Genomic DNA, 115,343 nt, shown 5'->3' with positions numbered 1-115,343 from the left:
ATGTTTTATCGAAGTTAAATCTTGGCGATCGCACTCAAGCTGCGCTTTATGCAAATCAAACGGGGTTGGTGAGGTAGGCTGTTCGGTGAGATTGCATGGAATCAAAATAAGAGATATCGACAAAAGCTTCATAAAGTCGATATTTCTTTTCTTAATTAATTTGGGGTTTTCCTAACTGTTTAAGGAAAGGCAACATTCGTAATATCTAGCAGTTACCTTAGTTAAACAAAATGAAACCTTTATAAGGATTTAACTTCTCTCTGCCTTGTATCTAGTAAATCTCTCAACATCCCAAAATCTTTTGGAGTATATTTCATTTATTAACACTACACATTAATGGTAAATTGAATAATCTATTGCAGTCTCGCCGTATCCACATTGCCCGAGCCTAATCCGGATTCAAAACCAGATGTAGGTTCAGGATTATATCTAATCCCTGGAGCTCCGACTGCTTTCCAAAAATGTATATTCTGACGGGATAAAACCTGTCACCATACATCCGCTTCAAAACATGACCGAGATAACGCTGGGTTGGATTATAAAATGTGATTGAGAAAAAGCGATATCATTTGTATTAGTCAAACGGGATCTGATTATGTTATGTGATTGGAAAATGAAACTGAGATAATGAAAGATTAAGTTAATAGTTTGCTCGACAAGCTTAAAAATAAGAAGCGAAAAAAAAGCAATCATTCTTTTTCGAATAAGAATGATCGCTTTTTCTTCAAACTTTCCTTTACTTACAAAAGCATCTATCCGAAGCGCCTAATCCAAATACTCATCAATCTCATCCCCATATTTCTGCTTCATCTTTTCCCAAAACTCTATTTCCTTCGTTTCCATACTATCGTCCCCATCGACCCATTTGCCAATTTCACAAATGATCCTTACAAGCAAATTCAGCATGCGCACCTCCGTTAAGTGGTAATAGCTCTTCGATCTGTATACGGAACAATTTTCGTATCGTTACTTAAATATAACGGATGTTTCGGCGAACCGTTCTTCGTTTTCCCAAAACAATAAAGCTGCTTCCCAATATGATCCGCATGTTCCAACACCCATTTGTACTCTTTGAACTTTGCATTGCTTCCCCAAGCAACGATAACCTTATTTGTCTCATTCATTGCCTGTTTGACAATCTCTCCATTTTCAGACAAGGATGGGTTTGATGCCTTACGTAATTCCACCGGCGATACAGCTCGATATGAGTAAAGATTGACGATATCATAACCACCAAATCCTCCTGCCTTGGCAAATAAAATACAACGATTCAATGTCCTATCACACACTCGCAAATCTGCAATGCTCGGATTAAACATAATGAACAAGCATTTTTCCTTACCACTATTCCATATACAAGATAATTTCAGCCGATGCGCTTTCGTCTCGTCAAACAACACTTCAACCTCTTCATTTCTCTTCCATTCTCTCACCTTCGCACATCCCCCTATATTTCGTTTTGTAGCCTCAAATCCCCAGTCAGTTGATGCATATGCTTCCCGATAATGTTCATTCGCGCAAATCCTTCGAACGTGAAGAAATAGACATGCGCTTCAAAATCCCAATCCGTCTTTTGAACTTCAACAATTTCCACTCCTTCACATGGAACTGAAACCGACAGCCCCCTCTCATGCGAAATAAAGATCCATTTATCCTCCTGCCCTTTTTTCCGTTTGACGGAGACGCTAAGATGAGGTCCTCTCATAACAATTCGGTCTTCCCATGTGCCATAGTTTGTAATAAGCGAAATGCGCTCCGGCACGATCCTTTTACAGATGGATAGCAGTCTCTTCAGCTCCGAACGCTGACCAAACTCCATATGCATTCACCCCTTGCCTTCCTTTCTTTCATTCTACGCAATAAAAAAACCGGACCTTTGAGAATTTACTTAAAGGTGTCCGGAATATTGTTTGTATAATTTAATAGCTTCCTCTTTCATACGTTCGACCAATTCAGGAGGATGTAGCACTTCTGCATCACTTCCCCACGTCAATAGCCATCGTACAAGACCAACGGAATACACCGCTTTCGTGAATAACTTGAATCGGCCATTCGATTGCACCCTAATATCAGCCTTCGTACCAAATTTATCGATAACGACATTAATCAAATGCTTATCGAACTCTACTTCCATTGTTATGTCTTTACCTGCATACATATGAAACAGATTCTTCAAATACTCATTCACATCAAACGATGGCTCTCTAACAAAATGGGCTTCTTGAACAAATAAGTTTCGCATGCGATCGATGCGAAAATGCTTTTTCCCATCGCCATCCTTTGGCACTGCGATCAAATAATAAAAATCATTGCTCCAAACAAGGGCGTACGGCTTCATCCGATAAAAATCGCCATTCTGATTTAACACGAACTCTTTTTCTGTATTGTATTTCCCATATTGAAACTGGATGACGTTAGAATGATGGATCGCTTCGTGAAGTAGATGCACCGTTTCCCCTATTTGCTTCAACGCAATGCCAATCTCCTCCGCCACAAATATTTGCTTATCCATTTCATCAGCAACGTGCAGTCCGGAAAATTTCTTTAACGTATCTACTATCTGAACACTCTCTTGTGGAGGAATGAACCTTGCCGCCATCACTGCATCCACCAATAATCTTAACTCCTGCAGTTGCAAGCCAATGCCTCCGTACCAATATAGATTTTCTAACCCTTGCTGCTCTTTGTAGTGAATTCGAAACCAAGACGATGTTACCAACTCATTCAAATCCGCTCTGACGGTAGCTGGTTTCACGTCAACCTCAATTGGAAATAAATCGACGATATCATTCAACGTCAAAGGATGTCCCTCATCTGAATGCTGTTGCATAATTTGGACGAGATGTAGTAATCTTTTCCTTGAACTAAAATTGCTCACGCCTCCACTTTCTCTTTCAGCGCTTCACACATATCATCTAGCCACTTGATGCACCGTTCTTTCAACATCGGATTTGGATGACGATAAAATGGAAAATTCTCAGCTGGCAGCCCCTCGATTTCAATGAGATTTGAAAGGTAGTCATGCGCTTTTATTGCATCTTCTCTAATGAATCTTTCTTTCCCCCACGCCGCAATTACTCTCGGCCGATCCGACACTAAACGATGTATGGAACCTTGGCGATTTTCGGAAAAAATGCTATGCTCCCCATAACCTACTCTGTTTAATGTTTCTTTCAGGCTCCTAAATTCATCTATTTTCCCCGCCCGCAAATCAGACAAATTGATAATATAAACCATATCCCATTGCATCCGTTCCATCAGCCTCATCAATTGATACTGCGTCGGATCCTCTTGCGCCCGCACAAATGGAATCTCAAAAAGATTATCCCTATAGAGAGGATAAACAAACGAATTATCAGCAGGCTTACAAGACCCCGGATTCACCATTACAATCAGAGCATCCGCTGCTTCGGACATAACCCCTTTGCGCATAATCCTTGCCAACCCTCGGCATTCATAATCAGTATCCTCAACATTCAATCGATAAAAAACCCCTTCTGTATAAAATCTCTTCCTTAACTCCCCCGCCAGAATAAACACCAATCCCCTCTTCCCTTCATAAATAATTTTTCGTAACGGCTAATATATGCCTATCTATCTAATACTGCATGAGGAGTGGATATCCTCTAATCTTCCAGCATTTGAACAAACCCCCTCTTTGGGGGGGATTTTCAAGCCCACTACTCAATTAAAATACTTGTTTTTCATTAATTAACCAAATAAAAGTCAACCAGCATCACCCGGTTGACTTTCCCTTCCCTATACAGCCATCTCACTTATCAAACTTACGATAATTCCTGTCCTTCCCTTTCTTGCGAATGAAATAGCTCGCCTTCGTTTCACTCACTGCTCCGTACGGAGTCTGACCCTCAATCTTATACTTCAGCATGAAAGCTCGAAAATACCTCTTCTCAAATGAATATTGACTCAAATCTAGAACGACTTCGTTGCCATGATTGAACACGATTTTCGTCTGCCTTTTATCAATGGCTTCGTACTCCTTGACATGGTTCGCAGCACACCAAACGCAGTCCTTCTTGTCTGGCGACATGCTCGGAAACAAGTACACGCTCTTCGACAAATTCAACACAATAGGAGGCATAGAGATTTCCCCTAAAAGCGTGCGTGATCCGTCTTTCGCTCCCCTGAGGCTGGAACCGTAGCGGCGAAGGCTATAATCGATCAAGTCCGTTGGTTCGATATTCACTTTAAACATATCAGTCGCTTCCATCACAATCGAAAGCAAGCGACCGTTCTCGTCAAACTCCGGTAAAATGATGCTTGTTTTATCGTTCACTATATACTTTTCTTTCATTTCCATATGAAATCCCCCTTTTTTAATTTTTATTACATATTTCTTAAAAAAGGAGTATACTGACCTATAGGTCGGTACACTCCGGCTCGCAAGTCCTCGAGTGGGTCTCCGCAGACTCAGACACTCGGGGACTTTCCGTTTTTAGTGATCACCTCCCAAAAGCCGCAGCCATTCGTGCACTGACCAGCCTGTAGGATTCGCAATCATTGTGTTGATGTCAGTAAGCGCTTTCAATCATTTCTTGCCATCTATCAAAAACAGCTTATTAGTCTTCAAGACTCCCCTTACACATGGCGTCGATTGTTTATACATTCATCTATTTGCTTACACTATCCAATACGATTACGCGAATCAAAAACCCGTACCTTCTATTTTCGGCCGGTCGAAGTGCAATAATTTATTGAGTTTGACTGCATGCAAATATAGTTTTTTAACACTAGAACAATAAATAGCAATACTCACCTCCTATTTATCATCGCATTCAGTATAGTATGAAAGAAATAAATAATCAACCAATTATGGGATTTTTATAATTATTTTGTAGCATTTTGTCTAAAAATTAGATTAACATCACCTAAAAAGGCCTTCCGCATTTGCAGAAGGCCCTTGTCTTTATCAGTCCCTATACCTCTTCCTCCATCAACTCCTTCAGCTTCTTCAACAGCCTCTGCCTCCTCTTCTTCACCCCGGCAACCGAAATACCGAAACGATCGGCACATTCTGCCAAGCTGCACCCTTCGACAAAAATCCATTGGATAAGCGCTTTTTCGGAAGGGCTTAGTCGTTCAATCGCGTCATGGAGACGGTCAAATCCATCATCTTCGCCCGCGCCCCCAATAACGTAAACGAGCACATCATCTTCAGTCGGCATGACGTTATCTTCAAAACGGCTTTCCCTTTTTAACTCGTCCAACATCGCACCGCGGATGCTGCGATAGGCAAATGGCGTGAAATCGCCTTTTTCATCATCAAATCTCGTCCACGCCTGCCATAACGCCACCCTCCCTGCCTGCCTGTACTGTTCATGATCACGGTAAATATTCAACTTCCTAAGTGAATGTGAAATCATCGGTTCATATTGCACCAACACATCTTCGAATTCCAACACGACGAAACCTTTCCGATCGTGCACGACACATCGTATTCCCGGGTGATTTCATCGTAATCGTCAATTGAATTGTTCACAGTTCGAGAAAATTCATTTTGAGCGCCAAAACTTCAATTATTGAAGTACAAACGTAAAGTTTCACATCGAGTTTCATTGTTTTACGCTTTCAAACTTCAATTATTGGTTGATTTATGTTCACTGTTCATAAAAAATAAATTTTGGTCTCGAGTATCCTTTTCGACCACTCCCCTCTATATAAAAAGAAAAGGGGAAATTCAAAATGACACATTACCTAAAGGACTACTCAAAATTCAACACAATCGCAGAAATGGATGCAGCTGCAGAACAGCATCTTTCACTTCACTGGGACAACTTAACGAAATCGGATCGCCAAGTACTCGACGTCATCCGCCGCTATTCGGTGAAATACGGTGCAGCTCATTTAAAGCATGGGACAATCGAAGACGCTACAGGAAAATCAAACATCACTATCCGTCGTGCCATTCGCAAACTCGTCAAACTAGAAATCATTGAAAAAGTTCACTACATCCGCCCAGTCATGAGCGGACTCGGCGCTAACATCTATATCATTTTACCGTTCGATGACCAGGGGAAAATGAACGACCGTGACCATAACGACAAACCGCATGACGACGAGGAAAACATGCAAGTTTCAAAGGATGAAGCTCTACTTTCTAAATCTCTATTAAGTTCAAAAGATATTAACTACACGTCTCCTGCGGAATCGCAAAAGTTATCCACAAGTCTATTCAGCCGGATGAATGAATTGCTTGCGAGAACAATTGGTGACACAAAATTAGCCCGTGAATTCTTTGGAATTCACCGGGCCATTTCTGGACGCATGTTGAAATATGAAATCTATAAAGACGACAAGCACATCTTCGAAGACCTTGCCTATCGTGCACTTATGATCACTGTCATGGCGACGAAAAAGAAAGCAATCCGAAACATGCCGGGATACTTCAAAGGTGTGTTGGACAAGTTGGTCGACGAAATGTATTTCAAGGATATGTTCATGCTGTTTGATGCGCCGGTTGAGGGGTTTTATTGTCCAGAGTGAATTGCACGTGCACATACCTCAACTATTGATTTAATTTTTCTTTCCTCAAAAGTATCCTTTAGCAATACTTCGCTCTATATAAAGAGTGCAGGGACTGTTCTTACAAGAAAGGGGAATGACAATGATTAAGGATTGGGTAGAACTATTTTCAGCGTTGGAACAAGAGAAGATTTGGGCAGAGGCAACACTTGAGGAGAAAGAAATCTTGGTGACATTGCTTCTGATGGCAAATAAAGAAGAAAACCAGTGGGAGTACTACGGCAGATTGATTACGATAAGGCCTGGACAACTGGCCATTTCTTATAACTCACTTGTCCAACTGTTTGGGAATGGGATGTGCGTTCCGAGACTTCGGTTGTTATTGAAATCTTTTACCATGTTCGGTTTTTTGACAGTGGAATCCATCAATGATATGCAAGTCATCTCGATTACAAATTGGGAGAATTATATAGGAATTGATGAGGATTGGACAATCAGACATCTTACAGCGCCATTTCGCCATCAGGTAGACAATTTGATCTTTTCACCTATTCTCAAAAGGAGCAACACGCACATGTAAAATCTTCAACCTTATGTTTGAATACTAAAAATTAGTGAGCCAAGCTAGAAAAGCCCTGATCATCATTCGTCGCTGCTTTTCTTAGTTTAAAATTGAATGATTGGAATATTTATGAAATCTTTTTCTATGTGAATGATAGCTAACCAACTAATTATCAGTAATTACTGGTGATAGATAAGCATAATCGAGTCTCAATCCATTTTTCATATTACTGTACCGAGTAAAGTCATCTACATTAGTATTATATATTCTCTACGAATCAACCCACTCCCTATTGTTTAGTTCTTTCATGTATTCCGAAAGGTGAAAAGGCCCAACCGGCGCACCCGGTGACCCAATTGTTGCAACGGTCAAAAGGCAAGAAACTTGAGGAAGTTGTTCTTCAGGCGTTGGAGGATTTCGTTAGGAAGATGGATGAATGTGGATGGGAGTATGGGTTGTTGAAAGCATGAATTGAAAAAAAAGATCGATTGCCCCGTAAGATCATATTACGGGGCTCTTTGTGTAAATTCATACTTTCTTAAGATAGGGCATACTCATACCTCAGCCCATGAATTTTCAACTTCGATAAAAGCCCTTTAACAAGGATTCTATTAATCCGTCCTTCAAATCTTGGTAAGATACTCACATATATTGTAGATAAAAAGTTGTAAATACATTGGCAACTTAACTATACCCAAGATTTTCTCTCATCAATTTACCGATGCTTGAAATTGCGATATCTTCACTACTCAATAATGCATTTGCTATTCTTTCCTGCTCATATATGGACTTATCCTGGTTTAGTTTAAATGCGCCTTCTATTTTCGTGACATGTATGCTAAATCCAACTAGTTCTTTTGCTAATTTGCTTTTATGCTCCATCGGAATTTGGTTATATGCCTTTTCAAAACCTGGTTCGTAATTCACGATCGTCTTTCTTAATAAATCAAATGTTGCACTTGCATTCGTCTCGATAGATGGCGTTCCATATACATGAACAGATGCGTAATTCCAAGTCGGCACACTCAGGTTGCTATCATAATATTTTGGTGAAATATAGCTGTGAGGTCCCTGGAATATAATAAGTACTTCCTCAGTTTCGCTAAAGCTTTTCCATTGTTCATTGGCTCTCGCCATATGGCTTTTTATCTCTACTGTGTCACCTTTTTGTTCAATTAGAAATGGTAAGTGAGTCGCAATAGGCTTTTGATTAACACTACTGATTATCGTTGCAAAATCAAATTCCTTCATAAACGCCACTAATCTATTTAAATCCGTTTCTTTGTAGTATTCAGGAATATAGATAGGAATCACTTCTTTCACTTATATATTTAGCGCACCATTCGTCATGAATAAAATACCTTTCGCAGTTCACTTACCGATTCGTCCAGCGCATTTGTACTCTGATCGACTTCACCAGAATAGTTAAAAAAGCTATGCACCATTCCTAGGTAACGCTTTTTTCTTACCTTAACACCAAAGGAAGCCAAACGATCGGCATATTCTTCTCCTTCGTCTCGAAGGGGATCAAATTCCGCTGTTACAACGAATGCGGGAGGCAGACCCTCTAAGTTTTCCGCAAGAAGCGGTGAAGCTAATATGTTCGTCATTTGGCTCTTCTCTAAGAAATATTGATCGCCAAACCACTTCATTTCACTGGCCGTTAAATTATATTTTTCTCCACACTCAATCATTGAATTCGTTTCCATTCCAAATTGAACACAAGGATAAATAAGCAATTGGAATTGTATAGCTGGAGCTTTATTCGACTTTGACATAATCGATACCACTGTCGCTAAATTCCCTCCTACACTCTCTCCTCCTACAGCAATCCTCGTCCGTTCACCCATGAAAGTATGAGCATTATTTTCGACCCATTGGGTTGCAAAATATGCATCTTCAACAGCAGCAGGGAATTTATGCTCAGGCGCTAATCTGTAATCGACAGATACAACGATACATTCAGCACCATTTGCTAAGTACTTGCAAATATTATGTGTCGTATTTAAATCTCCTAAAACAAAACCACCGCCATGAAAGAAGACCAGTACAGGAAACGGTCCATTGCCTTCAGGTGTATATATTCGAATTGGAATTTTTCCATCGGGACTATCTATGACTACGTCTTTAACTGACGACACTTCTTTCACAATTTCTTTAAAGTTAGCTCTAGATTCCGAAAACATTCTTCTCGCCTCAGCAACAGTCTTTGCTTCCGTTGAATCATTCTCTGAATTAGCTTGCTTTCTCAAAACCTCTTCGACTTGTGGATCCAGCATGTTTCTACTCCCTTCTCGTAAATGTTTGGATCAATCTCTGCTAAATTAAGTTGAAAGGCCTTAAGCATTTGTAAAATGCATCAAGGCCTTCAGCAACTCTATAGCAGTGTGTTCCGCTTTGCTTTAATCGTTCCGAATGTCAGAACTAAACTTTCAAATGAAGCAACAACGTATTGTATCTTATTTAGCAACTTTATTTTTTTGCAAATGATCCGCCAGTATCAGGCCGCATTCCAATTGGATGGCCACAAGCTTTTGAATTGGCACGACTTGGTAATTAATCTCTTCTTCCAATCGATCGCTCAGTTTTTTCAATTCAGCCAATGCGTCTTGAAAAGCTTTTTCCAAAACTGCTTTTTTCTCGGCATTTTCTTCCGAATTCTCTTTTAACTTCTCCAATTCCGATTCGCTCAATCTAACTAGCAAACCGTAGGATAGCATTTTATAGAACTTAGAAACGAGCAAGTTGTCAAATTCCTCAGCGACGGTTGCCATTTTTGCAAACTTTGAATCAGTTAGCACCATTTCTCTTGTGGCAGCATTCCCTTCTTTCGTATCCGTGAATGCTTCCAGCGCTAATCTGAACGGATTGTCCTTAGAAGTATATGGGTTCGTTTCTTCCATTACTTTCAGAATAAACTTGTCCGACTCCTCCGAAAACTCTAAGCTGCTTAGAATAGCTTCCTTCCTCGTTTTATCGGATTCTGATAAATCCTTTATTCTTTCATCATAGAAGTAAGGCAACTCCGTCAGTAAAGTAAAGCTGTCATACTCATCTTTCGCGTAATCTGCACTGCATGTCCCCACATTGATATGCTTCTCGGGGTTTTTCACACCATATTTTTCTAGATAATCATAGTTTTGTCGAATGCCCAAACTTTGATAGATCGCCGGTGAATACGCCTCGCAATAAGGGGCTTCGGGCTCACCTAGACTCAATGGAACACCATGTTTGACCGCTGACTGACGCAATTCATCATAGACCTCGCTCGTTTCATGGGTGATATACCAGTACGCACCGCCGAATCCGGCATTGTGCAATGAATAAATAAATTCAGGTTTGATTTTATCGATCAGTTCCATCATGGCCGTTGTTTCCGGAATAGAATCATTGAAATTCAGTTTTTTGTATTCAATTGGAAACGTCCAATCCACTTGTTGATGTCCGGCAGGTCTGAAAAAGTTTCTTGCATAATTGTATAAAGTATAGGGTCCTTTAAACCAGCCTTCATTTAACTTGGTTCCGTCCGCATCCCATGCTTTGATGATATACCATGTATAATCAAGCTCATTTCTTAGCTCTTCGTTGGAAGCCAGCTCACGAGAAAAGTATTCCAACATCATTGCCCCAATCGGCTCATTTGGATGTGGAAGCCCAAACATAAGAGCGTTTTTCGAACCTTCCCCGATTTTCAAGCAGTGTAACGGATGATTCTCCCTTGTTCGTCCAATTTCAAAGATATCTACGACGTCAGGATATTCTTTAGCTAATTTATGGCTGCTAGCGTCCATTTCATCCACAGTCAAAAACTCCGTGTAATTTGGTATGTTTTGGACTACCTCATCGAAAATTTTATTCATAATTACCTCCACTAACTGTTATTTTTTTAAAAAATCATTACTTGAATTCCGTAAAAGTATATTCTCCCCATCCCCATTTGCCAGTACCGTCAATTGGCAAATTGATGACAGAGCTATTATTTGCATCATAACCCGCATAGGTTACGATCGGGATGAATGGTAAATCTTCAGCCAATATAGCTTGAGCTTCTTTGTAGTATTGAGATCTCAATTCCTGGTCGCCAGTAGAAGCCGCCTGTTTTGTTAATTCATCAAATTTGGTGTTGCTGTATTCCCCATAGTTGCTTCCTACACCCGTGCCATATCTTTTCGCCATCGCCGCAGGGTCTGGTCCCATAAAGCCACCTTGAAGTTCCATAACAAAGTCTCTATCAATCGTCACCTTTTGGTTCCAAGCATTAAATTCGCTTACTTTGATTTCGATGCCGATTCCCGCTTTCGCTAATGTCGCTTTCATCAGGTTGGCCATATCGGGATAACCGCTTCCTTCAAATACTTCCAAAGGAATACCTGAAACATAGAATCCGTTTGCATCCTTTTCATACCCAGCATCAATTAGAATTTGCTCTGCCTTTTCAAGATTGAATTCAGGTGAAGCCTGTTCTGTATTTGCAGCCCAGTCAATCAAGGAAGGGTACATGCTATATTCCGGTTTCTGAACGCCGGCATATACCTTATTCGATATTTCTTCTTTATCGATTGCTGTTGCAATCGCTTTCCTGACGTTGACGTCTGCAACTTCTTCTTTCGTCAGATTGAAGATGATTCGTGCAGGTGACGGATACTCATTCAGTTCCAATCGAACCTTATCGTTGCTCTTCAACTGCTCCACACTTGCTGTAGGTACATTATCAAACACATCAATTTCACCATTCACCAATGCTTGAATAGCTGTTTGTTCATCCGGAATAATTGAAAATACTAGTCTGTCAATCTTCGGTTTTCCGTCATGATATTCTTCGTTCGGTAACAAGGTTATATTCACACCTTGCTTAAATTCCCCAAACTTGAACGGCCCCGATCCAATCGGTTCTTTAGAGGCGGCATTCTCATCCCACGAAACATCCGTATTAAAAACATGCTCAGGCAAGATGAATGTTGCATACCATCCAAGATCCGCTATGAATGAGACATCCGGGGATTTCATATTGAACACGACAGTATGCTCATCCGGTGTTTCAATCGAATCCACGATTTCCAATCTGGAATTGAAGTAATAGGTTTTGTTTTCCTTGATCGTATCGAATGTATATTTCACGTCTTCACTTGTGACAGGCTCTCCGTCATGCCATTTGGCGTTGTCTTTTAGATTGAACGTAATGGACAACCCATCTTCACTGACAGTCCAATCTTTCGCTAAATCAGGAATGATCTGTTTGGAAGCGTCCAATTTCACGAGCCGGTTAAACAAGTTCTGCACAATCGGATACGCATTATCATCCGCTGTCGTATCAGGATTGAATGACATCGGATCCCCTGTTGTTCTTACAATAAGAACGTTTTCGCCATTCCCTGCGGAGTCTGAAGCGTTTGAATCTGAACAGCCAGCAACAAGAATAGCAACCAATAGACTGAATACTATTGATGCAAAAATTCTCTTTTTCATACTGCTACACCTTCCCCTTTTCGAATTTTCCATTAATTTTAAATAGAAATATGTCAAATCTCCGAACAGCTGACCAAATGACCTTTCTCCAGCTCAACCGTTTCTGGATAATGTTTGAAACAATTTTCAGTTGCTTTAAAGCAGCGCGGAGCAAAATAGCAACCCGGCCCCGGATTCACAGGAGTTGGCGGTTCCCCCTCCACCTTAATTGTTTCTCTTATTTCATCGGGATCTATTGAAGATGTATTTGAAATCAATGCTTGTGTGTAGGGATGTTGAGGGTGATTAATAATCGTTTCACTATCCCCGTATTCAATAATTTTACCTAAATACATGACAGCGATTTTATCTGATATATATCTTGTCAGAGCAATATCATGGCTAATGAAAACGACAGTAGCATCATTTTCCTTGCTTAACGTTAAGAGCATATTGATAATTTCCGCCCTTACAGAAACATCTAGCATGGACACAGGTTCATCCGCAATAATAAATTGGGGATTAAAAAGCATGGAGCGTAGAATTGAGATCCTCTGCAATTGCCCTCCAGATAGTTCATGGGGATATCTATTCATAATTTCCTCAGCGGGTTTCAGTCCGCCAGACTCTAAGAGCGCAATGCACTTTTCGATTCTTTCCTCCTCGTTTTTTCCAATCCGATGCAGTTTTAGAGGCCTCATTAATATTTTCCCAATCGTATCCCGCGGAGTGAACGTATCGAAAGGATTTTGAAAGACGATTTGAACAGTTCTTCTAAACTTTCGTTGGTCTTCTTTGATAAGATTTTGTGTTGACACACCTTCGATGAACACATCGCCTTGGGTAGGATTTTCTAATCTTGCCAACGCCCTTCCCAAAGTCGACTTGCCGCAGCCGCTTTCACCGATTACGCCTAAAATCTCCCCTTTCTCCAATTCAAGCGACACATTATCCACCGCTTTAACCCATTTCTTTTCCCGCTTGAGCACTTGGGTCAATGTTTTGCCTTTTTGCGGATACCACATGGAAATACTGTCAATTTTCACGTAGGGTGTTTTCTCTACCATTTATCCGTTCACCTCCATCAGTTTTTCCTTTTCATTTATCACTTCACCCCCGTCGTAATTTGAATATAAATGACACCAAACTCTGTTTTCATCCGTCATTCGCACTTCATCAGGCTTACTTTTTACGCACTGCTCCATTGCGTGTTTGCATCTTGGAGCAAAAATGCAGCCTTCATATTTTTCGGATAGGTCGGGCAAGCTGCCTTTGATGCCGGTTAAAAGCTCTTTTTTCCCGGTCAAGGATGGATACGATGCTAGCAATCCTTCAGTATATGGGTGTTTGGGATTCTTTAAAATATCCTTTACATAGCCTACTTCCATCAGTTCCCCGGCATATAGAACAGCTATCTTATTGCAAGTCGCTGCGACTACAGAAATATCATGGGTAATCATAATTCTTGTTACATCCAATGTTTGTTCCATTTTCACAATCTCTTCAAGGATCTGGCCTTGTGTAACGACATCCAATGCCGTTGTCGCTTCATCCATGATCAAAAGTTTCGGGTCATGAATCAGACTGATGGCAATGGAAACTCTTTGCAGCATTCCGCCTGATAACTCATGCGGATACATCTTATAAACTCTCTCTGATAAATTCACCAATTTCAGCAAAGCTTTTATCCGGTCAAATATTTCTTCTTTGCTTGCCTTCGGTTTATGCACCCTGTAAATATCTTCAATTTGTTCTCCGATTCTGTGAACCGGGCTAAGCGCATTCATTGATTTTTGAAAGACGACAGAGAGTTCCTTCCATCTAATTGCTTTTAATTCTTTTTCACTTGCTTGCACCAAATCGCTATCCCCGAAATAGGAGTTACCGGTAATTTCACTATTCTTTTCGGGCAATAACCTTAATAACGCCATTGCCAAAGTTGATTTACCTGAACCCGATTCGCCGACGACCCCTAATGAATCCCCTTTGTTGATCGTTAAATTTACATCTTTCACTGCATAGACCTTTTTGTTTTTGTTCTTATATGTGACGTTAAAATCTTTTAACTCAAGAACTGTATCCATATTAAGCATCCTTTCTGTTTTTATGCTTAGGATCCAATACGTGGTTCAACCCATCTCCCAATAAATAAAAGACAGTGACTGTTAACACAATCGCAATTCCGGCAAAGGTCGAAATCCACCATGCCGACGTCAAATACTGTTTCCCCATAAAAATCATTTGTCCCCAGCTAATGACATTCGGATCACCTAGCCCTAAAAAACTTAAGCCTGCTTCCGTCAAGATAGCATTCGACATTCCAATCGTCGTATTTGCCAAAACAGGGAATATACCGATTGGAATAATGTATTTGAATAAAATCTGTAGATTCGTTTCACCCATGGCGATTGCACTTTTCACATATGTCCTTTCCCTTATGGAAAGCGCTTGGGCCCTGATCAATTTCGCATTGCTCGGCCAAGTGGTAAGTCCGATAACAATCATGACATTAGTGATGCTGCTGTCGAAAAGAGCGATGATCAACAGGATCAGGAAGAATGTCGGGACCATCATAAATGCATTGATGCACTCAGTAATTACCAAATCGATCTTTCCACCAAAATATCCTGCAATCCCACCAATCACAATTCCAATCACTGCTGAAATCAATGCAGAACCGACAGCAATTAAAAGGGACGTTCGCACACCATATAAAATCATGCTAAAGATATCTTGTCCAAGGTGGTTGGTTCCCAAAATATGTTGGTTTTCACCAAGTTTATTTAGAATATCCGGGCCGAAATAATAAGGGTCGAATGGGGCAAGCATTGAAGCAAAAACAGCGACAAATAGCAACAGAGTCAGCCCGATCATTCCAAGCTTCAATTCTGTGTCACTTTTTATTTTCAGCAAGGTATTATTCAATTTCTTGTTATCTTTTCTTCCTACATATAAACCCTTCTTTGACATGACCATGATTACATCCCCCCTTTTAAAATCTGATTCGTGGATCCAATGTCGCGTAAATAATATCGACAACCACCATTACTAGAGCAACAGATACTGACATGATCAAATAGATTCCCATCAATGTTGGATAGTCCCTTTGGTTAATTGCTGTCAGCATAAGATCTCCCGTTCCTGGCCACGCAAATACGATTTCAATCAATGCAACGCCAGTGATCAAATAGCCCATCGAGATACCAAAGATTGTAATGGTCGGCAATATTGCATTTCTAAGTACATACTTATTAAAAATCTTTCTCTCACTCATACCTGTTGCTTTTAGTGTGACGATAAAATCTTCATTCAGTGTTTGCATAATTGAAGACTTTGCAATCCTAAAATAGATCGGGATTTCGACTAGCACCAGAGTACTTACCGGCAGAATCATATGTTTCAGCACATCCAAATAATAGTCCGTCCCACTTAACGTCGTCCTCGTACTGATCATTCCATAGGAGGGCAACAAACCTAATACAGAAGAAAAAACAATAATTAAGATGAGCCCCAACCAAAATGCCGGCATGGAATTGAAAATATATGAAACTCCCGAAAAGAATACATCAATTCTTGAGCCTTCGTGTTTTGCTGCATACATGCCCATGAATGTTCCAATAACAACAGCTAACAACGCTGCAGTAAGCACTAATAATAAAGTGGGCCCAAGCCTTTCAGAAATCATAGTCAAAACGTCTTTATTATAAATAATTGAAAGTCCAAAATCCCCGGTTAATGCGTTTTTCAAATAGATGAAGAACTGAAATATCAATGGCTGGTCAAACCCATACTTTTCTTCTAGTGCGGCTCTTAAGATCGGGTCGTCATTGTCTTTCCCCATGATTGTTGAGATGGGACTGCCCGGTGCTAGCCGTATGATAATGAAATTTATCGTGAATACGACAAGGATTGTTAACAAGCCCATCAGTACTCTTTTCGCAACATATTTTTTCATCGTACCACCGCCTTTTGGTATATTTCCCTTCCATTATGAACCTGTTCATATTATGATTAGAATCATATCAATCATAATTTTCTATGTCAATACTATTTTTAGAATCTTTGATATTATATTTCATATCAGTATTTTCGGAGGGATTGCTATGCCAAAGTCAACTTATTTCAATCTATCAGATGAAAAAAAGGAGAGGATCATTCAAGCGACATACGACATATTCATCAATACCAATTATGAAGATGTACATATTAGGGAGATAGCCAAAAAATCCAATATCTCTGTCGGCAGTTTTTATCAATACTTCTATGACAAAGAGGATTTATACTTGCATTTCTTAACAGAAGTAGAGATGAAGTACATGGAAAAGGCAAAAGAAATTAACAAAGACATTCTTTTTAGCGAGAGAACAATACCGATCGAAGAGCTTTGCACCGAGGAAGAAGTGAGATTCAACCAAACATGGTATGACGTCCCGATGTTTGTCATGCAGAAATTCTATTTTGGTGAGTACAGTAAAAAACTCCACGCCTTTTTAATAGAAGAATTAATGCACTATAAAAGTTCTCATAAGTTAAAGAAAGATTTGAATTTGGATTTCGTTTATTATTTGTATACAACGTCAATGTTCACCATCCACAACTATTTCAGAGAGAATAACATTACGGATACAGAAGAAAGGCAAAAAATAAAAGATCATTATTTTAAAGATATATTTTTGAATGGAATTCTAAAATAGAATTACGATGTACAGACGTAGTGATGGATATTTTCAGAGGATTTGGCCAGAGGCAACAGTGGAGAAGAAAGAAATCTTAGTGAAAATGCTGCTGATGGCAAGTACCGAAGAAAAACAGTGGAAGTACTATGGGGAATTGTATACGATTCGGCCTGGACAACTGGTAATTTCTTATCACTCACTTGTCCAACTGTTAGGGACAGATATGCCCGTTGCAAAACTTCGGTTAATCATAAAAAAGATTACCTTGTTCGGATTTTTGACAGAGGAATTCATCAATGAGATGAGAATCATCACGATTACAAATTGGGAGAGTTATGTAGGAATTGATGAGGATTGGACAATCAGACATCTTACAACACCATTTCTTCGTCAGGTAGCCAATTTGATCTTTTCACCTATTCTCAAAAGGAGAATGCAGATGTAAAACCTTCAACCTAATGTGTGAATAATAAAAAGATAATAAGCCAATCACTCATGAACTGCACCCCAATTGCGAGACACACGTTAACAATTGGAGGTGTAGTTCACAATCGTTCCATTGAACGTGTAATCACTTCCACGCGGTTTTAAAACTTATTGTTTTCATTCAGTGGTAAGAAAGATAGCAGAGGTGTTATATTCCAACAGCTGTAATCAAAGCTTCTTATCGTCTTTTTTCAGCCTGAAATTCATGTAACATCCCGAACACCTGCTTAACTTTCCACGCAGGTCCTCCCTTCCTTCTCATTGGAGGGATGTAATAATAGTGGAATTCTGTTACCTGGCTAAATCGGGCATGTTCCACATACTCTTTTGCAGCATATGTAATATCGCCTTTTCTCTTCACACCGCTCTTCATATCTTCATCTATGACAGTAATGGTGTCTAATTCATTTTGCAGTAATTCTTCGATTAAATCATCCGTTTCTGGATAGTCCCCCCAAATAATATGTGTTTTATACATAGACATAGGCAACACTCCTTATGATTTTCTCTTGGTTATTATATCACAGAAGAACAATTATTTGTCGGACAATTCAACTATTTAATAAGGATAAGTATGTATCTCTAGTTCATCCAAGTAAGTAAAAGCATTAGAAACAAACTCAGAAAGCCCCTCGCTTAAACGAGGGGCCTCACTGTCATTTCAAATGCTTATCAAAAAACTCGATCATCGCATGATAAAATCCAATGCGGTTTTCTGCGTTCTGGAATCCATATCCTTCATTTTCTTTTAACATGTATTCGACATCGATACCTCTCTTTTGCAAGGCTTCTACAATTTGATTGGATTCAGCCTTTGTTGACACAAGGATCGTTTGCACCTTGCGCAACAAATAAAGGCGTTTTAATCTTGTCGGCGTGGGCTGACTTTTTGTTTCAAGGAAATTACTACTGGCATAACAGCGTCCATCGAAAATTATACGATTGCAATGGTAACTATGAGCATAGGGTTTACTTGGATTGTTGACGGGTATAGCTCATATGGATCAGTTCCGGTAAATTTGTACGGTCATTATGTATCAACCCTAACTGTAAAACTTATCCAATATAACTCTACAGCTGCCCAAGATTATAACGGCAACTATGCTCGGTTTGACCAACAATTCTTTATATGGTAAACAAAATGGGTATCCATATAAAAACAAGAGTCAGTAAGACTAAACAAATTTGAATGAAAATAAATATTTTATACGCAGATATGCATGATTGGTCAAACTACCTCTTCATTTGAAAGTGTTTTGTTAAGTTCCATAACGCTTGGTGGCGTCAGATAATAGATTGTGCGGATAATGAATACTGGCAGTTCGAGCTGCCATATTCTCAACAAAACAGCCAACTGGATTTTGACAGTTGGCTGTTTCTATTTATCTCTACTCAATTTTGTTGCCAGTATTACTTTTTATGACCCACTTCCAAATAAATCGAGCCGGTTGCTTTAACATATCGTGCTTTCACTGTTCTTCCGTTAGCGGTAAATTTATCAGGGATATCATTTCGATTGAAATAATTCCACACGCGGTCTGCATCTTTTCCGAAATACAGTTTAAATAACTCTTTTGAGACAATCGGAATGCGATACGATTGTTCCACATCGGATGACTGCCAGCCGTAAAACTGAATGCCTACCTCCTGCGACTTGCTGCTATTTTGAATGACTTCAATTGCTCGGACCATCCCGTACACGTCAAAAACAGCGCCACCATCAGTAAAGCCTAATTCATTTTCAAGCGTTCTTCGATTGACTTGCGGGTCTTTACTCCATTTAGATTTCAACGTAGGTGCAACCCATCCGTCGGCAAACATTTTTCCTTTTGCCGGCGTTTTCCCAAGTTTGATATGATCTTTCGGAACATACCCGACATGCTTGCCCATTTTGATCTTATACCAATTTCCTTGAGCTCCGTAAATATGAATCTGTTGATTTTTAACGACGTTGTTCATACTATAAATTTTTCCAGGCGCCGAGACCATACCGACCCTTTGAGTGGCATAGCCGACTTGATTGATCGGTTCCTGTAAAGAAGCGGGAAGCGCTCCTATGTAAATGGTTGTCTTCGTTTGATCTTTAACTGTTTTCACTTCATAATTCAAACCACTCGTAGAAGAGATGAATTCTAAGGGAACGAAAACGTGTCCATTTTTTTGAATTGATTTCGCATTCACAATGACAGGATTCGCATGAACCATTATTTCTTTCAATGGAACCGTCCAAGTATTAGACTGCCGATTCTCATGGGGATCAAAGATGGAGGCAATCGATTTTCCAACCGTGACCGTAGCTCTTTTCATACCACTTAACGGCACCATGACTTGATTTTTAATCGCATATGGTTCACTACCCATCAGTTTGGCAATTTCCAAAATCGGGACATATGTAGTACCATCACTTACAAACGGACTTAATTTACCTGAGAGTAACTTATTGTTCACTTTTACTTCAAGTGTTCTTTTCCGAATCAAGTCCTTCACAGACTTAGGTAGTTCCCCGACATAAATCGTCGTTAAGTTCTCCTCTTTAATTACTTCCACTGGATATGTCAAACCTTCTCCAGCTTCAATGAACTCTAGAGGGACATACACTTCCTCATCTTTATAAACCGCCTTCACCTCAGCGTTCTTACGTTGTCCATTCACGTCTATCGTTTTCAAAGGAACGATGCTGCCATTGACAATACCTATGGTAGAACCGTCTGTTACGCTTGAGGAGAAACCGCGCCTGAAGAGCGAAATATGTTTACGTGATGGTAGAACTGTAACCTCTTCTCCCATCTTGTTTGCAATTTCCCCGAAAGGAACATACAAAGTGCCTGCGCTGTAAAATGGCATAGACTCCGCCTGCATATTATTGACCCAAAGATCGAATGTTGGGGAAACCGTTTCGGCTGATGCAGAGACAGTAGGCATTAAGAATGATAACAACAACATGAAAGTGATTAGTAGTTTTTTCACAATACTCCTCCTAATAGATAGTCAAAAACTATTATATTATATACCGGAGAGAGGCGCCTATACAATTCATTTTTCATATGCAGGACACTATATAAACTATCTCATTGTAGTCGACATTTGCTCATTCGATATATCAAAAGGCCGACCAATAGATATTGGTCGGCCCGTATATTGTACATACTACTTCCATAGTACAGTTGGATTTTTCGTAACACAATCAATGTGCACGTTCGTCTTAATAGTACCTCCGAACGTGTGGTTGGAGCCGAATGCTATGTGAATTGTATTGTACGCTTTTTCATCTTCAAGAATATTACCAGTTAAGCGGGCCGCATGGTTTGTTCCAATTCCGAGTTCACAAAGGTACCGTCCATCTCCATCGCCTAGCAGTGTGAGCAGCGTTTCTCCATCTGTTCCCGTCGCATTTACGAGACGTCCTTTTTCCACGGTCAGAACAACTGGATTTTCAAGTAAGCCTATCCCAGCAATCGAACCGTTGATCTCAATCGTACCTTCTGCTTCGCCTTCAGGTGGGGCTATGTAAGCTTCCCCGGATGGGAGATTTCCAGATGCACCAGGTTCCTTGAATACGCCAGTGCTTGGTACGCCATTTCTGCCTTGTACAGGAATGACGAGCTCATAATTCTTTCCAGTACGAATCGTAACCGTTTCAGCCTCTGTCAGTTTTAGCGTCATTTCTTTTGTTTCTGCTTCTACTTTGCTATAATCTGCTGACATCGCGCCATGTAAAAACATATCCTCGGTAATACCTGGCATCGTGATAACGCTTATTCCTTTTGCGTTTGCATTTTTACGTGCCACCGTATGTGTTAATGAGTGCTTTGTTAGACAGAAAACAAGTTCATACTTCAGCATTTCATTTGCTGTTTCTTCCGGCGGCTCTTCTCCCGATTTTTTCCGATCCTCCATACAGTGAGTGTTAATTAGCCAGCCATCATCCTTTAATACTTCTGCAAATTTCCTCCCTACTTTTTCTGTACTCATATCCATCAACACTAGAATCGTCACGTTCTTTTCCAGTGCAAAGTTGTTAGCCATTAATGCAGCAACTGTTTGTTGGAAATCTTTCATTGTTCAACACCCTTTCGTTTTGATAAAAAACACATTGTATAAAACTAACAATAACGCAATTAGGGTTCCAATGCCAAATGTTATAAAACCATCAAAACAAGCAAAACAGCAGGACTTTTCGCTATTCGCGCGTCTGCTGCTGTCTTTGCTGTTTTGCTAATAATTATAGTTCTGTTACTTTATAGACATGCCCTATTCAGCGATATACTCGGCAATGATTCGCGCTACAAGTGTACGAGGAAGAAGGACTGGCAGCCCGCTTCCTTTTATGGCCTCTGATTTATGTTGTTCATTGTACCCCATACAATCCAACACGATCAGATCAGCACCTTGCTCTCGTAGTGCAAGGGCTGCGCCAGCAATGTCACTTTCCTCATATGGTGAAGCAACCTCTGCAAATATCTTCAACTCTTCCTGTCGCCACTTCGAAAGCAATGTCTCACGCTGCTCTTCAAGTGGAATGATGAGCCCAAGAGACCCTGAAGGGAGAAGTGCGCTGACGATGTGATTTAATACTTTGTCAGGATACACAATTGGCTTTCTCGCTTTCAAAGTCGGAAAGTCCCCTGTGCAGAGCATAAGCACAATATCAACTGTCTCCTCAAGCGCACTCAACTCCGCCTGTAATAATGGCAACAATTTGCTCTTGCCCATTTTTACGGATTTTCCGTCACGCATTCTTGAAATATACGTTGTATCAAATTCATCCGGTTCGACAGAACGTACTGTTTCGTCAGTCAAGCTGTCTAGACCACCGCTCTCAACAATCGACACACTATTTCCTAGAATCGCTTCTATAGAAGGTGTAACGTCCGTACGTGGAGATTGTCCAATTGTTAAAACACCAACACTTCTACCTGGCATTACTCATCAATCCCTAAAGTTTGTAAATGCTTCATTGAGCCATAAAGTTTTTCCAAACGGTCGAATTCCTCCGCATCATAGAATTCGATTTGACCTCTTGTAAACTCTTTTGCAATTTCAATAGAGAATCGGACAGCTTGGGCAATATCCACTTCATGACTTGCCCCGGTGCCACTTCCCGGTACAGCTGTTTTTGCCGTAATTGCCACTCCGACAACGGGAGCATCCGTCGCCACGGCTGGTTGGAGAATGCTATTAATATGATATACGTCATTGCCATACGGTGTAATGTCTTGGGTCGTTACCGTAAATGTCACCGGTAGTTCACCCGTCGTCATCTCCATAATGCGTAGCAATTCATCAGCGAATTTCAAGACATATCCTGACTTCACTGTTGGAGAAAGGGCAATTCCTCGATGATTAAACACACGATTCCCTTTCGTCGTATCAATCGAAACGACTGCATCCATTTCAGGAACGACTTCATATTGATTCATCGTTAAGATATCAACTGGCGATCCCATGAAATCAACCGGCTCATGTGGCTGCGTAGGGGCAGTCGGACAAATATGAGTCGTGACAATCACGTCTCCAGGCAATCGATCCCCTTTGACAGACATGTTTGCAAGTTTCAATGCGATGGCTACCGCTGCCGCAGCTCCGTCACCGTCCGACACAAAGCCAATACGCTGCGGGCGGGCACCTAATCCACCCAACCGGCCGACAATACCTAATGTGCGCGCGTCTCCTCCACTTGACTTGCCTTCCGTCCCTTTAATGACAATTTTTACAAAGTCGGTAGAGCCCTCTTGTCCCGCAACGGTTTCATATGTTGCTGTACAATGTTCAAAACCATCGAATAGACGGACTACGGATTCTCCGCTAGCTTTCACGTCATCTAGTAATTCAATAACTTCCATTGTATATTTTAACGACATTTGTTCATCATCCTTTTCAAATAATACTTTTATTCACAATTGGTTCAATTGCTTGCAGTAGTTTCTTATTGGACATCGTAGAACTTAGCTTCAAGTATTCTTTCGGAACGGAGATGACTGCAATTGCAAGACCTTCTTTTAGCTCCGCACTCACTAAAGGCATGCCGGTTTCCGCATCGAAAGTCATGATGAGATCTGGAAACGTCCCTTTCCGTTCTCCGTTCATTTCGGCTGTCATATATTCGTTCCAAAATGTCAGCTCCAAACTGTCGACTTGAACGAATCCTACGTCAAACCCTTTGATAGCCTTCAATTCAAAACTGCTGATGGTGCCAGAATGAATGACGCGGCCATGCAAGTGGGATGCAACAGCTTCAATTCGTTCCGGTCCTTCTGGAACTGAGAAGAATACATCCCCTAATTCTATTGCTTGTGTAATTCCTCCGACAGCAGCATGCTCTTTCACATACTCGACGGACACGGGATTACGGCAAACGGCAACCATACCACCCGCCTCGACGGACACGGAACGAACTGTATTGGAAGAAATATCGAGCGTACTGGTCACTACCCCTTCCACTTCCATTGACCCTTTTCCACCAGCGAAGGCCTGAATCGATTTATAACCTTCAACTTCCGATAAATTCAAGGATCCCATGGAACCGGTCGGATGCGCTCTTCCATTACACGGTGCATCGAGGAACGGAAGTCCCGTTGCAGCGGCTTGGAGCCAACCATTAACAGTCGTTGCAGCCCCATTTTCATTTGTCATCAACGCCTGAATCGGCCGATCAAATTCCTTCTGCATCCGCTGCACTGTTGAAATGAGTTGAAGACGGTCTGTATACGCTGCCTTTGCGGATGGGGCTCCGACAAGTGAGACACATGCAACGTAATCCGTATCTTGCAGTTCGTCTACTGTGATGAGCTCAGGTGCCCCGATTGCAAAAGCCTGCTCGGTCTTCGCAAGGCCATCATGAATCCAGCCACCCCCTCCTCCGCCTAATATACAGCCACCATAAACGGCTTTCGTTGCATCTTCTTTTGTCAGTCTTCGTTTTGTCATACTAAAACCTCCATTATTTCGCTTTCCAAAGAGAAGTGAAGAAACTATAAATTGCATCTCCTGCGATAAATCCAGCAGCCATCGTGTACATCGCATTTTCCGCTTCCTGTCCTTTTACTTTCAAAACGATGAAACGGATGAGTATCCCCACAATAACGGCCCATCCGGCAATCGGATTTACAATTAATAGCCCAGTCGCAAACAAAATCCCCATCTGACGCTTAGGTCCACCTATTAATTGAATGATTGCTCCAGGAATGGCCCATAACAACAGGAGCATGCCGATGTTTCCACTTAACCCACTGTCGATAGTCGCAGCATACACATGATCGACAGGAGGAACGAGATTTTGTGAGAAAAAGGAATTATGGAACAAAGAAACCATTGCAATAGCGACTCCAAAACCGATTAATGAACTTTTCAATTGCTGTCTTCGGCCAAATAGTTCCATCGCAGTCTTTTGGTCTTTCCGTAAAATAGCACCGGATTTGAAGTCATACCCCAAATCTGCAAACGCCGGTCCAGTTGCTGCCGTAAAACCTGTTAATAACGCTAGAGCAACAGGCGGGAAGCCAAGCATCATTCCGAGTAGCAACGCAATGAGCGTAACAGCAAATGCTGGAAACCAGCCGGAATGCATGGCCGCAATCCCGACAATAATCTCACTTGCAAGTGCAGCAAAGGCAGCAAAGACAACAAACATGACAATCTGGAACACAGACATGTCGCCAATGATTCCACTAATGACAGCTAAAATGGCGGCCGCTACCAGATAAAGAACAAATCCGATCCCAAACCCTTTCTTGATATCAGCGTCAGTACGTGAATTAATATGCTCTCCTTCTTGAACGTCACCGGGGTTCTTTTCTTTCTTTGACTTAACAAGCACTAAAATGAATTGCAATAGGGCAACGGTTCCTGCCCCAATCATCATGCCGTGGGGAATATAATACGCATTCAAGTCAACACCGAATAATGAATCTGAGTAGCCCCGAAGCAACAAACCAATCCCGAACATGAGCAAAGCCCATATGTTTCCGATAAAGGCAACTCCGAATGCCGACATGGCGATACCAAAATGCGAACCGACAAGCCCGCCTACAATCCCGATACCTAAGAATTTAGCTTTGGATCCACCTTCATCCCCAGCCTTTAGTGCCTCAGCTGTCGCAACACCAGGCGGCCATGTTTCATCTGCGGAAAACAACTTAGAGTCAAATACTTTATAAAGGATGAAAACATCTACTAATAAGGCGAGTCCCGAACCAATTAACATCGGAACAATAAGTTCCGGCATCCCCATAACAAAAGGAATTCCGATAGGGATCAACAAACTGTTCGCCGCTCCAAACGTTGCAGCTGAAATAGATGTTTGAATTAAGTTTTGGTTTTCGATCGAGCGGTATTTGTAAAACATCTTCATCGGAATCCGAGCAATCAACATTGCTATCAACGCCCCGATAATGGATGTGTTTGGCGTGATTCCTAACGAGGTAATCAATTGCATACCGATAATTGCGCCAAAGACGGAAATGATGATTGAAAAAATAATGAATGGAAAATCAAATGTTTTAGTGTTCATCTTATCTCCTCCCCTCTCTTTATGAGCTCGTATACTGTAGCTTGTGCTTCTACTAAATCAATAACAGGAATATCGACATGTGTGACCAAGTAATCTTTCAACCTGATTGTGGAAAATCCTGTACAAGCGAATAAAACAACGTCTGCCCCCTCAGCAATGGCTTCCTGAGCAATCGCAAGCAACTTCTCTTTCGCATCAGGCGATAGCAAATCAGTTGTTTTTCGTAACGTTGGATCATAGCGATACGAATGGAATTGATCCTTTAATCCCTTTTCAATCGTTAGTGGGATGTGATCCGTAATTCCAATAACAGCAATGCGCTGGCCAACGAGACAAGCCGCCCTGGCACCACAGGCACCCGCACCCAGTATCGGAAAATCGGTCAAACGCCTTAATTCGTCAAGTCCTGGGTCGGCAGCGCAACTAATTGTGATCGCATCAATCTCATCCCGTTGCATAAACTCATTAGCAAGAGCGATGATTTTAGGAATGGCAATCATTTCCGACTCATTATCATAAATACCGTTTGGTTGGTCTTTAATACATTTTGTAATTGTCTTAACTTGATGGGTTTCCCACATTCGTTTTCCGTGTTCGAGCAACACATTATCGTCATCTGTTGTAAGGACTCGAATTATTCCCAACATTTCAACCACCCCTTTCAACTGATTATAAATATTTAAACTATTCTTCGTAATGCAAGAAATGTGAAAAGCTCAGTCCACTTTTTTGCACATCTTTTCTTTTATCAGAATTGGTGAATGGCGGGTTGCCAAATTTATATAAAAAAGCCGATGAGAAGATAGTCACCTTCTCATCGACCTTTTAATATTCATAAATGTATTGACTTGTACAAGCATTCATCCTGATAATTGTTTGATTTTCAAACAGAAATGAAGAATAAATCGAATTTCTGCATCATCCATATTCATATTCAGTAATTCCTGTATCTTCTGCAACCGATACGTAAGTGTTCGCCGATGTATGAACAGTTTTTCAGAAGTCTTGGTCATATTCCCGTTCTCACTCAAATACATTTGTAGCGTCTCCAATAGTTCTTTATTATTGCTTTGCAATAGAGGACTTAACAATGTATAAGCATAGCTTTGCACATGCTCATCGGCCGTTAACCCAATTAGAATTTCATAGATCCCTAATTTATCGTACGTATAAAACGTCTCATCCTTCCGCAATTTCCGACCGATTTCCATCGTTTTATCAACCAAACGGATGGCATCGTCCAACAGTCTGCTATGTCCCAGCAGTGGCCCCGCTGCAACATACAGGTCGTCATATAGCTCGTTCATCCGTTTTTCTAGCTGGCCCAGTATCATCGAATACTCGTCAGATCTACACTGCACAACTGCATAGAAGTGGTAATATTTTTCAAAGACAATGATTGTACGATCCGATAATGGTTCTAGCAAGCCATGCAGTTCTTTTAAAACGAGGCAAGAAGGATCGATTAAATAGGGAGAGGAAGAGAACAGTTTCTCTGTCCAATTTGCTTGAAAACGCATGACAAAATACTCTGCTTCTTCCTGCCCACGAGACGAAAACTCCTCCAAATGTTCCAAATGCTCAATCCGCTTTTTCTGCAAATACAACTGTTCATTCATGAACAGTTCAATCAGCTTCGCAATCAACTTCTTCAATTGACTAGACGACATGTGAATCGAATGCAGTCTTTCAACATATGGAATGTGGATCGTAGCAAAAACTTGCTGGTTGGATGCGAGCGGCAAAATAAGACAATCACGGAAGCCATCTATTTTAAGAATGGTCCGGTCCCGAGTCACTAAACTCGTCTTCCAATCTTCCAGCACTTCAAGGTAAGAAGGGTACACCGGCTTTGCGAAAAGAGCATCGGACTTTCTCCAGCCGTTCGGAAGAAAGTCTTTTGAAGAATACATAAGCGCTCCTTCCATATCTTCTATATAAACGGGGCTGCCGACGATATCATTTATTTCATCCAATGCTTCCGAAAGGGATGCATGGCTTTTGGACTCAAATTCAGCAAAAGGATTGTTCACACTTTCCACTAATTGTTTTTCTTCATATAGCTTCTCATATAACGGGGTGAGTACATTAATATACGAAACACTCTTCGGAATAACGATAATCGGAAAATCATTCTCATTCGCAATCGCTATCATATCAACCGGAATCGAATCGACAAAACGGCCCAGCTTGATCACAATCCCGGCAGCTTCCTTATCAATTAACGTCTGAACAATCTCCACTTGCTTCCGTTCATCATGCCGAATGGAATAAAAAGCAGTCATAACGAGGATACCTGGCGTCACCCAACTAATCACTTCGGGAACCTCCATGACTTCTATGGAGGTGATCGGACGACCAACCCCGCCATGCCCGGCTACAATCGTACTATTCACCAGCTCGCCAATCTCTAAGGCTTCTCTAACATCCACATCTCCCCCTCCTCTCCATCGTTGCTCGAAAAAAATATTGTTACCATCATAGCACTTTTTAGCATGCTGCTGTAAAGGGGAATGGTTACCATTTTATTCAAACTAAAAATGCCGATACACATCCAGAAACTTATCGAAACTCCAATCAGTGGAAAAATGACTACATTCACCCCAATATTAGTGGACTTGTAGACTTGTAGAATTCCTGAATACGGAGCGGCAACAATGTAACATAATCTCCCGTCAAACGACAAATATGGTTGGAAAATTTTACACTTATTCTGTATGATTGAATTACCTGTCTTTTTACGATAGGAATATTATATTTTCGGGGGTTATAATGTTGAGAAAAGTAGCAATGTGGGCTTTGGCGTTTGTGTTTGTTCTTTCATTCGCTTGGCCAAACATGACAGCATCGGCGCAAACAGGTTCTATGAAACTTGTAGTCGATGGAGTTGAAGTAGAGGGATATGAACAGCCATTTATGTCGCAAGAGGATGTATTGATTCCGGTTGAGAATCTATTCAATGAAGCTGGATATCAAGTTTCAAAGGATGCATCTGGTAAAGTAACTGTAACGAATACGCGTTTGACAGTTGAGTTCAGTGTTGCCGATGAGAAAATCACTGTAGACGGTGAAGCAACTGATGCGTTATTCCCGCTTACATTGAAAAACTATGGCAACTATGTTTCGGGTGAATTTCTGAACGAATTGGAAGGCTTTGAAGTAACTATTTCTGAAGACCAACAAACCGTTAATGTTACGACGAATCGTGTACAAGACGTAGATGCATTCCTAGAGAAAATGGTTGCTGCGAATCCGAACAGCTATGCTGCGAAGATGTCAATCGACCAAACGATGGTTTCGGACACTGAGGAACTATCCATGGATATGCTTATGGATATCGACATGAGCATCACGAACAATCCGATTGGACTTCATATGCTTCAAAAAATGAAAACGACTGCGAACGATAAGTCAGAAGAAGTCACAGCTGAGTCTTATTTCACAGAAGAGGGCTTTTTCATAAAAGAGGGCGAGAACTGGACAAAGCTTCCTGAAGAATTAACGGCTGGACTTTTAGAAGCATCCGCGTTGCAAGCTGATCCAGCTGCACAATTGGAGCTTACGAAGCAGTTCATGAAAGGCATCCATATTTTCGAATATGACGATGCTTATGTCATCACTCAAACAATGACGAACGAAGAATTCCAAAGCATGATGGATGAGGCAATGTCTTTATTCTCAGACATGATTCCGACCGACATCATTAACACAGACGCTGAGGCTACAGAAGCTACTGAAGCTGAAGCTACTGAAGAAAAAGAAGAAGCTGTGAAGGAAGAGTCTACTACTGACGAAGCTACTGCAGTAGAAGAGCCTGCTGCTGAAGAAGGGGCTACTACTGACGAAGAGGCTGCTACTGAAGAAGATGCTACTACTGCTGAAGAAGAAGCTACAGTAGAAGAGTCGAACGAAGAAGCTGTTGAAGAACCAGAAACGGATCTTGAAGCTATTTCCATCAAAATCGACGAATTTTTCGTTGTAACAGTAATCGATAAGAAAACGTTATTCCCAGTTTCAACTGATGGAAAAACTTCTATGACGATTACAGTTGCCGGTGAAACAGTAACAATCAATCAATTAATCAGCGGTATTTTCAGCAAGTTCAATGAAGTGAAGGAAATCAAAGTACCAGAAGAAATCATTAAAAATGCTGTTGTTTTAGATTTAGATGCAGAAGCAACTGCGGAAGAATCAAAAGAAGAAGCTGCAGAATAAGGCGGACGGGCAGTTTCTGTCCCCCCTATTTCATAAAGCCGTGTGCGGATATGCACACGGCTTTTTCATTAGGATTGTACAAGTGATTTAACGCCTGGATTACGTTGTGTTGCGATAAGGCTTGATTGCTTTGGAGGCTGTTTTCATTGTGTTGCGGCAGGACTTCGTTTCGCTGCGTTCGTGTTAGGTTGCGTTGCGAACAGAAAGCCCCTTGTCTCTAGCTGAAACAAGAGGCTTCCATATTATTTTAAATGCTTATCAAAAAACTCTATCATCGCATTATAAAATTCAATGCGGTTTTCTTCATTTTGGAATCCATGACCTTCATTTTCTTTTAACATATATTCGACATCAATGCCCCTCTTTTGCAAGGCTTCCACGATTTGATCGGATTCCGCCTTGTTGACGCGAGGGTCGTTTGCACCTTGGGCGACAAATAGAGGTGTTTTAATTTTGTCGGCATGGAAGACAGGAGAAACTGCTTCAAGTAATTCTTTATCCTCTTCTGGGTGGCCGACCCGTTTGTATAGATCATTTCTCATCGTTTCCCAATATGGCGGGATTGTATCGAGTAATGTAAATATGTTCGAGACACCGACATAGTCTACGGCTGCTGCATATAAATCAGGCGTAAACGTAATGCCCGCTAGTGTAGCATAGCCTCCAAAGGAAGCCCCGTAAATACCGATCCGGTCGGGATCTGCAATGCCTTGGTCAATTGCCCATTGAACGCCATCTGTAATGTCATCTTGGATTTTCAAGCCCCATTGTTTATTGCCCGCATCCGTGAATGCTTTACCATATCCAGTCGAAGAGCGGAAGTTTACTTGGAGAACCGCATATCCACGATTGGCAAGCAGTTGCACTTCCGGATTATACCCCCACATATCACGTGCCCAAGGACCGCCATGCGGGTTGACGATTAACGGCAATTGCTCTGGCTTTTTATTCTTAGGCAATGTTAAATAGCCATGAATCGTAAGACCATCTCGGCTTGTGTACGAAATCGGATGCATCTCGGCTAGCGAATCCCGATCGATCCATGAAGCCAACTCAGTCAATTTCGTCAGTTCTTCCGTTTCCGCGTCGTAATAATAATAGGTGCCATATTCTTTGTCGCTCGACACAGCAACAATAAACGTAGTCATTTCTTTGTTGTAATCTACAACCGACAATTCGCTTTCACTTACATTCAGTTCGTCCTTCAAATTATTGAAGATGGTTTCAAATGTTTCGTCGAAAAACACATAGTGAAGCTTATCTGTCATGTAAACGCTCGCTAAAAAGGCATCCTTTGTAGAGTCATACAAAGCGCCCGTAACATCAACATGTGGGTTGGAATAAAGGACTTTCTCATTTGCCTCCATGTCGAATACGACTAACTCAACTTTATCGCGATCTTTATTCGATGCTGCATAAATGGATTTGTTATCTTTCGAGAAAGCTATGGGTGATACTGTATCTCCTGCTTCTGTTTGGATAAATGGCTTAAATTCATCCTCTTCCGTTTCACGGTAAAGAATCGTGCTATCAACCCCGTCTGATTCAATCGCGATTCGGATCTTGCCATCATGATCCGCGAGCCATCCAGCAATGTTGCCTGGGTTTTTCGCTACATGGTCTAATTCCCCAGTTTTAATATTGAGTCGATAGACATCAAAGACAGTCGGATCTTCTTTATTCATTCCGATGAGAATTTCATCTTCGACGCCAGTTAAATTGCTGATAAGTTGGACACGAACACCTTCATATGGCGTCAAGTCACGTTCTTCATAGCCGTTGAAGCTGGAAGAATAAATATGGTAATTTTCATCACCGCCGTTATCTTTCACATATAAAATGTGGTCGCCTTTCCAAAACGATGCTGCAATATCCCGATCTTTAGAACTTGTCACACGAACAGGCTCTTCGTCACCATCCATCTTTTTGACAAAGACATTCATGCGGTTTTCCCACTCAGAGCTATATGAAATATACTCTCCATCAGGTGACATCTCAAAACCGAAATCTCCAGGGTTTTTCATGAAATCTTCCACCGAAATTTCACTTACCCCTTTATTGTCGTTCCCCTTTAACTTGTATTGTTTAGCGTTCTCAAGGATGCTCGTCATTTCTTCCGCTGTAACGGTTTCATCCGCTTGACTATAAACTTTTAACAGTCCATGGATTTTCGCGGATTGCAAGTAATCAGAAGTCGTCTCTTCCTTCTCCTCAATACCAAGAGCCCGGATTAGCAATTTGGAAATATCGCCTTTCGTAATGTCCTTTTTGGAGCTTACTTCCGTATCTCCAGTCCAACGCTCAGCAACTTCATCTCGCATTTCCTTCGATCCGTGTTGATACGTCAATACATCCAATGCAGATTGGATGAAATCATCTGCGGAAACGGGTGCCTCCGCTTTTACATTTTCGGCAACACGAACAGTTTCCCAATCAATGGTCCGAACTGAATCGTTGGCTTGAGCACCTAATGGATAGGACATGAGAAGCGCTGAAGCCATTGCTGCCAGTAACGCTTGCTTTTTCACAGGTAAAATCCCCCTTTAACTGTATTACCTACATAGTACACTAATATTAATTAAAGTGTCAAATAAGTAGGTAAAGTTCAATAATTATTACGAAACAAAGGATGAATGGTTTCATTTAATTTGTAAATTTTGTATCAGTCATATGCTGCGTCAAAAACCAATTGTGAATACAAAAAGGAAAGTTTCAAATTCCCGCATTCAAAAAGCCCAAGTAAAAGCTCACATTCATAGGAAATGTTAATAAAGACATTAAAAAGCCGCATAAAGGCATAGATGACGAAAACAAACGATTAGGAGATTAATCAAGTTCAAAATTTACATGGCAAGCTGTTTTAGAGGTATTGTGTTTCTCAGGGTTTTCAGATGACCGTGTGAAGTCTTTCTATAGGTATGTGTTAAAATGTACTTTTCCTATTGAATTCACTAAATTGATTTTTGTTTTGATTGAATAGATACTCATGTAAATATCGAAAAAATGATGTATATGAATAAGCACGGGTATTATAGTTATTGCGAAAGATATGGGAATCCATATTCTAGCTACTATATAGTGATTAAGAATTGAGCCAAGTCGTTGGAAATTTGAGGGTGGAATAATGAATGATTTTTATACAGCAGTAAATTATGTAAATAAAATGATCTACGAGCCAAATGGATTAACTGTAAAGTCGGTTCAAGAAGAAAAACAAAATGCTAAGTATGGTGCTGGTATATTTCGATTATCTTCGAGAACAGTTCGTTTCAGGGTTGCAAAAATAACCCCCACCAAAGCAGGGCAGTTTGTTGCAATTTGGGAAAAAGATGAAAATAATAAGAACCACCCCTTTACTTATGAGTAAGCACCTGATTTATTAGTTATCACTACTTTTAAAGATGATAGCGCGTTTGGACAATTTATTATTCCAAAAGAAATTCTTTTCAAACAGAATATTTATAGGTCCAGTTCAACAAAGGGAAAAATGGCAATAAGAGTTTATTCTAGCTGGGATAAACCGGCTAGTAAGCAAGCGATGAAAACCCAAAAATGGCAGATGCCTTATTTTGTTGATATGAGTGATCCGAGTAAATTACCTATAGACAAAATAATAGAACTGTATTCGCTTTAATCCTATGCATACAGGCGAAGTTGTTGAAGAAGCATTGTTCCAGAATAGGGTCATTTTGTGTAAGTGCGGGTTAATCGGAAAAAGAGGAATATTAATAAGAGCATATAAACATAAAGAAATTGGACTTTGGTTGACATTTGGTATAAGGGTTCATTGCAGGCACACGATTTTATTGATGCTAGTTATTAGAAATCCCAAATTGAAGAGATGAAGGAAAAGTATATTCCGATGTCAGATACGCATGTCATAACCAGTCAATCAAAGATTGTAGGATTTGTTTCAATAGTAGACGACTATTTGGCAGCGCTTTTTATTCGTAAATAGCAGCACAAAAATCATTCAATAAATCCATGAACACATTTCTTAGCTATAAACATTATTCTATATGTAGTTTCACATTGTTTACATTGCAATATAACAGAATACATGGAACATTTTTGTCCATGTATGTCTAGTGCCACCCACTATACAACTTCTCATTCTCCACCTCAAGCCACTCCTGCTCATCCATCACATACTGGAAATGAACAAGATGCAAACCGGTTCCTTGCAGTGATTCAACATACTCCTCCGTCGTCAATACATAGTCCTCAAACTTGCGTAAACCTTTCACCCGCTGATCAATTACTGCAATTACACCGTCGTCTCTGTTTTTAAGCTTAGTTATCAAATTGGGTGTTTGATCGTTGTTACCCCAAATAATATACGTTTTTAGCATGACTTTTACTATTGCCCCCATTAAATTATTTTCATACTTGCTTGTCCTCGCGACAATCCTACTTTTAGCGAGTTGGTATACTTTTAGGTTTTTCATTGGCCGCTTTCATATCGATGCTCAATCGAATTAACTGTTCCCGGTCAATCATACGGACACCGTTACGCTTGGCCAATGTTAAAGCTTGCTTTGTATAATTGCTATTTGTTACCACCCATGCAGTGGTGGCATTGTACATACTTTTTGCCGGAATTACCTCTTGTACCGCTTTGATGCCAACTGTCTTCTTATACCTTTTCGCTTGTACCACGACTACCTCTTTCCCTTTTTTCAGAATTAAATCCGCACCGAAATCACCAGATGCAGGTGTATACGATACATTGTATCCTTGACTGTTAAAGAGCGTTCCGAGATACTCCTCAAATTGCCTGCCGGTCATTTCATCGATATCAGCGATTCCAGATTGCTTCAACCGCTTAGACAAACGCATGGATCGAAAGACACTAATCCCTATGACTAAAACAACCGCAATTCCAACTGCTATTAGTGCACCACCTAGGGAATCTGTCACATACCAACCAAGCAGTGCCGCTCCAATTAACACAATCCCTGTGACTTCATCAATCAACGCTTGCTCTTTCTTTGTGCGATTACGCAAAACAATCCCCCTCCTCCTTGTTAAAGGCATATTGTATGATCCTATACTTTTTTAGAAACTAGTTCTATTAGATTATATCATTATAATTCCAACGTTAATAGACTCAGTATTCAGCCAACTAATTAGATAGAAAATGGACGTTCTTATTCGTCTGATGATACCCAGATGGTCTAGTCGACGCTATTGTAGCTATAGTAAATTTCATGTCTTAATCTTTAACGGACAATATGAAAGAGCCGCCAGTTTTGTTGACCATTGAAAATGGTCATTAGAGCTGACGACTGATATTCAATAGAAATATCCTTGGAGCTATAGCGTAAACTGTAAAGTGTTATCTGGAAAATAGATTTCCTTTAATTGTTAAAGAAGCAAGAGAGTAGATAACTCAACGGTATCCGCTTTTTTATTTCACCTTGGTTTTATATTGCCGTTCTACAGCACCCTCCCTCAATCATCCCTCGCATTTTCTTCAACAACCGGTCCCTTCTCTTCTTAACACCTGCAACGCTAATGCCAATTCTCTGCGCACACTCAGCTTGACTGCACCTGTCAATAAACAACCATTGAATCAGCTTTCTCTCATCTTCTGTAAGCTGCTCTACTACATAATGGAGTCCATCAATCCATCCCAATTCTTCGGAATCACCTCCCCCGATCCATAGTGTCAACATATCATCTTCAGTCGGCATGAAACGCTGCTCAAACCGACTCTCCCTTTTCATCATCAAACCTCGTCCACGCCTGCCATAACGCTACCCTTCCCGTCTGCCTGTAATGCTCATGTTCACGATAGATATTCAATTGGCGGATGTTTGCAGAAATCATTGGTTCATATTGCGCTAACACGTCTTCAAAATTCAACACTTGGTTGACCTTTCCGATCGTGCACGATTCTGTTTATTCCCGGGTATTTACATCATAGGTGGAGTAAAAACATACTACCAATGAGGATTTATGATGTTTGACCCACCATTCTTAACATTTGAATAGGTGATACGTGTCATTAGTTGAGTTAATTTTGAGATAAATAAGTATCTTCTCTACATTTTTACTAAATATATGGTAATCTATACACATAGCAACAGCATCATAGTAAAAGAGGATTAGTATGTTAGATGATAGTTTATTACTTGATTATCGGGCATTGGCGTTAAAAACCGCCTTTTCCACTGAGTACTTGTCCGAGATTATTACGACGCATGGAACCTACTATTCAAAAAGAAGTCCGGTTGATCTGCTCGAGGAAGCGTGTTTGCGTCATCACGACTAAGAATGGACGCAAGGAGGCAGCCCTAAAACTGCTGAAGTTCCATCAAAAGCCGCCATTCCTGATTTCAGATGATGTGGCCGTTTTTCCGACAACGGGTTCAAAACACCCAGAATGCATGTGGATCTTCAGCCATTTTTTCGAGGCAGAATCGGTAACAAAAGAGAAAACTAAAATTACATTCCAGAATGGAACAGATATCATTGTCCCAATATCACTACACACCGTTAAGCAACAGAACATGCGTGCACATACGCTGCTTAGCCAAGCACAACAATCCAAGCGTAAGTACATACATGAATTTCTTTTTCTCAAAATGAATACCAACCCAGATAATTTAAGTTTTGAATGATCAAGTCTCCAACGCAACAAGTAAATAATTGAAAACAACCACCAATTCACACGATTCTTTCGTGGAATAGGTGGTTGTTTTTTGTTTACTGAATTTACTTCCTAGATTCTTTAACGAGAAGTATCCCTTTTGATCCCACCCATCTATATAGAGAATAAAGGGGGAAATCAAAATGACACATTTTCTAAAGAACTACTCAAAATTCAACACAATCGCTGAAATGGACGCGGATGTAGAACAACATCTTTCACTTCACTGTGACAACTTGACGAAATCGGATCGCCAAGTGCTCGACGTCATCCGCCGCTATTCGGTGAAATACGGTGCAGCTCATTTAAAGCATGGAACGATCGAAGACGCTACTGGGAAATCTAACATCACTGTCCGTCGTGCCATTCGCAAGCTCGTCAAACTAGAAATCATCGAAAAAGTTCACTACATCCGCCCGGCGTCTCCTACGGAATCAAAAAAGGTGCAGCATTCTCAGCACAAGTGCAAGAAAGGCCCATTCAAGTGCCGGATGGAAATTTCAATTCGGAATTAGTCGAAGCATCCATTTCCACCGGTGATATTCAAAGAGCTAAAACAGCCTTGACCTGCTTGGAGAATGCGTACAATTAAAATCTCGGACAAATTGTTACCCGTGAAAATGTGAAAGAGATTCAAGAAGTGGCGAAGCATTACAAGTTACCTGTGTATCTGGATGGAGCCAGGATTTTCAATGCTTCAGTAGAACTCGGTGTAGAAGCAACGGAATATAAAGAAGATGGGGGATTGAGCTGACCACTTCTCATTACTTTTTGCCATATACTTTCGGACAACAAAGCACGTCTAATTAGGAAAATGTTAATTTTGCCGTTAGTAACAAAAAGCCGATATCAACTTTAATTGGTACAAAAAGATGAGCTATTACTATAGGCTTTGCTTGTCCTACATAAACAATGTTTTCTCCTTCTTTATAACAATGTCTGAAAGTCTCTTTCCGACTTTTTGCTCAATAAATGAAATATAATCGGTGTCTGGTATCGATTCATTTAATTCTCTCACATGTGCACGTGTCAACCCAATTTTTTCAAAACGATCATAGCAAGCTGTTAATATATTTTCACAGCTAACCCTTCCAATCAAATCTATATTTTCTAATGGCTTCATTGCATAATGCATCCATTCACTTTTGTCAGTCTTAGAATATGTTAACAATACTGGTATCTCAGGAATATGAAACCGTTTGGCCATACATGTTCTATGCTTTCCTTCCGATACGCGATATTTGGTTTCATCTACAACTTCTGCTTCTATATCATCATGAAACCCTCCAAATCCCATCACATAACTTCCTTCTTTCATTTTTTTAATAATCGGACCACAATGCTTAGAGTTCTCACAAATCTCAAGCATGCTGGGATGAAGAGCTGTCACCTCGAACATTTTCCTCACAGGCAATATTTCATACATCTTTGAATATGTATTCACCATGTCTAAGCTCCGGAATAGATTCCATATGTCACATCTATTAGGGCCGCCGCCTAGTGTAGTTGGATATGGTAATACCTGTGGATCTAAATAAGTTGGTTCCTTCACTTTTATTTCACTTTCGGGATAATAACCATCTTCTGAAAGATTAATCTCGTCTATGCTAAAGTGATCTCGAATGTTTTTCACTGTTATTGTGATTTCATATCTCTGCTTATTATAGAAATGATTATAAATACTTTTTTGTATTTTAGAGAAAAACTTATCATTTGGTGTCATTTTTTGTTTAGGATGGATCCTTGCTTTTTTTTTATAGTAGATTGAAGGAAGAACTTCGATTTCCATACCCAATTTATTGTTGTGTAACACCTCAATTTGTTTGTGATAATAACTGTCTAAATCAAACAGATGTAAAGCTTTTCCTTGAAACTTCACCTCATAATCAGACATTTCATCTCTTCGTACGCTTAAAATCTTTTTCATCAGACCACCTCAAATATTTCATTCAACTATACAATGTTTTAAACACTAAAATAAATCTGAGTACTTGTTTTATTAGTTTTACGATACTAATCTTGCTTCTTACTCCAATAACACTTGGGAATCCCGGTAACCATTTCATGTCTAAATTGCCGTTTTAGTTAATATCTGTAGTTTCTGATTAATTACAAAACAGTTGACCTTCAGTAAAATATTTGTAAAAATCACTTTGTTAATATTCTTTTTTACTATAGCTGCTTCTAATTCTGTCTTTGATGCTATATTAGCTGATTCATAGCTATTTCTGTCTTATACTGCACTGTAAGCAGTTTTCGTATCAGGCCTACACCACAGGCGACATTTATCGCATGTGACATGCCATTAGCTATTCATTTTACTTATTCCTACAATCCAATTATATACTATATATCATTTTTAGAAAATTACTTATTCAGTTAATTTATTTTACTTCTTAAATTAATCAACTTGAAACAAACCGGTATTAATCCATAAGTATCCGCGCTACCCAACAGAAAAAAGCCAACTATCAAAAGATAGTCGGCCCTTCTCTATATTTATTTACTTAGTAATCAAGAAGCTCTTCTCTAGCACATCAATTACAAGACATGTGTCTAAATGGTTTGGTAGACAAATACCTGTCATTTACTGACCGCCTTTTAAGCTCTCATCAGATAATAGGAGATCATTATCCGAATCCTTTTTAGAGATTTGAATTCCATTTCCAGACGTTCCAGCAGTTTTTGCTGTTACCGTTACCACCCCATCATTAGCTGAAGCCGTGTAATCCAATGAAACTTGACCGTTAATAGCATTGGCCAAATTTTGAGCAGACTCATCGACTGTTGTTCCTGCTACAACCTTTACACGGTTAGTACTATTCTGAAGAAGCATTGCATTTGCATTTAAATGAACGAAGACGTATTCCACAGAACCGATGGTAACAGTGTCACCATCTCTGCCCGTAGGTACATTGTCAGCAATAATATGGAAGCCTATTATTGAAGCCAAAGTGCCCCCATCTTTTACTGAAATGGATGAACCCTCTCCTAATTTATTTGATGCGATAAATATACGGTTCGGACCAAATGCAGGTAGCTGTACATCGTCTCCTAAATCTTCGACTAGGAGATTAATTAATTCTTCCCTCGTTACCGCATTAACATTTCTTATGGAAACTTGAGTATCACCAGTATTAACAGTTATATCTTTGCCATCCACAGAAAACATCATTATTAATTCATCGATATTCCCATCATTATCTAGGTCTAAATCGAATGAGGACCCTAATTCTTGACCAGCAAAATATGCGCTATATGCCAACTCATCAGGAACCTTACTGATTGTAATTGTTCCTGTCGCAAACATGCTATTCCCGCCTTATACCTATTCAGGCTTTCGTATCGGGCCTACACCGTCCAGGCGGCTTTCACCGCACACGGCGTGCTATCAGTAGTACTTTATTGCTTATTTCCCCAAACAGATTATATAGCAAATTACATTTAAAGGAAAGCGTTTTTTGATGAATAACATAAGAAATAATGCGTATTAAAATGACCTTTACATTATGATCAGAACATCATTGTAAAGGTCATAGGTATTTATTAAGAAGCTTTCAAATAAGCGGCAAAGCCTCCCTGCTTCCAAATCGATTCTACCCACTCGGGATGGTCGATAAATGGATTACGGTTGCCTTGGATACTGAATAGTTTTTCGTTACGATTGCGCTCAAATTCGTCAACAGGATCTTGTTTATGCCATTGCAATAAGACAGAAAGCTTTCCATGGTATGGATTGCTTCCATTACCGAGCTTTTCATTCAGTTCCAAATCAACTTTATCCCCAGCTTCATAGCGTGTTGCCATGTAAAATAGCATTCTTGCGACATCACCTTTTACACGATCTGGTGGCTCCCAAGAATTCGAAGTCTTCAAGCAACCATCACAGCCCTTTACACCACTACCGCCATTATCGAAATCCAAGTTCCCTCTTGAGCTATTCACTTGGACGTCGGTTGGGCGCAGATGGTGGATATCCGTTCCAGGACCGACCGATGTACCGAAATTCCCATGTGACTTGGCCCAAACATGCTCACGATTCCAATCTCCGACATTGCCTCCATTCCTTGCTTTAGATCTTGACTCGCCGGAATAGAATAGAATGACGTTATTTGTATTGTTCGGATCTTCGTCAGTTTCTTTCAAAGCGTCCCAAACCTGACTATAAGAAAGTTTCTTGTGGTCAGATATAATTTCATGTAAAGTCGCCTTTAGTGTTTGACCTTCTTTTCCGATTGCTGTCTTGTAATAATCATCTGTCGGATTATTTTCAGCTGCTACTGTCACAGAGAAACTAGTTGTTATGCTTTTGTTTCCATCAGATGCAGTAACCCCTACGATATGAGTTCCTTTTTCCAGCTGAAGCTTAAGTACGCTGCCTTCTACCTCGCCTTTTGTAGCTGTGAAGGTAAGGGGATCATTTTCCGGATCAGAGAAGTGTTCAGTCAGCGCTACGGTGATTACTTCACCGACGGCTACATTGTAATTCTGAATTTGTTTAATGACTTTCGGTGCTTGGTTTTCTCCAGGAAAAGAAGGAACCGCAATGGGTTCCCCTTTCGAATTTGTGAATTTAATTTTTGAAGGATCTGCACCGTTGATGAATTCGATGTCTTCGATATTCTCAGCGCCTCTAACTTCCTTCACGTTTGTTCCATCAATAATCAAATTCTTGATGTCATGGCCTGCGAAATCGATTACCGCCCCTGCTTCTGTTGGATTGATTGTGATGTCGAATTTCGCAAAGCCTTCTCCAGTAAATAAACCGTAAGCTCCAGTAAATTTGACTCCTTCAGGGATGACAGAAGTGCCGTCAATGGCTACTGCTACGCTCGGCTTGTTAATAACCAATTTGTTCGTTTTATAGCCTGTGAAGTTATATGTTTTTTCAGCTTCGATTGGAGCTTCAACTTCACCTTTCGTTAAGTCAATTTGAACCATGACCGGATCATGGTCACTTGCTCTTCCTGCCATATCCGTGAAATCAGTATTGATATGAAGAATATCAATTTTCGTTTGCTTCGCCAAATTATTCGATACGAGAATATGGTCTAATACTTGAGAGTTACCTTGATAGATATACGTGTATCGATCTGCCGGGTCAACTGAATTAATCATATTTGTCATATGTTCGCCTTCATGGATCTTCAATGCTTCTGTGAATTGGTAGTCGTTGAAATCACCTAGAGATACTATATTAGCATCCGGATTTTTCGTTTTCACATCTGCGACAAAATTATAAACGATTTTTGCAATCTCTTTACGTTGTGCTTCACTGCTGTAAACAGGTGGTTGTTTCTGACCGAATAACGGTGTATCACCTGTTTTGGAATTCCAATGGTTCGCAATGACAATTACGCTTTCTCCTTGGAACTCAAATTGCGCTGCCAATGGTTTACGGCTGCTATTGAACGCGCTGTTATTCGGATCAATACGACCAGGATTCAATGTCAGTTTTCCATTTTGATAGCCAACTGATTGAGTTGATGTCCCCGGCGTCCCCTCCGTCAACGTAACACGTTCTGGATTATAAAGGAAACCAACGCGGATATTTGCGTTAGGTTGTCCACCATCGGCATTGTTCACTGGATCGATGTTCACGTATTTGTACGTTATGCCGCCCGCATCCTTGATTGATTGGATTAGCCTTTCATAACTTTGATTTGCTTTTGAATCGCCTGCATCTGGTCCATTATTATCTTGAACTTCAGTGACACCAATGATGTCCGGGTTCCCCATGTCTTGAACAAATGCTCTAGCTAGTTTCTTCGCTTTGTCTGTTGTAGTCGTCTTTGTGTTGTTCGAGAAGTTCTTCAAGTTATAAGAAGCAATCGTTACCTTATCATCTTGTTTTTCAATTGTCGTCTTCTCTGGAGTTGTCGTTCCTTTTGAATGTGCTTTTTGCATGTCACTCAAAGAAGTGTAAATCTTATAGTTTTGGAATGAATAACCGACAACACCTGAAATCGGTCCTTCGAAACGATCTCCTGTCGCTACTTCGAATTCACGTGCCGGGCCATTCGGCTCTAAACGGAATTGTACCCGCTCTGCGTTTTTATCGCCTTCTGTAAACAGGATTCCACCATGAATCGTTTCTGTTGCAGTATTTTCAAATACTGTAACTAAATCTCCGTGCTCCTGAGGTGCTACAGCTTTCACATTCCCTACTTGTACATACATTGCTTCACGGCTTTCCCAGAAATCCGCCGCATATTTTGTTGGATCAAATTCCGCCAAGTTATGGCTCGCGATTTCATGTTGAGGCAATTTGCTTTCATCGACAATGTATGGCGCTGGAAGCGGAACATTGCTCTCAAGGACCTTAACTTTGCCGCCTTGATCATCACGGACATTGATTTGCGTTGTTTTCAAATCCGTCGATTGACGATCATCATAGCCATCGATTGCGTATTCGCTAACCTTGCCAGTTACAGAAACTAGGTTCCCGACAGAAAGATTCCATGCATCTCTTCCGCTGTAAAGAACGATTGCTTCAGAAGTATTCGGATTACCGTCACGCTTATCGTCTGGTGTTTGGATATGATAATACGTGGAGCCATTCAGCTCATACTTGTACGTGACAATTCCTTCGATACCTTCCACAGTTTGATTCTCAAATGGTGAAGTATGTCTCTCACCTTGAATATCATGAATTTGGAGGCTATCAGCAATTACATAAGTGAAGGTTACAACATCACTGTATTTGCCGTCCTTTTCAACTACTGCTTTAATTATCGTATCTTCAGTCACCTTTATTGGCGTCGCATATGTCGAACCGTTTTCAATCGGATCACCTTCATCCAATGTGTAACGGATTTTCGCATCAATTGTGCTAGTCGATAATGTGACAGTTGTTTCACCAATAAACGTTCCACTTCCGGGGCTAGCTACAACCGGTTGGATAATCGTACTATCCATTACAATATCAACTGCAGAACGAGGAATCACTTGATAAGCAGCATCGAATTGCTGCACGATTCCAGTGATTGTTTCATAAGTAGTTCCCACTTCGAGCCCTAGTGTAGCTGTTTCATCACGCACAAGGAATTCATTGCCGTCCGTTGCAGAATAATTGGCCCACCCGCTGCCTGTTGTAACAGTTGTTAGATTTACATTTCGAACTGTAACCAATTGCGACTCATTAATTTCCGCAATCTCGGAGCCAGTAACTACTTTTGGAGCTGGTGCACCTGCATTTTCAGCCTTTTCAATGATCGTTGCTCCATCAAGTTGCAACAAGCCACGGTAATCTGCCAACGTACCCGTCAACGTCACCTCATCACCTATTTTGGTATTGAGGCTTGTCGGACGTACCGCGATTCCTCCAGTCGCATCTTGGACGGAAATCGTATTTTTTAAGTTCGCTGCGACGATTCCTTTGATTGTTACGGTTTGTCCTAATGCCGTGCTGCGTGCTTCTGCGATTGTTGAAATGTCAACTGCTTCACCCGGATCTGGATTTTCTGGATCCGGGTCTTCTGGATCTGGATCTTCTGGATCGGGATCTTCTGGTTCTTCTGGTGTTGACCCATCCATTTCGTGTGAGCCCAAGTGTTCGAATGTGTCTTGTGCAAATGTGAGCCATTCATCATCACGATTGAATGCGTCATCAGCAATAGAATCTCCAGTTATAATTGAAGGTTTTCGAACTAGCGTTACATTTGTCCCAAAGTCTTCACGTTTGCCTACTTGACCGAAGGAATCAATTACATTTCCACCTCTTTTTAATACTATTGCATCATCACCATTGAAATTTGTAACGTTTGAGTTCGCCATATCACCCATACTTTTCAAATCGATATCAGCTTGATTGTGATATAAAACGAGTGTCTTGCCATTTTCTAAACTTCCGGACAAACGGTATGTTTGATTTGGACTACTAGCCCCGTTTGCATACAGTTCTAATGTGTACTGACTTAAGTCAAGAGTTTGACCGGTACCATTGTACAATTCCAATGCTTTGTTATTACTACTTCCCTCAACATATTCGGAAATTATCAAATCAGACTCCACGGTTTCAGCACTAGCCAAAATCGGATAAACTGGTACGACTACACTTGCAACAAGTCCCGCCGACAACATAACATTTACCGGCTTGTTCCAATTCTTTTTCTTCGACATTAGAAGTCCCCTTTTTTCTGTAATTGTTTAGAAAAGCAAAGCCTTCAATCTCTTAGCGAAAGAAGGCTTTGCATTTAAATTAAAGAATCGTATCTCCAGCCACTTCGATATTACTGAAGTCGAAATCACTTCCATCAAGCCCCGAAACATCCAAATCACCTTCAACAGTGATGTTCGAGAAAGAGACAGTTCCAGTCGGAGCACCAATCAAAACCAAGTTTCCTTTAATTACAGTATTCTCAAGTTTAGCTACTTCTGAAATAGTAACTGTTACATCACCGTTATAAACTTTTGGAGCGTTATCTGCTCCAGAGAAATTATCTTCGTCAATGTTCCCGCCTGGAAATTCTTGTTCAGGCTCTTGTCCAGCAACGTCAACAATTCTTTCTTCAATTTGTGGATCGACTGTACCTAAGCTGATAAGATGATCCCTGAAATTCTCCCAATCAGATAGACCTAAATCAATTACACGGCCAGCTTCATAGATTTTCTTGAAGACATCAAATCCATCGCCGCCTTTAGCAGTGAATGCGTTAGTTGCAATTTTATACATTTTGTCATCTTCAATTTCTGTATAGCTTCCGTCAGCATTTTTGTAAGAGATGATAACAACACGTTGTCCTACTGGTTTTGATGAATCGAATTCAACTTTTGCACCAGATACGTGTAGAAAACCACCGTTTTCACCTGGATAGTCTCTTAAACTAGTTTCAAAAGCCTCTTTTAATTCTGCACCAGAAAGCTCCATCAAAGCCAACGTATTTCCAAACGGAAGTACTGTTATGACTTCTCCAACTGTAATCGGCCCAACATCAATACTTGCACGGATGCCCCCACCATTTTGGAGCGCCATAATTACATTTCCGTCGAATTCTTTAGCCTTCTCTAACATGCCATCAGTAATAACATTACCAAGAGGCGTTTCATTTCTTCGAACGCTATTCTCTTTATCTCTTGGATTTTCTAATGCTTTTACTGTAGTTGCACCAATCTCTTCATTCTTAATTTCATTAATTTTACTAGAATACTTGTCAAGAATTACTTTCGCTGCTGGATCCTCAATCTTGTCAGCTATTTTTATCAAGCTGCCATTATGAGCAACAACGACACCATCTTTGTTGAATGTAACGTCCAAAGTTCCTAGATTATCTGCATACTGACCTGCTTGAACAATTACTGTTGGTTGCTCTTTTTCGATTAGTTTAGGCTGTGTTAATGTTGTATGGCTGTGCCCACCGACAATGATATCGATACCATTAACTTGTTTAGCCAATTCCAAATCATTATCAATTGCAGGATTATCATCGTATCCGATATGAGTGAGAGCAATTACTTTGTTCACTCCCATTTTCTCAAACTCTGCTATCATCTTCTTTGCTTCATCAATGTAGTTTGAGAATGTGATGGCTCCCGGATTAGAGATGTCTTTCGTATCTGCAGTTGTTAAGCCGAAAATACCTACTTTTTCGCCGTTAATCTCTTTAACGATGCCAGTGTAAATATTTCCTTCTTTTGCTGATGATGGAATCTTCGTGTTGAATAGACCCGTAAATTTTGCATCCTTGGAGAAGTCAACGTTAGCCGAAACAAACGGGAATTGTGCGACTTTAATAAAGTCAACCAAGGCTTTATGACCTTCCAGAGTTCCACCAAGATCAAACTCATGGTTACCAAAAGTCATAGCATCAACTTTCATAAGGTTCATGAACTCAAGATCAGCTTGTCCCTTGAATTCATTGAAATAAAGTGTTCCAGAAAATACATCACCTGCGTCCAATAACAAAGCATCAGGCTTTAATTGTCGAACTTCTTTCACAGCTGTGACCCGCTTCGCAACATTATCCAAATGAGCATGCGTGTCATTAAAATGCATGATTGTTAAATTAAACTTATTGCTATTCCCGACTTATACTACGCATAGGTAGTTTTCGATACGGGCCTACACCGTACAGGCGACTTTCATCGCATACGGCGTGTCATCAGCGGTATTTATTTACTAACTTATTTCCCCAACTTAATTTTAAAACAGTAGATGCGCCATTAAAAGCAGATTTTTCAGTCAATTATATGTATAATTCGACTCTGAAAGACAAGAAGATTAGTTTATAGGATGAAGCTTAGTTATAATTTTGCTTTACACTGTAGAATATTGGATTTTAATGGAACAAAAAAAATTGTTTAATTGACATATTCTCTATAAAAGTTGTTTGTTTTTCGCTTATCTACTCTTTTTCACAAGCCATCAATCTGTCTATTTGTCCTATTAATCACCCATGCTATAAATCAAGCGAAAAATAGAAGGGAGAAAAAATTGTAATGGAAAAAACAACACTTACGATTGAGGATGCGTTAGCAATTTTTGATACTTGGACAGCTTTACGAGGATTAAGTGAAGAAACAATACGAGGCTATACAATTGATAGTCGTCAGTTTACAAAATGGTTAGCAAAATCAACGGACACCAAAATTTTTATCAATGAAATATCGGATCAACATATTGAGGACTTCATGCATTATCTGGTCGTAGAGAGAAAGTGTTGCCCTTCGACTGTCAATCGAAAATTGAACACACTTGAAATGTTTTTCAGATGTTTGAAACGAAAAAGGATTATAAGTAATCATCCCATGGAAGAGATTGAAAGAATGAAGGTCAACGATAAAAAAATGACATATCTTACTAAACAAGATATGGAGAAGATTCTCAAGGCTATCGATCACCCTATCCTCTACCATTTTGCTTTAACAATGGCATATACAGGCATCCGTATCAGTGAATGTAGGAAGTTAAGGATAGAGGACGTCAATTTCAGCGAACAACAAATCAACATTAAAAATGGAAAATGCGGCAAGCATCGTACAATCCCTATGAGCTCCTATCTTATAACTCAGTTAACTAATTACCTTCAACTATATCGGCCTAAAACTCACTCACCTTACTTTTTTGCACTAAAACGAACCGGTTCAGTAAGCATCCAATACGTTAATCAAGCCTTAGTGAATGCAGCAAAAAAATCCGGTATTCAAAAACACATTACCAGCCATGCCCTTCGACACTCTTTCGCAAGTTATTTAACTAAGCAAAACACAAATATTGTAGTCATTCAAAAACTTCTCGGTCATGCAAGTCTAAGAACGATATCAGTATACTTGCATCTACAACAGGATGAATTCAAAGAAGCAATCAGTCTGATTGAATTTTGAAAGCTATTTATGATGTTAAAGGCTGTACACACAGTAACATTATCAGATGGAACTAAAATTGATGTAGCTTCAGGAATAACACTTACAATTGATGTAGGAACAACTGTTGAAGGAACTATCACTGGAGACGGCACATGGACAGGCAAGGATTCTGAAAAGGAATCAGTAACTTCAGAAAGTACAGAAGAAAATTCTTCTAATTAAGGATCACTATCGGCTTAAATTCCACCTTACTATGAACTAATAACAAGAAAGGACTAGCCTTCAGGTTGGTTCTTTCTTTTTTCATTGAATACAAAGGTGTGCTTATCTTTGAATATATCCAATGAAAAGGGGTCTTTGTCATGCCCTTTTTATACTCCGCTATTCCACTCCTATGAATTACAAAGATTTATTCAAAATCACAAGGTCCAGACAAAAAAAAAAAAGTCTATTACGTAGAATTAGCATAAGTTTTCTACGGATCGACTTTTTGAAGGGGACAGTAGGGATTCATAGTTATAATATATAAATGAGTTCTCCATAAAAACAGAAATCCCCTAACGCCACTAAGGGCATAAGGAGATTTCTGCAATTTTCCCACAAGACTCAAACCTTATTTTTCATGAAATGTATTGCAAGAGTAGTGTTGGAGTTGTGTGAGTGACTGAGTCACCAATCACTCATTATTTTCAGCTTGCACAATGAATGTGTAAGTGATAGCAGCACCAAGATTTGTACCGGTAGTTACACCACTTTGTTGTTTTGGTTGAACTGTAACTGTATAAGTACCAACTGGAATATCAGCTTTTGGTGTTAATGACAAGTTAATTGTACGGCTGTCTCCCGCATTAAATCCAACAGTTCTTGTTGCGCCTACAGCAGTTGTTTGACCTGTTTGACGCACACCGTAAAATACTGCATTACTACCAGCAGACTTTAGTTTTGTGTAGAATCCTGTGTCTACACCAGTCCAGTCTGCAAGTTGACGACCGGCAGTCCCTTGTATACTATCAACATTTCCACCATCTGTTTGCAAAGTCATAGCATCAAATAGTGTTTCGAAAGCAACGTTAGCGCCATCACCTTCTTTAACAGTGATATCAAGGTATGCACCGTCATTGAAGTAGTTGTATCTACCGGACTTTTCTACTAACTTTGTACCAATTCCATTAGTAGATGACCAAGTGAATGTTGCTGAATAAACGCCTTCTGATTCAGCAAGTTCTGCACCTTTTGTTAACGATTGGTCTGCCGGACCAGTTTTTTCAACAGTCACATTACTGTTTGTTACAGTTGCTACTTCTCCAGAACCAGTTAGTGTTACATTTCCAGTTCCAGTCAGTTCAGTAATTGTTCCAGCATTGTTTACAGTAGTTGCTGTATCAGCCTGTAAATCAGAAACAGTTGTACCAGGTGATACATTTACTGAACCAGCATTCGTAACTACAACTTGATCTAACGGTGAGTTTCCACCTAGAGTTACATAGCCAGCTGTATCGACATTCAATGTTCCAACAGAAGCAGTACCCTCATTCAAGAAACGAGCGTCTGTATCCGTAATGTTAGCTGTCGTAATTGTTCCATTGTTAGTATATGTTGCAGGTGCAACATTAATAAGATTCAGTGTGGTGATTGTTACCCCAGCACCCTGAACAAAACTTGCTAATTGAGTATTAACATTAACCGCATTCACTAATCCAGTACCTGATAATTTACTTACGCCAACACTAGCATAATTATAATTCAATGATCCAGCAATATTATGTCCTGCGAGATTAATTTCTAGTGGACGTGTGATACTGAATGGACCAGCACCAATATTACCACCTAATGTAATTTTAGTAATATTAGGATTTAACAAAGCTGCTTCTAACTGAGCACCATCGTTAACTATTGCTGTTGTGCTATTCCCGTCTTATACCAAAAATATTGTGGCTTTCGGTTCGGGCCTACACCGTACAAGCGGCTTTCACCGCATACGGCGTGCCATCAGCGGTTAGTTATTTAGTATAAGTATGTACAATAAAACATTATACCTATATAATATCCAAAGATAGGGACCAATCCTTAAAACATGATTGGTCCTATCTAATTTGAATGCTTAGTTTTTGGGGAAATAAGCAATTCAGTAAATAAACTACCACTGACTGGGTTCCTTCGCTCCGGCTAGTTTTCTCCTTCTCGTATGTTACCATACAAGTCCGAACGGCTAACCATCAACACTACTATGAACCCGCTGCCATCCTACTAGTTTCATGGGTGCTGATACACCTCTTCCAGCAAGACTTCAAACGTTCCGCTATTTCCATCCCTCTTTTTGATTCCCTTAGGTTTCCACTATCCAGGAGTAAGAACGACCGGATTAACAGTCAATTTCTCGATCGCCACTATAGCATTTCAACTATAAGGATGTAAAGTGAGCTCCTAGCTTATTTCACACAATACACTAGCTTACCCTGCCTACATGGATTCGTCTACCTAACCATAGGAACCTTTTAAAGAACCCCGCCCCGGGACCACCGGGTACGGCTTCACCTGACTTCATCCCTTCTGTGTATTCAGCACATCACTGGATGCAGGAGGATTAGGCACTTGTAGTCGACTGTTTACAAGAGCAGGAATTTCACCTACTTATTGGAAGTAGCAGTTAGAAAGAAACCCCGTGTACTACCAAAAGGCAAGACACGGGGGATTCGTTTCCACTCATTTCACTGATTGAATCGGCTTATAGAGTAACGTTTCGTTTAGTTTTATTAAGAAGCTTTTGGAGCGTCAACTTTTGCAGGAGTTACTGTCCAAGCACCACCAGCAAGTGTTGCTACGAACTCAAATTCCTCACCGTTGATTGTCACTGTTAGAGTAACTGCTTCAGCATCTTCTGCAAGTACAACTTCTACATCTTTATCATCATTGGCAAGTGTAGCAGTTCCCTCAGCTACATCAACCACTGGACCAGCAACAGCTGTCGAGAATGAGAATGTAAGTGTGCCTGCATCTTCAGCAACAGCTACAGTTACCTCTACAGTTTCGTCTTCTACTACAACTTCCACTAACTCATCAATTGCTTTTACTAGTGCATTGTGTGCTGTAGTAACTTGTGCTGGTGTAGCAGAAGCATTGTCGTATACAGCTTGTGCATTTAGTCGAGCAGTTCTCAATGCAGTTCTGCTAGTCTCTGTATATGTTGTATCTGCTTCTAAAGCCTTAGCATCTTCAATTTTGCCAAGTAATTCACCTTTTTGCACTGGAACTTCTGCAGCAGGTGATAAATTCACAGTGAATGTAGCTGTTTCTTCAGCATCGCCTCTAGTAATTGTAGCAGTCAATTCAACAGCAGTGTCTTCTTCTACTGCATTAACAGTTACAGTACCGTTGCTAGCAACAGCAATAGCATCAGAATCAGATTCCCATGCAACATCAACTGTCTTGTTGCCAATAACAACTGAAGTTTTAAGTGCATCTCCAGTTTTTAGGCCTGCTTTAACTTTTGCGTCTGTATCTTCAGTAACATCAGTTTTAGCTGAAGATACTAGAGCTACGTCTACCAGTTTAGCTGAAGCGTTAGTTCCATCATCAATGATAGAAACAGTGATTTTGTCTCCATCTTTCTTGCGGGTAACTTCGTAAAGTTTACCAGCTTTCAATCCATCCGTAATTGTTTTTTCGAATGTAGATTGTTGGATATCGTTTCCTAGTGCATTTTTGAATGATGCATCTTTGTAACTTACTGCTGATTTACCATCAAAAGTAATAGTTTGTTTTGAAGTATTGATAGCTGTAACAAATCCAGTGTGTGTTTCACCAATCGCTTTTGTAGAAGTGAATTTAGCCTCTACAGAATGGTTGCCAAGATTGATGTTAGGCACTCGGTTGCTGTTCCATCTATTACCCGTATCAGCAGCGATAGCTGTTCCACTTGCTTCTACACGTACAGAAGTGCTTAGATCTTTATCTGATTTATTACCAGATTGTACTTTAATCTGAGGTGTTTTCGAATCTTTTTTCGTAATTGTAACACTACGGTTTGGAGAAACTACATACTCTCCTTCTACTAACACATCGTTGTTTCCAGTGTTAAACACTGTGAATGTTGCATCAATTTCTTTGTAGTCGTTACCTAGTGGCATATAGTTGCCGCTTTGGTTTGCTGCACTAAATGTGAACCATGCAGTATCTGTACCAGAGAAATCTTTCACAGATGATGCATTTGGAGCTACTGTTGAACTCTTAGAAGCTTTTACAGCTCCACCTGTAAGTTTTGGCTCAGCAAAGTAAGTGATTGGAGCTACGAATGATGGTTCGCCTTCGTCCAAGTTACCTTCATGTGCGTTGCTTGAATTGATGTCAATCCATACTACTGGTGTAGCATAGTCTTTTTCGTTGGTAGAGACGATTGTAAATGTAGCTTCACCGTCAGCATCAAGCTTAACTGTGATTTTGCGATCTTTAGTAATGTCTTTGCCATCACCATCAGTGAAGTAAGCCTTAGTATTTGTATTAATGTTACGATCAATATCTTCATTGAAAGCAACGTTAACGATTTCGTTTGCTGCTGCTTTACCATCTTTAGTTTTCACTGAGATAGTGTATTCACGGCCATTTTGAGCACCAGTTGCAGCTTCTTCAGCGCCGTCACGAGTAACATCAATTACGTAATCAGCTTGAACAGCTCCGATTGTTAGTTCTGCAGCTTTTGCTTGCAGTTCTGTAGCTTCAAGAACGTCGTTACCAGCTACACGATTGTTTACTGCATCATCAAGGAAAACAATTGGTGTTGCTTTTGTGTTTAATCCTGAAACAGTAAGTGTTGCTTCACCATTGCTGTTTGTAGTTACAGTAACCACTTCTTTGTTGCCGTTTGTCAATTGGTAAGGAGTTTTACCGTTTACAGTTGCATTGTTGATTTTGTTGATTGTAGTATCAACGTTTTCAGCAAATGTAACGTGTAATCTTTGATTCGCTACAGGCTTACCTGTTTTTGGATCAAGATATTTAACAGTGTAAAGTTTGTTTTCACCATTTGTGATGCTGTCAGTTTTCTTGTCTGCAGCTGTGATTGTTAGGATGTTGTCTACACCCCAATAAACTTTTGCAAAGTCGCGAACTGCTGGTGCGCCTGTTGGGTAAACAGATACGGAATCAGCATCTGCTGAGTATTGTGTGTAAGAGAACGTTGCAATACCTTCAGCATTTGTTACAGATTCAAAGATTTGGTCTTTGTTAAGTGTGCCAGAAGCAGCAACGTTGAATGTTACTGGGATACCAGCTTGTTTAACGCCTACGTCAGCAGATAGGATAGCTTGTTGACCAACTTTAGCTTGAACAGAAGTCGTGTTCACTGTTACTTTAGTTGGGATTACAGCAGAAACGCCTGTGAATTTACCGATTTCTTTGTTGTCAACAGAAACAGTATATTCTTTACCGCCTTCTTGAACTGCAGTTGTCAAAACAACTGTTTTGTTGTCAGTTTGTTTAACTGCTGCGTTAGAAACAGTCAAACCTTCGATTGTGAAGTTCAAAGAGTTGATGTTTTCAACTGCATCTTTGAAAGTTACTTCAACAGTAGTAGCGTTAACCGCCTTAACTGTTGCATCTCCTACAACACCAGTTGCAACATCAGAGAAATCTGTGTTGATTGATTTGTGTAGGAATGTAGCGAAATGTCCGCGAGTTGTAGTTCCTTTAGGGTTGAAAGCTGGTGCAGCTGGGTTCGTGATATCGAAGAAGTCAAGAACGTCGATAGCTGGACGAGCTTCTGCTTTTGCAGTTGCACGGTCGTTAACGTCTTTCTTGAAATCTTGTCCTGCAACGTAAGTCGCAAGGTCGATGTCATGTACGCGGTCGAATGCGCGAACTAGAACGATCGCCATGTTCTCACGAGTGATGTTGCCTGCTGGATCAAGTTTGCCATCTGGAGTTCCTACGAATACGCCGTTGTCTTTAACAACTGCAGCATATTGTAGAAGCTCATCGTTAGATGAAGATGTTAGATCCGAGAAACGTGGGTTTGTTTTGTAATCGCTAGGTACTTCGTAACCTTGTGCGTTTACAAGCCATTTACCCATCAATTTAACAACGTCTGAGCGAGTCAACGTTTTGTTAGGCTGGAAAGAGCCATCTGGGTAACCCGAGATAATGCCAGCATCAGATAGTGCATTGATTGCTGCTTCGTGTGTGTTGCCTTTTGAATCTGAGAAATCTTTCGCGCTTGCTACTGGTGCTACTGCGGATGCTACTAATGCAGCTGATGCAGCGCCAACTACAAACTTGCGATACTTCGTTGGTTGGTTAGCCATTGAATAATTTCCTCCTCTAATAAGAAATAAAATTTGTCATCTACCCCACGGCAAAATGGAAGTAGAAGCCATTACACAATAAAGTATAGATACTAGCAGCAGGGATGTCAATTACTTATTGGTATTTTGCTAGATTGCAAGTCCCAAACCCTATGTAATTTTCCGCTGCTTCTACTATTCTACCTTATCTTAAAAATATATCAAGTATTTCTATCATATTTCAACAAAAGTCTTAAATCATCCTAATTATCTTACTGTTTCTGTTTGTCCCGTCTACCAAGAGGTACGGACCTCTTGGTAGTTTATCTCTTGGATATATTAGTCATTTTTTTATAGCTTGACCTCCTTCATGAATCTACTAATGCAATACTAGAAATAGAACCGTAATAGGAAGATTTTGTTTAGAATATAGTTGGTTGTCCCTCTTTGACTCTTCATGAATCTATTAAACTGCTTCTGAAAGTGAACCTTATTGAATCTATTATACATGTGAATAAAATAGAACCTTACTAGAAGAATGTTTAATGGGGAATTGATAGTCATGGTAGAAAACGAGGCTAACAGCCTCGAAGCTGATCTCTTCGTTAGCACTTTTCTATGTCTAGCTCCGGGCGCCAGGGGCTCGAGGTCATAAATCAAAGATGCTCCGTGGCAAAAACCGCCACGCCGCATCTTCGCCTTATGCTTGTCGCCCAAGCAGGCGCCCTCCACTTTTCTTGTCCAGCTTCAGGCGCTAAACGCTCGGGTCATAAGGCAAAGCTACTCTGTGGCAAAAGGCGCCACGCCGTATCTTCGTCTTATGCCTGTCGCGTCTGGGCAAGCGCCTTCAGCATTTCATAGAATGCAAAAGGACTTGAACAGATGGGAGCTGTTCAAGTCCTTTTGTGCGGTCAACCAACCGTTTTCGTCCTGCGTGGCGTTTAATAATATATGCTACAGAGGAAATTATCCTTACACTTACGTATTCTATCACCAGTTTTACTAGATTACAAGTATCATTAATTATTTTCGGCGAATTATTTCAAAAAGGAATTTTGGTAGATTCATTTGCCGTTTAATGCGGCTTGGTTCCAGTAATAGCCGGTAAAGCCATTCTGCTCCGACCTTTTGGAATGCCGCCGGCGCGCGTTTTATGTTGCCTGCCAGAACGTCGAATGAGCCACCAACTCCTTGGTATAGAATTGGGTGCAAGTTATCTCGATGCTCTTCGATCCATAGTTCCTGTTTCGGCGATCCCATTGCGACGAAGAGGATATCTGGCTGTGCCTCATTGATCTTCGCGATTACTTTTGACGTGTCCTTTTCATAGCCATCTTGTGTGCCGGCGACTTTGAGATCGGGATACGTTTCGATCAGTTTAGCGGCTGCAGCTTCTGCGACTCCCGGCTTCGCGCCGTAGAGAAAGATGGACTTCCCTGTTCGGGCTGCTTCCCTCACAATTCGGTCCATCATATCTACGCCTGTTACGCGGGATGTTATGTTTCCTTTTTGGATCTTGGACGCGATGATAACGCCAATACCGTCCGGAATCTGGAATTCCGCACGGTTCAGCAAGGCTTTCAGCGCTGGGTCGTCTTTTGCCTTCATCAACTTTTCAGGATTGATGGCGACGATGAGTGATTTCTTTTTGGCGTCAATGTTTTGAAAGAGCTTCGGAATGAGTTCATCGTAGTTCTCTGTGTTGACGTCGACGCCGAGTATCGTTTCTTTCATTTAGCTCATGACTCCTACTGGTGAGCCGTCTCCTAGTTTGAAGTAGTGGAATCCGGCTTGTTCCCATTTATCTCGAGAGAGTGCGTTTTTCGTGTCGAGGATGAATGGTTTCGGCTGTTTTGTTGTGAGTGCGTTAGGGCTGAGCTGTTTGAAGTCGGTATGATCCGTCGTCAAGATGATCAGGTCAGCTTCTTGTGTTGCTTCATCCAATGTTGCTTGTTGTGTCGTGTGCTGCAACTCTTTGATGTGAGGGTCGAATGATTTAACTTCTAGACCCTTCTCTTGCAACGCTTCGATTACTTTGATGGATGGGCTTTCGCGCATGTCGTCGACGTCGCCTTTGAAGGCAAGACCAAGGACTGCGACTTTGCCGTTTGTAATGCCTTTCGCGTCAAGCAAGAATTGTGCTTTTTGAGCGACGAATTGTGGCATGCCGTCGTTTGTAAGACGGGCTTTGTGTATGATTTCAGCGTTAGCCGGGTTAAGTTCGACTAGGAACCATGGGTCTACTGCGATACAGTGGCCGCCTACTCCAGGTCCCGGCATATGGATGTTGACGCGCGGGTGGAAGTTTGCGAAACGGATCGCTTCCCAAATGTCTACGCCGATTGTTTCTGCGATTTTCGCGAGTTCGTTGGCAAACGCAATGTTGACGTCACGATATGTGTTTTCCATAACTTTGACGAGTTCCGCAGTTGTTGCGTCTGTTAAGTGAATTTCACCTTGGACGAATGTTTTGTAGAGTGCCTTCGTTTTTTCGGCGGATTCTGGTGTGATACCGCCGACAATGCGGTCGTTGTTGACGAGCTCTTCGAAGATCTTGCCTGGGATGACGCGTTCAGGCGAGTGTGAAACGAAGAGATTTTCGCCGAGTGTTAAGTCCGATTTACGAAGCTCAGGCAGCATGACGTTTTCGACTGTTTTCGGTGGAACCGTCGATTCAAGAATGACGAGTGCGCCTGGTTTTAAATATGGTACGATCGAAACAGTCGCTTGGCGGATGTATTCCAAGTTCGCCGTGTTGTCAGGATTGATCGGCGATGGGACGGCGACGATGTAGACGTCGGCTTCAACTGGAGTTGTGGAGACAGTAAGGTTACCGCTGTCGATCGCTTGGTCAAGACGTTCTTGGAGTCCGTTTTCTTCTATATGTAGTTGCTTGTTGGCGATCATATTAACTGCTTTTTCGTTGACGTCCATACCGTGGACTTCGAGGCCACTATTGGCGAACATGACTGCTGTCGGAAGGCCGATATAGCCAAGGCCGATGACGCACAATTTGTTATTCATGGGTAATGTTCCTTTCTGAATGGGAGTGCTTTTATTAGGTTTTGCTTAAGATTTAATTGAAATGCCAATGCAGGGGTCGAATGTTGTCGGACCCCTGCTTTGTTGAATATACATTCGTTGATTATAGCATATCTGTTTTGGTTGTACATATCTCCACTATTGCAGTGGTCATTTCACCGTGATTGGAGTGAAGATGCCTTGCTTTGTCGTCCGGCCGGTGTCGTTTGCGAAGCCCGGATGGATGACGAGGAAGTAGGAACCGCCTTTTTGCATTTGTTTCAGTGGCTTGATGTCGAGCATATCCGTACCGTTCGGTTTAAGTGAAATCGGGACTGCGACACCTCCCACTTTAATGAGTTCCACTTTATTGGACGCATTTGCTTCGTTAAGGTTCATTTTTTGCGTGAAATGGATATGGAATGTTTTGTCTACCGCGACGCCTTGCAGGTCGTCGATTTGTTTATAGTTTTTCTGTGCGAGTGAATCTTTTAATAGCCGCGCATGGATAATAGAAAGCTCTTGGTCATGTTCGCAGTTTATCGTCGGCGCGATTCCTTTTTTATGGATTTTGGATTTCTTTGGCCCTGTGAATTCGCCGATTGTTAGTTTAAGTGCTGATCCGTCTTCGAATTCGAAGAACGATTGGATGGTGCCCTTCCCTTTCGTCCGTTCGCCGACGATGATTCCGGCGTTTTGGTCTTGGAGCGATGCCGCCACGATTTCAGAAGCGGATGCTGAGTAGCGGTTGACAAGTACATAAGTTTGTTTCGGGAATTTCACTTTCGATTGCACGGGTTTTACGGTTGTCGTGCCTTCTCTCGTTTTCATTTCGTACGCTGTTTTGACGCCTTCGAAGTGGCCGAGGAGTTGTTCGGCGCTTTCGACGTAGCCGCCGCCGTTGTAACGTAGGTCGATGATGAGTTTGTCAGCGCCTTGCTTTTTTAGGTTCGAGTAGTGTTTTGTGACAGCTTTGTCCATGTTGTTCGAGAAGGTATTGATCTTTATATAGCCGATGTCGCCGTAGAGCATGGCAGATGTGACGGCAGGCTCGGTCAAGTTATGGAGAGCCACGTCGTCGGCACCGACTGCTGCTACGTAGTCCAAATATTCGTCAGCTGTCATATAGCGCGAGTATTCGTCGAGCGCGCCCATGATTTCGTCTATGGTCGTCATGGCATGAAGGTTTTCCGGGATGTCTCCATAGTAGAAGTTTTCGACGAAGAATTTGATGTCGTCGACGCGTGCGGCTTCAGCTTCACCAGTAAGTGCTGTTTGGGCCGAAGCGTAAGGCGCGAGTAGGATGATTGTTATGAATGCGAGTAAGACGGAATGGATTTTTTTCATGCCGGTGACTCCTTTCTAGTTATCGGGTAGTTATGGTTATTATACCCACTTTGTTAGATTAAAGACATGGTACGGGAGAATAGTTTTGTAGAGTGGGTCCGTTGTTGCTGAAGATGGCATGGCAGCGTTTTTTAAATGGCGTTCATTGAGTGTCTTGGAAAATATATAGAAGTGTTGTATTACTATTTTATCAATCCCCTTTGTAAATAATCGTAGGGAGAACAGGCTGAATTCGTTAACACAACCTTTATGCTTCTATAACTCTATCTATATATTGGCTTAACATCCCTATCTTAAAATGTAGTAGAAACTTATTCAGATAGGAGATGGAGAAAATGAGTAAAAAATTAATACTAACAACAGGAGTGGCCTTATCATTATTATTCAGCCCGATTGACCAGACGTTTGCGGAAGAGCCGACAGTTGGTGAAAGAAAACAAGTACATAATATAGCACACCGCGGTGCAACAGGATATGCGCCTGAAAATACGGTTGCGGCTTTTGATCTCGCTGTTGATATGAAAGCTGATTATATTGAGATCGATGTCCAAAGAAGTAAAGATGGCGAATTAGTGTTGATCCATGATACAACAGTGGATCGTACGACTGACGGAACGGGACAAGTTGGGGATTTGACTTTTGAACAACTGAGAAGTCTTGATGCCGGCAGTTGGATGGGAGAACAGTTTGCAGGAGAACCGATCCCGACATTCGAAGAGATTCTTGATCGTTACCATGGAAAGATCGGTATATTAATAGAAATGAAGGCTCCGGAGCTATACCCCGGCATTGAAGAGCAAGTAGCGGAAGCCTTACAAGAACGAAATCTCGATAAACCACAAAATGAAAAAATCATTATTCAATCGTTCAACTTTGAGTCAATGAAAAAGATGGATGAGCTCCTTCCCCGAGTTCCGATCGGTGTATTGACTTCCAACCGTGCACATACGACAGAGGAAGCTTTAGAGGAAATTTCCACGTATGCGGATTGGTTTAACCCGAGCTATGGAATCGTGACAGAAGAATTGGTTGATGATGTCCACTCTTTAGGCATGCAAATTGGTTCGTGGACGGTGCGCAGCCAAGAAGCGGCAGACTTCCTTTTCGATATGGGAGTTGACGCGATCATTACGGATTATCCGGATTATGTGGATCCTAGAAACTAGTATTCTGGGATAGTTCGAGGCGGTTATGCGTGAGTATTGGAGTTTATACATTTTTGGGAGGATTTATGCGTGTTTTGAAGGCGTTATGGACTTTTGAAGACGTTTATGCGTATTTGGAGGGATTTATGCGTGAGTTTTGAAGTTTATGCGTTTTTAAGGCTGTTAGAGGATGAGGATGGATGTGGAGGTTGCTGATTAGTCCGGAGCCGATGAGGCGCGATTGAGAGAAGGAGGGGGTGGGTCCCTCCTTTTTTTATTTTGCTGAGAAAAGGTGGACCCAGTAGGCAGTGCCGTTTTGATCGGTGGCGTAGCCTGTGCCGATGTTGGTGAAACCGGACTGGAGGATGTTGGCGCGGTGGCCGGGTGATTCCATCCAGCCTTGGACGACGGTTTCGGCGGAAGTGTAGCCTTTGGCGATGTTTTCACCGTATACTGACCAGTCATATTTAAAGTGGTCAAGCATATTGCCGACGGAGCCGTATGTTGGCGATTTATGGGCGAAGTAATTCTTTTCTGCCATGTCTACGGCTTTTGCTTTGGCAATCGCTGAGAGTTCCTTGTCTTGTTTAAGTGCCGCCAAGTTTTCCTTTTTGCGTTCGTTGTTTACTAGATTGATTGTATGTGCGGCTTGTGAGTCGTCCATTTGGCTCGGTGGTGGCTCAGGGATTGAGTAGACTTTTTCGACGTATTTTTGTTGGGCTTTGTCGTAGTAGATTTCGCCGGATTTGCGTTTGGCGTCAAATTCGTTGGCGCGCTGGATGAAGGCAGCCATATGGCCGCGTGATACGGGATCGTTCGGCTTGAATTCGCCGCCTTGTTCGGTCGTTGTGATGCCGAGTTCGGCAATCGTTGTGATGTAGCTATGGTAGCCATTGATTTTTTTGACGTCTCTGAATGAGATCAAGTCGTTGTCGTCTACTGTAATGTCGTAAGCGAGTGTGATGATTTTGGCCATTTGCCCGCGTGTGAGTGATGCGTTCGGATTGAACGCTTCGCCATTGTTGAAGATGCCGCGTTCAGTGAGTGCGCGGATGTGGTCGTATGCGCCATGTGCCGGAGTGACGTCTTTGAAGTCCGGCGTAAAGTCGTGTGTCGGCTTCGTTTTCGTTGCGAGCGCGACGATTTTGGCGGCTTGGGCGCGCGTCACTGGTTGGTTGAGTTTGTATGTACCGTCCGGGTAGCCATTGATGATGCCGAGATCTGAGATGGCGTCGATCGGCTCGTATGCCCAGTGGGATTTCGGGACGTCTGTGAATGATGCGGCTTGTGCCGGCTGGATTGCGGGTGTGAGTAGCAGTGCGGTTGCGAGAAGTGCGGTTGAGATTTTGAGTTTCATAGATGTTCGCCTCCTTTTTCTATGAGTATACTGTTTTTTTAATAGGCAGTAGAGCAAAACGTGGGGTTATGTGTGTTTTTGGGCATATATGCGTAGTTGTTGGCGGTTATGCGCGGAAAATCGGATTTATGAGTGATTCGGATGGTTTATGCGCGGGAATTTTGGATTATGCATATTTGCAGGAGTTTATGCGTGATTTGAGAGAATTGTGGTGGAATGCTGTATGTAAAAAGAAAAAAGCTTACTTTGAATGTAAGCTTTTAGCGCCAAAAGGATGTGCAGTCTGCTTTGTCCTCGATGTTATGATCAATCATTTTCTTAAGTAATTCGTAGTCGAACGGCTTGTTCCATGGGAACTGGACTAGCATTTTTGTGTGCTTGTAGCCGGCTTGCACGATTTGTTCGGAGAAGTGGTTGATCCCTTCTTGTTCCGGAGAGACGGCCAAATGCTGTTTGGACACACTGATACCGATGATGTATGTGTCGTGATCGGTGAACATCGGCTGGTTCCACTTGATGACGGGGACTAGGGTTGGATAGTTATCGGATACCCATGTCAGTACTTCTTCCGTTCGGGCCCGGTGTTCCGCGTTATCGATTTTCGTTACAAACTCTTCGAAAACTTTCATGTAGTTTCCTCCTCGTTCTCGTTAGGTTTTGTACATGCATTATATAGGCTTGTCTTGTTGGTTGTCGAGCCGTCTTTACGACGGCTCGGGTTTGGTTTTGCGTTTTTTCCACAGATCTTCTGCGGCTCCGGATCCGAGGATGACGCCGATGATGATTAAGACGAAGCCGAATAGGTGGCGACTAGTGATGATTTCGCCGAGGAAGATGGCTGAGCCTGCAAGAGCGAAGAGTGTGTTCAAGTTCATGAAGATGGCGGCTTTAGCAGGGCCGACTTGTCCGACGGAATAGTTGTAGAGCATATGCCCTACGGCTGTTCCGAAAATGGCGCTCGTTGCAAAGACTGCCCAGAAGCTTGACGGGACGGTTGTGAATTTCACGAGTTCGCCCGGCTCTTGGATGAGGCTGATGACGAATAGGATCAGGCTTCCGATCGTAAGCATGTACGCGGTGAGCAGTCTTGGGTCCAGCGTCCTTGCCGCCTTCGCGATTACCAAAAACGAAAGGACTTGTGCAAGGATGGAGATGAAGATGAATGCGTCTCCGAGTTTGAGGCCGCTGAATCCTTCGCCGCCTGCGAGGACGACGGAGCTGATGCCGATGAAGCCTACTGCCGCGCCGATCCATTGGATTTTTGTCGGATAGTTGCGCAGGATGAGAGATGTGCAAATTGCCGTTAGTACTGGGCCGGTTCCGAGGATAAGGCTAGCGTTCGTGCCGGATGTACGGAAAAGGCCCATATTGAGGAAGTAGTGGTGAAGGACGACGTTGAGTGCGGCTCCGCCGATGATGTATGTCCATTCCTTTTTGGTTGGGAGGCGTACGAGTTTAAGAGCTCCGAGTATGGCGAATACGGTGATGCCCGCTGTGAAGACGCGGAGTGCAGTCATCGTGACGGGATGCATGTATTCGAGCATGTATTTGAGCATGGGGAGATTGAGTCCCCAAAGCAGCATTGTTGTGGTGAGTAGTATGTAGATTTTCCACATGTTGGTGTCCTTCTTTCTAGTGCTGATAAGAGTCTAGTTTAGCATATGGGAAGTGTTTATGCGCTAGTTTTTGGGATTATGCGTGGATCGATGGGTTTATGCGCAGGCAAATGATTTTATAAGTTTTTGGATAGATTTATGCGTGGGTTTGATAGTTTATGAAATAATGCGGGGATTTCGCTTTCTATAAACGTGGGAACTTTTTGAGAGACTTCTCTTCCCTACTCGCGCCAAATGGTTTTGACAAATTAAGGGTTTGGTTGGAGACGTTATTGGATTATATACACTTTGGTAGGTGTGATTATATATGGTGACATACGAAACCATGAATATACTTGTGCAGTTAGGTATATTGCATGCACTCTGGGCTACGGCTATGATTGCGATGATTGCATTGTTCACCAAAGGAAAGTAACCACCCTCCGCTAACAGCCGTGTAAGCAAGGTGGTTACTCTTTCACTTTTGCAACCAGGCCAACCGCTTTTCTGCGGATGTCAGCTACAATTGACTGGGCGTTGTGCGACGCTCAGTCTTTTTTAGTATATGTAAATTATAACATACATATAATCTGGTTTCACTTTCTATAATCCCGAGTTAAGTTTCCTTTTCTACTTCGCGCTCAATCGATCAATATTGCCATAGAAATTATCGAGCGTTTGTCAATGTCTTTCTGCGGTAGCGGAGCGAGGGCGATTTCCCCCGAGCGAGCATAAGGAGCAGAAAGGCGTTGACAAACAGGATGCACCCAGACCCTCTTGGCTTGGAACAAACTCCGTTTGTTCCTGCCTACCGGCGAGGGAGCCCCCTAAATATGAGGGGGATGGGGGAGTTTTTTGGGTACCCTTCTTCCCTATTTGCACTATATGCGCATGGAAAAAGCGGACTCTCGTTGTGGGAGTCCGCTTTTCATTTAGAATCTATATGCTTTTCGCTCGATAGCAAGTGACCCTATGATGTAGGCGATCAGGGACAGGACGACTGGGATCGTTACTGTGTGGACACCAAGTAAGTTGCCATATGATGCGTTGTAGAAGTGGATTGCGATATAACTGGCGATACCAGTGATCATACTTAGGATTGCGCCGTGTTTATTGCCGTACTTCCAATAAAGTCCGAGGACGATCGGCCAGATGAAGGCGGCTTCGAGTCCCCCGAAGGCGAATAAGTTCAGGAAGATGAGCAAGTCGGGCGGCTGGATGGCGAGTAGGAAGACAATGATTCCTAGGATGCCAGTGACGCCGAAGCTCAGTTGTTTGACGCGTTTTTCAGTTGCGTCCGGTTTGATGAAGTTCAAGTAGACGTCTTTGACAATCGCTGAACTGACGAGCAGGAGCAGCGAGTCGACGGTCGACATGATGGCCGCCATTGGTGCAGCCAGGACGATGCCGGCTAACCATGCAGGCAATACTTCGAGCGCGATGAGCGGAATGACTTTGTCTCCTACGTCGATTCCCGGCATAACGGGTCTCGCAAAGACGCCGATTAGGTGCATGTTGAGCATAATGAAGCCCGTGACGATTGTGCCGATGACGAGTGCACGGTGCATGGCGCGTGAGCTTTTGTAGCTCATGGCGCGGACTGCCATTTGCGGGAGTCCGACGACACCGACGCCGACGAGAATCCAGAAGGAGGATACGTAGGCGGCCGTGAGTGACCCGTCCGCTCCAAATGGCGTGACGAGTCTCGGATTTTCATTCAATAAATCTTGCATGATGGCAGGGACTCCGCCTCCAGCGATGATGACGCCGATGAGCAGGATGAGTGTGCCCACAATCATGATTGCTCCTTGGACGGCGTCAGTCAGTGCGACAGCACGAAATCCGCCGATTGTCACGTAAACGAGGACGGAAATCGCGAAGATGAAGAGTGCTGTCGTGTACTCAAGCCCAGTGAGCGATTCGATGAGCCGTCCCCCGCCAACCCATTGTGCAGTCATGGCCGAGAAAAGGAAAATGATGATGGCGATTGCTGAAAGAATTGCGACCGCTGGGCTGTTGTAACGCGCTTTCAAGAAATCGATCATCGTTACGGCGTTGTATTTACGCCCTAAGATGGCGAATTTCTTCCCAAGGATGAGCAGGACAAAATAGCCGGTGACGACTTGGGTCATGGCGAGCAAGATCCAGCCGAAGCCGACTGTGTAGGCAGTACCGGGTCCCCCGAGGAAGCTGGATGCGCTGCCGTATGTGGCGACCATCGTCATAGCGAGGACGAACCCGCCGAGTTCGCGTCCTCCGAGGAAGTATTCTTGAAGGAATCCGCCGCCAGTGCTCATTTGTTTCGATGCGATGAAGCCAATGGCGAAGATCGCGATTAAGAATATGACGAGCGGGATGATGACTTGGATGTTCATGGCTTCTGGGATTCCTCCATTTCAGTGTATTCTGCATCAAGCGGGACTTCTTTTAAGACAAATTTGGTGATGACGATAATGAGTGCTGACATTAGGATGAAGCCGATGACGCAGCTGTAGAAGAACCAGTCGGGCAAACCGAGGATGTATGTGTATTCTTCAGGTGGGCGGGATCCGAGTCCGTAGGCGAAGCCGTACCACCAGATGAAGTTGAAGATGGCGAGTCCAATGCCGATGAGTGCTTCGCGATGTGCGATTTTGAAGCGCGGGTCGGGCTTGTATGTTTCTTGTTTTTCGGAGGACATTTTTTCGGGTGCTCCTTTCATTTTAAAGTTCGATTGACTTCTTTGAGGTTGATTATACAGGAATTCCTTGTTTTTGGGAGGGGTTAATTGGAGTTTGATAGATTTTGGGAATTTGGGAGCGGGATGTTATGCGCGGATTGGCGGATTTATGCGTGTTTGGCGGCGGTTATGCGTGAGTTTTTTTAGTTATGCGTGTTGCGGAGAGTTTATGGATTTTTTGGGACGGTTATGCGTTTTTGAGAGAGTTTATGGGGGTTTCAAGGGTACGCGGGGTTTCTTCTATTATATATAGACGGTTGAATCGCGCTGAATGGTTTTGACAAATTAAGGGTTTGATTGAAAAAACGCTCCTGAGTGGGAGCGTTTTACGGTTGTTGAATGTAGTAGTCCATGACGAGTTCGTCTTCGAGCAGTTCGTCGGTTAGCGTGAAGCCGACTTTTTGGTAGAATTCGATGGCGCCGGGATTTTCGGGCCAGACGGATAGGCGGATTCTTTGGCAATCGGGTTTTGCCGCGAGCAAGTCGATGGCAGCTTTCATCGCTTGTTTGCCGTAGCCCTTCCCTTGGAATTGTTCGCCGATCATGAAGCGCGGAATCCAGTAGCGGTCGTATTCTTCGTTTTCTGGTACGTCTTCTATGGCGAGCAGGCCGATGACGGTTTCTCCGTCACGTATCGCGTATGGTGTGAAGTTCGGGTCGACGTATGCCCAGGCGATTGTGTTGACGTTTTTCGCGACGAATTCTTTTTGCGATTCGGCTACTTCTAGTTTGACGCAGGCGCGTATATTGTCTTGGTTCACTTTTTCGAGTGTTATATTCATAATTGGGAACCCCTTTTCAAGTTGTCTTGTTTTATTCAACAGGAGTTGGGGATTTCCCTTCTTTCATTAATACATAATGAGCTGCTTTCCGTTCGCCGATAAGTTGCAGGCCGGATTTGGCGAGCAGGCCGCGGGCGACGTTGCGGTTGTTGAGCTGAGTGAAGTAGCGGAATTCGCGGTTCGTCATTTTCGGTTGGACGAGCATGAACCAGTCTTCGACAGTTTTGCGATGTTCGGTTTTTCCGGTGTGGCCGCATGATGGGCAGTTCCACTTCTCCCTACCCCACTGCATGCCAAGGCGGTCGCAGCCTGGGCAGATAACGCCAGGTTGGATATCTGCGGGGGTGATGCCGTACAAGTTTGCGAGAGGGAATGGGTTGTATTCTTTATGGTGTTCTATCAAGGCGTTTGCTAGATTGTAGATTGCGTGTCCGTCGAGAATTCTTTCATTCATGGGTAGTGATCGGAAATGGACAGACGCTTCGTAAGTGAACATCGTTTTCACTTCGGGCGACGGGTGTTCGATGGCGAGTTCATTGGTGTGTGCAAATGTGAGGATGCCGTCGATGGGGATTTGGATGCCGCGCTCGCCGAGCCAGTTTTTGAGCAAGTGGATTTTCCGGTCCACTTCGATGTACGGATTGCGCATCGGTTTGCGATCGCCGTTTTGGAATACTCGAATGAATTGTGTCGGGTTCGCTTTGATGACCGTTTTGTCTTTATGATTTTTCACTTCGACAACTGTGACAGATGATGGTGTGATGACGAGCGAATCGATTTGGAAATAGACGCCGTCTTGTTGTAGATAAAGATCGTGGAGTATGGCGTGCGGGTAGTCTGGGCGGAATTCATTGATGTGGTCGTCAAATTCGAGTTCGCCGTTGTAGCCTGCTTGACAGATTAGGAGATTCTTTTTGACCTCGTGCTTTTTATCATGATTGTTTCGCAGGCGTTTGTCCAAAGAAATGAGTGCTTTCAGTTCGTTTGGCATCGTTCGTTTTTTGTAGATCATTTTATCACCTCATGTTTAGTTTAGCTTGCTTAGTGTGTGAATGGAATAGTTTGGATGAAGCTCGAAGTTTGGGCCGTTTTTGGCGTTTTAAATTTTGTTTTGCGTCGATTTCGGCGGTTAAAAATGAATTTTGCTAGTTTGGGATTGAGTGATTAGTAGATTTTATGCGTGAGTTTGGGAGATTATGCGGATAATTTTTGGGATATGCGAGAGTTTTTTGGGTTATGCGTAAATAGCCGGCGTTATGCGTGATTCTTAGCGATTATGAGGTTTTGAAGACGTTTATGCGTGATTCGAAGAGTTTATGAGGTTTTGGACGCATAAAAGCCCTGATTCGAGCTAGTCAGGGCTTTGGTTCAAGTTTATTTGTTCAATTCCTTTATCGCTGCCACAGCCTCATCGATATGATGAACGGGTATGATTTCAATTGTTAAATTTTCTTGGGCTTTTACAGTCTCCGCTTCTTTCCTATTTGCATCGGGAACTATGATGTATGGGAAACCGCTTTGTTCCGATATGATCATCTTCCCTGCTATTCCACCCACTTCGTTGACTCTACCATTTGCTTCTAACGTTCCCGTGACGCCAAATGGAATTTGATTATGGAGGGTACCTTGATGAACCATCGCTGAGAGTCCTAACGCTAGGCCAGCGCTATCCCCACTATAATTTTCCTGACTAAGAAATTCATTAATAACTGTAATATCTTCCCGAAAATAACCTCTTACATTGTCCCCCATTATGTGAAATTGATCTTTGCCTAATCCTAAAAATCGTTTTATTTCATTTGTTTTACTTTTGTACCTATCTCGATTTGTAATCTTATGCAAATCAAACATTTGAATACCGTCTCTTTCGTAAATATCCCTTATCATACTTTCCTCTTTCATGTAATAAATATGGTTAAATCCAATCGCCAAAATATTAATCCCAGAGTTTTGTATAATTTCCTGTGGTTCTCTGTAGACATCTGCAATATACGTATTACTCTCATATTCTACGAGTAGAAATTCATACCCCAAAATGAGGGTCAATAAAGTTAGTACGAAAAAGTTGTTAAGGCTTCTAAACTTATCTTTTCGGAAAATAATCGATAGGATTAAAGCGATAATCATGAGGCCTATTAATGCCATTAGAAATGCGTAACTATTTATATAATCCAAATAATAAGCATTACCAAGTATGAAATAGATAGGGACTACTATGAAAATGCTATACACAAATGCTAACAGCTTGGTTGAGCGGTCTAGTGATTTATTCATATCTTGTTCCTTTCCTAATCATGGTTGCAGGTAAAAAGTGCTTTGGCCGGTTATGCCAAAGCACTTTGATAGAAAACGTGATGTTTATCCAATTTGTGTCATGAATTGGATAAGGTTATCTGCTTGAATGGTATCGGTCGCGACTTTGTTGCGGCCGACTTTTTGACATTTTGTACATTGGTGGATAATTTGGTAGCCTTTTTTTCCGGAGTAATCAAGGCCGATCGGTTTCATTAATGCTTTGCATTCACTTGCACGGTCTCCCGGAAAATTATCCATATGCTTCGAATACAGGCATACGGGACAATGGTTTCGAAAGCTGCCATTTGTTAACGGTTCAATGTTTGCACCGCAGTTTTCACATTGGAATGCGGTATTTTCTATTCTTCTTTTCATTTGCCATTCCTCCAAGATGTTATTTCATCTTTGGAGAAAAGGGTTCCGTTTGTTTTTCCACCGGAGTGGTATCAGGCTTTCAAAGGGAAGTGACCGATTCACCGTCTTGCTCTACAAAACGATTACTTCTAGTTCCTGCTTCACGGAGGCTTTTTCCATCCTCCGATCCGGACCACGATCGGGTTTATGATTTTATCCCGACCACTGTAAGGCGGATTGCTCCACCTTCCACTAGTAGGTGTTCACCTATAATCACTGACTTTGGCATTCGTCCCCTATTTGGCAATGAAAGTGAATAATTTTTGTTTCAAACCATTCACTCCTACTCAAATTGTTTTCTATTCCACTATATAGTATCATTTCTTTTCGCTTTTTTGAATAATTCAACAGAAGGTCGCGGGGAGCTTTATGGACTTCTTTCTTCACGTCGCGCTAAATGCTTTTGACAAATAAGGGGTTTTACGATGGCGATATGCGTGGTTATTGGAGTTTATGCATTTTTAGGAGCAGTTATGAGTTTTTGAAGACGTTTATGCGTGGATTGCGGGATTTATGCGTTTCTGGAGCGGTTTATGCGTTTTTCATTTAAAAACCGCCTGGCTCGACGGTTACTGAGTGCAGTATTGGTAGATGGCGGCGGTGGCCAGGCAGTCGCCGATTGCGTCGTGGGCGTCGTGTTCGAGTTGGAGGTGCTTCGCCAAGGTGCCGAGTTTGTGGTTCGGGGTTTCTGTAATTGTTTTGCGTGCGAGTTTGACAGTGTCAATGACGGTGTATTCGGGAATTTGGATGCCTTCGATGTTTTCGAGGGCGTACAGGAAACCCATGTCGAAGCTCGCGTTATGGGCGATGATCGGCAAATCGCCGATGAATTCGAGGAGCTCGTCGATTTTATACTCGATGGTCGGTGCCCATTGGACCATTTCGTTCGTGATGCCTGTCAGCCTTGTGATGGAAGCCGGTATATGGCGTTCCGGATTGATGAAGGTGTTAAGGACTTCGACGCGCTCGTGGTTGATGTATTTGAGGGCTCCGATTTGGATGATGCGATCAGCGCCAGCTCGAAAGCCTGTAGTTTCGAAGTCGAGGACGATATAGTCTGTAACGTGCTTGGATGTCGTTTTGTATTTCCTGACGCGAGACGCGCGGCGGGCGCCCCAGTTTTGGATGTCCGTCTTTGTTTGCAGCAGCTGTGCAGCTTTTCGGTTCGAGCTCATCTTGGATGCACATCCTTTAATATTATCGATTGTTGCAAATCTATTACTATATTACACCTTTTTAAAAGTATTAAACTAGATATATGTTTTATTCTTCGGTTATCGGTTGCAAACTGCTTACGAGCATGGTATTATTGCCCTACATTTTCGAACGGAGGGTTTACCAATGGCAACTATTACATTTCGAATCAAGTTGAACGGCTAATTGAATAGCGTTAAATGGCTCTGCTTATGTGGGGTGTTCGGAATGGGTCTGCCTTTTTACAATTTCATATGGAAATACAAAGAGACGGGATTGCCCTCTCTTTTTATTTTTGTGTTTTTGGGGAGCTCCTTTTCGACTACTTTTTCGTAACAAAGCCAACAATACTGAAGTAGATGAGAGGAGTTTTTATATGCAAGAAACTGTGAAACCGAAAAAATATGAGTTTTTGGCGGATGACCCGAATGTGAAGGTCATGCCGATCATGCTTTCACTCATCATCGGTGCTTTTTTCGCGATTTTGAATGAAACATTGCTGAATATCGCGATGGTTACATTAATGGAAGAGTTTTCGATTGAATTGCCGACGGTACAATGGATGGCAACAGGCTTCATGCTTGTGATGGCGATTGTCATTCCAATTTCGGCGTTGTTAATGCAATGGTTCACGACGAGGCAATTGTTCCTCGGAACGATGATTGTCTTTACAATCGGTACGATTGTTAGTGCGTCTGCGCCTACGTTTTCCATTTTGCTCGTTGGACGGTTGATTCAGGCGAGTGGTACCGGTTTGCTGATGCCTATTATTTTCAATGTGTTTTTAATGATTTTCCCGCCGGAACGCCGTGGAAAAGTGATGGGGTTGATTGGTCTTGTCATTATGTTTGCGCCGGCGATTGGACCGACACTCTCCGGAGTGATCGTTGAATATCTCGGATGGCGTTATTTATTTATCGTCGTCATTCCGTTTGCACTGTTTTCGATTATTTTTGCTTACAGGCATTTAATTAATGTTGGAGAAGTGACGAAGCCGAAGATTGATTTCATTTCGTTAATCTTTTCGACGATCGGCTTTGGCGGGGTCGTTTACGGTTTTAGTGCTGTCGGGGAAAGTGCGGATGGATTTTTAAGCGCGAATGTGCTGACCGCCATCGTTGTTGGCGTCATCGGCGTCGTTCTTTTCGTACTGCGACAATTGAAGCTGGAAGAACCGATCATGGATTTACGTGTGTTCCGTTATCCGATGTATACACATGCAGTCATTCTGTTTTTGATCATTATTATGTCGATGTTTGCGTCTGAAATCATTTTGCCGATTTATATGCAAGGTCCGTTGGCGTTAACCGCCGCTACAGCAGGGTTAGTCCTTTTGCCGGGAAGCATTTTGAACGGTGTCATGTCGCCGTTCATGGGGCATCTTTTTGATAAGTTCGGACCGCGCGTCTTAATGATTCCGGCGACGATTGTGTTGAGCGGAACGATGTTCATGATGAGCAGATTGACGGTTGACACTCCGGTTTGGGTCGTCGTGCTTGGGTATATTTTAATCATGCTGACGGTATCGGCGATTATGATGCCAGCGGAGACAAATGGATTGAACCAATTGCCGAAGAGATTGTATCCGCATGGAACGGCAGTCATGTCGACGTTGCAGCCGGTCGGAGGCGCGATTGGCGTTTCGATTTTCATCAGTATTTTGAATGCAAGGCAATTAAGGTATTTGGAAGGATCCGCGAATCCTGCTGATGCAGCGACGATTGATCTAGCGATGGTGGCGGGCGTTGAACTCGTTTACTTTATCGCTTTTGCGATGTCGATCGTAGCGGTTATTATGGCATTCTTCGTTTATCGTGCGAAGCCTGATGAGCCGGTTGAAGAGGAAGAAGTGCCGGCTGAATAGGAATTATGTAGGGAGGGACTGCCCCTGAAAGTTGATAATCGACTTTCTGTGGTGGTCTTTTTTTGTGTAGGAGTGGTGGATTATGAGCGCGGAAGGATGTTTTGCCGGGGATTTCTTTTTCGCGCTGAATGCTTTTGACAAATTAAGGGGGTCGTTCGGGGCGTTATGCGTGATTCGTGGGATTTATGCGCTTTTGGAATGATTTATGCGTGAATCGGATCTTTTATGCGTAATTGGTAGCCGTTATGCGTAAAGAAATGAATTTATGCGTGGATAGTGGGATTTATGCGTTTTTGGAGAAAGAAACAGCCTTTCCGAGAGTCGGAAAGGCTGTTTTGGATTAGATTTCGATAGCTACGAAGCTGCCGGCGTTATCTGTTTGGAATCTTGCTTTGCCATCTTTCGTGTTGCCTTTAATGGAAAGAACGTTACCACTGGTAAGGTCTTGAATTGACACGTTTTTATCGCTGTTCACTGACATGATGACATCGATTTTGTGATTGATGCTAGTCAGTTGTTGTTTCATGTCACCGATTCCATTCCAGAACGTGATTGTGTAAATGTCGGAAACGGCGTTGATTACTTCAGATGCACTGCTTCTTGCGATGGAGATCGTCATATCGCCGTGCAAGTCTTTGAATACATTTTTATGAAGCGAGAAGACTGCACCGTCTTTTTGGATGACAACTTCTTTCTTTGAATCTGTGAGTGCTTTCAAAGCAGAAGCGTTCAATTCGATATCAGTTTCCCCTTCAAACGCCGACAAGTCAAGCACGATTTCTCCTGTGGAGCTTGCAATCGTATCTTCTGTGACGACAAATTTCTGAGTTTCCGGTTCAGTTACAGGTTCTTCAGGCTCAGTAATTTGTGCTGCTCCAACGATTACCGTAACAGTTGATGTGAAATCGCCGTGTGTAACTGTGATTTCCGTTTCGCCTGCGCCTGTTGCTGTAATGAAGCCGTTTGCGACAGTTGCGACGTTTTCATTTGCAGATGTGAATGTTGACGAAGAAGTAGCGTCTTCTTCACCTACAAACGTGCCGTCCGCTTTTGTCGTAGTTTGTGTGACCGTCAATTGATCCGTTTCTCCTTCGATAAGGGAGACGTGATTTTTATTGACTGCGAATGCGATTGTGTCCGGTTGTTCTGGTTCTTCCGGTAGCTCCGGCTCTTCCACTTTGCCCGTCACTTCAAGGTAGACGAGTGTGACATCACCGTTTGGCATAACGACGCGGACTTGTGTTTTACCTGGTGCATGTGCTGTGACGAGTCCTCTTTGGACAGTCGCAAGCGTGTTGTTGACGACGTTGAAGCGTGAGTCAACAGTTGCATCGCGTTGTGTCGTTTTCCCGTCTGGCGTGACAGTCGTTTCAGTTACTTTGAGTTGCTGCTGTTCGCCTACTTCCATTGTCATTTCAGTCGCACTTAGTTCGTACGTGACAACGTTCTGTGGAAGGTTTTCTACTTTTACGTAAACGTAGAATGTTTCCTTTAGATTTGTTTGTTGATTGTTGTCGTAGACATTGATGCGCAATTGTGATTGGCCTGCTTTCAATCCTGTAACAAGACCTTTCTTCACAGTTGCGACAGTGTTATCGATCACTTTGTAAGCGCCGAAACCTGTTACGTCTCTTTCAGTGACTGTGCCGTCAGGTTTTACAGTCGTTTCCGTGACATAGACTTGTTCCTGTTGACCAACTCCGATGTTCACATGAGTTTGATTCACAGTATACGTAACGATGTCTTGCGGAAGATTTTTCACTTCCAAGTAGACGTAGATCGTTTCGTGTCCTTCGATCAAGACGCGAACTTGCGTTTTTCCTGCTTGCTTCGCTGTGACAAGTCCTTTTTGAACAGTTGCGTACGTGTTGTTAACGACGTTGTAGCGAAGTTGTCCTGTTACGTCTTTTTCGATGACAGTGCCGTCAGGTTTTACTGTCGTTTGAGTGACATAAAGCTGTTCTTGCTGGCCTACGCCGAGTACCATATTTGTTTTATTGACGGAGTATGTGACTGTCTCTTCGCCAACTGCCTTTTCAGCGACTTCGACTGCAACTGTTGCTGAGAAGTCTTCGTACGTAACAGTGATTTCGGTTGTGCCTGCAGCGACTGCTGTGACGATGCCGTTTTCTACTGTCGCGATTGACTCATCCGCTGAAGTGAATGTGGCTTCTGCAGTGACGTCTTTCTCTTCAGTTGTGCCGTCTGCTTTTGTCGTTGTTTCAGTTACAAATAGCTGTTCTTGATGTCCTGCTTCAAGTGAAACTTTTGTTTTATTCACCGCGTACGTGACTTCATCATTCACTTCTTCCGCCACTTCGATTGCGATTGTCGCAGTGAATTCTTTGTATGTTACTGTAATGTCTGTCGTGCCTGCGCTAACAGCAGTAATATTGCCGTTTTCGACTGTCGCGATTGACTCGTCAGCAGAAGTGAATGTTGCGTCTGCTGTGACGTCTTTCTCTTCTGTCGTTCCATCCGCTTTTGTCGTCGTTTCAGTTACAGTCAATTGCTTCGATACGCCGACTTCAAGTTCAAGCGCTTCATGGTTGACTGTGTATTCGACTTCGTCATCCACTTGGTCGCCAGCATTGTAGATGATCGCTTCAGCTTTATTGCCTGCAGCGTCTTCGTATTTCACTTTGACCGAGTTGTCTTTTTTGTTAAGCTCAGGAAGTTCGAATGTGAATGTCCCATCTTGCTCGAGTTTGACCGGGCCGGATGCGACAACTTCTTCACCTTTCAATACTTCGTAAGACGCTTTTAGTTTCGTGTTGATGTCATAGCCCATGTCGTATTCAACGAGTTCCGCTTGGTATGCGATATAAGCGTCATCGATTCGGCCGGTTGCAGTTGTGCCTTCAATTGCCCCTTCGATCGTACCCGCTTCGGATTTAACGACGACTGGTCCTACGTAGTCACCGATGATCGGTGGGTTGCCGGATACCGTCATTGCAGTATAGTCGATTGTGTAGAGACCGTCCGGAATTGTTGTTGCGCCGGATCCGCCCCAAGGATTGTATTGTCCTTTAATCGCTAACTGGTATGAGCCTGCCCCTAGTGAAGAGCCCGCGTGCAGGTAGCCGATGTAGCCGTCTCCGTAATCGCCGCCTTCAGGGTCCATGATGTCCCAAATTTCCAAGTAGTTCGTAGCAACGTCGCTCGTGATTGTGAAGTAAAGCATCGCTTCGTCTTTCACGCCGTCGCCGTTGAAGCTCAAGTCTGTTTCCGTGATGCGCATGTCTCTAATTTCAGCTGCTGCTTCCCCGCCGAAATCGGCTGCGAATGGCAATGATGCAGTCGTGCTGCCGCCTTCGATGTTGATGTAGCCGAGGATTTCAGATCCAGGTGCTGGATTCGCATTTGCGGAAGCTGTCAATGTGACGTTGAGCAACTGCTCGCCTGATAAAGTAAATGTCGGCTTGTCGATTGTGACTGTTGCGTCTGCAAAGCCTTTCGTCACTTGTACAGAGGCGTTGTATGTGCCGCCATTGCCGTTCATGTTCTTGACAAGGATTTGCTTTGTCACTTCAATGTTATTCGATAAATCTTGTGGACCGAATGTTACTGTCCCTTTTTTATTTTCAACGATGTCGCCATCATTGTTTGCTTCGTCGATTGCGTAAGCAAGGATTTCAGGGTGCGCTGCTTGGTATGCTTGTACGCGGCCAGCTCCTTGTGCGAATACGTCGTACTTGCTAGTGTCGAGGACCTTCGCTGTGTTGGAAAGCGCAACTTTTACGTCGAAGGCATCCCAGTTCGGATTCGCCTGTTTCACTAGCGCCGCGATTCCCGCAATATGTGGTGTAGCCATGGAAGTACCTGTTTTACGTGCGTACGCTTGTTCGTAGGTGGCTTCCGGGAAGTCTGCTTTGTACATCGGAATTGTGGACATGATGTTCGTTCCCGGTGCTGTGACGTCAGGTTTAATGTCGAAGTTTGGTGTGGACGGTCCGCGTGAGCTGGAGTCGTTCACTTCGTCTCCAGTAGTCCAGTTAAAGTTATTTACATCAAATGAGATTTTCCCTTCTCCGTTTTCCAAACCGTCGTTGATTGCCTTTCCATCATTGTAAGACATGTTAAATGAAGGGATCGCCACATCAAAAACATTGCCGCCGCCTACATTGGACATCGGATTATCGTTTCCATCCGCATGATCCTTTGTATTGTACATAATGATCGCTTTGGCGCCTTTTTCCGTAGCAATTTGGATTTTTTCCAGGAACGCAATTTCCCCACGAGAAACATGGACAACTTTTCCTTGGACGTCCAACTGATCATAGTCCGAATCTTTTCCAACCCCAGGGATTGCTATGATATCCAATTCCCCAGATAATTCTTGTTTAAGATTTTTTCCAATTGGCGTGAAGAAAAATTTCACGTTTTTTGAGAATTGGAATTCGCCGTTTGTCACTTCTGCTTTGACGGTCGACAATTCTGGGTTCGTCGTGTTGCCGACTGCGATGCCGAGACGGGCTGTACTAGGAGTGCCCATCGTGCCGCGGTTCGGGCCAGAGTTTCCTGTTGCGATGACTGAGATTGTGCCTGCTAGCATGGCGTTATTGATAGCGAATGAACCAGCGTCCGTTTCAGTGTTGGAGCCGCCGCCTAGTGAAAGGTTGATGACGTCCATTTCTTCGATGACTGCTGTGTCGATCGCTTTAACGATGCCTGATGTGGCACCGCTGCCGTATGCGCCAAGTACGCGGTATGCGTAAAGGTCGATTTTCGGTGCGATTCCTTTAATGCCGTATATGTTATTGCCGATTGCGGCGATTGTGCCCGCGACGTGTGTGCCGTGGGAAGTGTAGAATGAGCTTCCGTTCGCATTGAATTCAGGTGTGCCAGCCGGACGCTCTACAGGTGACGTTTCAGATGCGTCGTCATCTGCGCGTGGGCGTGTGTATGTGCTGCTGTTTGGAATGAAGTTTTTGCCACCTTTGTAGATGCCTTGGAAATCTGGGTGGTCGGCGTCGATTCCTGTGTCGAGGACAGCGACCTTGATGCCTTGTCCTTCATAGCCTTCTGCCCAGAGCGCTTCGATTCCGAGGAATCCGATGCTTGTATCCATAGCAGGACCGACTTGTCCACCTTTTGCTTTTTCTTCAAGTTTTAATTCGGACGGGGCCGGTTTTTTCAGACCGTTTGTTTTAGAGAGGCTTTTCGATTTACCATTATCGAGTGCATGTACAATCGTGTCTGGCTCGACGAGTGTGACGCCATTTACTTCGAGAAGTTTTGGCAGGTCGTCAGCTTTGACAGTTCCGGACATTCCGTTCAGGACGGTATCATATGTGAAGCCTTGTTTAAATTGAATGCCTTTGATAACCATTTCTTTTTTCGCAGCTACCTGCTGGTTGCGCACTTTTTGTTTTGTCTGTTGTGCTTCTGCGCTGGAGAATGGTTTTCCTTTCAGTTTGTGGATTCCTTTTTGGAGTCCTACTGATTTTTCAGATAGATGGATAATAACTGGAACTTCTTGATTCCCTGCTACGTTTTGGAGCTCTTCATGCAGTTTCGCTTCGCCCCCGAGCAGGTTGAGCTGTTCGGCAATGGCTGCTTTTTGCTGCATGATGCTTTCATCTTGCAAGTTTTGCTTGAATTGTTTAGCCGTTTGTTCAGCTGTGGTTTCCGATGTTTCCGCTGAATCGACCGGATCCGTGTTGGCGGATGCCGTGAGTGGCGTCAGCATGGAAAGCACGAGGATAAACGCTAAAAACGTGCTGAACAGCTTTGTGAAGTGACGATTCTTCAAAATACCTATTCCCCCTTAGTAGTTTGGTAGATTGCCACTTCACGATAGCATAGCGTGATTTGTTTGAAAATAGTGATTGGTGTCGTTAATAGCGATATTTCAGAAAAATCGTTCAAAGGATATGGATGGTTCTGGATGTGAGTAGTGCTGAGGATTTATGGATGAAGCTGGAATTATGAGTATTTAGCTAAGTTGCTTGTTTAGGTGTTTCGATATGGGATTTTGACAAGTTGCTGGCGATGTTTTGGATAGTGCGATTCATGTCGTGGCGGTTATGCGTGGTTTTTTACGTTTATGCGTTTCTTGAGGGATTTATGCGTGAATGTGCCGATTTATGCGTAAGTTTCTGGATATATGCGCGGATTTTTGCGGTTATGGGTTTTTAGAGCGATTTATGCGTGATTGACCGGTTTTGCTTATGCTTATGCAGAAAAGAAGGACCAGCCTTCGCACTGATGCGGAAAGACTGGTCCTTTTTTGTTTTAAATTTGGATTGCTGTGAAGCCTACGTTCGTGTCCAGGATGATGATTTCATCTGTGAAATCAATATCTGTGAGCGTGGATGGATCTTCAGCTCCGTTTTTCCCTGTGACTTCAAGGTAGACAAAGGTAGACTCTCCATTCGGCAATGTTACATTGACTTGGGTTTTGCCTGGCTGATGCGCTGAGACAAGACCTTTTGAAACTGTTGCGATTGTGTTATGGACGACTTTGAATTTTGCGTCGATCGTTACATCGCGTTGTGTCACTATACCAGCATGTGTGACGGTTGTTTCAGTAACTTTCAATTGCTTTTGTTCGCCGACTTCCATTTTCATGTTAGTCCGATTAAGTTCATATGTGACGATGTCCGACGGGAGTTCCCAAACAGTGATGAAAGCGTAAATTATGTCTTTAATCTCGCCGTCGTTTTGGTCTTTCACTTCGATACGCAATTGCGAGCTGCCGGCTCTCAAGCCTGTCACAAGGCCCTTTTTCACTGTAGCAACTGAATTGTCAATCACCTTATAGGCGGAGTGCCCCGTAACTTCTCGTTGAGAAATTACATTGCCGTCAGGTGTAACTGTCGTTTCTATTACATGCAGCTGTTCCTGTTGACCTACACTAATATATACGTCTGATAGATTCACAGAGTATATGACTGTGTTTTGCGGTTTTTGTGTAACCGTCAAATAAACGTTAATCGTTTCCTGTCCATCGATCAGGACGCGCACTTGTGTCATGCCCGCTTCTTTTGCTGTAACGAGGCCTTTTTGTACAGTTGCGTGCTTGCCGTTCATCACGTTGTAACGAAGGCTTCCTGTAACATCCCTTTCGACAATGCTGCCATCAGGTTTCAAAGTTCTTTGCGTGACGTACAGCTGCTCTTGTTGACCTTCTTCAAGAGTAAGATTGGTTTTATTTACAGAATATGTGACGATGTCTTTCGCTTTTTCGGTTACTTCCACTACCACTGTTGCTATGAAGTCTTTATGAGTAACTGTGATATCCGTTTTTCCTGGACCTTTTGCTGTAACAAGGCCTTTATTAAGAGTTACGACAGCTTTGTTGGCAGGGACGAATTTCGTGTCTGCCGTGACGTTCTTCTCCACTTTCGTTCCGTCTGGTTTTGTTGTTGTTTCTGTTACTGTCAGCTGTTCTGTTTGGCCTACTTCGAGCGCGAGGTTAGTTTTATTCACGGAATACGTGACAATGTCTGCCGCTTTTTCGGTTACTTCAACTGCTACTGTTGCTGTGAAGTCTTTGTGAGTAACTGTGATATCCGTTTTACCTGGACCTTTTGCTGTAACAAGGCCCTTATTGAGGGATACGATCTTATTGTTGGCAGGGACGAATTTGGCGTTTGCCGTGACGTCCTTTTCCACTTTCGTACCATCTGGTTTTGTTGTTGTTTCTGTTACTGTCAGCTGTTCTGTTTGGCCTACTTCGAGAGTGAGATCAGTTTTATTCACGGAATACGTGACAATGTCAGCCGCTTTCTCAGTTACTTCAACTGCTACTGTTGCTGTGAAGTCTTTGTGAGTAACTGTAATATCCGTTTTTCCTGGACTTTTTGCTGTAACAAGGCCCTTATTGAGGGATACGATCTTATTGTTGGCAGGGACGAATTTGGCGTTTGCCGTGACGTCCTTATCCACTTTCGTACCATCTGGTTTTGTTGTTGTTTCTGTTACTGTCAGCTGTTCTGTTTGGCCTACTTCGAGCGTAAGGTTAGTTTTATTCACGGAATACGTGACAATGTCTGCCGCTTTTTCAGTTACTTCAACTGCCACTGTTGCTGTGAACTTTTTATGAGTAACTGTGATGTTAGTCTTGCCTGGAGCCACTGCTGTGACTAGGCCTTTTTGGACGGTTGCAACCTTTTTATCGCCCGTTTTGAATGTAGAATTGGATGTAACATCCTTTTCCACAATTGTACCATCCGCTTTTATCGTTGTTTCAGTTACTGTTAGCTGTTCATTTTTTTCTGCTTCGAGAGCGATATTGTCCTTATTCACGGAATATGAGACAGTATCCACTGCTTTTTCGGTAACTTCTACTTCCACTGTTGCAGTGAAGTCCTGATAAGTGATAGTGATGTTCGTCTTACCTACTCCAACTGCTTTGACGAGACCTTTATTGACAGTTGCAATAGACTTGTTCGCAGAAGTAAATGTCGCTTGTTTAGTAACATCGTTCTCTGCCGTTGGCGTTATTTCTGTTACAGTCAGTTGTTTAGATTCGCCGATTTCAAGGGCAAGCGATTCGTAGTTGACTTTATACGAAATCTCTTCGTCCACTTCGTCGCCGGCGTTGTAGATGATCGCCTCGGCTTTATTGCCAGCCGCGTCTTCGTATTTCACCTTAACCGAGTTGTTCTTTTTGTTCAGCTCTGGAAGGTCGAATGAGAATTTCCCATCTTGCGCCAACTTGACAGGGCCGGACGCGACGACTTCTTCACCCTCCAATACTTCGTAGGTTGCTTTTAGTTTCGTATTGATATCGTAGCCCAGTCCGTACCATACAAGTTCTTCTTGGTAGGCGATGTAGGCATCGTCGATTTGGCCTGTTGCTGTTGTGCCCTCGATAGCCCCCTCAATCGTACCCGCTGTAGATTTTACAACGACCGGTCCGACATAGTCACCGATGACGCCGGTAGCTGACAATGCTGTGAAGTCGATCGTGTAGAGACCGTCTGGAATTGTCGTTGCGCCCGTACCTCCCCACGGGTTGTATTGTCCTCTAATTGGTAATTGCCATGATCCTGCCGGTAGTGAAGTGCCCGCGTGCAAGTAGCCGATGTAGCCGTCTCCGTACTCGCCGCCTTCAGGATCCATGATATCCCAAAGCTCAATGTAGTTAGTAGCAACGTCGCCCGTAGTCGTGAAATAGAGCATCGCTTCGTCTTTCACGCCGTCGCCGTTGAAGCTCAAGTCTGTTTCCGTAATTTCCATGTCTCTGACTTCAGTTGGAGCTACCCCGCCGAAATCAGCTGCGAACGGCAATGAAGCCGTCGTACTGCCGCCTGTAATATTGATGTAGCCGAGGATTTCATCGCCGGCTTTCGTGTTTGCAGCGGATGCTGTCAATGTGACGTTGAGCAATTGCTCGCCGGATAAGGTGAATGTCGGCTTGTCGATTGTGACTTTCGCGTCACCGAATCCTTTCGTCACTTGCACGGATGCATTGTATGTGCCGCCGTTGCCGTTCTCGTTTTTCACGAGGATCTGCTTAGTGACAGAGATATTGCTTGAAAGGTCTTGTGGACCGAATGTCACAGTCCCTTTTTTGTTTTCGACTTCCTCTCCATCGTTGTTTGCGGAGTCGAGTGCGTATGCCAGGATTTCAGGGTGTGCTGCTTGATATGCTTGTACGCGGCCTGCCCCTTGTGCGAATACGTCGTACTTGCCAGTGTCAAGGACCTTCGCTGTGTTGGAAAGCGCGACTTTTACATCGAAGGCATCCCAATTCGGATTCGCTTGTTTCACTAGCGCCGCGATTCCCGCAATATGTGGTGTAGCCATGGAAGTACCTGTTTTACGCGTAAATGCGGTTTCGTAGGAAGCATCCGGGAAGTCTGCTTTGTACATTGGAATTGTGGACATGATATTCGTTCCAGGTGCGCTGACATCAGGTTTGATGTCGAAGTTCGGAGTGGACGGTCCGCGTGAGCTGGAGTCGTTCACTTCGTCGCCTGTTGTCATTGTCTTATCAAAATTGCCAAACGAGATTGTGCCTTCCGCTTGTGCGAGTGCTGCACGGATTGCGTCTCCATCAGTTTGGGACATGTCGAATGTCGGAATGAATTCGAAGTCGTCTCCAAGGAATGTGCCGGATGCGCCCGGTGCATTTGTTCCACCAGCGAAATTGTGGACGATGATGGCGACTGCGCCGTTATCTTTCGCTGCTGCAATTTTGTCGACGAATGCGATTTGACCGCGTGCAACGAGTGCGACTTTGCCATTCATATCAAGTCCTGTGTAGTCGGCTGCTGCACCGATGCCAGGGACTGCGACGAGGCTATATTCGCCGTTAAGTTGCGTAGCGAGGTTAGCGCCGTATGTTGTACCCATTAGATTCAATGTTTTTGATAGGCTATAGCTGCCGGCGTTGATGTTGATGTCGCCGAAGTAGTGAGCTTCAGGGTTTGTCGTGTTCCCGACTGCGATACCTAGACGGGCTGTGCCTGGTGTGCCCATCGTTCCGCGGTTCGGACCGGAGTTTCCTGTAGCAATGACAGAGATTGTGCCAGCGAGCATAGCGTTGTTGATGGCGAAGGAACCACTGTCTGTTTCAGTGTTAGAGCCACCACCGAGCGATAGGTTGATGACATCCATTCCTTCGATGACTGCTGTATCAATCGCTTTGATAATACCGGATGTAGACCCGCTGCCATATGCGCCAAGTACACGGTATGCGTAAAGGTCAACTTTTGGTGCGATCCCTTTAATACCGTATTTGTTGTTGCCGATTGCGGCAATTGTTCCTGCGACGTGCGTGCCGTGGGATGTGTAGAAGGCTCTTCCGTCTGCGTCGAATTCAGGACGGTGGGACGGACGATCCAATGGTGATGTCTCGGAAGCGTCGTCGTCAGCACGAGGGCGGGTATAGTCGTTGCCATTGTGCAGGACGAAGTTTTTGCCGCCTTTGTAGATGCCTTGGAAGTCAGGGTGGTCGGCATCGATTCCTGTGTCGAGGACAGCGACTTTGATGCCTTGTCCTTCATAGCCTTCTGCCCAGAGCGCTTCGATTCCGAGGAAGCCGATGCTTGTATCCATAGCAGGTCCGACTTGTCCACCTTTCTCTTTCTCTTCAAGTTTTGATTCTGAAGGGGCTGGTATTTTCAAACCGTTAGCTTTAGAGAGGCTTTTCGAATTACCGTTGTCGAGGGCGTATACGATTGTGTCCGGTTCAACGAGTGTGACTCCTTGAACATTTAGGAGTTTTGGAAGATCGTCCGCTCTGACTGTACCTGACATACCGTTTAGGACAGTGTCATATGTGAAGCCTTCGGTGAATTGGATGCCTTTGGCGACCATTTCCTTTTTCACGTTGATCTGTTGGTTACGTACTTTTTGTTTTACTAGTTGTGCTTCATTTTTGGAAAGTGTTCGTCCTTTTAATCCGTTAAGACCCATTTGGAGTCCTACTGATTTTTCGGATAAGTGGATGATGACTGGGACTTGCTGGTTTCCTTTGATGTTTTGAAGTTGTTCATGCAGTTTCGTTTCTCCGCCGAGTAGATTCAGCTGTTCAGCGATAGCCGCTTTTTGCTGCATGACTTTTTCATCTGAGAGGTTTTCTTTGAAGGTTTTTGTTGCTTTTGTTGCCGATGTTACTGCTGCGCCAGTCGGGTCCGAGCTTGCGGAAACCGAGAACGGCGTAAGCATGGAAAGCACTAAGACGAGCGCAAGGAACGTACTTAGTAGCTTTGCAAAAGAATGATTCTTCAAAATACCTTTTCCCCCTTTATGATTGATAGATTGGTGCCAATACAAGATAGTATTGGTAGGAAACATTTAGAATAGCTGTTTTTGTCGAAGGTACAGATTGTCCAGAAATATTACACGAAGGTAGTAGAGATTCTTATTTCTTATGGCACGAAGGTGCCATAAGTTCCTCAAATATGGCGGGAAACGATATTCCTATGAGACATAAAACAATAGTGTCTGTCATTAAAAAGATGGGGATTGTGGATGCCAAATATGAGATTTGTAGAATTCAGGTGAATTTCAGAGCGGTTATGCGTGAATTTCTGGAGTTATGCGTTTTTGACGGCGTTTATGCGTGTGTAGATGGAGTTATGCGTGATTAATAGGTTTTATGCGTATTTGTTGCGGATTATGCGTGTTTCGCGGTGGTTATGCGTGATTGTAGGAAAAGCTTGTCGCGCTGAATGGTTTTGACAAATTAATGGTTCGATTTATTGGGAGTTCTCATTAGTAGAGTGTAAGTTTTCGTTTATTGTTAAATTCAGGTTTGATTCAGAGATGTGGGTCGCGGAGGAAATTCTGGGTGATGTGGTTGTCGGGTTCGTATGACTTGAAGCTGTAGCCTTCTTGTTGCAGCCAGTCGATTATTTTTGGAAGGGCGATTGTTGTTTGGCTGCGGTCATGCAAGAGGACGATGATTTCCTTGTCGCCGGATTTTGCCGCTTTCGCGACGCCATCTTGGACGTTTTTCACAATTTGGTCTGATTGCTTGTCGGTGTAACGCCAGTCGTTGGAGTCGACGTCCCAATCCCACATTTTAAGTCCGCGGTCCACGAGGCTTTTTTGCATGCTCGGCGTGACGAGCGGTTTGCTTCCATATGGGACACGTACGAGATTGGAAGTCTTCCCTGTCAGTTGTTCGACGAGTTCCACACCGCCCATCATTTCTGCAATGAATGATTCGGTCGATCCGTAAACATACGCCTTGTTGTGGGTCATGCTATGCGAACCGACGTAATGGCCGCTTTCCGAAACGGTTTTGACGATTGCCTCATTCTGCTTCATTTGGTTGCCTAAGAAGAAAAAGGTGGCAGGCACTTTGTATTTTTCAAGCGTCGCGTTATTGATCAACGTAAATTGATTCGGACCGTCATCGAACGTCAAGTAGACGTTCGCTTTATTGGTCGTCGATACTGGCTGCTGTTCCACTGAATATGCTTTAATCACTTCCTCGAAATCCTTATGGCTCATATGATTGAACTCCTCGCGATAAATGCGGATCGTATGGTGGTCTTGAAAATATTCGAATTGGAACCCGGTTTCGCGAGCGATATATTTTACGCTAATGAAGAGCTGACCGTTAATGGAGGCGAGAGGTTGCCACGGCTGATCCACCCCGTCCAATGTCGTTGCTCCTGTTGAATGATTGTATACAATTTCTTTCCCGCGCTTGCGGATCGTCGTCTCCCCATCTTTCACTTCGATAGACAAGTAAAGATATTTTGCGATGTCTTCGAGCGGCACTTTCGTGTCACCGTCAACGACACGGATATCCTCAATTGGCAAAATACGATCGTGGAGTCCGACAGACCGTTTTCCCTTTTCGCTTGCGGCTTCGACGTTCCCCACTCCTGTGAATAAAATACAAATGATTGCGATACACCATGCCCAAGTCCATTTCTTCATTCGCTCTCCCCCGTCTCCTTTCGAAATGATCCGATTTCTTCACTATATTGAAAGAGGGACAGGTCTAGAAGTGGAATTTGCAACGGTGCGCGGGAATTTGTAATTTCCCAATACTAACTGTCGCGCCAATTGCGTTTGGCAAACTAATGGAACCGCCTGTTGAATCGTACGAAACGCCTGAAGGAGACATCGAACCGCCTGAAAACTAACAATGGAAACGACAAAAAACCGCCACTTGGGCGGTTTTTGAGTTCGTGATTATTCTACAAAGCCGTATTTCACATAATTTTTCCAGCCGAATGCTCTCCAGTCGCTTCTTGATGGGAATTCGAGTGGGAATGGAAGAAAGACATTCGATTGGATATTGTATTCGTCGATGTTGCGGCTATGAATTACGACGTCTCCGGTAGTGAGTCCTTCTGTCACGACAGCTCGGTTGTTCGTAATGAATGGAACAGTGACGGCCGTTTTTGCGGTGCGGCCTTTTTCGTCAAGCTTCCATGCAATGGCGCTATCTTTCACGTACGTATCAAGCCAGTCAAGTTTTACTGCGACTGCGTCTGCTTCATTCACGATGATTGTTGCGTTCACATTCGCACCGAATGGCAAGTTAACTAGCTCTTCAGCAGGCATAATGGTGAGTTCATACAGGTCGAGCGAGTTTTCCCGTTCTTTCGGATCGAGCTTATCGTACGCTTCGCGCCATCTGCTATCTGTTGCTGGCACTTCGGATATGGAGTGGACCGTGCCTTCAATGGCCGTTTCCAAATGATTTTGCTGGATTTGGACCGGATCGCCCGCTTCGACTTTCTGCCATTCGTCGAGTTGGACGTATGTCGTGACAAGTTTGGTGTCGCTGTAAATATCGGCGGCGAGCGTGAAGCCGTGCTTGTCCACTTTCGAAACGGTTCCATCGACTGGGCTGATGAGTGCCGGACGGGTCGCGTCTTGGTTAAGCTGCGTTTGAACGACGGCAAGTTTCCGATCGATTTCCGACAGTTCGCGTTCTGCCTCAGCGATTGCTTGGGCGAAGGCGCCGTCTTGGTGGACATCGACTTGGACGTCGACATTCAATTCGACTTCGGAGTCTCCAGGCGTTTCGGTCGTATTGACGTGAGACGAGTTATTTTGGGCGCTTCGCCGGTCTGATTCAAGGGTGGCAATTGTTGATTCAATTGCATCCCGTTGTTCAAGGAGACCTTCCTCTTCCGCCTCCCATGCCGCGAGTTGGCTCTCTGCGCGTTCGGTCTGCAGCAACGCGATTTCATCCCCGACTTGAACCGGGTCTCCTTCTTTGACGAGCCATGTATCGATGACTTCATCGTCGCCGACATAGACGGTGTAAATGTCTTCCGGTGTAATGAGTCCCTCTTTCATTACTTCGTCCACATAATGTCCAGGAGTCATGCGCTCGTGGTGCTGGACATACAATGTTTTTGGGACGGTGCTTTTCTTTGAAAAAAGCAGATGGACGTTGACGGCGATGAACAGGCTGACGATGACGGCGACGGTAATGCTTAATCTTTTATTCATCTAGAAGCCACCTCCGAAAAGTGAATTGAGGATGGAATCGAACGGAATGAAGGCGACAGCGGCCGTAATGAGGGCCAGTGCGACATGCAAGCCGATCAAAATCCATAGTTGCTCCTTCCATCTTCCGTCAACGAGAAAGCCACGGATGAACCGGTATTGCAAAGTTATGATCAGCGCGCTTGTGATTGTCAATTGGTTCATGAAAAGAATCAAATACCAATTTTCCATGACCGTGACGGCGAGCGGGCCGAATGATAGAAATGAAAGACTGACGGTAACACCTTTCATTGCAAAGACGATGAAAAGGACCGCCTTTTCCATAAGCAGGACGCCTGTGACGAGCACTTGCAGCGGGACCAGCTTCTGGTATGGGATTTTCGTTAGAGTCGAGAGGAGTAAGGCGACTCCGAAAATATGAAACGCTATGTATAGGATTGACCATATAAACGTGCCTGCAAGTGAAGCGTATCTTGCGATTATGTAGTCCGTCGTTGTCATTGTCGTCATCAATGACGTGAGTGCTTCCGTACCCATGCCCCAAATTTCTCGGATTGCAAAAAGTAAGATGCCGGCTAGGAAAACGATGAACAGCCGTTTGTTGAAGTGCCGCATCGTTCCGGTTTGCAGCTGGGACGCAAGCTCATAAGGCCTCGTCAAAAAGTGCCAAAATCGGTAGTCGAAAAACAAGCGCGACCATCCTTTCTGCGAATATATTTTGATGCTGTATACATAACTGTATCAAATCTCGTGAAATTTTCAATTTTTAGTAGACATATTATGTATGTTTTTTGGAGATTTTGGCCAGTCTAGGTAGAAATTCATTCCCCCAAACGCCTCATTTCCCGGGAAATCGACAAAGGAGCGGATTTTGATGGATCAAGACGATAAACACCGATTTACTGTGCAGGATTTTTTATTCGGATTGACCGGTTCTACTGTTTTCGTCATTGCGTTGCACTTTTTCACGAATTGAATGAACCAAGTTAGCAAGCTTTATATACCCTATCAATCTCATAGATTAACCCAATTTGAAGGCAAAATTAAAAACACTTATCGTTTGTCTGGACGATAAGTGTTTTTTCATGAGTTGTTTTTCAATTTTATTGCAGTCCTTCCGTCAGTTGAGTGAATAAGGAGCGGTTGTTTGTTTCGAGTGCGTAGTCGATCATACGTGTGCGGTTTTCGGATTCGATTTCTTTCATCAGCTCCTCTGCTTCCTTAATGACGACTTCGGGTATTTCCAGTTGCAAATTCAATGTCCCTTCGAGAATTGACGATAGATGTAGGTGAAGATCCGAGATGAGAAGCAGCTGGTAAAGCGGCAGGCGGATGAATCGGCTGCCCCGTTGGAAGACGAACACTTCGCCAAGGTTTTCGACTTGCAGGCTCTTCACATTGACGACGATCTCTTTTCCTTCAGAGGGGACAAATTGGTATACTTCACCGCCTTTTAGTATCGAAAAATATTGGTAGGCGAACACGAGACGTAGACGGAAATCCTCTTGGCTAGTGAAAAAAGGCGTCATACGCTGAACTGATAGCATTTTCATCCCTCCATCATTGAATATTCCGATTATTATCATTCTATCATAGTTCACAATGTTTTGTGAATGATTTGTTTTCTATACTATTCAACGTCCATTCAATTGATGATTCCACTTGTTTGAAATGATATCATTTACGATTACGGCGTAGAAGCCTTATAATAAAAGGAATGCTTTAGTTTAGGGAGTGAGCCGATGCACATGTCAATGGAACGATTTTCGTATTTGCATGAGCGTGAAATAGATGAATGGATGGATCGGATCAAGCATTCGTTCCGGCCAGATGTACAGGAAGAGTCCGAGCAAATCCGGAAGGCGGTTTCGTTAGTCCGAAAAGATGCGTTTCTTGACTTCCGTTTTTTGCAGGGCGTGAATACCCTTATTGCGACATTGGGTGATGAAGGCGAGCAAACAGTGAAGCTTGCCCCTTCTGTATCGTTCAAGGAATGTACATGCAGCAACGACGATTGGTGCGTTCATAAGATTGCGACCGTCTTCCGACTCTATTCACAGTTTCATTCATTGACGGAATGGCTGCATGATTGGCAACGGCGAGAGACGGAACAGATGGCGCTGTCCGTTTCGGAACGGACGCCCGAAGTTTGGAATGAAGTGTTGTACAGGCTGACGAAGCCGCTTCGGCAAATAGGGCCCGGTGACAATCCGAATGTTTTCATCCATGAAAGCTCGTTGATGGACCAAAAAGTGATTCCGCTATCCCCTTTCGAATGGGAGTGGAAGCCGCTATTCGAATTGTTTTACCGTCTGCATCTTTTGGAAGCGGGCTGGTCGTTTGCGCGCGAACATCTCGAGGAGGCAAACCATTTCACATACCGCCAATGGCAAGTGAAAATGTGGCTCAATGAACAGATCGAGAAGTTGCGCGATATTGGCAAATCGCTCGTCAAGAAGCCGAGGCTGTTCGAGACGGACGCGTTTTACACGGCGCTGAAAACACAAGTCCGCAAATTCGCTTTACGCAATGAGGGGCTTTTTGAAGTCCGCCTTGAAATATATGCGATCATGTGGGAGTTCCTGTACAAAGACCAAGCTTCACAAGAGAAGGAGCTTGCCAATCTTCTTGAAGATGATTCGGTCGATGCATCCTTTTTCGCCGCTTATTTCAATTTGACGAAAGGCGATGAGGAGTCGTTAGCGAAAATTGCGGAACGCGCGGGCGGAGAGCTTGTCGGACATTGGCTTCCATTAGCGGACCTTGCTGCCGAGATGGAGGATGCCGGTTCCCTTTCAGTGATCATGGATACGATCTATCCACATATCGGCGCGTTTTTTGAACGTATGACGCTTTCGACCGACCGGTATCATTTCATCCGGAAAATCGATGGATTGCTTGAAGAAGCGGACTTTCCGGAAAAGCGGCGTGAAGAGCTTTTCATGATCTACGGGGAAGATGGCGTCAGCGCGTTCGGCGATTTCCTCATCGAGCGTGAGCGTTTTGCCGAATGGGCGGCGCTCATGCACCGGTTCAATATTCCGTATGACGGGCTCGAACCGGATACGTTGAAGTTCGTCCTCGCGAATGACCCGGCTTCCGTCATGCCGTTACTTCATACGTACGCGATGCGGTTCATTCAGGAAAAGAACAGGCATAGTTACCGCCGCGCCGTCCGTTTGTTCAAAAATATGAAGGCTGGCGCGAAAAAGAGCGGCAAGGCGGATTTCTGGAACCGGTACATTGACACGGTGCGTGAGCAGTACAGACGGCTGCGCGCCTTGTCGGAAGAAATGGAAAAGGGGAATTTGAATTTATGACAAAAATGGATACGTTGAATCTCCTTTTCCGATTATCGATCGACCGGGGCGAAGGAGGACGGTATACGGTTACCGCGACAGATTCGTCCGGGCGAGCGGTTCTTCCGGACAGGCTCTCTTCATTCTTGTTCTTCAATAATGAGCAGGCTTTGTACGGGCTGTTGCCAGTTACGGATGAAAAGGCCGTCCATTTGAATACGAATGAGTTTCTCCAAGTGTTTGCGGGCAAGACGCATCCTTTCGCAACGTTTTCGGGACAGACAACAAATGATGAGGCGCATTTATCAGCGTTGCGGGAAGCTGCACGTTTATGGACTGAACCCGATTTCTGGCAGCATGCGGAGCTGGACGCAGGGATGATCCGATTCGACGAGGAGAAAATCGGGATTTCTGCCCTTTCTTCGATGATTTTGCATGATGCGATTCGCGAAAAAATCGAAGCTTCGGCCATGAAGCTCGATCAGTTGCCGGCGTTGCTTCCACATTTGCGCAAGTTCGGGTGGCCGGGTGATTCGGTTTCGACGATGCCTGTCCGGGTCGCTTTCCGTCTGACGGAGCCGGATACCGACGCCGATACGGAGTGGCTGCTTGAGACGGTCGTCGTCAGTGAACGCGGGACGCATTGGACGCCTGCTGTCCGGAAATTGAATGCAGAAATCGGTGATGCGCTGCCCGCGAAATGGAAAGAGTACGCTGATGAAATCCGGGAGAAACAGTCCGAGATGGCTTCCTTCCTCCGTTCGGTCGAGGCTGAACCTGGGAACCGGTTTTTGTCGATGTCGATGACGGATCCGGAAGTGCGCATATTCATTCAGGAAGATCTGCCCGTGTTCCAGTCATTCGGCTATCCTGTCATTTTGCCGGCATGGCTGAAGTCGGTGACGGAGTCGAGGATGCGCGTTCGGACGAGTGCGAGTGTGCAGTCATATCGTTCTGCCGCGGGTCTCGATGAAGTCCTTTCGTTCGATTGGAACTTTTCGCTTGCCGGGAAGGAAATCGATCAGGATATGTTCCGTAAGCTCGTCGATGAGAATCGTGAGTATATCCGGTCCGGCGATGAGTGGTTCCATATCGACCCGCTATGGCTGAAGCGGATCCGCGAGCTGATGGAGCAGGCGGATGCGGGCGAGTGGACGGTCAAGGATTTGCTGTTCCAAGAGATTCCTGAAGAAATCATCCCAATTGAGGAGGATGATAGTTCCGATGATCCCCTTCTCGCGTTTTCGATGCAGCAGTCGTTGCGCGATTATGTCGAGATGGTTTCGAATAAACATGGCCTTCCGTATGCAGGAATTCCTGTTGGATTGAAGGCGGAACTTCGACCGTATCAGATCGACGGGTATAACTGGCTTGTCTTCATGCGCGAGCATCAATTCGGTGCTGTTTTGGCGGATGATATGGGGCTCGGGAAGACGGTGCAGCTCATTTCTTATTTATTGAATGTGCATGCGCGCCCTGAGACGGATTCCCCTTCGCTCATCATTTGCCCGACGAGCGTGCTCGGCAACTGGCAGAAGGAGCTCGAACGTTTTGCACCTTCGCTTGCTGTGCATACGCATTACGGTCCATCGCGGGCTCGCGAGGAAGAATTCGACGAGCTTTTGGAAAGCCGCAAGCCGGATGTCATTTTGACGACGTACGGAACTGCGACGCAGGATGACGAGACGCTTAGCCGGACTGTTTTTGCGAGCATCACGCTCGATGAGGCGCAAAATATAAAGAATATGCAGACGAAGCAGTCCCGGGCGATTCGTAAATTGCACGGCGACCATCAAATCGCTTTGACGGGTACGCCGATTGAGAACCGGCTATCTGAGCTATGGGCGATTTTCGATTTCATCCATAAAGGGTATTTCGGAATCTTCCGGACGTTCACTGAGCAATTTATCGTACCGATCGAACGCGATGATTCGGAGCTTGAAAAGCGCAAATTGCGGGCAAAAATCCGACCGTTCTTGCTGCGCCGGACGAAGAACGATCCTGATTTGCAGTTGAACTTGCCGAAGAAGCTCGAACAGAATGAGTATTGTCCGTTGACGACGGAACAGGCGGCGCTCTATGAAAGTTTCATCGAGGATACGAAGTTCAAGCTGGAGACGTTGACCGGCTTTGAGAGGAAAGGGCTCATTTTGAAAATGTTGAGCCGTTTGAAGCAGCTTTGCAATCATCCGTCTCTGTTTTTGAAAGAACCACATGCGCCTGCAGATCAGATGCTGGAGCGTTCTGTGAAGTTGAACCGGATTGTGTCGATGGCGGCGGATATCGCGTCAAATGGTGAGCAATGTTTGATTTTCACACAGTATATCGGGATGGGCCAATTGATCCGTCAATGTTTGAGCGAGTTGTACGATATCGATGTGCCGTTCCTGTCGGGCAGCATGCCGAAGGGGCAGCGCGATCATTTGGTCGAGGCATTCCAGACTGGTGAATTCCCGATTTTCATCTTATCGTTGAAAGCTGGCGGTACCGGGTTGAATTTGACGGCGGCGAATCATGTGCTGCACGCGGATCGCTGGTGGAATCCGGCAGTTGAGAATCAGGCGACGGACCGGGCATACCGGATTGGACAGACAAAGTTCGTGCATGTCCATAAGTTCGTGACAGTCGGGACGATTGAAGAGAAAATCGATAAGATGCTTGTCGAGAAGGCGGCTCTTTCCGCAGATTTGATCCAGTCGAGTCAATGGCTGACAGAGTTGTCGGATACGGAATTGGATGACCTTCTTTCATTTGAAAGATAATTGAGCGACCTCGGTTCTATTTGGAACCGGGGTTTTTCACATCCGATGAACGGGGCGCCGCATATGTATTGGGATGATTTTTCTTGCGCGCTCTTTTTCCTCCAACTCTTTGATCCGCTCATTCATGCTGGCGATGATGCGGATGAGTTGTCCGACTTGCAGTTCCATGCGGATAAGCTGTTGTTCACATTGTTCGTATTGTTCCATGCACTTCCCGTTGCCAAAACCTTATAAAACACTATAAAGCCTGTTTGATTCTTGCTTCATCCTGCCCGATTTTGCCGAAGCTACTTTCGTTTGGTCTAACAGTCCACAAGCGTAAATTCGGGTACAACGGACCCTACACATTAACAGTGTCTTGTTGGTGACTAAACTGTTAATCCTTCGTAGCTTGCCAAATTTAACGATGCATTTCTATCCCGATCCAACTTCAATCCACATTCACATGAAAACACACGATCAGACAGTTTAAGGTCCTTTTTAATCGTTCCACATGATGAACACTTTTTGGAAGACGGGTAAAAACGATCCGCTTTAGTGAATCCAATTCCATATTTTTCGCACTTATATTCCATTTGGCGAATGAACTCATGGAATTTCTGGTTTCCAATTGCTTTTGAAAGATGACGGTTTTTTATCATACCGCTTACATTCAAATCTTCCATCACAACGTCGCTTGGTTTGGTTTTCACGATAGCGTTCGTCGCCTGGTGGATATGATTGTTTCGGATATTGGATAATCGCCTGTGTAGGTGTTGTATCTGCTTTTCAAGTTTTATAATGTTGCTCGTTTTGACGAAACGGTCTCCCTCCTTATTCATTTCATATTTGCGCGATACGCTTCGTTGCAACCTACGCAAGCGTTTCCCGGTCTTTCTTATTTCTTCCGTTTTATTGATATTCTTGAATACTTGGCCATTGGAACAAACTGCCAACTCTTTAATCCCTAAATCAATTCCGATGATTTCATCTGTTAGTTCATGCAGTTCAAATTCCTGTTCAATCCCTACGGAAATATACCAATATTTATTGTCAAAGCTAATTCTCGGATTGGTGTATGCAACCCCCATTGGAATCTGTTCACTAGTTTTGATCCAACCCACTTTTTCGATCAACACAAGATTCTTTTTCACCTTCAATTTAGCAGTATCATTATAAAATGATGGTTTGGATTTCTTCCGATTTTTATACTTTGGAAACTTTGCCTTTCCTTTTAAAAAACGTTGATAGGCATTGCAAGCATCCTTTATCGCTTGTTTGGTAACATTGTTTGAAACCTCATATAACCAATTAAATGCTTCTGTTTGCTTCAATTCCGTCAGTTCTTTTCGTAAAATGATATTGGGAATAAACTTGTTTCCCTGCTCGAAGTTTTCCTGTTGTCTATTTAACGCCCAATTATACGCCCATCTGGCAGTACCTACAGACTTCCATAACTGTTCTTCCTGTTCTCTAGTCGGTCGGAGTCTGATTTTCTTCGCTAGAATCATTTTCTAACAACTCCTTGATCATCTTCTTGGCTTTGTTTGTCTTTCCAAATCATCTTTTTGTTTCTGCGAACAAACCCTGCAATAACCTATTACCACTTTATTCAGTTGTCTTTCATCTTTGATGCCTAAGAAGTGATGGAGTTGTCCTTGGGAGTAATATCGGTAACCGCTTTCTGTAACATGATGTGGCTTGAAAACCCCTCGCTTCTCCCAATTTCGTAATGTCTGACGCGTTTTCCCAATCAATTCAGCAAATTCGCCTATTGAAAAATACTTCATTCACTACTACCTCTAATTTCATCATACAGAAAATTATAATAAGATTAAAAGGTTTTATATTCTTTTGTAGCCTTATGTCGACTGTTATTACCCTCCTTAAGTTATTGCGGCGGGAGCGGCCCCCGCCGCATTATGTTGGCCAAGATCATGAGGCCTACGCAGCAAAGCATTGCCTAATTGGCAGATGGCAATGCTTCCCCTGTGGATATGGGAGGACCCCCACCCTTCCATATCCCGATCACCTTTTACGTCTTCTTTTCTCGTAGATATTCTTCATTTCACTATTCTGTTTAGTGTGCCTGTACCTTTCTAGCGGTCCTCCTTTATCCGTTCTTTCCCTGCCCCCCTATGTATCATCCTTGAGTTAATAGATAGGCAGTCCCTCTTTCTCGTCTTGAGGCAAATGGAAATTTGAGCTGACTCTCTCCTGGTCTGCTTTTCTTTCATTGCCGCCGCTCTGTTGCACATTGCTTTCAGGCTCTCCATACAAGTTGTCGTTCTCTCTCCGTTTCGTCGCGAGAAAACGGATTTCCTCACCGATCACTTCGGTAACGAAGACGCGGCTTTTGTCTTCCCGTTCGTACGTTCTCGATTGAATCCGCCCACCGACACCTATTAAGGATCCTTTTCCGCAATGCTTCGCCGTGTTTTCCGCGACTTTCCCCCAAGCTGTGCAAAGTATGAAGTCGGCATCTACTTCGCCATTTTGGTTTTTGAATTTGCGGTTCACGGCAAGGATGAAGCTCGTTTGCAGCCTACCTTCCGACAATCTTCTTAAAATCGGATCCTTGGTGACGCGCCCTACGAGTGCAACTTGGTTCACTGTTTTCCCTCCTTTCTTCTTGTGATGCCTTTATTCTAAGACAGATTGAAAATTGGCGCAAATCGGTAAAATTGATTTTTGATAGGATTATGGCATTGATCTTTTGGCTGTGAGATGAAGAAAGAGGCATATTATTGAGGGGTTGGAAGTTTTCATTTATTCGAGATAATTCGAGCTTGGCTGTTTCTGAAGTTTTTTTCCGGCATATGGTATACTTGATGCAAAAGTGAGCGGGGTGGCGCATATGAAGACATTTAAAATGATTTCGGTCGGTATTTTAATAGACGATAAAATCCAGGACTTTCCGCTAGTTGATGGCATTATTATTAATCAGGAGAATAGCCACCGGATGTGGATTCTCGAACTGTTCATTGATCAGGAACACCAGCAGTTGTTCGAAGGCTGGAAGGAATCGGGTGAATTGCTTGAAGCGCGCGTTGTCATTTCGTATCCGGAAAACGAGCCTGCGGGATTCCGCGTGGCGGTTGATGCTGTGGAGCAGATCGGGGATCATATTTCGGTACTGTTGAAGGGTCGATTGAAGCGTGCCCGGACGCAGTATGCGGAGCATTTATTGGAGGAATTGATTACCGAAGGGTTAAGCGGCGAGGAGCTGTTGAAGCGTTTTGAGTCGGATATGCGCGAGCGTCCTCGGTTGAAGAAGGATCGGGAAGAAGTTTGAGGAGCTGCCTGTTGAGGGCGGCTTTTTTTGTTGTCCCGAAAAGAATGGACATTGAGAGTGAAAGAATGTACCTTGAATCATCCTATAACATAAGAAAAACCGCCGGGGGTGGCGGTTTTCTTTCGGCTTGCGGTTAGCGGTTGTTGTTATTGTTCTTGTTGCGGTTACGATTGGTCTCGGTGTCGTTTGGAGTTGTTGTGTTGTCATCTGTCATGATGTCATCGTTTGGTGATGTTGTGTTGTCACCGTTCATGTCTCCAGTGTTACGGTCTCTGTCATTGATGATTCCATTATTTCCGTTATCATCATTAATGATTCCGTTGTTTACACCGTTGTTATCCCCATCGAGTCCGTTATCGATGCCATCCATGTCCGGTCCTGCGCCGTCATTGACTCGTGGAGTCGTGTCACGCAGTCCGTCATCCAAGTTTTCCATCGGCGTTTCGTTGTTGTTCGGGACGTTGTCGTCGTTGTTGTTGGCACACGCCGTTAGAGCAAGCCCGGAAACGAGTACGAACGGTATCGCTTTTTTGAACATGAAAATTCCCTCCTTTCCACAAGCCTCTATCATACAAATCGTATGATACTCGTAGGTTGGCTAAAAAGGAGGGAACTATCCATACTTTTTATTGTTCTTTTTCGAGACGATCTTTGAGCACTGTTTCGACAAAAACCGCTTCGGCTTTGCAGTCGTATGTCAAATGCGTATCCAGTTTTTCCTGCATGATCTGGATGTTAGCGATCTGCTCCTCGGAAGGCGGCTCGCTAATGATGCGTTGGATGACTTCATTGATTCGCTGGGCGAGATCTTCGTGGAATTGCGGGTCTCTTTTCATGTCGTCCGGAATCCGCTCATACCAAATCGCTTTCGTCGTGATGTATTCGCGCCATGAATCGATGAAGTCTTCGATGTCGTACAGCTCTTCGTCCCAAGCGATATTCGTCATATATTGTTCGAATGTTTGGGTGATGGAGCGCGTGATGCTGCTCTTTATATTTGGAGAAAGATCATTGTACATAATTGGTTGGTACCTCCCACTCTAAACGTGCATGTGTTAGGCAAGCAAGTAAACACACTGCACTTTCCATTGTAGCTGACATTTTGCACGTGCGCAAATTAATTTAGGCTTTTGCTACCGGTCCTAGTGCGAAAGTGATTTCCGTTTCGCATGCGATTTCTCCGTCAACAGTCGCAACCGCTTTCCCTTTTCCGATAGAACCGCGCATTCTAGTAATTTCAACTTCCAATCTCAACTGGTCCCCAGGAACTACTTGACGCTTGAATCGGCAATTATCGATGCCTGCAAAAAATGCAAGGCGTCCACGATTTTCCTCTTTTTGGAGGATGGCAACAGCGCCGACTTGGGCAAGCGCTTCAACGATCAAGACGCCCGGCATAACCGGGTAGCCCGGAAAGTGTCCGTTGAAAAAGTCTTCGTTGATTGTGACGTTTTTTAACCCAACGACTCGTTTCCCCTCTTCAATTTCTGTAATTCTATCGACTAAAAGAAAAGGATAGCGGTGGGGAATGATTTCTTGAATCTGTTCTGCGTTTAGCATTTCCTTTATCCTCCCTGTAATGTATGTATTTTTTTAATGAAAATAAAAATGAATGAAAGAGCCGTTACGACTCTTTCCCATTTATGATATCGAGTATATGGGTCCACGTTTCTTTTTTGAGCACGTCCGATGGCTCGCCGTCGCCGACGTAGCCGTAGCCGATCATAGCTCCAAGAACCGCTGCGCCCGCTACCAACAGTAGGACAAGCAATATCCGCAACCAGATTGGCAGCAGTCGGATCTGAACCCAAATGCGCCGCTTGTCGCTCGTTTCCTCTTTGACGGACTTCTGCTTCTTTTGTTGGTTACGTGCCACGCGAGACGCGACAATTTGCCGCTCTGTCGTGTCTTTTTGTTTTATATGGTCCCATTGAGGATGTTTCTGTTTTTCTTCTATCATATCGGATTCTCCCTAGCGCGGCTTATCGAATGTTATTGATCAAGCCTAACATTTGATCGGCAAGCGTGACCGTCCGCGCGTTGAATTGGTAAGAACGCTGGACGTTGATCAGGTCTGTCATCTCTTTTTCGTAATTGACGTTGGACGCTTCAAGCTTTTGATTTTCCATGCCGATTCGGTTCCGGTTCGCGCCATTCATTTCCGTCAGGATGTCACCGACAGCGACACCAAGTTCCGCCACGTTGTTGGGCAAAGCGAGCAGAGTGTCGGAAATGCGGCTCATTACGTTCGGACGTTCCAACGTCGTGACGCCCATTTCGATTCGTTGAACGTTTCCATCGTTTTGCGTCACTTCGAGGACACCGCCAGGAAGCATATTGTAATTTTTGACGTTATCCGCAAATGTGATCGGTTGACCTGCACTATTCGCGACAGGATAGCCGGCACCGTTGACGAGCATCAAATTGCCGCCTTCAACAGGCGAAACGTAAAAATTCCCAGCACGCGTATAGACGGTTTGCTCCCCGTCTTCTCCGGGCATGATAATGTTAAAGTATTGCTTCGGTTCGGTCAACGCAAAATCGAGTTCGCGACCTGTCATTTGCATAGAGCCAACCGTCCATTTCATTTTCGCTGGACCGAGCATTGCGCCTACGCCATACCGGATGCCTGCCGGAGATTGGCGCTGCGCCGTATCGGCTTTATCATTATTGAATTGCTGGTAAAGCAGTTCATGAAAATTGGCTTCACTCGATTTATACCCGTTTGTCGCCGAATTTGCAAGGTTATTCCCGATAATGTCGAATTGATTTTGCAATTGGTTCATCGTGTTAACTGCCGTCGTCATTGATCGTATCATTCGTTTCGGCCCCTTTCAAAACGCGTCATCCGTTGACACGTCCAATTTCGTTCACGGCTTTTTCCATACTCCGATCATACGCTTGCAAGATTTTTTGATTCGCTTCAAATGCACGGTACGCGGCAAGCATATCCGTCATTGATTTTGCGGGATCCACGTTGGAGCCTTCCAAATAGCCTTGTTGGAATGAATAACCGACACCTGCTGCATTTTGCGCTTCAGGCAAGTTGCCGTTCTCGCTTGCAAACAGACCGTTCCCTTGTTTCAGGAGAGTTCCGGGCTGTTCCGCGAATGAAACACCGAGAGTCGCAACCGTTGCTCCTTCTTGCATAATGTCTCCAGCATCCGTAATGCTGAAATCATCATTTTGCAGTTGGATCCGCTGACCGTTCGTATCAAGAACGTAATACCCCATCGGATTCGTCAAGTAGCCAGCTGCGTCTATAGTGAAATTCCCGTTTTTCGTGTAAAGCTCATTGCCGTTTTCGTTTTCTAGACGGAAAAAGACAGCTCCTTGTTCACCAGATTCTGCGTCGATCGGCAAGCTGCCGTCCAATAGCGCAACGTCCGTCGTCATGCCTGTTTCACGAAGGCTTCCTTGCGTGAAAAGCGGCATCGTCTCTTGCATGTATACACCAGTAGAAAGTTCCCCAACAGGCGAAAGACCTTTCAGTAGAATGCCTTTTTCAGTCGGAATGCGTTGCGAGTTAAGGCTCGACATGAACATTTCCGGGAATGAACGGATGCTCGACTGTTCAGCTTTAAATCCTGGTGTATTGGCGTTCGCAATATTGTTTGCTAGCATCTCCGTCCTGCGCTGCTGCGCGATCATGCCAGAGCCGACTGTGTAAAATCCACGGAACATGATGCCCGCCTCCTTTCATTTTTTACGTCCTTCTTTTATTTTCGGATGTATCCGTCATTTATTTATTCAAACGGACTTTTTATTTTTTAATTAATATCGAGATGCTTTGCTAATATTCTCGAGGAGGATTCCCGTTCCGATCGCTACACAGCTGAGCGGGTTGTCCGAAATAAATACCGGTACTTTCAATTCCTCAGCAAGCAGCTGATCAATCCCGTGCAATAAAGCGCCGCCACCTGTAAGGAAAACGCCTCTATCGATAATGTCCGCGGATAGTTCCGGCGGGGTTTTCTCCAATACGTTTTTCGCGGATTGGACGATCATGCCGACCGACTCACTAAGTGCTTCCCGTACTTCTTCGGAATTGATCGTAATCGTACGTGGAAGCCCGCTGACCATATCGCGGCCACGGATGTCCATCTGCTCTTTTCGGCTGCCCGGAAAGACAGTCGCGATCTCTTTCTTGATCGTTTCCGCTGTCCGCTCGCCGATGAGCAATTTATATTTTTTCTTGATTGATTGAATAATATCATTGTCAAACATGTCGCCAGCGGCTTTGATCGATTCGGAAGTAACGATGTCCCCCATCGACAGCACTGCGACATCCGTCGTTCCGCCGCCGATGTCAATGACCATGTTGCCGCTCGGCTGGAAAATGTCCATGCCAGCGCCAATCGCCGCAACTTTCGGTTCTTCTTCGAGATACACTTTTTTGCCCCCAGATTTCTCCGCCGCATCTTGAATCGCCTTCTGCTCGACGTTCGTAATGTTCGTCGGACAGCAGACAAGGATCCGCGGTTTAGATAGGAATCCTTTGACATTCAATTTATTTATAAAATGACGCAGCATCATTTCTGTCACGTCAAAATCAGCGATTACGCCATCTTTCATTGGACGGATGGCAATAATATTGCCTGGTGTCCTTCCTACCATTTTACTCGCTTCTGTGCCAACCGCCAATACTTTATTTGTATGTTTGTCGATTGCGACAACTGCTGGCTCGTCAAGTACGATGCCTTTCCCTTTTACGTGAATCAACACATTCGCAGTCCCAAGGTCGATCCCGATATCCTTAGCAAACATTAGTCCCGTTTCCCCTTCCAACTTCAGTTCGAGCATTGAATCTCCTAACTATAGATTGTACCATATCGCCTCTTTGATTAACACAAAATTTGACAGGTATTTTGCATTTTTTTATACAGAAATCTAGTTCTTGGTGAATCATGTCGATTGGGTGTTTTTTACAGGATATTTGTCGAAATTAGTATTTTGACAATCATTTTTATGTAGTTCTTTTTCATTCCAATCTAAAAGACATATATATAATTATAAAACATTTTAATTGTAATTGTTCGGTTTTTTCCGGAAGGCCAACTGGTTTTTTTCCATGCGAAAAGACAGGGTGTCCGCCTTCCTGCAAGGATGGTCGATTGGCCCCGTCTATTCCCGTCATGTGTTGCGGGCTTTCTTATTTTCATTCATCCATTTCATCCGTGTTGCTTCACCGCCTCTTAAATGTCTGACAGACTTATGATAGGCAAGTATTTTGGCGACTTCTTCAGACAACTCCACATCCACATTCGGCAGCCGCTCCGTCAAATCCTTATGGACCGTGCTTTTCGAATAGCCCGTCGATTTCGCCAGCGCCCGTACGGTAAGTCCTGTGTCCAGCAACATTTTGCCGAGGCGCACGCATCGCCTCCGAATTTGCTCGTGCACGCCCTCTTCCTTTCCTGTCAGCTCCATTTCTTCCTTTATCCTATGCGGCGGAGGCGGCGGTTATGTCAAAGGGGTGTTTGGAGTTGTAAGGTTATTCTTTTATAGAGAGGGCTGAGGATTTTCTTTGGGCGTTGGAGGTGTTTCTTTGGGCGTGAGAACCACCACTTTGGACGCGGGTGGCGTTGTTTTGGACGTGGGAGGCAGCACTTTGGAAGTGGAACAACATACTTTGGACGTAGGTGACGTCGCTTTGGACGCAGCAGACAGCTCTTTGGACGCGGAACATCACACTTTGGACGCGGGGGACGTTGCTTTGGACGCGGAACTTCATAACCTTCTTAACCAACATCTGTCGCGCCAAATGCCTTTGACAATTCAAGCCCTGTTTTGAAATGATTATTATAAATCTGAATCTCTTATATACGATTTGTTAACCATTTTTCATTACAGAATCTGCTGATCCTACCAATCAAAAAACCACTCTCGCATTGAGAGTGGTTTCGTTGGTTAGAATCCTAGGAATGAACGCGGGTTGACTGGGACACCGTCTTGGTGGACTTCGAAGTGCAAGTGTGTGCCGGCTTTTGCGTTCCATTCGTTGCTTGTGGCGGTGCCGAGTGATTGGCCTTGGACAACTTCGTCTCCTTCTTTGACGAGAATGCCAGTCAAGGAGCCGTAAAGTGTTGTCATTCCGTTGGCGTGTTCGATTTTGACTTCAGCACCTTTGAATTGATCGATAATGACTTCTTTCACTGTTCCGCTAAGGGCTGCGACGACTTCAAATGGTTGGCCTTCCATCGAGATCGAGACGCCTTTGTTTGTATAATACGTTTGGTTGAAGACAAGAAGTGCGTTTTCACGTGTTTCTTCATCGGCTTCTACATCATAGTACTCTTGTATAATTGCCACGTTATCAAGTTGGTCTTCGTTGAAAGGAAATTTGAGTACTTCGTTTGAAGCATTTGTTTCGACGATCGGTGGAGCGTTTGGATCTGTTGCGACGTCGGCTGTTTCATTCGGCCCTTTTTGGATGAAGGCATTGTAGCCCCAAATCATGCCGACGAAGACGATCGCGATACCTGCATAGATGGCCGGCCAGAACCATCTATTCTTCTGACTCTTATTCTTCTGAGAAGGGGATTTCGGTTTTTCTTCTCGCATTATCATCACCTCACTTGCTATTGTTTGCAAGTGTTGGTGATTTTAAACATTCAGATTCGTCTACTTCAAACTTTTTTATTACCGTGCCGGAATAATAGTAGGTAAGTATGTTTTCAGCTGCCCATCCTTTCTGGGCGAAGGCCTCGGCGCCGTATTGGCTCATGCCGACTCCATGCCCGTATCCCTTCGTCGTAATGAGGACGAGCTCGTTTGTAATGTCGTAGGCAATGTTGAAGTCCGTTGATGCTAGTCCAAGTGCTTCCCGCATTTCACGTCCGCTCATTTCGAAATCCGTGGAGACGGCTTTTTGCACACGGCCCGTTTGATTGCGGACGAGCTGGAGGCTTTTGAATCGATCGGCTTTCCAATCAGATCCGAGTACTTCATTCCACTCCGTGATCGGCATTTCGATGCGCCGCTCCACTTCCGCGGCGACGACTTCCTCTCCTGGGCTTTCAACGCTCTGTAAATAAGGAATCGGGTTGCCGCTATAGTTTTGTGCGGTTTCAGTCTTCCCATTCGATGTCGAAAAAAACATCGCGGTAATCATTTCATCACCATAAACGATCGTCTTCCCCTCGGTCGATGCGACAATATCACGTAGTTTCTTCTCATTTTGCTTGAATTTCTTTCCCCAGCGTTCCTTCCGTTCCGCTGCAGTTTTGTACACTTGGGCAGAGACGGTCGCTTCGATCGGCTTTTTACCGCCATCCGTCGTCCGCAGTGCATATGTCCGAGCCGCAATCGCTTGCGCCCTTAAGGCTTCGTCGTGGAAGTCAATCGGCATTTCGCCAGCGACAACCCCTATGACATACTCCTCAAGCGGCAAAGGCTTGTCCACCCCTTCCACAGTGATATAGATTGCGCAAGGATCTTCCATTGCTACATTTTTCTCGGGTTCGGCCGGTGTCGTTTTCATGAGGATGGGAATGAAAAATAGTAGTACGATGAATAAAGCGGCTAGTAGTTTGTCCATATTCGATTGTATGATGAAGCCTCTCATTTCATTCAAAAAAACTGCTCCTTGTCGATATGACAAGGAGCAGTGTATGGAAGCTTCGAATAAAAGTATGATAAGTACTGTCAGACGAGTTGCTTCTCTGTAACTGTTTTCGATTCTTCTGTTGAAATGCGTTCGATGTCTGCGCCGAGCGCTTTTAATTTCTTATGGAAATCGACATACCCACGGTCCAAATGATCCAATTCCGTTACGCGTGTTACGCCTTCCGCTACGAGACCTGCCAAGATGAGGGCAGCTGCCGCGCGCAAGTCTGTCGCTGCGACTTCGGCACCTTGTAGATCAGATGGTCCTGAAATGATGACGGAGCGTCCTTCGATTTTGACACTTGCGTTCATGCGACGGAATTCTTCAACGTGCATGAAGCGGTTTTCAAATACCGTTTCTGTAAGCACTCCCGTTCCGGATGCCGTCAGCATAAGTGCCATCATTTGTGATTGCATATCTGTCGGGAATCCAGGATGCGGCATCGTTTTCAAGTCGACCGCTTTCAAAGGATGCTTCGCCTGAATGCGTAAGCCTTCGTCCAACTCGGTGATAATGACGCCCATTTCGCCGAGCTTAGAAATTAACGCTGCATTATGCTCAGGCAATGCGTTTTCAATCGTTACGTCGCCGCCTGTAATCGCTGCTGCGACCATGAATGTACCGGCTTCGATGCGGTCAGGAATAATATGATGAATCGTTCCGTGGAGCTTCTCGACACCTTCGATACGAATTGCGTCCGTACCAGCACCGATGACTCTTCCGCCCATTTCGTTGATGAAGTTCGCTAAATCGACAATTTCCGGCTCTTTCGCCGCGTTTTCGATAATTGTCGTCCCTTTTGCCAAAGCTGCTGCAGTCATAATGTTTTCCGTTGCGCCGACGCTCGGGAAGTCCAAATAGATCTTAGCCCCTTTAAGGCCGTTTTCCGCTTTTGCTTCGACATGTCCGTGTCCGAATGTAATCTCCGCGCCCATCGCTTCGAATCCTTTCAGATGCTGGTCGATCGGCCGGGAGCCGATTGCACACCCTCCAGGTAAAGCTACGCGTGCGAAACCGTTGCGCGCGAGCAATGGTCCCATGACTAAGATTGACGCACGCATTTTACGTACATATTCAAAATGTGCTTCGCTTGCAAGCTCCTCTGTTGAATCAATGATCACTTGCCCTCTAGCTGGATCGTAGTTGACCTTTGCATTCAGGCTCTTGACTACTTCGTTGATTGTGGAGACGTCCGATAGATTAGGCACATCACGAATGATATTAGGACCGTCCGACGCGAGCAATGCAGCGGCCAAGATCGGCAACACCGCATTTTTAGCGCCTTCAACACGCACGTTGCCGTGAAGAACGCGTCCACCGTTAATAATTATTTTGTCCACAAAAAGCCCCTCCGACTCAAAAATTTATACTGTTTGCCATAATATTTACTGTTGATTTTTTTCGTCATAATTTAAACATAAAAACACATACTATTCTACAATGCTCTACATTATTAAACAAGTAACTACAGAGCTATTTTCCCGTCTATCTACAAGATAGTCTATAATATGTACCCATATGTCGATTTGTGTGCTTTCCTTAATAGGCATTTGACAAATGCACTTATGTAATTCCCAAGAACTATCGGAAATTAAACATTTTTTCATTTCATGCCATCGCCCCGTACACATCGATATGTAGACGCGGCGATGACATGGATCCAGTGGCATATGAGTAGTTATTACTGAGACGTTAGCCTACTGACTACGTACCCGATTTTTATTCAGGCAAACTTAGTTGAACATGGCAGGAACTCTTCCTGACCAATAGGATATGTCTAAAAAGAAATTTGATACGGTTGAACCTATAGCAAAACTCAATAAAATAAACAGCAGCTGCGCTTGAAAAACGTGGTTCTTTTTAATGATTTTTTCAGGCATGATCGATTGTAGTGCATAAAATGACAGGCCGATGAAAAAAATATGCGAGACGATGGCGAGCATCGGGTTATGTGCAAATACGTCGTTCATAGTCCTGCCTCCTTTTAACTCTATTAGATAAGATTTCCATGCAAGAAAATACGGGCAGAAGAAAGACTCCCTCTGCCCGCCAACTAGTTACATCTATTATTTCGATTCGTAAACGTTGATTCGATTGATGGCCCGTTTGAGGTCGAGTTCCGCCAACTGAGCTTCAAGTTTGTCTGTTTTGGCTTGTAGTTTTTCTTCCGCTCGTTTCGCTGCGCGTTTGGCGCGGGAGATGTCGATATCGGAAGCCAATTCAGCTTGTTGCGCTAAAACGGTGACAACATCCGGACGAACTTCGATGAACCCGCCATGGACGGCGACATGTACAGTCGAGTTGTCTTTTTTTAGGCGAAGGGCACCGATTTGGAGCGGTGCAACCATTGCGATATGGCCGGGAAGGATCCCGATTTCGCCAGTTTCCGTGGCAGCGATCACCATATCCGCTTCAGTTTCACTAACAGGACCGTCGGGAGTGACGATATTGACTTTTACTGTCTTCATTTGATCATTTCCCTCCCTGTTATTAGACCTCTACGCCCATGCTTTTCGCTTTTTCGATAACTTCTTCGATGCGTCCGACGAGACGGAATGCATCTTCTGGAAGGTGGTCATAGCGACCGTCCAAAATTTCTTTGAAGCCTTTAACAGTTTCAGCAACTGGAACGTAAGAACCTGGTTGTCCTGTGAACTGCTCGGCAACGTGGAAGTTTTGGGAGAGGAAGAATTGGATACGACGTGCGCGTCCTACGACGAGCTTGTCATCTTCGCTCAACTCATCCATACCTAGGATTGCGATAATATCTTGAAGTTCACGGTAACGCTGCAATGTTGTTTGTACTTGACGTGCTACTTCATAGTGCTCTTCGCCGACGATTTCAGGGCTTAGTGCGCGTGAAGTAGATGCAAGTGGGTCAACCGCAGGGTAGATACCCATTTCAGATAGTTTACGCTCAAGGTTTGTCGTTGCGTCCAAGTGAGCGAATGTCGTAGCCGGAGCCGGGTCCGTATAGTCATCGGCTGGTACGTAGATCGCTTGGATAGATGTAACTGAACCTACGTTAGTTGAAGTGATACGCTCTTGAAGCTGTCCCATCTCAGTTGCAAGTGTCGGTTGGTAACCAACGGCAGATGGCATACGGCCAAGAAGTGCGGATACTTCAGAACCTGCTTGTGTAAAGCGGAAGATGTTGTCAATGAACAATAGAACGTCTGCGCCTTGTTCGTCACGGAAGTATTCTGCCATTGTCAAACCTGTCAATGCAACACGCATACGTGCGCCAGGAGGCTCGTTCATTTGACCGAATACCATCGCCGTTTTGTTAATAACGCCGGAGTCCGTCATTTCATGGAACAAGTCGTTCCCTTCACGAGTACGCTCACCAACACCTGCGAATACGGAAATACCGCCGTGTTCTTGAGCGATGTTGTTGATCAATTCTTGGATAAGAACTGTTTTACCTACACCGGCACCACCGAAGAGGCCGATTTTACCACCTTTGATGTATGGTGCAAGCAAGTCAACAACTTTAATACCTGTTTCAAGAATTTCAACTTCTGTTGAAAGGTTTTCGAATTTTGGAGCTAGACGGTGGATTGGATCGCGGCGTTCTGCTGCCGGAATTTCCTCACCAAGGTCGATTTTTTCTCCAAGTACGTTGAATACGCGTCCAAGTGTCACGTTACCGACCGGAACTGAAATTGGAGAACCTGTATCTTCTACAAGAGCGCCACGTTTCAAGCCGTCAGTGGATGACATCGCAATTGTGCGTACTGAGTCGTCCCCAAGGTGGAGTGCGACTTCAAGAGTCAACGTTTCAGGCGCACTGCCTGGACGTTCAATTTGAACCTTCAATGAGTTGTAGATCGCTGGAAGCTGACCGTTTTCAAATTTAACGTCAACAACCGGACCCATAACTTGAAGGATATGTCCGTTACTCATGCTTTTCCCTCCTGTCTTACTTTTACCGTTCAGTACGTGCTTATTCTAATGCTGCAACTCCGCCGACGATTTCTGTAATCTCCTGCGTAATTGCTGCTTGGCGTGCACGGTTGAATTGAAGGCTCAATGAATCGATCAATTCTCCTGCATTATCTGTAGCAGTCTTCATCGCTGTCATACTTGAAGCATGTTCGCTCGCTTTTCCATCAAGCACTGCCCCGTAGATGAGGCTTTCCGCGTATTGTGGAAGAAGCGTTTCAAGAATCGCTTCCGCGGAAGGCTCAAATTCATACGAAGTCATTGCTGACGCTGATGAAATGTCCGTGAGCGGAAGCAATTTCCTTTCCGTCACTTCACTGGAGATGGCGGAGATGTAGTGGCTGTAATATAAGTACACTTCATCAAATTCGCCTTCTGTGAACATGCCAACAGCTCGATTAGCGATTGCTTTTATTTCATCGAAAGAAGGGTGGTCCGATACTCCGACGAGACTTTCAACGACTTCATATCCGAGGCGAGAGAAAAACTCAAGCCCTTTGCGTCCGATGGCGACGATTTTCACGTCGTCCTTCGATGTGTGACGTTGCTCTATCGCACGTCTAGCCGCACGGAAGATGTTAGCGTTGTAACCCCCTACGAGGCCGCGGTCGGAAGACACGATAATATAACCTGTCTTCTTCACTGGACGGTTTACGAGCATTGGGTGTCCGGAGTCGGTTGTAGCACTTGCGATGGCGCCGACGACTTCTTCGATTTTATCCATGTAGGGAACGAAAGCTTTCGCATTCATTTCTGCACGGTTCAATTTGGAAGCCGACACCATTTGCATCGCTTTCGTAATCTGACTCGTCTTCTTTGTCGATTTAATACGGTTTTCTATATCGCGTAATGATACCACTGGCAATTCACCACCTTATTGTTTAGTTAGATCAAAATCCTTAGATACGTTTATCAATTACGCCTTGGCGTAATTGCGTCCAGATTTTTCGAGCTCGCTCGAAAACTCCTTCTAAAAATCTGTGACATCCGCCGGAGGCTTAACGCAATTCAGCCGGGTGTTGAGGCCCATTGAACTTAGGAGACTAAACCTCCGTCCCAACAATTATAAAAGTAGGGAATCTGCTGAATTAAGTTAATTAAGATTCGGACGGTACGAAGTTTTTCTTGAATGCGTTGATCGCATCTTTCATTACTTCATCAGACGGAAGGTCTTTCGTCGTACGGATATGATCATACACTTCAGTGTGGTTAGATTCGAGCCAGCTCGTCACTTCGCTCTCGAAGCGAAGGATGTCATGCACAGCTACGTCGTCAAGAAGTCCACGCGTCAACGCATAAAGGATGACAACTTGGTATTCCACTTTAAGCGGCTTGTTCAAGTCTTGTTTCAACACTTCAACTGTACGCTGTCCGCGGTCAAGTTTCGCTTTTGTCGCTGCGTCAAGGTCGGAACCGAATTGCGCGAACGCTTCAAGTTCACGGTATGCTGCAAGGTCAAGACGGAGTGTACCCGCAACCTTTTTCATCGCTTTGATTTGCGCGGAACCACCTACACGGGATACGGAAAGACCGGCGTTGATCGCTGGACGTACACCAGAGAAGAAGAGATCCGACTGCAAGAAGATTTGACCATCTGTGATGGAAATAACGTTCGTTGGTATGTAAGCAGAGATATCCCCAGCTTGTGTTTCAACGAATGGAAGTGCAGTGATTGAACCTGCGCCTAATGTATCATTCAACTTCGCTGCACGCTCAAGTAGACGGGAGTGCAAGTAGAATACGTCACCAGGATAAGCTTCACGGCCTGGAGGACGGCGAAGTAGCAAGGAAAGTTCACGGTAAGCAGCCGCTTGTTTAGAAAGGTCATCATAGACAACAAGGACGTGCTTGCCTTGGAACATGAATTCTTCAGCCATCGTTACACCTGTATAAGGTGCAAGATATAGCAATGGAGCTGGTGAAGAAGCAGATGCTGTTACAACGATTGTGTAATCAAGCGCACCGTTTTTACGAAGTGTTTCTACAACCCCACGAACTGTGGATTCCTTTTGTCCGATCGCTACATAAATACAAATCATATCTTGGTCAGCTTGGTTTAGAATTGTATCGATTGCAACAGTCGTTTTACCAGTTTGACGGTCACCGATGATCAATTCACGCTGTCCACGGCCGATCGGTACAAGTGCATCGATCGCCTTGATGCCTGTTTGCAATGGCTCATGAACGGATTTACGTGCCATGACGCCTTGTGCAGGACTTTCAATTGGACGAGTTTTTGTCGTTGCAATCGGGCCTAATCCATCAACTGGCAAGCCGAGTGAATTCACGACGCGTCCAATCAGTTCCTCACCGACAGGAACTTCCATAATACGGCCAGTCCGACGTACTTCATCGCCTTCTTTGATATCTGTGTATGGTCCGAGGATAACGATACCTACGTTGTTCGCTTCCAAGTTTTGCGCCATACCCATGACACCTGTAGAGAACTCAAGAAGTTCTCCGGCCATGACGTTGTCGAGGCCATGAGCAAGAGCGATACCGTCACCGATTTTGATAACCGTACCGACTTCGCTTACTTCCATCTCAGACTGATAGTTTTCAATCTGCTGCTTAATCAGCGTGCTGATTTCTTCAGCTTTGATGCTCATGTATGTCACCCCTCAATTTCTAATTAGGATCCGATCAGTTTACGTTGCAGTTTGTCGAGCTTCGCGCTCAAGCTGCTGTCGTAAATCTGATTGCCGATTTGGAGACGGACGCCCCCGATAAGGCTTGGATCGATGATATTTTCAATGCGTAAAGAATGTTTGCCGACTTTTTGTGCAAAAGTTGCCGAAATGGCATTCGTCTCTTGCTCCGTCAATGGGCGCGTCGAGTACACTTTCGCTTCCGCGATTCCCGCTGCATCATCCGCAAGTCCGAGAAATTCTTCGAAGACATTTTGAGCTTCATCCATCCGTTTTGCATCGAGCAATACGTACAATGCATTCATTACGATTGGATTTACGCCTTTGAAAATGTTCGCAATCAGTTCCTTCTTCTTCGCTGATGATAACTTCGGAGAACCTAATAGTTCACCAAGATCTTTATTGTCACGGAACACACTCACCAATTCTTTCATTTCTTCTTGAATTGCGCTGGTTTGTCCGTGTTGCTGAGATAGCTCAAAAATTGCTGTTGCGTATCGTTTTGCTACGACCGAGTTGCTCATCGGCTTTCGCCTGCCTTCACAATCGTTTCTTCAATCAAAGCACGGTTGTCCTCTTCAGAGATTTCTTTTCCAAGAACTTTAGATGCCGCCAAAATTGAAAGTGAAACGAATTCTTCGCGGACAGCTGCAACTGCTTTTTCTTTCTCTGTCGCGATTTCAAGTGTAGCGGATTCTTTCATCCGGTTCACTTCTGCACGTGCTGCTGTGATCAGCTCTTCACGTTGTGTTTCGCCTTGTTTGCGCGCGTTTTCAACAATCGCTTGTGCGTTGTCACGTGCTTCCTTTAATAGGGCACGTTGCTCTTCCAAAAGCTTTTGAGATTCCAAGCGGCTGTTTTCAGCTGCTTCGATTTCATTTGCAATCAATTGCGCACGTTGATCCATCACGCCCATTAGTGGGCCCCATGCGAACTTTTTGAGTAGAACCATGAGGATCGTGAACATTAGTACTGTGACGATGATGTCGCCTAGATTCAACCTGTTATTCAATGCTGACAAAAATCCTCCGCCGCTTGCGGACAATAGGATGAAGGTGTTTCCTAACACGATTGTTTCACTCCCTTCAAGAGCTCATGTCAATTTCGATATTGTATAGAAAGAACGTTATTCTTAATTTTCAACTTCAAATTACTATTTCAAACGTTAGTAGTTACATAAATGAATGGCGAAGGGCAATTTGCCTCGTTCTTCGCCATTTTGTAAAGTTGTTGTACTATTATTGGTTCATTACGATGAACGCGATAACTGTCGCGATGATCGGAAGGGCCTCAACTAACGCTACCCCGATGAACATTGTTGTTTGAAGCATACCGCGTGCTTCTGGTTGACGAGCGATACCTTCTACTGTTTTAGAAACGATCAAACCGTTACCGATACCTGCTCCAAGTGCACCAAGACCAACTGCAAGTGCTGCTGCTAATAGACCAACTGAACCTACCATAGTGTAATATCCTCCTAAAATTTCATGTTTTTTGTTATTGTTTACTAACCCACTAATGGGGCAATATATGTTTAATGATCCGTTTGGACTTTATGCGCCATGTAGACCATCGTTAACATAACGAAGATGAAAGCCTGGATCGCTCCGATGAAGACTGAGAAACCTAACCAAGCGATTGACGGGATGATTGCTCCGATAAGACCGAATGCACTGCCAGCCCCGAGTGTTGCAAGTAGACCGATGAGGATCTCCCCTGCGAAAATATTACCGTAAAGACGTAGACCGAGTGTCAATGTGTTTGCAAATTCTTCAATAATTTTAAGTGGTGCCAAGAATGGCATTGGTTGAAGATACGTTTTGAAGTATCCTTTTGTCCCCAATTGTTTAACGCCATAGTAATGGGTTAACACAACTACCATTGAAGCGAGTGTCATCGTAATGACAGGGTCCGCTGTAGGCGATTTCCACCAAAGTTTATCGTCCCAGACTATCGCGAATGGCAGTCCGAGCATATTTGCTACGAAAACGAACATGATCAAGGTGATTCCGAGTACGTGGAAACGGCCACCTGTTTTCCAGTCCATATTGTTCTTAATGATCCCTTTGACGAAATCCATGACCCATTCCATGAAGTTCTGCATGCCGGTCGGTTTAATTTTCAAATTGCGCGTCGAGAGGACGGCGATGAGGAAAACGACTAGACATGTGACAAAGAGCATGAGAACGTTTGCTGGGTTAAAGCTTAAGAATCCGATTGTAATGTCCGGATTTTCATGGTTCACGTTTCGTTCACCTCCCTTATGCGTGTCAGTTAGAATTGCTTGACGTGGACTACGATTCTGTCAATTAACAACAGAACGTATGGAATCATCAGTCCGATCACTGTTCCGATCAGATCAAATTTTTCCGGCATCGACAACGCAATGGCTGCCGCTGCCACACCGGATCCGAATCGCAATGCGGTTCCTCCGATTGACTTTGTTCCTTTTCCTTCCGAAATGTTCTGATCAAATCTTTCCATTCTACGGACAAGAATAAAGAAATTATACAGTCCGAACAAGGAGCCTAAGATTAATCCGCCAAAAATCGGTTTGAAGTCAGTAAAAGCCCATCCGATGACAAACAGTGCGAGCAAAAAAAAGAGTGCCTTTTTCTGCCTATTAAAAATGTGTCGCAGTGTATGCATGATGGGTGATTCTCCTGATTCGTATTTTCCGGGTCTGGCGATTTCGAAAAGGGGGGCGAGTACAATGAAGCAATGAGCTATGCCAAACGACTTAAGTCGTTTCCCTAATAAGGGCTTGTACCGATAGAGACTCCGAAAAAGGTCGGAACCTGTAATTATTTGTGAATCGCCGTAAGCAACTGACCACCAGGAGGCGTTGCTACTGAGCACGCTCATGGAGACCTTCGTGGAACGACGTCCAATAAAGGATGATAGAATCGCCCAGAAGCTTATCGCCAAGGCGTTTATCATATGTATGATTCCCTATCATTCTTACCCTTTGTAAGCATACAATAGGGGCATTTTGATGTCAATTGATTCCCGTGAAATTCTTCACAAAGTCTTCATGTTGTCAAATAATAGACATATTTGCACAGAGAAATATTTTACATTGAAAAAATGAGGGATTTCCCTCAGTATGACCCGATGAAAAAATCCCTCACTGGCGTGGATTCACGCGTTTTTTTGTTGAATGTGCAAGCGTTGTTCAAAGTGCACAAACGTTTTATTCATTTTAGTTCACCGAGGAAAGATATTCCTTCAATGCGCTGACGATCCGTTCAGATGCGTGGCCGTCTCCGTATGGATTGGACGCTTTCGCCATAGTGCTATATTCCGCCTCGTCGGATAGAAGTGCGTCTGTCATATTGAAGATCGTTTCTTCGTCAGTGCCAGCAAGCTTCAAAGTTCCCGCTTCAATGCCTTCCGGACGCTCCGTCGTGTCGCGAAGGACGATGACCGGTTTGCCGAGTGACGGCGCTTCTTCCTGGATGCCGCCAGAGTCGGTCAAGATAATATGCGAGCGCGCGGCGAAGTTATGGAAATCGACGACTTCGAGCGGTTCGATCAAGTGAACTCGCTTGTTCGAGCCGAGGATTTCGTCAGCCACTTCCCGTACGGCCGGATTCATATGGACCGGATAGATGACTTGAGTGTCCGGATGCTTTTCAAGGATCCGGTTGATGGCACGGAACATATTGCGCATCGGTTCGCCCAAGTTTTCACGTCGATGCGCGGTAAGAAGGATGAGCCGATCATCTCCGATTTTATCAAGAATCGGATGATGATAGTCATCTCTCACCGTCGTATGCAACGCGTCAATCGCTGTATTCCCTGTAATGTAAATCCGGTCTTCCTGTTTTCCTTCATTTAAAAGGTTTTGTGCGGACTTTTCGGTCGGCGAGAAATGAAGGTCGGCAAGGACGCCCGTCAGCTGGCGGTTTATTTCCTCCGGATACGGAGAGAATTTATCCCATGTCCGAAGGCCCGCCTCGACATGGCCAACTGCGATTTTATTGTAGAACGCAGCGAGGCTGCCAACGAAAGTCGTCGATGTGTCGCCATGGACGAGCACGATATCGGGCTGCGCCTCTCTCATGATCTCATCGAGCCCTTCCAATCCGCGGGTAGCGACATCGATGAGCGTCTGCCGATTTTTCATGATGTTCAAATCATAATCTGGTGTGATGTTGAATGCATGCAAAACTTGGTCGAGCATTTGACGATGTTGCGCTGTCACCGTGACGATCGATTCGATCTCCTCAGGATGCTTTTGCAGTTCGAGTACGAGCGGCGCCATTTTAATCGCTTCCGGCCGCGTACCGAATATCGTCATCACTTTCCATTTCCGTTTCAATCCATTCACGCCTCCCCCATTATTTTGTTCCATTGTTATTTTGTGCCAAACAGGCGGTCTCCTGCGTCGCCAAGACCTGGAACAATATATCCGTGTTCGTTCAATTTTTCGTCCAATGCAGCAATATACACATCGATATCAGGATGTGCTTCCGTGAATACTTTCACGCCTTCAGGAGCTGCAATCAAGCACATGAAGCGGATGTTTTTTGCACCGCGTTTTTTCAATGAATTTACTGCCTCTACTGCTGTACCGC

Annotated in this window: 98 protein-coding genes and 3 pseudogenes (2 of these 101 only partly in view); 19 read left to right on the top strand and 82 right to left on the bottom strand. The window is 43.7% G+C overall.

Going from position 1 to position 115,343, the window contains the following annotated elements; all coding sequences use genetic code 11:
* Nucleotides 1-77 carry the 3' end of a LuxR C-terminal-related transcriptional regulator gene (locus tag AC0L13_RS02875; RefSeq protein ID WP_473643761.1) on the top strand. The gene continues 556 nt to the left of window position 1, outside the view, so only the last 77 of its 633 coding nucleotides appear in the window; the start codon falls outside the window, past its left edge; it ends in the stop codon at nt 75-77.
* A gap of 688 nt (nt 78-765) precedes the next feature.
* Here AC0L13_RS02875 and AC0L13_RS02870 read toward each other — a convergent pair.
* The 7 genes from AC0L13_RS02870 to AC0L13_RS02840 all read right to left on the bottom strand — a co-directional run bounded on the left by AC0L13_RS02870 (nt 766) and on the right by AC0L13_RS02840 (nt 5,447).
* Entirely contained in the window at nt 766-906 is a 141-nt protein-coding gene (locus tag AC0L13_RS02870; protein ID WP_473643758.1) for a hypothetical protein, read from the bottom strand.
* A gap of 11 nt (nt 907-917) precedes the next feature.
* Nucleotides 918-1,433, bottom strand: a complete 516-nt coding sequence (locus AC0L13_RS02865) for a DUF1643 domain-containing protein (protein ID WP_473643756.1) — start codon at nt 1,431-1,433, stop codon at nt 918-920.
* Nucleotides 1,434-1,447: 14 nt separating this feature from the next.
* Complete coding sequence (locus tag AC0L13_RS02860) at nt 1,448-1,819, bottom strand: hypothetical protein (RefSeq protein WP_473643754.1); 372 nt, start codon at nt 1,817-1,819, stop codon at nt 1,448-1,450.
* Nucleotides 1,820-1,888: 69 nt separating this feature from the next.
* Nucleotides 1,889-2,878: a helix-turn-helix transcriptional regulator gene (locus AC0L13_RS02855; protein ID WP_473643752.1), complete on the bottom strand. Its 990-nt coding sequence runs from the start codon at nt 2,876-2,878 to the stop codon at nt 1,889-1,891.
* Nucleotides 2,875-3,480, bottom strand: a complete 606-nt coding sequence (locus AC0L13_RS02850; protein ID WP_473643750.1) for a DUF1643 domain-containing protein — start codon at nt 3,478-3,480, stop codon at nt 2,875-2,877. The genes AC0L13_RS02855 and AC0L13_RS02850 overlap by 4 nt, the downstream gene beginning before the upstream one ends.
* A gap of 292 nt (nt 3,481-3,772) precedes the next feature.
* Complete coding sequence (locus tag AC0L13_RS02845) at nt 3,773-4,321, bottom strand: competence protein ComK (RefSeq protein ID WP_473643748.1); 549 nt, start codon at nt 4,319-4,321, stop codon at nt 3,773-3,775.
* A 616-nt stretch (nt 4,322-4,937) separates the two neighbouring features.
* Nucleotides 4,938-5,447 (bottom strand): sigma-70 family RNA polymerase sigma factor, encoded by a 510-nt coding sequence (locus tag AC0L13_RS02840; protein ID WP_473643746.1) that lies wholly within the window; start codon nt 5,445-5,447, stop codon nt 4,938-4,940.
* Between the two features lie 256 nt (nt 5,448-5,703).
* On the opposite strand from AC0L13_RS02840, the gene AC0L13_RS02835 reads away from it, so the two are divergent.
* Entirely contained in the window at nt 5,704-6,504 is an 801-nt protein-coding gene (locus tag AC0L13_RS02835) for a hypothetical protein (protein WP_473643744.1), read from the top strand.
* Nucleotides 6,505-6,625: 121 nt separating this feature from the next.
* A complete protein-coding gene (locus AC0L13_RS02830) occupies nt 6,626-7,063 on the top strand; it encodes a hypothetical protein (protein WP_473643741.1) in 438 nt (145 codons plus the stop codon).
* 666 nt (nt 7,064-7,729) lie between these two features.
* On the opposite strand, the gene AC0L13_RS02825 is transcribed toward AC0L13_RS02830, so the two are convergent.
* The 8 genes from AC0L13_RS02825 to AC0L13_RS02790 form a co-directional block, all read right to left on the bottom strand.
* Complete coding sequence (locus tag AC0L13_RS02825; RefSeq protein ID WP_473643739.1) at nt 7,730-8,368, bottom strand: FMN-binding negative transcriptional regulator; 639 nt, start codon at nt 8,366-8,368, stop codon at nt 7,730-7,732.
* A gap of 23 nt (nt 8,369-8,391) precedes the next feature.
* On the bottom strand, nt 8,392-9,324 hold the full coding sequence (locus tag AC0L13_RS02820; RefSeq protein WP_473643737.1) for an alpha/beta hydrolase: 933 nt from the start codon (nt 9,322-9,324) through the stop codon (nt 8,392-8,394).
* 180 nt (nt 9,325-9,504) lie between these two features.
* Entirely contained in the window at nt 9,505-10,905 is a 1,401-nt protein-coding gene (locus AC0L13_RS02815) for a M14 family zinc carboxypeptidase (protein ID WP_473643735.1), read from the bottom strand.
* A gap of 37 nt (nt 10,906-10,942) precedes the next feature.
* Nucleotides 10,943-12,511, bottom strand: coding sequence for an ABC transporter substrate-binding protein (locus tag AC0L13_RS02810; RefSeq protein WP_473643733.1), 1,569 nt, complete (start codon nt 12,509-12,511; stop codon nt 10,943-10,945).
* Nucleotides 12,512-12,564: 53 nt separating this feature from the next.
* A complete protein-coding gene (locus AC0L13_RS02805; RefSeq protein WP_473643731.1) occupies nt 12,565-13,557 on the bottom strand; it encodes an oligopeptide/dipeptide ABC transporter ATP-binding protein in 993 nt (330 codons plus the stop codon).
* Nucleotides 13,558-14,574, bottom strand: a complete 1,017-nt coding sequence (locus AC0L13_RS02800; protein ID WP_473643729.1) for an ABC transporter ATP-binding protein — start codon at nt 14,572-14,574, stop codon at nt 13,558-13,560. It abuts the gene before it with no gap.
* A 1-nt stretch (nt 14,575) separates the two neighbouring features.
* The gene (locus AC0L13_RS02795; RefSeq protein ID WP_473643727.1) at nt 14,576-15,466 is read right to left on the bottom strand and encodes an ABC transporter permease; all 891 of its coding nucleotides are present in this window, start codon (nt 15,464-15,466) and stop codon (nt 14,576-14,578) included.
* 16 nt (nt 15,467-15,482) lie between these two features.
* Complete coding sequence (locus AC0L13_RS02790) at nt 15,483-16,445, bottom strand: ABC transporter permease (RefSeq protein ID WP_473643725.1); 963 nt, start codon at nt 16,443-16,445, stop codon at nt 15,483-15,485.
* A gap of 148 nt (nt 16,446-16,593) precedes the next feature.
* Between AC0L13_RS02790 and AC0L13_RS02785 the strand changes: the two genes are divergently transcribed.
* Nucleotides 16,594-17,184 carry a TetR/AcrR family transcriptional regulator gene (locus AC0L13_RS02785; protein WP_473643723.1) on the top strand — a complete coding sequence of 197 codons (591 nt, stop codon included), beginning with the start codon at nt 16,594-16,596 and terminating at the stop codon, nt 17,182-17,184.
* Nucleotides 17,185-17,242: 58 nt separating this feature from the next.
* Entirely contained in the window at nt 17,243-17,611 is a 369-nt protein-coding gene (locus AC0L13_RS02780) for a hypothetical protein (protein ID WP_473643720.1), read from the top strand.
* A gap of 219 nt (nt 17,612-17,830) precedes the next feature.
* Here AC0L13_RS02780 and AC0L13_RS02775 read toward each other — a convergent pair whose 3' ends face one another.
* From AC0L13_RS02775 to AC0L13_RS02730, 10 genes and pseudogenes are all read right to left on the bottom strand, one after another.
* A complete protein-coding gene (locus tag AC0L13_RS02775) occupies nt 17,831-18,136 on the bottom strand; it encodes a hypothetical protein (protein ID WP_473643718.1) in 306 nt (101 codons plus the stop codon).
* 172 nt (nt 18,137-18,308) lie between these two features.
* Nucleotides 18,309-18,531: pseudogene (locus tag AC0L13_RS02770) on the bottom strand (alpha/beta hydrolase family protein); the annotation flags it as partial.
* A gap of 531 nt (nt 18,532-19,062) precedes the next feature.
* The gene (locus AC0L13_RS02765) at nt 19,063-20,619 is read right to left on the bottom strand and encodes a stalk domain-containing protein (protein ID WP_473643716.1); all 1,557 of its coding nucleotides are present in this window, start codon (nt 20,617-20,619) and stop codon (nt 19,063-19,065) included.
* Nucleotides 20,620-20,799: 180 nt separating this feature from the next.
* On the bottom strand, nt 20,800-21,711 hold the full coding sequence (locus tag AC0L13_RS02760) for an aminopeptidase (RefSeq protein ID WP_473643714.1): 912 nt from the start codon (nt 21,709-21,711) through the stop codon (nt 20,800-20,802).
* A gap of 192 nt (nt 21,712-21,903) precedes the next feature.
* Complete coding sequence (locus AC0L13_RS02755) at nt 21,904-22,575, bottom strand: AroM family protein (RefSeq protein ID WP_473643712.1); 672 nt, start codon at nt 22,573-22,575, stop codon at nt 21,904-21,906.
* On the bottom strand, nt 22,575-23,513 hold the full coding sequence (locus AC0L13_RS02750) for a DUF1177 domain-containing protein (protein ID WP_473643710.1): 939 nt from the start codon (nt 23,511-23,513) through the stop codon (nt 22,575-22,577). Before AC0L13_RS02750 ends, AC0L13_RS02755 begins: the two co-directional genes overlap by 1 nt.
* Nucleotides 23,514-23,529: 16 nt before the next feature.
* Nucleotides 23,530-24,579 carry a DUF917 domain-containing protein gene (locus AC0L13_RS02745; RefSeq protein WP_473643708.1) on the bottom strand — a complete coding sequence of 350 codons (1,050 nt, stop codon included), beginning with the start codon at nt 24,577-24,579 and terminating at the stop codon, nt 23,530-23,532.
* A gap of 13 nt (nt 24,580-24,592) precedes the next feature.
* The gene (locus tag AC0L13_RS02740; protein WP_473643706.1) at nt 24,593-26,161 is read right to left on the bottom strand and encodes an OPT/YSL family transporter; all 1,569 of its coding nucleotides are present in this window, start codon (nt 26,159-26,161) and stop codon (nt 24,593-24,595) included.
* On the bottom strand, nt 26,158-26,808 hold the full coding sequence (locus tag AC0L13_RS02735; protein WP_473643704.1) for an aspartate/glutamate racemase family protein: 651 nt from the start codon (nt 26,806-26,808) through the stop codon (nt 26,158-26,160). The genes AC0L13_RS02740 and AC0L13_RS02735 overlap by 4 nt, the downstream gene beginning before the upstream one ends.
* Nucleotides 26,809-27,021: 213 nt before the next feature.
* Nucleotides 27,022-28,593: a PucR family transcriptional regulator gene (locus tag AC0L13_RS02730; RefSeq protein ID WP_473643702.1), complete on the bottom strand. Its 1,572-nt coding sequence runs from the start codon at nt 28,591-28,593 to the stop codon at nt 27,022-27,024.
* 343 nt (nt 28,594-28,936) lie between these two features.
* Here AC0L13_RS02730 and AC0L13_RS02725 point away from each other — a divergent pair, with 343 nt between their 5' ends.
* Nucleotides 28,937-30,376, top strand: a complete 1,440-nt coding sequence (locus AC0L13_RS02725; RefSeq protein WP_473643699.1) for a DUF6612 family protein — start codon at nt 28,937-28,939, stop codon at nt 30,374-30,376.
* Nucleotides 30,377-30,618: 242 nt separating this feature from the next.
* Here the strand turns inward: AC0L13_RS02725 and AC0L13_RS02720 are convergent, their stop codons facing one another.
* Entirely contained in the window at nt 30,619-32,904 is a 2,286-nt protein-coding gene (locus AC0L13_RS02720) for a S9 family peptidase (RefSeq protein WP_473643697.1), read from the bottom strand.
* A 596-nt stretch (nt 32,905-33,500) separates the two neighbouring features.
* Here AC0L13_RS02720 and AC0L13_RS02715 point away from each other — a divergent pair.
* Nucleotides 33,501-34,010: pseudogene (locus AC0L13_RS02715) on the top strand (MepB family protein).
* Between the two features lie 451 nt (nt 34,011-34,461).
* Here the strand turns inward: AC0L13_RS02715 and AC0L13_RS02710 are convergent.
* The 4 genes from AC0L13_RS02710 to AC0L13_RS02695 all read right to left on the bottom strand — a co-directional run bounded on the left by AC0L13_RS02710 (nt 34,462) and on the right by AC0L13_RS02695 (nt 36,247).
* The gene (locus AC0L13_RS02710) at nt 34,462-34,824 is read right to left on the bottom strand and encodes a hypothetical protein (protein ID WP_473643695.1); all 363 of its coding nucleotides are present in this window, start codon (nt 34,822-34,824) and stop codon (nt 34,462-34,464) included.
* Entirely contained in the window at nt 34,793-35,383 is a 591-nt protein-coding gene (locus AC0L13_RS02705; protein WP_473643693.1) for a restriction endonuclease, read from the bottom strand. Before AC0L13_RS02705 ends, AC0L13_RS02710 begins: the two co-directional genes overlap by 32 nt.
* A gap of 419 nt (nt 35,384-35,802) precedes the next feature.
* The gene (locus AC0L13_RS02700; RefSeq protein ID WP_473643691.1) at nt 35,803-36,105 is read right to left on the bottom strand and encodes a sigma factor-like helix-turn-helix DNA-binding protein; all 303 of its coding nucleotides are present in this window, start codon (nt 36,103-36,105) and stop codon (nt 35,803-35,805) included.
* Complete coding sequence (locus AC0L13_RS02695; RefSeq protein ID WP_473643688.1) at nt 36,083-36,247, bottom strand: hypothetical protein; 165 nt, start codon at nt 36,245-36,247, stop codon at nt 36,083-36,085. The genes AC0L13_RS02700 and AC0L13_RS02695 overlap by 23 nt, the downstream gene beginning before the upstream one ends.
* 244 nt (nt 36,248-36,491) lie before the next feature.
* Between AC0L13_RS02695 and AC0L13_RS02690 the strand changes: the two genes are divergently transcribed.
* The 4 genes from AC0L13_RS02690 to AC0L13_RS02675 all read left to right on the top strand — a co-directional run bounded on the left by AC0L13_RS02690 (nt 36,492) and on the right by AC0L13_RS02675 (nt 37,785).
* A complete protein-coding gene (locus tag AC0L13_RS02690; protein ID WP_473647206.1) occupies nt 36,492-36,653 on the top strand; it encodes a hypothetical protein in 162 nt (53 codons plus the stop codon).
* Nucleotides 36,583-37,002 carry a competence protein ComK gene (locus AC0L13_RS02685; protein ID WP_473643686.1) on the top strand — a complete coding sequence of 140 codons (420 nt, stop codon included), beginning with the start codon at nt 36,583-36,585 and terminating at the stop codon, nt 37,000-37,002. The genes AC0L13_RS02690 and AC0L13_RS02685 overlap by 71 nt, the downstream gene beginning before the upstream one ends.
* Before the next feature lie 172 nt (nt 37,003-37,174).
* Complete coding sequence (locus tag AC0L13_RS02680) at nt 37,175-37,546, top strand: hypothetical protein (protein ID WP_473643684.1); 372 nt, start codon at nt 37,175-37,177, stop codon at nt 37,544-37,546.
* 89 nt (nt 37,547-37,635) lie between these two features.
* Entirely contained in the window at nt 37,636-37,785 is a 150-nt protein-coding gene (locus tag AC0L13_RS02675) for a beta-eliminating lyase-related protein (protein ID WP_473646823.1), read from the top strand.
* 147 nt (nt 37,786-37,932) lie between these two features.
* Here the strand turns inward: AC0L13_RS02675 and AC0L13_RS02670 are convergent, their stop codons facing one another.
* The 4 genes from AC0L13_RS02670 to AC0L13_RS02655 all read right to left on the bottom strand — a co-directional run bounded on the left by AC0L13_RS02670 (nt 37,933) and on the right by AC0L13_RS02655 (nt 47,025).
* Complete coding sequence (locus AC0L13_RS02670) at nt 37,933-38,958, bottom strand: hypothetical protein (protein ID WP_473643682.1); 1,026 nt, start codon at nt 38,956-38,958, stop codon at nt 37,933-37,935.
* Nucleotides 38,959-39,618: 660 nt separating this feature from the next.
* Nucleotides 39,619-40,341, bottom strand: a complete 723-nt coding sequence (locus AC0L13_RS02665) for a hypothetical protein (protein ID WP_473643680.1) — start codon at nt 40,339-40,341, stop codon at nt 39,619-39,621.
* A 236-nt stretch (nt 40,342-40,577) separates the two neighbouring features.
* Complete coding sequence (locus AC0L13_RS02660; RefSeq protein WP_473643678.1) at nt 40,578-45,152, bottom strand: endonuclease; 4,575 nt, start codon at nt 45,150-45,152, stop codon at nt 40,578-40,580.
* Nucleotides 45,153-45,231: 79 nt separating this feature from the next.
* Nucleotides 45,232-47,025 carry a bifunctional metallophosphatase/5'-nucleotidase gene (locus tag AC0L13_RS02655; RefSeq protein WP_473643676.1) on the bottom strand — a complete coding sequence of 598 codons (1,794 nt, stop codon included), beginning with the start codon at nt 47,023-47,025 and terminating at the stop codon, nt 45,232-45,234.
* A 443-nt stretch (nt 47,026-47,468) separates the two neighbouring features.
* Between AC0L13_RS02655 and AC0L13_RS02650 the strand changes: the two genes are divergently transcribed.
* Entirely contained in the window at nt 47,469-48,353 is an 885-nt protein-coding gene (locus tag AC0L13_RS02650) for a tyrosine-type recombinase/integrase (protein ID WP_473643674.1), read from the top strand.
* Between the two features lie 12 nt (nt 48,354-48,365).
* Nucleotides 48,366-48,557 (top strand): hypothetical protein, encoded by a 192-nt coding sequence (locus tag AC0L13_RS02645; RefSeq protein ID WP_473643672.1) that lies wholly within the window; start codon nt 48,366-48,368, stop codon nt 48,555-48,557.
* 454 nt (nt 48,558-49,011) lie between these two features.
* Here AC0L13_RS02645 and AC0L13_RS02640 read toward each other — a convergent pair whose 3' ends face one another.
* From AC0L13_RS02640 to AC0L13_RS02620, 5 genes are all read right to left on the bottom strand, one after another.
* A complete protein-coding gene (locus tag AC0L13_RS02640; protein WP_473643670.1) occupies nt 49,012-50,196 on the bottom strand; it encodes a hypothetical protein in 1,185 nt (394 codons plus the stop codon).
* An 892-nt stretch (nt 50,197-51,088) separates the two neighbouring features.
* On the bottom strand, nt 51,089-54,631 hold the full coding sequence (locus AC0L13_RS02635; protein WP_473643668.1) for an S-layer homology domain-containing protein: 3,543 nt from the start codon (nt 54,629-54,631) through the stop codon (nt 51,089-51,091).
* A 1,002-nt stretch (nt 54,632-55,633) separates the two neighbouring features.
* The gene (locus tag AC0L13_RS02630; protein WP_473643666.1) at nt 55,634-56,344 is read right to left on the bottom strand and encodes a WecB/TagA/CpsF family glycosyltransferase; all 711 of its coding nucleotides are present in this window, start codon (nt 56,342-56,344) and stop codon (nt 55,634-55,636) included.
* Nucleotides 56,345-57,634, bottom strand: coding sequence for a nucleotide sugar dehydrogenase (locus AC0L13_RS02625; RefSeq protein ID WP_473643664.1), 1,290 nt, complete (start codon nt 57,632-57,634; stop codon nt 56,345-56,347).
* Between the two features lie 168 nt (nt 57,635-57,802).
* Nucleotides 57,803-58,978: a S41 family peptidase gene (locus AC0L13_RS02620; protein ID WP_473643662.1), complete on the bottom strand. Its 1,176-nt coding sequence runs from the start codon at nt 58,976-58,978 to the stop codon at nt 57,803-57,805.
* Nucleotides 58,979-59,313: 335 nt separating this feature from the next.
* On the opposite strand from AC0L13_RS02620, the gene AC0L13_RS02615 reads away from it, so the two are divergent.
* Nucleotides 59,314-60,144, top strand: a complete 831-nt coding sequence (locus AC0L13_RS02615) for a glycerophosphodiester phosphodiesterase (protein WP_473643660.1) — start codon at nt 59,314-59,316, stop codon at nt 60,142-60,144.
* 253 nt (nt 60,145-60,397) lie between these two features.
* On the opposite strand, the gene AC0L13_RS02610 is transcribed toward AC0L13_RS02615, so the two are convergent.
* The 10 genes from AC0L13_RS02610 to AC0L13_RS02565 form a co-directional block, all read right to left on the bottom strand.
* Nucleotides 60,398-61,480 (bottom strand): CAP and S-layer homology domain-containing protein, encoded by a 1,083-nt coding sequence (locus AC0L13_RS02610; protein ID WP_473643657.1) that lies wholly within the window; start codon nt 61,478-61,480, stop codon nt 60,398-60,400.
* Between the two features lie 260 nt (nt 61,481-61,740).
* A complete protein-coding gene (locus AC0L13_RS02605) occupies nt 61,741-62,109 on the bottom strand; it encodes an iron chaperone (protein ID WP_473643654.1) in 369 nt (122 codons plus the stop codon).
* Nucleotides 62,110-62,184: 75 nt separating this feature from the next.
* Nucleotides 62,185-63,096 (bottom strand): DMT family transporter, encoded by a 912-nt coding sequence (locus AC0L13_RS02600; RefSeq protein WP_473643653.1) that lies wholly within the window; start codon nt 63,094-63,096, stop codon nt 62,185-62,187.
* A gap of 911 nt (nt 63,097-64,007) precedes the next feature.
* Nucleotides 64,008-65,450, bottom strand: coding sequence for a sodium/pantothenate symporter (gene panF, locus AC0L13_RS02595; protein ID WP_473643650.1), 1,443 nt, complete (start codon nt 65,448-65,450; stop codon nt 64,008-64,010).
* Nucleotides 65,447-65,755 (bottom strand): YhdT family protein, encoded by a 309-nt coding sequence (locus AC0L13_RS02590; protein ID WP_473643648.1) that lies wholly within the window; start codon nt 65,753-65,755, stop codon nt 65,447-65,449. The genes panF and AC0L13_RS02590 overlap by 4 nt, the downstream gene beginning before the upstream one ends.
* A 365-nt stretch (nt 65,756-66,120) precedes the next feature.
* On the bottom strand, nt 66,121-66,576 hold the full coding sequence (locus AC0L13_RS02585; protein WP_473643647.1) for a GNAT family N-acetyltransferase: 456 nt from the start codon (nt 66,574-66,576) through the stop codon (nt 66,121-66,123).
* A 31-nt stretch (nt 66,577-66,607) separates the two neighbouring features.
* Nucleotides 66,608-67,588: a nuclease-related domain-containing protein gene (locus AC0L13_RS02580; RefSeq protein WP_473643645.1), complete on the bottom strand. Its 981-nt coding sequence runs from the start codon at nt 67,586-67,588 to the stop codon at nt 66,608-66,610.
* 362 nt (nt 67,589-67,950) lie between these two features.
* On the bottom strand, nt 67,951-68,850 hold the full coding sequence (locus AC0L13_RS02575; protein ID WP_473643643.1) for a S16 family serine protease: 900 nt from the start codon (nt 68,848-68,850) through the stop codon (nt 67,951-67,953).
* 84 nt (nt 68,851-68,934) lie between these two features.
* Nucleotides 68,935-69,246 carry an RNHCP domain-containing protein gene (locus AC0L13_RS02570; RefSeq protein WP_473643641.1) on the bottom strand — a complete coding sequence of 104 codons (312 nt, stop codon included), beginning with the start codon at nt 69,244-69,246 and terminating at the stop codon, nt 68,935-68,937.
* 608 nt (nt 69,247-69,854) lie between these two features.
* Complete coding sequence (locus AC0L13_RS02565) at nt 69,855-70,460, bottom strand: 3'-5' exonuclease (protein WP_473643639.1); 606 nt, start codon at nt 70,458-70,460, stop codon at nt 69,855-69,857.
* A gap of 395 nt (nt 70,461-70,855) precedes the next feature.
* Between AC0L13_RS02565 and AC0L13_RS02560 the strand changes: the two genes are divergently transcribed.
* Nucleotides 70,856-72,343, top strand: a complete 1,488-nt coding sequence (locus tag AC0L13_RS02560) for an MDR family MFS transporter (protein ID WP_473643637.1) — start codon at nt 70,856-70,858, stop codon at nt 72,341-72,343.
* 340 nt (nt 72,344-72,683) lie between these two features.
* On the opposite strand, the gene AC0L13_RS02555 is transcribed toward AC0L13_RS02560, so the two are convergent.
* The 6 genes from AC0L13_RS02555 to AC0L13_RS02530 form a co-directional block, all read right to left on the bottom strand.
* Nucleotides 72,684-78,098, bottom strand: a complete 5,415-nt coding sequence (locus AC0L13_RS02555) for a S8 family serine peptidase (protein ID WP_473643635.1) — start codon at nt 78,096-78,098, stop codon at nt 72,684-72,686.
* Between the two features lie 482 nt (nt 78,099-78,580).
* Nucleotides 78,581-84,031 carry a S8 family serine peptidase gene (locus AC0L13_RS02550; RefSeq protein ID WP_473643633.1) on the bottom strand — a complete coding sequence of 1,817 codons (5,451 nt, stop codon included), beginning with the start codon at nt 84,029-84,031 and terminating at the stop codon, nt 78,581-78,583.
* Between the two features lie 531 nt (nt 84,032-84,562).
* On the bottom strand, nt 84,563-85,696 hold the full coding sequence (locus tag AC0L13_RS02545) for a polysaccharide deacetylase family protein (RefSeq protein WP_473643631.1): 1,134 nt from the start codon (nt 85,694-85,696) through the stop codon (nt 84,563-84,565).
* A gap of 258 nt (nt 85,697-85,954) precedes the next feature.
* Nucleotides 85,955-87,229, bottom strand: a complete 1,275-nt coding sequence (locus tag AC0L13_RS02540; protein WP_473643629.1) for a permuted SH3 domain-containing protein — start codon at nt 87,227-87,229, stop codon at nt 85,955-85,957.
* On the bottom strand, nt 87,230-87,916 hold the full coding sequence (locus AC0L13_RS02535; protein WP_473643627.1) for a hypothetical protein: 687 nt from the start codon (nt 87,914-87,916) through the stop codon (nt 87,230-87,232).
* Between the two features lie 413 nt (nt 87,917-88,329).
* Complete coding sequence (locus AC0L13_RS02530; RefSeq protein ID WP_440498203.1) at nt 88,330-88,773, bottom strand: transcriptional regulator; 444 nt, start codon at nt 88,771-88,773, stop codon at nt 88,330-88,332.
* A gap of 195 nt (nt 88,774-88,968) precedes the next feature.
* Here AC0L13_RS02530 and AC0L13_RS02525 point away from each other — a divergent pair, with 195 nt between their 5' ends.
* Entirely contained in the window at nt 88,969-90,546 is a 1,578-nt protein-coding gene (locus AC0L13_RS02525) for a hypothetical protein (RefSeq protein ID WP_473643624.1), read from the top strand.
* Complete coding sequence (locus AC0L13_RS02520) at nt 90,543-93,287, top strand: DEAD/DEAH box helicase (protein ID WP_473643621.1); 2,745 nt, start codon at nt 90,543-90,545, stop codon at nt 93,285-93,287. Before AC0L13_RS02525 ends, AC0L13_RS02520 begins: the two co-directional genes overlap by 4 nt.
* A 36-nt stretch (nt 93,288-93,323) precedes the next feature.
* Here the strand turns inward: AC0L13_RS02520 and AC0L13_RS02515 are convergent, their stop codons facing one another.
* The 4 genes and pseudogenes from AC0L13_RS02515 to AC0L13_RS02500 all read right to left on the bottom strand — a co-directional run bounded on the left by AC0L13_RS02515 (nt 93,324) and on the right by AC0L13_RS02500 (nt 95,879).
* On the bottom strand, nt 93,324-93,494 hold the full coding sequence (locus tag AC0L13_RS02515; RefSeq protein WP_473643618.1) for a hypothetical protein: 171 nt from the start codon (nt 93,492-93,494) through the stop codon (nt 93,324-93,326).
* A 161-nt stretch (nt 93,495-93,655) separates the two neighbouring features.
* A complete protein-coding gene (locus AC0L13_RS02510) occupies nt 93,656-94,777 on the bottom strand; it encodes an RNA-guided endonuclease InsQ/TnpB family protein (RefSeq protein ID WP_473643615.1) in 1,122 nt (373 codons plus the stop codon).
* Between the two features lie 36 nt (nt 94,778-94,813).
* A pseudogene (locus AC0L13_RS02505) lies at nt 94,814-95,056 on the bottom strand (MerR family DNA-binding transcriptional regulator); the annotation flags it as partial.
* A 364-nt stretch (nt 95,057-95,420) separates the two neighbouring features.
* Complete coding sequence (locus AC0L13_RS02500; RefSeq protein ID WP_473643613.1) at nt 95,421-95,879, bottom strand: single-stranded DNA-binding protein; 459 nt, start codon at nt 95,877-95,879, stop codon at nt 95,421-95,423.
* A 244-nt stretch (nt 95,880-96,123) separates the two neighbouring features.
* On the opposite strand from AC0L13_RS02500, the gene AC0L13_RS02495 reads away from it, so the two are divergent.
* A complete protein-coding gene (locus AC0L13_RS02495; protein WP_473643611.1) occupies nt 96,124-96,561 on the top strand; it encodes a YwpF family protein in 438 nt (145 codons plus the stop codon).
* A gap of 133 nt (nt 96,562-96,694) precedes the next feature.
* Here the strand turns inward: AC0L13_RS02495 and AC0L13_RS02490 are convergent, their stop codons facing one another.
* The 8 genes from AC0L13_RS02490 to AC0L13_RS02455 all read right to left on the bottom strand — a co-directional run bounded on the left by AC0L13_RS02490 (nt 96,695) and on the right by AC0L13_RS02455 (nt 101,964).
* The gene (locus AC0L13_RS02490; RefSeq protein WP_473643608.1) at nt 96,695-97,099 is read right to left on the bottom strand and encodes a hypothetical protein; all 405 of its coding nucleotides are present in this window, start codon (nt 97,097-97,099) and stop codon (nt 96,695-96,697) included.
* Nucleotides 97,100-97,187: 88 nt separating this feature from the next.
* Nucleotides 97,188-97,580 carry a hypothetical protein gene (locus AC0L13_RS02485; protein WP_473643606.1) on the bottom strand — a complete coding sequence of 131 codons (393 nt, stop codon included), beginning with the start codon at nt 97,578-97,580 and terminating at the stop codon, nt 97,188-97,190.
* A 103-nt stretch (nt 97,581-97,683) separates the two neighbouring features.
* Complete coding sequence (gene fabZ, locus AC0L13_RS02480; protein WP_440498211.1) at nt 97,684-98,121, bottom strand: 3-hydroxyacyl-ACP dehydratase FabZ; 438 nt, start codon at nt 98,119-98,121, stop codon at nt 97,684-97,686.
* 64 nt (nt 98,122-98,185) lie between these two features.
* Nucleotides 98,186-98,521, bottom strand: a complete 336-nt coding sequence (locus tag AC0L13_RS02475; RefSeq protein ID WP_473643604.1) for a DNA-directed RNA polymerase subunit beta — start codon at nt 98,519-98,521, stop codon at nt 98,186-98,188.
* A 22-nt stretch (nt 98,522-98,543) separates the two neighbouring features.
* On the bottom strand, nt 98,544-99,380 hold the full coding sequence (locus AC0L13_RS02470; RefSeq protein ID WP_473643602.1) for a flagellar hook-basal body protein: 837 nt from the start codon (nt 99,378-99,380) through the stop codon (nt 98,544-98,546).
* Nucleotides 99,381-99,405: 25 nt separating this feature from the next.
* Nucleotides 99,406-100,245, bottom strand: coding sequence for a flagellar hook-basal body protein (locus tag AC0L13_RS02465; protein ID WP_473643600.1), 840 nt, complete (start codon nt 100,243-100,245; stop codon nt 99,406-99,408).
* Nucleotides 100,246-100,335: 90 nt separating this feature from the next.
* Entirely contained in the window at nt 100,336-101,328 is a 993-nt protein-coding gene (gene mreB, locus AC0L13_RS02460) for a rod shape-determining protein MreB (protein ID WP_473646821.1), read from the bottom strand.
* Between the two features lie 366 nt (nt 101,329-101,694).
* The gene (locus AC0L13_RS02455; protein WP_440498216.1) at nt 101,695-101,964 is read right to left on the bottom strand and encodes a sporulation transcriptional regulator SpoIIID; all 270 of its coding nucleotides are present in this window, start codon (nt 101,962-101,964) and stop codon (nt 101,695-101,697) included.
* 145 nt (nt 101,965-102,109) lie between these two features.
* Between AC0L13_RS02455 and AC0L13_RS02450 the strand changes: the two genes are divergently transcribed.
* Nucleotides 102,110-102,355 carry a hypothetical protein gene (locus tag AC0L13_RS02450; protein WP_473643598.1) on the top strand — a complete coding sequence of 82 codons (246 nt, stop codon included), beginning with the start codon at nt 102,110-102,112 and terminating at the stop codon, nt 102,353-102,355.
* 116 nt (nt 102,356-102,471) lie between these two features.
* Here AC0L13_RS02450 and AC0L13_RS02445 read toward each other — a convergent pair whose 3' ends face one another.
* The 15 genes from AC0L13_RS02445 to upp all read right to left on the bottom strand — a co-directional run.
* Nucleotides 102,472-103,125, bottom strand: coding sequence for a peptidoglycan DD-metalloendopeptidase family protein (locus AC0L13_RS02445; RefSeq protein ID WP_473643595.1), 654 nt, complete (start codon nt 103,123-103,125; stop codon nt 102,472-102,474).
* Between the two features lie 10 nt (nt 103,126-103,135).
* Nucleotides 103,136-104,128 carry a stage II sporulation protein D gene (gene spoIID / locus AC0L13_RS02440; RefSeq protein WP_473646818.1) on the bottom strand — a complete coding sequence of 331 codons (993 nt, stop codon included), beginning with the start codon at nt 104,126-104,128 and terminating at the stop codon, nt 103,136-103,138.
* 80 nt (nt 104,129-104,208) lie between these two features.
* A complete protein-coding gene (gene murA / locus AC0L13_RS02435; RefSeq protein WP_473643593.1) occupies nt 104,209-105,510 on the bottom strand; it encodes a UDP-N-acetylglucosamine 1-carboxyvinyltransferase in 1,302 nt (433 codons plus the stop codon).
* Nucleotides 105,511-105,903: 393 nt separating this feature from the next.
* Nucleotides 105,904-106,140 (bottom strand): DUF1146 family protein, encoded by a 237-nt coding sequence (locus AC0L13_RS02430; RefSeq protein ID WP_473643591.1) that lies wholly within the window; start codon nt 106,138-106,140, stop codon nt 105,904-105,906.
* A gap of 96 nt (nt 106,141-106,236) precedes the next feature.
* Entirely contained in the window at nt 106,237-106,638 is a 402-nt protein-coding gene (locus AC0L13_RS02425; RefSeq protein WP_473643589.1) for a F0F1 ATP synthase subunit epsilon, read from the bottom strand.
* A gap of 22 nt (nt 106,639-106,660) precedes the next feature.
* Nucleotides 106,661-108,076, bottom strand: coding sequence for a F0F1 ATP synthase subunit beta (gene atpD, locus AC0L13_RS02420; RefSeq protein WP_473643587.1), 1,416 nt, complete (start codon nt 108,074-108,076; stop codon nt 106,661-106,663).
* Nucleotides 108,077-108,116: 40 nt separating this feature from the next.
* Nucleotides 108,117-108,974, bottom strand: a complete 858-nt coding sequence (gene atpG / locus AC0L13_RS02415) for an ATP synthase F1 subunit gamma (protein ID WP_473643585.1) — start codon at nt 108,972-108,974, stop codon at nt 108,117-108,119.
* A gap of 238 nt (nt 108,975-109,212) precedes the next feature.
* Complete coding sequence (gene atpA / locus AC0L13_RS02410) at nt 109,213-110,724, bottom strand: F0F1 ATP synthase subunit alpha (RefSeq protein WP_473643583.1); 1,512 nt, start codon at nt 110,722-110,724, stop codon at nt 109,213-109,215.
* A 23-nt stretch (nt 110,725-110,747) separates the two neighbouring features.
* Nucleotides 110,748-111,287 carry a F0F1 ATP synthase subunit delta gene (locus AC0L13_RS02405; RefSeq protein WP_473643581.1) on the bottom strand — a complete coding sequence of 180 codons (540 nt, stop codon included), beginning with the start codon at nt 111,285-111,287 and terminating at the stop codon, nt 110,748-110,750.
* The gene (gene atpF, locus AC0L13_RS02400; protein WP_473646816.1) at nt 111,284-111,808 is read right to left on the bottom strand and encodes a F0F1 ATP synthase subunit B; all 525 of its coding nucleotides are present in this window, start codon (nt 111,806-111,808) and stop codon (nt 111,284-111,286) included. Before atpF ends, AC0L13_RS02405 begins: the two co-directional genes overlap by 4 nt.
* A gap of 193 nt (nt 111,809-112,001) precedes the next feature.
* Nucleotides 112,002-112,226 carry a F0F1 ATP synthase subunit C gene (atpE, locus tag AC0L13_RS02395; protein ID WP_252501943.1) on the bottom strand — a complete coding sequence of 75 codons (225 nt, stop codon included), beginning with the start codon at nt 112,224-112,226 and terminating at the stop codon, nt 112,002-112,004.
* A gap of 71 nt (nt 112,227-112,297) precedes the next feature.
* Nucleotides 112,298-113,008, bottom strand: a complete 711-nt coding sequence (atpB, locus tag AC0L13_RS02390) for a F0F1 ATP synthase subunit A (protein WP_473643578.1) — start codon at nt 113,006-113,008, stop codon at nt 112,298-112,300.
* Between the two features lie 29 nt (nt 113,009-113,037).
* The gene (locus tag AC0L13_RS02385; RefSeq protein ID WP_473643576.1) at nt 113,038-113,412 is read right to left on the bottom strand and encodes an ATP synthase subunit I; all 375 of its coding nucleotides are present in this window, start codon (nt 113,410-113,412) and stop codon (nt 113,038-113,040) included.
* Between the two features lie 553 nt (nt 113,413-113,965).
* Nucleotides 113,966-115,120 (bottom strand): non-hydrolyzing UDP-N-acetylglucosamine 2-epimerase, encoded by a 1,155-nt coding sequence (wecB, locus tag AC0L13_RS02380; RefSeq protein ID WP_473643574.1) that lies wholly within the window; start codon nt 115,118-115,120, stop codon nt 113,966-113,968.
* Nucleotides 115,121-115,122: 2 nt separating this feature from the next.
* Nucleotides 115,123-115,343, bottom strand: partial view of a uracil phosphoribosyltransferase gene (gene upp / locus AC0L13_RS02375; RefSeq protein ID WP_060209505.1) — the end only. It continues 409 nt past the right edge of the window; the window shows 221 of its 630 coding nt (coding positions 410-630); the start codon falls outside the window, past its right edge; it ends in the stop codon at nt 115,123-115,125.

The organism is Sporosarcina sp. QA0331 (assembly GCF_055808055.1).
This window is presented reverse-complemented; position numbering and strand designations above follow the sequence as displayed.

What these genes read in the sequence shown, in the direction of transcription:
- AC0L13_RS02870 (WP_473643758.1), bottom strand. Translation starts at nt 906, where the DNA reads ATGCTGAATTTGCTTGTAAGGATCATTTGTGAAATTGGCAAATGGGTC.
- AC0L13_RS02860 (WP_473643754.1), bottom strand. Translation starts at nt 1,819, where the DNA reads ATGGAGTTTGGTCAGCGTTCGGAGCTGAAGAGACTGCTATCCATCTGT.
- AC0L13_RS02845 (WP_473643748.1), bottom strand. Translation starts at nt 4,321, where the DNA reads ATGGAAATGAAAGAAAAGTATATAGTGAACGATAAAACAAGCATCATT.
- AC0L13_RS02835 (WP_473643744.1), top strand. Translation starts at nt 5,704, where the DNA reads ATGACACATTACCTAAAGGACTACTCAAAATTCAACACAATCGCAGAA.
- AC0L13_RS02830 (WP_473643741.1), top strand. Translation starts at nt 6,626, where the DNA reads ATGATTAAGGATTGGGTAGAACTATTTTCAGCGTTGGAACAAGAGAAG.
- AC0L13_RS02820 (WP_473643737.1), bottom strand. Translation starts at nt 9,324, where the DNA reads ATGCTGGATCCACAAGTCGAAGAGGTTTTGAGAAAGCAAGCTAATTCA.
- AC0L13_RS02815 (WP_473643735.1), bottom strand. Translation starts at nt 10,905, where the DNA reads ATGAATAAAATTTTCGATGAGGTAGTCCAAAACATACCAAATTACACG.
- AC0L13_RS02810 (WP_473643733.1), bottom strand. Translation starts at nt 12,511, where the DNA reads ATGAAAAAGAGAATTTTTGCATCAATAGTATTCAGTCTATTGGTTGCT.
- AC0L13_RS02805 (WP_473643731.1), bottom strand. Translation starts at nt 13,557, where the DNA reads ATGGTAGAGAAAACACCCTACGTGAAAATTGACAGTATTTCCATGTGG.
- AC0L13_RS02800 (WP_473643729.1), bottom strand. Translation starts at nt 14,574, where the DNA reads ATGGATACAGTTCTTGAGTTAAAAGATTTTAACGTCACATATAAGAAC.
- AC0L13_RS02795 (WP_473643727.1), bottom strand. Translation starts at nt 15,466, where the DNA reads ATGGTCATGTCAAAGAAGGGTTTATATGTAGGAAGAAAAGATAACAAG.
- AC0L13_RS02790 (WP_473643725.1), bottom strand. Translation starts at nt 16,445, where the DNA reads ATGAAAAAATATGTTGCGAAAAGAGTACTGATGGGCTTGTTAACAATC.
- AC0L13_RS02785 (WP_473643723.1), top strand. Translation starts at nt 16,594, where the DNA reads ATGCCAAAGTCAACTTATTTCAATCTATCAGATGAAAAAAAGGAGAGG.
- AC0L13_RS02775 (WP_473643718.1), bottom strand. Translation starts at nt 18,136, where the DNA reads ATGTCTATGTATAAAACACATATTATTTGGGGGGACTATCCAGAAACG.
- AC0L13_RS02760 (WP_473643714.1), bottom strand. Translation starts at nt 21,711, where the DNA reads ATGAAAGATTTCCAACAAACAGTTGCTGCATTAATGGCTAACAACTTT.
- AC0L13_RS02755 (WP_473643712.1), bottom strand. Translation starts at nt 22,575, where the DNA reads ATGCCAGGTAGAAGTGTTGGTGTTTTAACAATTGGACAATCTCCACGT.
- AC0L13_RS02750 (WP_473643710.1), bottom strand. Translation starts at nt 23,513, where the DNA reads ATGTCGTTAAAATATACAATGGAAGTTATTGAATTACTAGATGACGTG.
- AC0L13_RS02745 (WP_473643708.1), bottom strand. Translation starts at nt 24,579, where the DNA reads ATGACAAAACGAAGACTGACAAAAGAAGATGCAACGAAAGCCGTTTAT.
- AC0L13_RS02740 (WP_473643706.1), bottom strand. Translation starts at nt 26,161, where the DNA reads ATGAACACTAAAACATTTGATTTTCCATTCATTATTTTTTCAATCATC.
- AC0L13_RS02735 (WP_473643704.1), bottom strand. Translation starts at nt 26,808, where the DNA reads ATGTTGGGAATAATTCGAGTCCTTACAACAGATGACGATAATGTGTTG.
- AC0L13_RS02710 (WP_473643695.1), bottom strand. Translation starts at nt 34,824, where the DNA reads ATGAAAAACCTAAAAGTATACCAACTCGCTAAAAGTAGGATTGTCGCG.
- AC0L13_RS02700 (WP_473643691.1), bottom strand. Translation starts at nt 36,105, where the DNA reads ATGAAAAGGGAGAGTCGGTTTGAGCAGCGTTTCATGCCGACTGAAGAT.
- AC0L13_RS02690 (WP_473647206.1), top strand. Translation starts at nt 36,492, where the DNA reads ATGTTAGATGATAGTTTATTACTTGATTATCGGGCATTGGCGTTAAAA.
- AC0L13_RS02685 (WP_473643686.1), top strand. Translation starts at nt 36,583, where the DNA reads ATGGAACCTACTATTCAAAAAGAAGTCCGGTTGATCTGCTCGAGGAAG.
- AC0L13_RS02680 (WP_473643684.1), top strand. Translation starts at nt 37,175, where the DNA reads ATGACACATTTTCTAAAGAACTACTCAAAATTCAACACAATCGCTGAA.
- AC0L13_RS02670 (WP_473643682.1), bottom strand. Translation starts at nt 38,958, where the DNA reads ATGAAAAAGATTTTAAGCGTACGAAGAGATGAAATGTCTGATTATGAG.
- AC0L13_RS02665 (WP_473643680.1), bottom strand. Translation starts at nt 40,341, where the DNA reads ATGTTTGCGACAGGAACAATTACAATCAGTAAGGTTCCTGATGAGTTG.
- AC0L13_RS02660 (WP_473643678.1), bottom strand. Translation starts at nt 45,152, where the DNA reads ATGTCGAAGAAAAAGAATTGGAACAAGCCGGTAAATGTTATGTTGTCG.
- AC0L13_RS02655 (WP_473643676.1), bottom strand. Translation starts at nt 47,025, where the DNA reads ATGCATTTTAATGACACGCATGCTCATTTGGATAATGTTGCGAAGCGG.
- AC0L13_RS02650 (WP_473643674.1), top strand. Translation starts at nt 47,469, where the DNA reads ATGGAAAAAACAACACTTACGATTGAGGATGCGTTAGCAATTTTTGAT.
- AC0L13_RS02645 (WP_473643672.1), top strand. Translation starts at nt 48,366, where the DNA reads ATGTTAAAGGCTGTACACACAGTAACATTATCAGATGGAACTAAAATT.
- AC0L13_RS02635 (WP_473643668.1), bottom strand. Translation starts at nt 54,631, where the DNA reads ATGGCTAACCAACCAACGAAGTATCGCAAGTTTGTAGTTGGCGCTGCA.
- AC0L13_RS02630 (WP_473643666.1), bottom strand. Translation starts at nt 56,344, where the DNA reads ATGAAAGAAACGATACTCGGCGTCGACGTCAACACAGAGAACTACGAT.
- AC0L13_RS02625 (WP_473643664.1), bottom strand. Translation starts at nt 57,634, where the DNA reads ATGAATAACAAATTGTGCGTCATCGGCCTTGGCTATATCGGCCTTCCG.
- AC0L13_RS02620 (WP_473643662.1), bottom strand. Translation starts at nt 58,978, where the DNA reads ATGAAAAAAATCCATTCCGTCTTACTCGCATTCATAACAATCATCCTA.
- AC0L13_RS02615 (WP_473643660.1), top strand. Translation starts at nt 59,314, where the DNA reads ATGAGTAAAAAATTAATACTAACAACAGGAGTGGCCTTATCATTATTA.
- AC0L13_RS02610 (WP_473643657.1), bottom strand. Translation starts at nt 61,480, where the DNA reads ATGAAACTCAAAATCTCAACCGCACTTCTCGCAACCGCACTGCTACTC.
- AC0L13_RS02605 (WP_473643654.1), bottom strand. Translation starts at nt 62,109, where the DNA reads ATGAAAGTTTTCGAAGAGTTTGTAACGAAAATCGATAACGCGGAACAC.
- AC0L13_RS02600 (WP_473643653.1), bottom strand. Translation starts at nt 63,096, where the DNA reads ATGTGGAAAATCTACATACTACTCACCACAACAATGCTGCTTTGGGGA.
- panF (WP_473643650.1), bottom strand. Translation starts at nt 65,450, where the DNA reads ATGAACATCCAAGTCATCATCCCGCTCGTCATATTCTTAATCGCGATC.
- AC0L13_RS02590 (WP_473643648.1), bottom strand. Translation starts at nt 65,755, where the DNA reads ATGTCCTCCGAAAAACAAGAAACATACAAGCCCGACCCGCGCTTCAAA.
- AC0L13_RS02585 (WP_473643647.1), bottom strand. Translation starts at nt 66,576, where the DNA reads ATGAATATAACACTCGAAAAAGTGAACCAAGACAATATACGCGCCTGC.
- AC0L13_RS02580 (WP_473643645.1), bottom strand. Translation starts at nt 67,588, where the DNA reads ATGATCTACAAAAAACGAACGATGCCAAACGAACTGAAAGCACTCATT.
- AC0L13_RS02575 (WP_473643643.1), bottom strand. Translation starts at nt 68,850, where the DNA reads ATGAATAAATCACTAGACCGCTCAACCAAGCTGTTAGCATTTGTGTAT.
- AC0L13_RS02570 (WP_473643641.1), bottom strand. Translation starts at nt 69,246, where the DNA reads ATGAAAAGAAGAATAGAAAATACCGCATTCCAATGTGAAAACTGCGGT.
- AC0L13_RS02565 (WP_473643639.1), bottom strand. Translation starts at nt 70,460, where the DNA reads ATGAGCTCGAACCGAAAAGCTGCACAGCTGCTGCAAACAAAGACGGAC.
- AC0L13_RS02560 (WP_473643637.1), top strand. Translation starts at nt 70,856, where the DNA reads ATGCAAGAAACTGTGAAACCGAAAAAATATGAGTTTTTGGCGGATGAC.
- AC0L13_RS02545 (WP_473643631.1), bottom strand. Translation starts at nt 85,696, where the DNA reads ATGAAGAAATGGACTTGGGCATGGTGTATCGCAATCATTTGTATTTTA.
- AC0L13_RS02540 (WP_473643629.1), bottom strand. Translation starts at nt 87,229, where the DNA reads ATGAATAAAAGATTAAGCATTACCGTCGCCGTCATCGTCAGCCTGTTC.
- AC0L13_RS02530 (WP_440498203.1), bottom strand. Translation starts at nt 88,773, where the DNA reads ATGCTATCAGTTCAGCGTATGACGCCTTTTTTCACTAGCCAAGAGGAT.
- AC0L13_RS02525 (WP_473643624.1), top strand. Translation starts at nt 88,969, where the DNA reads ATGCACATGTCAATGGAACGATTTTCGTATTTGCATGAGCGTGAAATA.
- AC0L13_RS02520 (WP_473643621.1), top strand. Translation starts at nt 90,543, where the DNA reads ATGACAAAAATGGATACGTTGAATCTCCTTTTCCGATTATCGATCGAC.
- AC0L13_RS02515 (WP_473643618.1), bottom strand. Translation starts at nt 93,494, where the DNA reads ATGGAACAATACGAACAATGTGAACAACAGCTTATCCGCATGGAACTG.
- AC0L13_RS02510 (WP_473643615.1), bottom strand. Translation starts at nt 94,777, where the DNA reads ATGATTCTAGCGAAGAAAATCAGACTCCGACCGACTAGAGAACAGGAA.
- AC0L13_RS02495 (WP_473643611.1), top strand. Translation starts at nt 96,124, where the DNA reads ATGAAGACATTTAAAATGATTTCGGTCGGTATTTTAATAGACGATAAA.
- AC0L13_RS02490 (WP_473643608.1), bottom strand. Translation starts at nt 97,099, where the DNA reads ATGTTCAAAAAAGCGATACCGTTCGTACTCGTTTCCGGGCTTGCTCTA.
- AC0L13_RS02485 (WP_473643606.1), bottom strand. Translation starts at nt 97,580, where the DNA reads ATGTACAATGATCTTTCTCCAAATATAAAGAGCAGCATCACGCGCTCC.
- fabZ (WP_440498211.1), bottom strand. Translation starts at nt 98,121, where the DNA reads ATGCTAAACGCAGAACAGATTCAAGAAATCATTCCCCACCGCTATCCT.
- AC0L13_RS02475 (WP_473643604.1), bottom strand. Translation starts at nt 98,521, where the DNA reads ATGATAGAAGAAAAACAGAAACATCCTCAATGGGACCATATAAAACAA.
- AC0L13_RS02470 (WP_473643602.1), bottom strand. Translation starts at nt 99,380, where the DNA reads ATGATACGATCAATGACGACGGCAGTTAACACGATGAACCAATTGCAA.
- AC0L13_RS02465 (WP_473643600.1), bottom strand. Translation starts at nt 100,245, where the DNA reads ATGTTCCGTGGATTTTACACAGTCGGCTCTGGCATGATCGCGCAGCAG.
- mreB (WP_473646821.1), bottom strand. Translation starts at nt 101,328, where the DNA reads ATGTTTGCTAAGGATATCGGGATCGACCTTGGGACTGCGAATGTGTTG.
- AC0L13_RS02445 (WP_473643595.1), bottom strand. Translation starts at nt 103,125, where the DNA reads ATGCGAGAAGAAAAACCGAAATCCCCTTCTCAGAAGAATAAGAGTCAG.
- spoIID (WP_473646818.1), bottom strand. Translation starts at nt 104,128, where the DNA reads ATGAGAGGCTTCATCATACAATCGAATATGGACAAACTACTAGCCGCT.
- AC0L13_RS02430 (WP_473643591.1), bottom strand. Translation starts at nt 106,140, where the DNA reads ATGAACGACGTATTTGCACATAACCCGATGCTCGCCATCGTCTCGCAT.
- AC0L13_RS02425 (WP_473643589.1), bottom strand. Translation starts at nt 106,638, where the DNA reads ATGAAGACAGTAAAAGTCAATATCGTCACTCCCGACGGTCCTGTTAGT.
- atpD (WP_473643587.1), bottom strand. Translation starts at nt 108,076, where the DNA reads ATGAGTAACGGACATATCCTTCAAGTTATGGGTCCGGTTGTTGACGTT.
- atpA (WP_473643583.1), bottom strand. Translation starts at nt 110,724, where the DNA reads ATGAGCATCAAAGCTGAAGAAATCAGCACGCTGATTAAGCAGCAGATT.
- AC0L13_RS02405 (WP_473643581.1), bottom strand. Translation starts at nt 111,287, where the DNA reads ATGAGCAACTCGGTCGTAGCAAAACGATACGCAACAGCAATTTTTGAG.
- atpE (WP_252501943.1), bottom strand. Translation starts at nt 112,226, where the DNA reads ATGGTAGGTTCAGTTGGTCTATTAGCAGCAGCACTTGCAGTTGGTCTT.
- AC0L13_RS02385 (WP_473643576.1), bottom strand. Translation starts at nt 113,412, where the DNA reads ATGCATACACTGCGACACATTTTTAATAGGCAGAAAAAGGCACTCTTT.
- wecB (WP_473643574.1), bottom strand. Translation starts at nt 115,120, where the DNA reads ATGGAACAAAATAATGGGGGAGGCGTGAATGGATTGAAACGGAAATGG.